Annotated in this window: 109 protein-coding genes (1 of these 109 only partly in view); 65 read left to right on the forward strand and 44 right to left on the reverse strand. The window is 64.1% G+C overall.

Translation table 11 applies throughout. The features are described 5' to 3' along the window. Positions 1-460: 460 nt before the first annotated feature. Genes J2X53_RS00005 through J2X53_RS00015 form a run of 3 tightly spaced genes read right to left on the reverse strand, consistent with a single transcriptional unit; the run spans position 461 to position 3,515 of the window. Positions 461-1,138, reverse strand: a complete 678-nt coding sequence (locus J2X53_RS00005) for an ABC transporter ATP-binding protein (RefSeq protein WP_349035447.1) — start codon at positions 1,136-1,138, stop codon at positions 461-463. Continuing rightward, positions 1,135-2,340 (reverse strand): ABC transporter permease, encoded by a 1,206-nt coding sequence (locus J2X53_RS00010; RefSeq protein WP_349035448.1) that lies wholly within the window; start codon positions 2,338-2,340, stop codon positions 1,135-1,137. The genes J2X53_RS00005 and J2X53_RS00010 overlap by 4 nt, the downstream gene beginning before the upstream one ends. Further along, positions 2,340-3,515, reverse strand: coding sequence for an efflux RND transporter periplasmic adaptor subunit (locus J2X53_RS00015; RefSeq protein ID WP_349035449.1), 1,176 nt, complete (start codon positions 3,513-3,515; stop codon positions 2,340-2,342). The genes J2X53_RS00010 and J2X53_RS00015 overlap by 1 nt, the downstream gene beginning before the upstream one ends. Positions 3,516-3,691: 176 nt before the next feature. On the opposite strand from J2X53_RS00015, the gene J2X53_RS00020 reads away from it, so the two are divergent. The 3 genes from J2X53_RS00020 (at position 3,692) to J2X53_RS00030 (ending at position 5,281) form a co-directional block, all read left to right on the forward strand. Then, complete coding sequence (locus J2X53_RS00020) at positions 3,692-4,636, forward strand: DnaJ C-terminal domain-containing protein (protein WP_349035450.1); 945 nt, start codon at positions 3,692-3,694, stop codon at positions 4,634-4,636. Then, positions 4,633-4,980, forward strand: coding sequence for a hypothetical protein (locus tag J2X53_RS00025; RefSeq protein WP_349035451.1), 348 nt, complete (start codon positions 4,633-4,635; stop codon positions 4,978-4,980). Before J2X53_RS00020 ends, J2X53_RS00025 begins: the two co-directional genes overlap by 4 nt. Before the next feature lie 130 nt (positions 4,981-5,110). After that, positions 5,111-5,281, forward strand: a complete 171-nt coding sequence (locus tag J2X53_RS00030) for a DUF3489 domain-containing protein (protein WP_349036260.1) — start codon at positions 5,111-5,113, stop codon at positions 5,279-5,281. Between the two features lie 500 nt (positions 5,282-5,781). Here the strand turns inward: J2X53_RS00030 and J2X53_RS00035 are convergent, their stop codons facing one another. From J2X53_RS00035 to J2X53_RS00050, 4 genes are all read right to left on the reverse strand, one after another. Beyond that, the gene (locus tag J2X53_RS00035; RefSeq protein ID WP_349035452.1) at positions 5,782-5,958 is read right to left on the reverse strand and encodes a hypothetical protein; all 177 of its coding nucleotides are present in this window, start codon (positions 5,956-5,958) and stop codon (positions 5,782-5,784) included. A 62-nt stretch (positions 5,959-6,020) separates the two neighbouring features. Next, a complete protein-coding gene (locus tag J2X53_RS00040) occupies positions 6,021-6,368 on the reverse strand; it encodes a hypothetical protein (RefSeq protein WP_349035453.1) in 348 nt (115 codons plus the stop codon). Positions 6,369-6,606: 238 nt separating this feature from the next. After that, positions 6,607-6,744: a hypothetical protein gene (locus tag J2X53_RS00045; protein ID WP_349035454.1), complete on the reverse strand. Its 138-nt coding sequence runs from the start codon at positions 6,742-6,744 to the stop codon at positions 6,607-6,609. Positions 6,745-6,938: 194 nt separating this feature from the next. Beyond that, positions 6,939-7,580 carry a response regulator transcription factor gene (locus J2X53_RS00050; RefSeq protein WP_349035455.1) on the reverse strand — a complete coding sequence of 214 codons (642 nt, stop codon included), beginning with the start codon at positions 7,578-7,580 and terminating at the stop codon, positions 6,939-6,941. Positions 7,581-7,812: 232 nt separating this feature from the next. Here J2X53_RS00050 and J2X53_RS00055 point away from each other — a divergent pair, with 232 nt between their 5' ends. Both J2X53_RS00055 and J2X53_RS00060 read left to right on the forward strand, forming a co-directional pair. Continuing rightward, positions 7,813-8,292 (forward strand): oxidoreductase, encoded by a 480-nt coding sequence (locus J2X53_RS00055; RefSeq protein ID WP_349035456.1) that lies wholly within the window; start codon positions 7,813-7,815, stop codon positions 8,290-8,292. A gap of 42 nt (positions 8,293-8,334) precedes the next feature. Beyond that, on the forward strand, positions 8,335-10,890 hold the full coding sequence (locus tag J2X53_RS00060) for an ATP-binding protein (protein ID WP_349035457.1): 2,556 nt from the start codon (positions 8,335-8,337) through the stop codon (positions 10,888-10,890). Positions 10,891-11,190: 300 nt separating this feature from the next. Here J2X53_RS00060 and J2X53_RS00065 read toward each other — a convergent pair whose 3' ends face one another. The 3 genes from J2X53_RS00065 to J2X53_RS00075 all read right to left on the reverse strand — a co-directional run bounded on the left by J2X53_RS00065 (position 11,191) and on the right by J2X53_RS00075 (position 15,519). Then, complete coding sequence (locus tag J2X53_RS00065) at positions 11,191-12,240, reverse strand: ABC transporter ATP-binding protein (protein WP_349035458.1); 1,050 nt, start codon at positions 12,238-12,240, stop codon at positions 11,191-11,193. Between the two features lie 11 nt (positions 12,241-12,251). Then, complete coding sequence (locus J2X53_RS00070) at positions 12,252-14,408, reverse strand: iron ABC transporter permease (protein ID WP_349035459.1); 2,157 nt, start codon at positions 14,406-14,408, stop codon at positions 12,252-12,254. A gap of 82 nt (positions 14,409-14,490) precedes the next feature. Then, positions 14,491-15,519, reverse strand: a complete 1,029-nt coding sequence (locus J2X53_RS00075) for an ABC transporter substrate-binding protein (RefSeq protein ID WP_349035460.1) — start codon at positions 15,517-15,519, stop codon at positions 14,491-14,493. A gap of 236 nt (positions 15,520-15,755) precedes the next feature. On the opposite strand from J2X53_RS00075, the gene J2X53_RS00080 reads away from it, so the two are divergent. After that, complete coding sequence (locus tag J2X53_RS00080) at positions 15,756-16,496, forward strand: response regulator transcription factor (protein WP_349035461.1); 741 nt, start codon at positions 15,756-15,758, stop codon at positions 16,494-16,496. Further along, the gene (locus J2X53_RS00085; protein WP_349035462.1) at positions 16,493-18,982 is read left to right on the forward strand and encodes an ATP-binding protein; all 2,490 of its coding nucleotides are present in this window, start codon (positions 16,493-16,495) and stop codon (positions 18,980-18,982) included. The genes J2X53_RS00080 and J2X53_RS00085 overlap by 4 nt, the downstream gene beginning before the upstream one ends. Before the next feature lies 1 nt (position 18,983). Here the strand turns inward: J2X53_RS00085 and J2X53_RS00090 are convergent, their stop codons facing one another. Continuing rightward, a complete protein-coding gene (locus tag J2X53_RS00090) occupies positions 18,984-19,202 on the reverse strand; it encodes a hypothetical protein (RefSeq protein WP_349035463.1) in 219 nt (72 codons plus the stop codon). 15 nt (positions 19,203-19,217) lie between these two features. Here J2X53_RS00090 and J2X53_RS00095 point away from each other — a divergent pair, with 15 nt between their 5' ends. The 7 genes from J2X53_RS00095 to J2X53_RS00125 all read left to right on the forward strand — a co-directional run bounded on the left by J2X53_RS00095 (position 19,218) and on the right by J2X53_RS00125 (position 26,430). Next, positions 19,218-19,892, forward strand: a complete 675-nt coding sequence (locus J2X53_RS00095; protein ID WP_349035464.1) for an XRE family transcriptional regulator — start codon at positions 19,218-19,220, stop codon at positions 19,890-19,892. Between the two features lie 41 nt (positions 19,893-19,933). Beyond that, complete coding sequence (locus J2X53_RS00100; RefSeq protein WP_349035465.1) at positions 19,934-21,526, forward strand: ABC transporter substrate-binding protein; 1,593 nt, start codon at positions 19,934-19,936, stop codon at positions 21,524-21,526. 94 nt (positions 21,527-21,620) lie between these two features. Beyond that, complete coding sequence (locus J2X53_RS00105) at positions 21,621-22,628, forward strand: ABC transporter permease subunit (RefSeq protein ID WP_349035466.1); 1,008 nt, start codon at positions 21,621-21,623, stop codon at positions 22,626-22,628. After that, positions 22,625-23,542 carry an ABC transporter permease subunit gene (locus tag J2X53_RS00110; RefSeq protein WP_349035467.1) on the forward strand — a complete coding sequence of 306 codons (918 nt, stop codon included), beginning with the start codon at positions 22,625-22,627 and terminating at the stop codon, positions 23,540-23,542. The genes J2X53_RS00105 and J2X53_RS00110 overlap by 4 nt, the downstream gene beginning before the upstream one ends. A 4-nt stretch (positions 23,543-23,546) precedes the next feature. Further along, on the forward strand, positions 23,547-24,386 hold the full coding sequence (locus tag J2X53_RS00115) for an ABC transporter ATP-binding protein (protein WP_349035468.1): 840 nt from the start codon (positions 23,547-23,549) through the stop codon (positions 24,384-24,386). Then, positions 24,383-25,243: an ATP-binding cassette domain-containing protein gene (locus J2X53_RS00120; protein ID WP_349035469.1), complete on the forward strand. Its 861-nt coding sequence runs from the start codon at positions 24,383-24,385 to the stop codon at positions 25,241-25,243. Before J2X53_RS00115 ends, J2X53_RS00120 begins: the two co-directional genes overlap by 4 nt. A gap of 29 nt (positions 25,244-25,272) precedes the next feature. Then, entirely contained in the window at positions 25,273-26,430 is a 1,158-nt protein-coding gene (locus J2X53_RS00125) for a Xaa-Pro peptidase family protein (RefSeq protein ID WP_349035470.1), read from the forward strand. A 38-nt stretch (positions 26,431-26,468) separates the two neighbouring features. Here the strand turns inward: J2X53_RS00125 and pbpC are convergent, their stop codons facing one another. Beyond that, the gene (gene pbpC, locus J2X53_RS00130; protein ID WP_349035471.1) at positions 26,469-28,505 is read right to left on the reverse strand and encodes a penicillin-binding protein 1C; all 2,037 of its coding nucleotides are present in this window, start codon (positions 28,503-28,505) and stop codon (positions 26,469-26,471) included. A 13-nt stretch (positions 28,506-28,518) separates the two neighbouring features. Next, positions 28,519-33,957, reverse strand: coding sequence for an alpha-2-macroglobulin family protein (locus J2X53_RS00135; protein WP_349035472.1), 5,439 nt, complete (start codon positions 33,955-33,957; stop codon positions 28,519-28,521). A gap of 168 nt (positions 33,958-34,125) precedes the next feature. On the opposite strand from J2X53_RS00135, the gene J2X53_RS00140 reads away from it, so the two are divergent. Then, positions 34,126-36,672, forward strand: a complete 2,547-nt coding sequence (locus J2X53_RS00140) for a response regulator (protein WP_349035473.1) — start codon at positions 34,126-34,128, stop codon at positions 36,670-36,672. Here J2X53_RS00140 and yaaA read toward each other — a convergent pair. From yaaA to J2X53_RS00155, 3 genes are all read right to left on the reverse strand, one after another. After that, positions 36,669-37,463, reverse strand: coding sequence for a peroxide stress protein YaaA (gene yaaA / locus J2X53_RS00145; protein ID WP_349035474.1), 795 nt, complete (start codon positions 37,461-37,463; stop codon positions 36,669-36,671). The genes J2X53_RS00140 and yaaA overlap by 4 nt on opposite strands. Positions 37,464-37,525: 62 nt before the next feature. Beyond that, positions 37,526-39,568 carry a DNA helicase RecQ gene (gene recQ, locus J2X53_RS00150; protein WP_349035475.1) on the reverse strand — a complete coding sequence of 681 codons (2,043 nt, stop codon included), beginning with the start codon at positions 39,566-39,568 and terminating at the stop codon, positions 37,526-37,528. 16 nt (positions 39,569-39,584) lie between these two features. Then, entirely contained in the window at positions 39,585-39,872 is a 288-nt protein-coding gene (locus tag J2X53_RS00155; RefSeq protein WP_118150154.1) for a YggT family protein, read from the reverse strand. Between the two features lie 168 nt (positions 39,873-40,040). Here J2X53_RS00155 and J2X53_RS00160 point away from each other — a divergent pair, with 168 nt between their 5' ends. The 9 genes from J2X53_RS00160 (at position 40,041) to J2X53_RS00200 (ending at position 49,094) form a co-directional block, all read left to right on the forward strand. Beyond that, entirely contained in the window at positions 40,041-40,586 is a 546-nt protein-coding gene (locus tag J2X53_RS00160; RefSeq protein ID WP_349035476.1) for an acyl-CoA thioesterase, read from the forward strand. Positions 40,587-40,676: 90 nt separating this feature from the next. Next, the gene (locus J2X53_RS00165; protein ID WP_349035477.1) at positions 40,677-42,008 is read left to right on the forward strand and encodes an MFS transporter; all 1,332 of its coding nucleotides are present in this window, start codon (positions 40,677-40,679) and stop codon (positions 42,006-42,008) included. Then, positions 42,005-42,910: a penicillin-insensitive murein endopeptidase gene (mepA, locus tag J2X53_RS00170; RefSeq protein ID WP_349035478.1), complete on the forward strand. Its 906-nt coding sequence runs from the start codon at positions 42,005-42,007 to the stop codon at positions 42,908-42,910. The genes J2X53_RS00165 and mepA overlap by 4 nt, the downstream gene beginning before the upstream one ends. Further along, the gene (locus J2X53_RS00175; RefSeq protein WP_349035479.1) at positions 42,883-43,824 is read left to right on the forward strand and encodes an esterase-like activity of phytase family protein; all 942 of its coding nucleotides are present in this window, start codon (positions 42,883-42,885) and stop codon (positions 43,822-43,824) included. The genes mepA and J2X53_RS00175 overlap by 28 nt, the downstream gene beginning before the upstream one ends. An 85-nt stretch (positions 43,825-43,909) precedes the next feature. Beyond that, positions 43,910-44,533: a queuosine precursor transporter gene (locus tag J2X53_RS00180; protein ID WP_349035480.1), complete on the forward strand. Its 624-nt coding sequence runs from the start codon at positions 43,910-43,912 to the stop codon at positions 44,531-44,533. A 405-nt stretch (positions 44,534-44,938) separates the two neighbouring features. Further along, positions 44,939-45,364: an alternative ribosome rescue aminoacyl-tRNA hydrolase ArfB gene (gene arfB / locus J2X53_RS00185; RefSeq protein ID WP_349035481.1), complete on the forward strand. Its 426-nt coding sequence runs from the start codon at positions 44,939-44,941 to the stop codon at positions 45,362-45,364. Further along, positions 45,357-46,622 (forward strand): aminotransferase class III-fold pyridoxal phosphate-dependent enzyme, encoded by a 1,266-nt coding sequence (locus J2X53_RS00190; protein WP_349035482.1) that lies wholly within the window; start codon positions 45,357-45,359, stop codon positions 46,620-46,622. Before arfB ends, J2X53_RS00190 begins: the two co-directional genes overlap by 8 nt. Further along, positions 46,619-47,530: a phosphotransferase gene (locus tag J2X53_RS00195; protein WP_349035483.1), complete on the forward strand. Its 912-nt coding sequence runs from the start codon at positions 46,619-46,621 to the stop codon at positions 47,528-47,530. The genes J2X53_RS00190 and J2X53_RS00195 overlap by 4 nt, the downstream gene beginning before the upstream one ends. Positions 47,531-47,615: 85 nt before the next feature. Continuing rightward, positions 47,616-49,094 carry an inorganic phosphate transporter gene (locus tag J2X53_RS00200; RefSeq protein WP_349035484.1) on the forward strand — a complete coding sequence of 493 codons (1,479 nt, stop codon included), beginning with the start codon at positions 47,616-47,618 and terminating at the stop codon, positions 49,092-49,094. Between the two features lie 12 nt (positions 49,095-49,106). Here J2X53_RS00200 and pncB read toward each other — a convergent pair whose 3' ends face one another. Together pncB and pncA are read right to left on the reverse strand one after the other, a co-directional pair. Beyond that, the gene (gene pncB, locus J2X53_RS00205; protein WP_349035485.1) at positions 49,107-50,399 is read right to left on the reverse strand and encodes a nicotinate phosphoribosyltransferase; all 1,293 of its coding nucleotides are present in this window, start codon (positions 50,397-50,399) and stop codon (positions 49,107-49,109) included. A gap of 72 nt (positions 50,400-50,471) precedes the next feature. Next, entirely contained in the window at positions 50,472-51,080 is a 609-nt protein-coding gene (gene pncA, locus J2X53_RS00210; protein WP_349035486.1) for a bifunctional nicotinamidase/pyrazinamidase, read from the reverse strand. Between the two features lie 120 nt (positions 51,081-51,200). On the opposite strand from pncA, the gene J2X53_RS00215 reads away from it, so the two are divergent. Next, positions 51,201-52,103, forward strand: a complete 903-nt coding sequence (locus J2X53_RS00215) for a rhodanese-related sulfurtransferase (protein WP_349036261.1) — start codon at positions 51,201-51,203, stop codon at positions 52,101-52,103. A 111-nt stretch (positions 52,104-52,214) separates the two neighbouring features. On the opposite strand, the gene mbfA is transcribed toward J2X53_RS00215, so the two are convergent. Further along, entirely contained in the window at positions 52,215-53,192 is a 978-nt protein-coding gene (gene mbfA, locus J2X53_RS00220) for an iron exporter MbfA (RefSeq protein ID WP_349035487.1), read from the reverse strand. Between the two features lie 152 nt (positions 53,193-53,344). Between mbfA and J2X53_RS00225 the strand changes: the two genes are divergently transcribed. Further along, entirely contained in the window at positions 53,345-53,515 is a 171-nt protein-coding gene (locus tag J2X53_RS00225) for a hypothetical protein (protein ID WP_349035488.1), read from the forward strand. A 66-nt stretch (positions 53,516-53,581) separates the two neighbouring features. Beyond that, complete coding sequence (locus tag J2X53_RS00230; protein WP_349036262.1) at positions 53,582-54,214, forward strand: TetR/AcrR family transcriptional regulator; 633 nt, start codon at positions 53,582-53,584, stop codon at positions 54,212-54,214. Here J2X53_RS00230 and J2X53_RS00235 read toward each other — a convergent pair. The 4 genes from J2X53_RS00235 to J2X53_RS00250 all read right to left on the reverse strand — a co-directional run bounded on the left by J2X53_RS00235 (position 54,211) and on the right by J2X53_RS00250 (position 58,159). After that, positions 54,211-55,449 (reverse strand): folylpolyglutamate synthase/dihydrofolate synthase family protein, encoded by a 1,239-nt coding sequence (locus tag J2X53_RS00235; RefSeq protein ID WP_349036263.1) that lies wholly within the window; start codon positions 55,447-55,449, stop codon positions 54,211-54,213. The two genes, J2X53_RS00230 and J2X53_RS00235, sit on opposite strands and share 4 nt — an antisense overlap. A 35-nt stretch (positions 55,450-55,484) precedes the next feature. Further along, complete coding sequence (gene accD / locus J2X53_RS00240; RefSeq protein WP_349035489.1) at positions 55,485-56,414, reverse strand: acetyl-CoA carboxylase, carboxyltransferase subunit beta; 930 nt, start codon at positions 56,412-56,414, stop codon at positions 55,485-55,487. Positions 56,415-56,565: 151 nt separating this feature from the next. After that, positions 56,566-57,432, reverse strand: a complete 867-nt coding sequence (locus J2X53_RS00245; protein ID WP_349035490.1) for a peptidoglycan DD-metalloendopeptidase family protein — start codon at positions 57,430-57,432, stop codon at positions 56,566-56,568. Between the two features lie 7 nt (positions 57,433-57,439). Beyond that, a complete protein-coding gene (locus tag J2X53_RS00250; protein WP_349035491.1) occupies positions 57,440-58,159 on the reverse strand; it encodes a heparan-alpha-glucosaminide N-acetyltransferase in 720 nt (239 codons plus the stop codon). Positions 58,160-58,496: 337 nt separating this feature from the next. Between J2X53_RS00250 and ilvD the strand changes: the two genes are divergently transcribed. The 10 genes from ilvD to J2X53_RS00300 all read left to right on the forward strand — a co-directional run bounded on the left by ilvD (position 58,497) and on the right by J2X53_RS00300 (position 66,989). After that, positions 58,497-60,239 carry a dihydroxy-acid dehydratase gene (gene ilvD, locus J2X53_RS00255; protein ID WP_349035492.1) on the forward strand — a complete coding sequence of 581 codons (1,743 nt, stop codon included), beginning with the start codon at positions 58,497-58,499 and terminating at the stop codon, positions 60,237-60,239. Then, positions 60,220-60,795, forward strand: a complete 576-nt coding sequence (locus J2X53_RS00260) for a cation transport ATPase (protein WP_349035493.1) — start codon at positions 60,220-60,222, stop codon at positions 60,793-60,795. The genes ilvD and J2X53_RS00260 overlap by 20 nt, the downstream gene beginning before the upstream one ends. Positions 60,796-60,927: 132 nt before the next feature. Beyond that, positions 60,928-61,701 (forward strand): DUF6478 family protein, encoded by a 774-nt coding sequence (locus J2X53_RS00265; protein WP_349035494.1) that lies wholly within the window; start codon positions 60,928-60,930, stop codon positions 61,699-61,701. 22 nt (positions 61,702-61,723) lie between these two features. Continuing rightward, positions 61,724-62,098, forward strand: a complete 375-nt coding sequence (locus J2X53_RS00270) for a hypothetical protein (protein ID WP_349035495.1) — start codon at positions 61,724-61,726, stop codon at positions 62,096-62,098. Positions 62,099-62,278: 180 nt separating this feature from the next. Then, the gene (locus J2X53_RS00275) at positions 62,279-63,211 is read left to right on the forward strand and encodes an AEC family transporter (protein ID WP_349035496.1); all 933 of its coding nucleotides are present in this window, start codon (positions 62,279-62,281) and stop codon (positions 63,209-63,211) included. After that, complete coding sequence (fghA, locus tag J2X53_RS00280) at positions 63,211-64,041, forward strand: S-formylglutathione hydrolase (RefSeq protein WP_349035497.1); 831 nt, start codon at positions 63,211-63,213, stop codon at positions 64,039-64,041. Before J2X53_RS00275 ends, fghA begins: the two co-directional genes overlap by 1 nt. Before the next feature lie 15 nt (positions 64,042-64,056). After that, positions 64,057-64,518, forward strand: a complete 462-nt coding sequence (locus J2X53_RS00285) for a YaiI/YqxD family protein (protein ID WP_349035498.1) — start codon at positions 64,057-64,059, stop codon at positions 64,516-64,518. Between the two features lie 54 nt (positions 64,519-64,572). Then, positions 64,573-65,199, forward strand: coding sequence for an HAD family phosphatase (locus J2X53_RS00290; protein ID WP_349035499.1), 627 nt, complete (start codon positions 64,573-64,575; stop codon positions 65,197-65,199). Continuing rightward, positions 65,196-66,101 (forward strand): ornithine cyclodeaminase, encoded by a 906-nt coding sequence (locus J2X53_RS00295; protein WP_349035500.1) that lies wholly within the window; start codon positions 65,196-65,198, stop codon positions 66,099-66,101. Before J2X53_RS00290 ends, J2X53_RS00295 begins: the two co-directional genes overlap by 4 nt. Positions 66,102-66,386: 285 nt before the next feature. Continuing rightward, positions 66,387-66,989 carry an outer membrane lipoprotein carrier protein LolA gene (locus tag J2X53_RS00300; RefSeq protein ID WP_349035501.1) on the forward strand — a complete coding sequence of 201 codons (603 nt, stop codon included), beginning with the start codon at positions 66,387-66,389 and terminating at the stop codon, positions 66,987-66,989. A gap of 20 nt (positions 66,990-67,009) precedes the next feature. Here the strand turns inward: J2X53_RS00300 and J2X53_RS00305 are convergent, their stop codons facing one another. Both J2X53_RS00305 and J2X53_RS00310 read right to left on the reverse strand, forming a co-directional pair. Further along, the gene (locus tag J2X53_RS00305) at positions 67,010-67,600 is read right to left on the reverse strand and encodes a lytic transglycosylase (protein ID WP_349035502.1); all 591 of its coding nucleotides are present in this window, start codon (positions 67,598-67,600) and stop codon (positions 67,010-67,012) included. Positions 67,601-67,679: 79 nt separating this feature from the next. Further along, positions 67,680-68,561 carry an AEC family transporter gene (locus J2X53_RS00310; protein ID WP_349035503.1) on the reverse strand — a complete coding sequence of 294 codons (882 nt, stop codon included), beginning with the start codon at positions 68,559-68,561 and terminating at the stop codon, positions 67,680-67,682. Between the two features lie 85 nt (positions 68,562-68,646). Here J2X53_RS00310 and hspQ point away from each other — a divergent pair, with 85 nt between their 5' ends. The 9 genes from hspQ (at position 68,647) to rnr (ending at position 75,137) form a co-directional block, all read left to right on the forward strand. After that, positions 68,647-68,973, forward strand: coding sequence for a heat shock protein HspQ (hspQ, locus tag J2X53_RS00315; protein ID WP_118150182.1), 327 nt, complete (start codon positions 68,647-68,649; stop codon positions 68,971-68,973). A gap of 65 nt (positions 68,974-69,038) precedes the next feature. Further along, positions 69,039-69,383, forward strand: a complete 345-nt coding sequence (locus J2X53_RS00320) for an STAS domain-containing protein (protein WP_349035504.1) — start codon at positions 69,039-69,041, stop codon at positions 69,381-69,383. Next, positions 69,373-69,819 carry an ATP-binding protein gene (locus tag J2X53_RS00325; protein WP_349035505.1) on the forward strand — a complete coding sequence of 149 codons (447 nt, stop codon included), beginning with the start codon at positions 69,373-69,375 and terminating at the stop codon, positions 69,817-69,819. Before J2X53_RS00320 ends, J2X53_RS00325 begins: the two co-directional genes overlap by 11 nt. A 313-nt stretch (positions 69,820-70,132) precedes the next feature. Beyond that, positions 70,133-70,591: a GAF domain-containing protein gene (locus J2X53_RS00330; RefSeq protein ID WP_349036264.1), complete on the forward strand. Its 459-nt coding sequence runs from the start codon at positions 70,133-70,135 to the stop codon at positions 70,589-70,591. 102 nt (positions 70,592-70,693) lie between these two features. After that, a complete protein-coding gene (locus tag J2X53_RS00335) occupies positions 70,694-71,383 on the forward strand; it encodes an RluA family pseudouridine synthase (RefSeq protein WP_349035506.1) in 690 nt (229 codons plus the stop codon). A 46-nt stretch (positions 71,384-71,429) separates the two neighbouring features. Continuing rightward, positions 71,430-72,098 (forward strand): CDP-diacylglycerol--glycerol-3-phosphate 3-phosphatidyltransferase, encoded by a 669-nt coding sequence (pgsA, locus tag J2X53_RS00340; RefSeq protein ID WP_349035507.1) that lies wholly within the window; start codon positions 71,430-71,432, stop codon positions 72,096-72,098. After that, positions 72,095-72,346 carry a molybdopterin converting factor subunit 1 gene (moaD, locus tag J2X53_RS00345; protein ID WP_349035508.1) on the forward strand — a complete coding sequence of 84 codons (252 nt, stop codon included), beginning with the start codon at positions 72,095-72,097 and terminating at the stop codon, positions 72,344-72,346. The genes pgsA and moaD overlap by 4 nt, the downstream gene beginning before the upstream one ends. A 1-nt stretch (position 72,347) precedes the next feature. After that, positions 72,348-72,788 carry a molybdenum cofactor biosynthesis protein MoaE gene (locus J2X53_RS00350; RefSeq protein ID WP_349035509.1) on the forward strand — a complete coding sequence of 147 codons (441 nt, stop codon included), beginning with the start codon at positions 72,348-72,350 and terminating at the stop codon, positions 72,786-72,788. 99 nt (positions 72,789-72,887) lie between these two features. Next, positions 72,888-75,137 (forward strand): ribonuclease R, encoded by a 2,250-nt coding sequence (gene rnr, locus J2X53_RS00355; protein ID WP_349035510.1) that lies wholly within the window; start codon positions 72,888-72,890, stop codon positions 75,135-75,137. Here rnr and rpoN read toward each other — a convergent pair. Further along, complete coding sequence (gene rpoN, locus J2X53_RS00360; RefSeq protein ID WP_349035511.1) at positions 75,134-76,384, reverse strand: RNA polymerase factor sigma-54; 1,251 nt, start codon at positions 76,382-76,384, stop codon at positions 75,134-75,136. The two genes, rnr and rpoN, sit on opposite strands and share 4 nt — an antisense overlap. A 153-nt stretch (positions 76,385-76,537) precedes the next feature. Here rpoN and selD point away from each other — a divergent pair, with 153 nt between their 5' ends. Then, on the forward strand, positions 76,538-78,757 hold the full coding sequence (gene selD, locus J2X53_RS00365; RefSeq protein ID WP_349035512.1) for a selenide, water dikinase SelD: 2,220 nt from the start codon (positions 76,538-76,540) through the stop codon (positions 78,755-78,757). Between the two features lie 70 nt (positions 78,758-78,827). Here the strand turns inward: selD and mnmH are convergent, their stop codons facing one another. Together mnmH and J2X53_RS00375 are read right to left on the reverse strand one after the other, a co-directional pair. Further along, positions 78,828-79,874: a tRNA 2-selenouridine(34) synthase MnmH gene (gene mnmH / locus J2X53_RS00370; RefSeq protein ID WP_349036265.1), complete on the reverse strand. Its 1,047-nt coding sequence runs from the start codon at positions 79,872-79,874 to the stop codon at positions 78,828-78,830. Positions 79,875-79,995: 121 nt separating this feature from the next. After that, the gene (locus J2X53_RS00375) at positions 79,996-80,577 is read right to left on the reverse strand and encodes a DNA-3-methyladenine glycosylase I (protein ID WP_349035513.1); all 582 of its coding nucleotides are present in this window, start codon (positions 80,575-80,577) and stop codon (positions 79,996-79,998) included. 112 nt (positions 80,578-80,689) lie between these two features. On the opposite strand from J2X53_RS00375, the gene J2X53_RS00380 reads away from it, so the two are divergent. From J2X53_RS00380 to J2X53_RS00390, 3 genes are all read left to right on the forward strand, one after another. Next, on the forward strand, positions 80,690-81,526 hold the full coding sequence (locus J2X53_RS00380; protein ID WP_349035514.1) for an EAL domain-containing protein: 837 nt from the start codon (positions 80,690-80,692) through the stop codon (positions 81,524-81,526). A 129-nt stretch (positions 81,527-81,655) separates the two neighbouring features. Further along, complete coding sequence (locus J2X53_RS00385) at positions 81,656-82,828, forward strand: acetyl-CoA C-acetyltransferase (RefSeq protein WP_349035515.1); 1,173 nt, start codon at positions 81,656-81,658, stop codon at positions 82,826-82,828. Between the two features lie 104 nt (positions 82,829-82,932). Continuing rightward, positions 82,933-83,658: a beta-ketoacyl-ACP reductase gene (locus tag J2X53_RS00390; RefSeq protein ID WP_349035516.1), complete on the forward strand. Its 726-nt coding sequence runs from the start codon at positions 82,933-82,935 to the stop codon at positions 83,656-83,658. Positions 83,659-83,724: 66 nt separating this feature from the next. Here J2X53_RS00390 and J2X53_RS00395 read toward each other — a convergent pair whose 3' ends face one another. Beyond that, on the reverse strand, positions 83,725-83,868 hold the full coding sequence (locus J2X53_RS00395; protein WP_349035517.1) for a hypothetical protein: 144 nt from the start codon (positions 83,866-83,868) through the stop codon (positions 83,725-83,727). A 185-nt stretch (positions 83,869-84,053) separates the two neighbouring features. On the opposite strand from J2X53_RS00395, the gene J2X53_RS00400 reads away from it, so the two are divergent. Continuing rightward, entirely contained in the window at positions 84,054-84,926 is an 873-nt protein-coding gene (locus J2X53_RS00400; protein WP_349036266.1) for an EamA family transporter, read from the forward strand. 2 nt (positions 84,927-84,928) lie between these two features. Here the strand turns inward: J2X53_RS00400 and J2X53_RS00405 are convergent, their stop codons facing one another. The 3 genes from J2X53_RS00405 to J2X53_RS00415 all read right to left on the reverse strand — a co-directional run bounded on the left by J2X53_RS00405 (position 84,929) and on the right by J2X53_RS00415 (position 86,182). Then, positions 84,929-85,096: a YdcH family protein gene (locus J2X53_RS00405; RefSeq protein ID WP_118150195.1), complete on the reverse strand. Its 168-nt coding sequence runs from the start codon at positions 85,094-85,096 to the stop codon at positions 84,929-84,931. A gap of 100 nt (positions 85,097-85,196) precedes the next feature. Further along, positions 85,197-85,952, reverse strand: coding sequence for a methyltransferase (locus J2X53_RS00410; protein WP_349035518.1), 756 nt, complete (start codon positions 85,950-85,952; stop codon positions 85,197-85,199). Between the two features lie 14 nt (positions 85,953-85,966). Then, positions 85,967-86,182 (reverse strand): DUF2007 domain-containing protein, encoded by a 216-nt coding sequence (locus J2X53_RS00415; protein WP_118150197.1) that lies wholly within the window; start codon positions 86,180-86,182, stop codon positions 85,967-85,969. 69 nt (positions 86,183-86,251) lie between these two features. Between J2X53_RS00415 and J2X53_RS00420 the strand changes: the two genes are divergently transcribed. Then, positions 86,252-87,253, forward strand: a complete 1,002-nt coding sequence (locus J2X53_RS00420) for a polyprenyl synthetase family protein (protein ID WP_349036267.1) — start codon at positions 86,252-86,254, stop codon at positions 87,251-87,253. On the opposite strand, the gene J2X53_RS00425 is transcribed toward J2X53_RS00420, so the two are convergent. The 4 genes from J2X53_RS00425 to J2X53_RS00440 form a co-directional block, all read right to left on the reverse strand. Next, complete coding sequence (locus J2X53_RS00425; RefSeq protein WP_349035519.1) at positions 87,246-88,085, reverse strand: 4-(cytidine 5'-diphospho)-2-C-methyl-D-erythritol kinase; 840 nt, start codon at positions 88,083-88,085, stop codon at positions 87,246-87,248. The two genes, J2X53_RS00420 and J2X53_RS00425, sit on opposite strands and share 8 nt — an antisense overlap. Further along, positions 88,075-89,820, reverse strand: a complete 1,746-nt coding sequence (locus tag J2X53_RS00430; RefSeq protein WP_349035520.1) for a tetratricopeptide repeat protein — start codon at positions 89,818-89,820, stop codon at positions 88,075-88,077. The genes J2X53_RS00425 and J2X53_RS00430 overlap by 11 nt, the downstream gene beginning before the upstream one ends. A 96-nt stretch (positions 89,821-89,916) precedes the next feature. Further along, positions 89,917-90,357: a hypothetical protein gene (locus tag J2X53_RS00435; RefSeq protein ID WP_349035521.1), complete on the reverse strand. Its 441-nt coding sequence runs from the start codon at positions 90,355-90,357 to the stop codon at positions 89,917-89,919. Then, a complete protein-coding gene (locus J2X53_RS00440; protein ID WP_349035522.1) occupies positions 90,354-92,003 on the reverse strand; it encodes an electron transfer flavoprotein-ubiquinone oxidoreductase in 1,650 nt (549 codons plus the stop codon). The genes J2X53_RS00435 and J2X53_RS00440 overlap by 4 nt, the downstream gene beginning before the upstream one ends. Positions 92,004-92,303: 300 nt before the next feature. On the opposite strand from J2X53_RS00440, the gene greA reads away from it, so the two are divergent. Then, on the forward strand, positions 92,304-92,774 hold the full coding sequence (gene greA / locus J2X53_RS00445; RefSeq protein WP_349035523.1) for a transcription elongation factor GreA: 471 nt from the start codon (positions 92,304-92,306) through the stop codon (positions 92,772-92,774). 25 nt (positions 92,775-92,799) lie between these two features. After that, a complete protein-coding gene (locus J2X53_RS00450) occupies positions 92,800-93,807 on the forward strand; it encodes a hypothetical protein (protein WP_349035524.1) in 1,008 nt (335 codons plus the stop codon). A gap of 193 nt (positions 93,808-94,000) precedes the next feature. On the opposite strand, the gene J2X53_RS00455 is transcribed toward J2X53_RS00450, so the two are convergent. Continuing rightward, positions 94,001-94,954: an L-threonylcarbamoyladenylate synthase gene (locus J2X53_RS00455; protein WP_349035525.1), complete on the reverse strand. Its 954-nt coding sequence runs from the start codon at positions 94,952-94,954 to the stop codon at positions 94,001-94,003. 149 nt (positions 94,955-95,103) lie between these two features. On the opposite strand from J2X53_RS00455, the gene J2X53_RS00460 reads away from it, so the two are divergent. The 5 genes from J2X53_RS00460 (at position 95,104) to J2X53_RS00480 (ending at position 99,168) form a co-directional block, all read left to right on the forward strand. Then, positions 95,104-96,816, forward strand: a complete 1,713-nt coding sequence (locus J2X53_RS00460) for an acyl-CoA dehydrogenase (protein WP_349036268.1) — start codon at positions 95,104-95,106, stop codon at positions 96,814-96,816. Beyond that, entirely contained in the window at positions 96,813-97,877 is a 1,065-nt protein-coding gene (locus tag J2X53_RS00465; RefSeq protein ID WP_349035526.1) for an MBL fold metallo-hydrolase, read from the forward strand. Before J2X53_RS00460 ends, J2X53_RS00465 begins: the two co-directional genes overlap by 4 nt. A 3-nt stretch (positions 97,878-97,880) precedes the next feature. Next, entirely contained in the window at positions 97,881-98,303 is a 423-nt protein-coding gene (locus J2X53_RS00470) for a DUF6173 family protein (protein WP_349035527.1), read from the forward strand. Between the two features lie 107 nt (positions 98,304-98,410). Further along, complete coding sequence (locus J2X53_RS00475) at positions 98,411-98,545, forward strand: aa3-type cytochrome c oxidase subunit IV (protein ID WP_349035528.1); 135 nt, start codon at positions 98,411-98,413, stop codon at positions 98,543-98,545. Between the two features lie 11 nt (positions 98,546-98,556). Next, entirely contained in the window at positions 98,557-99,168 is a 612-nt protein-coding gene (locus J2X53_RS00480) for a hypothetical protein (protein ID WP_349035529.1), read from the forward strand. 43 nt (positions 99,169-99,211) lie between these two features. Here J2X53_RS00480 and J2X53_RS00485 read toward each other — a convergent pair whose 3' ends face one another. Both J2X53_RS00485 and J2X53_RS00490 read right to left on the reverse strand, forming a co-directional pair. Beyond that, positions 99,212-99,535 (reverse strand): AzlD domain-containing protein, encoded by a 324-nt coding sequence (locus J2X53_RS00485; RefSeq protein ID WP_349035530.1) that lies wholly within the window; start codon positions 99,533-99,535, stop codon positions 99,212-99,214. Next, positions 99,532-100,239 carry an AzlC family ABC transporter permease gene (locus J2X53_RS00490; RefSeq protein ID WP_349035531.1) on the reverse strand — a complete coding sequence of 236 codons (708 nt, stop codon included), beginning with the start codon at positions 100,237-100,239 and terminating at the stop codon, positions 99,532-99,534. Before J2X53_RS00490 ends, J2X53_RS00485 begins: the two co-directional genes overlap by 4 nt. A 70-nt stretch (positions 100,240-100,309) precedes the next feature. On the opposite strand from J2X53_RS00490, the gene J2X53_RS00495 reads away from it, so the two are divergent. Continuing rightward, complete coding sequence (locus J2X53_RS00495; protein WP_349035532.1) at positions 100,310-100,891, forward strand: GNAT family N-acetyltransferase; 582 nt, start codon at positions 100,310-100,312, stop codon at positions 100,889-100,891. Between the two features lie 172 nt (positions 100,892-101,063). Beyond that, positions 101,064-101,507 (forward strand): large conductance mechanosensitive channel protein MscL, encoded by a 444-nt coding sequence (gene mscL, locus J2X53_RS00500; RefSeq protein ID WP_349035533.1) that lies wholly within the window; start codon positions 101,064-101,066, stop codon positions 101,505-101,507. A 41-nt stretch (positions 101,508-101,548) separates the two neighbouring features. Here mscL and ald read toward each other — a convergent pair whose 3' ends face one another. Beyond that, the gene (gene ald, locus J2X53_RS00505; RefSeq protein WP_349035534.1) at positions 101,549-102,667 is read right to left on the reverse strand and encodes an alanine dehydrogenase; all 1,119 of its coding nucleotides are present in this window, start codon (positions 102,665-102,667) and stop codon (positions 101,549-101,551) included. Between the two features lie 147 nt (positions 102,668-102,814). Between ald and J2X53_RS00510 the strand changes: the two genes are divergently transcribed. Next, positions 102,815-103,273: an Lrp/AsnC family transcriptional regulator gene (locus tag J2X53_RS00510; protein ID WP_118150560.1), complete on the forward strand. Its 459-nt coding sequence runs from the start codon at positions 102,815-102,817 to the stop codon at positions 103,271-103,273. Between the two features lie 36 nt (positions 103,274-103,309). Here the strand turns inward: J2X53_RS00510 and J2X53_RS00515 are convergent, their stop codons facing one another. Continuing rightward, the gene (locus tag J2X53_RS00515; protein ID WP_349035535.1) at positions 103,310-104,416 is read right to left on the reverse strand and encodes an NADH:flavin oxidoreductase; all 1,107 of its coding nucleotides are present in this window, start codon (positions 104,414-104,416) and stop codon (positions 103,310-103,312) included. A 254-nt stretch (positions 104,417-104,670) separates the two neighbouring features. Further along, positions 104,671-104,877 carry a 30S ribosomal protein S21 gene (gene rpsU, locus J2X53_RS00520; protein ID WP_100196301.1) on the reverse strand — a complete coding sequence of 69 codons (207 nt, stop codon included), beginning with the start codon at positions 104,875-104,877 and terminating at the stop codon, positions 104,671-104,673. A 108-nt stretch (positions 104,878-104,985) separates the two neighbouring features. On the opposite strand from rpsU, the gene J2X53_RS00525 reads away from it, so the two are divergent. Both J2X53_RS00525 and J2X53_RS00530 read left to right on the forward strand, forming a co-directional pair. Beyond that, complete coding sequence (locus tag J2X53_RS00525; protein ID WP_349035536.1) at positions 104,986-105,684, forward strand: COQ9 family protein; 699 nt, start codon at positions 104,986-104,988, stop codon at positions 105,682-105,684. 25 nt (positions 105,685-105,709) lie between these two features. Next, positions 105,710-106,702, forward strand: coding sequence for an NAD(P)H-quinone oxidoreductase (locus J2X53_RS00530; protein WP_349035537.1), 993 nt, complete (start codon positions 105,710-105,712; stop codon positions 106,700-106,702). A 24-nt stretch (positions 106,703-106,726) separates the two neighbouring features. Here J2X53_RS00530 and J2X53_RS00535 read toward each other — a convergent pair whose 3' ends face one another. Continuing rightward, positions 106,727-107,644 (reverse strand): NAD-dependent epimerase/dehydratase family protein, encoded by a 918-nt coding sequence (locus J2X53_RS00535; protein WP_349035538.1) that lies wholly within the window; start codon positions 107,642-107,644, stop codon positions 106,727-106,729. A gap of 42 nt (positions 107,645-107,686) precedes the next feature. Beyond that, positions 107,687-111,187 carry a rhamnan synthesis F family protein gene (locus tag J2X53_RS00540; RefSeq protein ID WP_349035539.1) on the reverse strand — a complete coding sequence of 1,167 codons (3,501 nt, stop codon included), beginning with the start codon at positions 111,185-111,187 and terminating at the stop codon, positions 107,687-107,689. A 457-nt stretch (positions 111,188-111,644) separates the two neighbouring features. Between J2X53_RS00540 and J2X53_RS00545 the strand changes: the two genes are divergently transcribed. Beyond that, positions 111,645-112,323, forward strand: partial view of an FCD domain-containing protein gene (locus tag J2X53_RS00545; protein ID WP_349035540.1) — the 5' portion only. 68 nt of this gene lie beyond the right edge of the window; 679 of the gene's 747 nt are visible here — the first part of the coding sequence; it begins with the start codon at positions 111,645-111,647; the stop codon falls past the right edge of the window.

The raw sequence follows: 112,323 nt of genomic DNA on the forward strand, positions 1-112,323 counted from the left end.
GCTTCAAGCGCCGGATGCGCGAGCCGGAAGACAAACCGCGCCCCCGCCCCGGTACGGTGTACAAGCTGCGCGACTGGAAAGTTTCGCCGGATCTGTAAGCTGTCAGAACTGGCTGCGGTCTAGCCGCGGCCAGACATCCCGTCCACTTTGAATGTTGTCTGGGCCGCATTGCCGATGTGCCCGCGCCGAGTGCTGCGCTTGCCAGCCTTGAGGGCCTGACCGGAGGTAGGGCCGAAGCCGCAATGCGCTTTGGCTTATCACCCGCGATGCCATTTTCGGCGCGCAAGACGATTACCGACCCGCGAACGGCATGATGATCCCGTTTTTCAGTGAGGTGGCATGGATCACCTTACAGGGGGAGAGGCCGTATTTCCGGGGCACGGTCGATAGCGTGGCCCATCATTTTGCCAGCCTGGGTGATGCACCGGCTGATGGCTGACACGCGGGATGTCCAGTCGCTTCAGCCGGTCACCAGACCTTCCCCCACCACGATCTGCCGCCGGCACAGGCTTGCGATCTTTTCGTCATGGGTAGAAATGAGGAAGGTCGTGCCCTCGTCTTGGTTGATCTCGGCGATCAGGTCCATCACCTGCATGGCAGACTCGCGGTCCAGGTTGCCGGTTGGTTCATCCGCCAGAACCAGTTCGGGCCGGTTCATCAGGGCACGTGCGACGGCCACGCGCTGTTTCTGCCCGCCCGACAGGTTGGACGACGGAAAGTCAATCCGCTCGGCCAGTCCCATGCGTGTCAGCAGGTCACGTCCACGCGCAAGTGCAGCGGCCGTTTCGCGTCCTTCGCGCACCGCCGTCGGGAACACCACATTTTCCAGCGCGGTAAAGTCTGGCAGCAGGTTGTGGAACTGGAACACGAAGCCGATGTGCAGGTTGCGGAACGTCGTCAACGCGCGGTCATCCGCCGCCACCAGATCCTGCCCCAGCATCACATGACTGCCCGAAGTTGGCTTCATCAGCGTGCCAAGGATGGTCAGCAGCGTGCTCTTGCCCGAGCCTGAGGGGCCAAGCAGGGCCGCCATTTCGCCTGCGTCCAGCGTCAGGGACAGGCCGCGCAGCACGCGGGTTGCAGCCTCACCCTGTCCGAAGGTCTTGACCAGATCGGCCACCTGAAGCAAGGCGCTCATTGCCCGATCGCCGTAACCGGATCGACTCTTGCCGCTGATCGCGCAGGCAGGATGGAGGCGAGGATTGCGCCAATGACGGTCAGGGTAATTGCCAGCCCGTAGGACCCTTGGGTGATGTCCATCGGCAGTGTGCCCACCTCGAACGCATCGCGCGATGGAAACGGGAGCAGTGCGAGATAGCCAAGGGCCGCGCCCATCACCCCGCCCATCAGCCCGATCAGCGCGCCTTGGGTGACAAAGACAAAGATCACGAAACCCCGCCCCGCGCCCATAGCGCGCATGATCCCGATCTCTGGCCTGCGGCGATAGGTGGACAACAGCAGCGCCGATGCCACGCCGATGACGATGGTGATCAGAGCAAAGGTTTTCAGAAAATACCCCGTTTGCGCCTGTGCATTCAGCGCTTCCATCAACTGCGCCGCCCCGTCGGTCCAAGGAACAGCATCGAGACCGGTCAAGGCGCGGATGCGCAGTGCGGTGGTGTCGGCGGTGTTCAGATCGGCCAGCTTGATCTCTATTCTGGTGACGCCTTGGGGCAGCGCGAACAACGTGCGGGCAGTGGTCAGGGCGACAAACACGCTGCTGTCGTCCATCCGGCCATTGCCAGTGTCGAAAGTCCCGCTCAGCGTCAGCACTGCCGAGACCCCGCCTGAAGATTGCAGCCGCAGCGTCTGGCCCAGCCGCAGCGACAGGTCGTCGGCCAGACTTTGCCCAAGTACCACCAGCCCGGACCCCAGCCTTGCAGAGCCTTCGACCATATAGCCATCAAGGTTCAGGATGGCGGACTCGCGCCCCGGTTCCACGCCCGTGACACTGACCTGCGCCACCTGTGCACCCCGTGCCAGGAAGCCCGCTCCGGTGATCTGCGGTGAAACCGCAACGACGCCGGGGACGGTTTCGATCAGTGGAAGGAAGGTCGCGGCCTCGGCCAGTGTGGCAGTGCGGGTCCGGCCCCGCTCGGTCACGGCAAGAATGTGGCCTTGGGGCGTGATCAGAATGAGCGGGTCGGGGGTTTCGGCGGTGATGGTGACATGGGAAATATCGCCGACGGTTCGCGACAGGATGAATTCGGCCAGACCCCCGATCAGCGCTGACATGAAGATGAAAATGAACACGCCAACGGCGACGCCAAGCACCAGCAGCCCGGTCTGGGCCTTGCTCGCGGTCAGGTAGCGCGTGGCAATCTTCAGGGCATAAAGCATCAGGGTTGGCCCACCGACACGGCCTGTCCGTCGGTGATCCCCGTGGCATCAAGAATCACAGCGTCGCCCGGTGCCAGCCCCTCGGTCACGATCAGACGCGCTGCGGGCCAGTCGATTACCATCACGTTGCGCCGGGTGGCCCTTCCGCCAGTGACGACAAAGACAGCATCCTGAGCGTCTGCAGACAGGATTGCCGCCCGGGGGACGGTCAAGGCTGCATCCCGCTGATCGACAACAATGTTTGCCGTAACCGTCAACCCGACCGGAGCGATCACGGCCTCATCGAAGCTGATTTTGATGGCGAGACCACCCGTTGCGGCGTCAACGCGCTGCGACACGAAACTGACCTGACCGTTCCGGGGAACCGCTTCTCCCGCCAGCAGCAAAACGGCAGTCAGGCCCGCGCGGATCTGGGTGGCATAGGCCTCGTCGACATCAGTTTCGACAAGAAGCTGGCTCAGGTCGGCCACTGTCAGCAGAACAGTTGCAGGATCGACAGTCTGTCCGGGATCGACATTCACTGCGAGAACAGTTCCTTCCATAGGGGCGCGTATGGTGAAATTCCTGAACTGGATCTGAGCCTGATCCACCAGCGCCGTCATGCGCGCCACGTCCTGCGCTGCCGCCCGCTCGGCACTCGCGGCGTTTTCCAACACGGTGCGGGCGACATTCTGGCCCAGATTTTCTGTCCTGGCCAAGGTCGCCGAGGCCTGGTCCTGTGCGACCAAGGCGGCATCGAGCCCCGCCACGGCCTGCCGCAAAACGGCCTGTTGTGCGGCGGCATCAATCCGGGCCAGCACCTTGCCCGGGCGCACCCCCTCTCCCTCTGCAACCAGCACTTCTTCGAGTGGACCGCTGACAAGCGCGCGCACATCGACCGAATGCAGCGCTGTGACACGTCCATTCACGGCAAGCACCCGTGTCACAGGCGCAAAGGCGGCGATCTCTATGGAAACCGGCTCCGGACCCGCTGCCCAAGGCTGAAGCCAGAGAACGAACCCCACCACCGCCGCCAGAAACAGGCCAAAGCCCCAGAACCAGACACGCCGGACTGAGGAAAGAGGCGGTTGCACGGCAGACGGGTCCCGAACCGTCGGCAAACGCAGCGCTTCTGCCTGCGGCAAAAGGGCTACGGTCGTTTCCTCCGCTTCAGAGGTCTGTTCGGGTTTTGACATATGATGATCCCGTTTACGGACTTCGGTTGCCCGGATGACCGGACAGACAGCTGATTCCGTGTGGCTGTTTTACCAGCCCGCGCATCACCCCGCGCTGATATGGATCAAGGGCACGGCAAGCCATTTTGATATACTGGATGCGTCCCGTCACTTGCATATTGGTGGAAAACCGACACATGACCACCGATCCATACACAACGCTTGGCCTGACCAGATCTGCCACGTCAGGCGAGATCAAGGCTGCCTACCGCAAGCTGGTGCGGACCCATCACCCTGACCTTCACCCCGATGACGCAGGAGCCGAGGCGAGGTTCAAGGCCATCGCTGCAGCCTATGACCTGCTGAAAGATCCGGCGACGCGTGCAAGGTTTGATGCGGGCGAAATCGATGCCGCAGGTGCCGAGCGCCCCCAGCGACAGTACTACCGCGATTTTGCCGATGCCCCCGGAAATCCTTATCAACAAGGGCGCGGCTTTGGCCCGCAAGGTGATCCTGCAGATATCTTTGCCGAGATATTGCGTCAGCGAACACGGGGCGGTGGCGCTGATTTTGCGGGTCAGGGGTTCGCGGCTGGCGGGACGGATCTGCGCTACACGCTTGAGGTGCCGTTTCTGGTGGCGGCGCGCGGCGGTGAACTGCCCATAACGCTGCCGGACGGGGGCAGCATTGCCGTGAAGATCCCGCAGGGCGCACATGACGGCCAGACATTGCGTCTGCGCGGCAAGGGTGGGCCCGGTTCTGGCGGTGGTCCGGCAGGGGATGCGCTGATCATCCTGACGGTGGGGAGTCATCCAATGTTCCGGCGTGAGGGTGACGACATTCATGTGACCTTGCCGATCACCATTGATGAAGCTGTTCTGGGGGCAAAGGTCAGCGCCCCCACCATTGCAGGACCAGTCAGCCTGACCATTCCAACGGGGACCAGTTCGGGCCGGGTCATGCGGCTGCGGGGGCGAGGCGTGGCACGGTCAGGGGGCAGGCCTGCGGGGGATCAACTGGTTGAATTGCGGATTGTTTTGCCCCCTGCAATCGACGACAGCTTGCGTGATTTCATGACCGAATGGCGCGAGACCCACGCCCACAATCCGCGCGCAGACCTGCTGAACGAGGCCATGACATGACAGACCAGCGCACAGAAGATGAGGTGATCGCAATCATCCCGGGCATGACCCGAACCCGGCTTGTCGCCTTTCTGCAGGCCGAGGTGATCCTGCCGATCCGGCGCAAGACGTTTGAAGGCAACGCCCCTGTCTTTGGCCGGATCGATATCGCCCGCATGCAGCTGTTGTGCGATCTGGCCGATGGTCTTGATCTCGATGACGATGCGCTTGGGGTCGTCATGTCGTTGATTGACCAACTGCATATGGCCAGGCGCGACCTGCGAGTCCTGGCACTTGCCGTAGAAGCTGAGGCACCCGATGTGCGGGCCCGGATCGGTGCTGCATTCCGAAATTCCCGGAGGTGAACCGCTTCGCAGAGTACCAGTGTCGTCGATACACTGCGCTTGCCAAGGCTCAGGCTGCAGGTCATCGGGGACTGAACCGGTAGTCGCGCAGAATATGTAAAAGTACTTCGTCAAGACACCGAAGCCGCCCATCCAACGTGAGGGGACAAAGCAAGCCACGCTGATTGCGATGTTGCGGGCTTCCACTGGCGCGACGATAGAAGTGATCATCTCTGCGACGGGGTGGCACACGCACAGCGCCTGCGGTGCTGTGTCTGAGGCGCTGGACAAGAAGTTGGGGCTGGTCGTGACGCCGGTGTAGGGGAGGCGGGGGCTACCGGATCGATCAGATAGCGCCCTTGCTTGGCTTGATAGTCGTCAGCTCACCAGACGATAATGGACCTCGGTCGGCGTACAAGCGGCACCGTTGATCGGGATCATGTCCTGCGGACAAGTGGACATCACCACGATGCAATCGAGGACTGCCCGCAGTGTCACGTGATCCCCGGGTTTGCAAAGCGGCTCGCCCCACGGCGGTGGCCGCCGCCTGACCACAACGCTCGAAAATGCCAGCTGCCCCCTCCAGCAGAGCCTTCTTCCACTGATGGATCATTGTCGGATCGACCTCGTAGGCGGCCGCCAATTCCACACCCTGCGCTCGCCCTTCAGCGCCTCCAGCGCAACACGCGCCTTGAACCACGCGTCATGGTTCCTGCGTCTCGACATATCCTGATCTCCTGGTCTTGGCGATCAGCAGACCTCAGATCGTAGCTTCCGTCACTGTCCGTTTTTCGGGGGGCAGCTCAGTCACCCGCAACGGGATCAGTGGAATAGCCGCTTCCTGCCTGTACCTGTGGCGAACAGCGGAATTTGCGCGCCGGTGGGAGCCGCTGCATCGCGATGCAGCGTTGCGAGGCGGCGCCTGAACTGACGTCCGCACAGCGCGTCCACGCTGCTGTTCAGGCCATGTGTCAGTGTGTCTTGAAAAAAACGTGCCATGATCGGGTCCTTGATGTCAGGGTCTTGCGGCTCTGCCGCGGTTTTCAGAGCTCAGCGCGAGACTATCGCGAGGAAACAAGGGTCAGCGAAGGACGCTTGGCGGCGGGCGCTGCCGCATCACGCAGGGGACCAAAGCCATAGGCAGCGGCGATGTCGCCCAGCAGGGCAAGATCTGAACGCCTGCTGGCGCGGCACTCGCGTGTCTGCAGTGTGCCATATTCGATCACGGTCCATCCCTCTGGGCTTTCGCGCATGAAAAGTTCGCTGCCATCGGACAGGGTCATCACCGCAACCATCCGGCGCGAAAGCGGGGCCCGCTCAGACGGCGCAGAAATGACCCTTGCGGGGGGGTGTGTCTGATCTGCCAGGGTCGGGGTGGATGCGTCGTTGGTCGCCGTGTGAGATGTCATGTAAGCCTCCTGTGCTGTGACCCTAAACTGCCTTTTGCCAGTGACAGTCGCAATCTCGGGAAGGGATGGAGCCGCCTGACATTCCGCTTTTACACCAGCCAACAGGCTTGGTCGGTCGACGAAAGTATGGGCCCAGAGCCCCCCGAAAAAGCACAGGCCCGGTCCCATTTGGGACCGGGCCTGTGTGCAGGATATCAGAGCTTCTTGCGCGGCGGGCAGGCAAGACAGCGGCGCGTCGTCAACCGAAGCAGGCAGCGATGATGCGGTACCAAAGATAAAGGCCACCAAGGATCGACGGCAGTATCCACCAACCCGGCGCAAGGGCCAGAGTCCTTGCCGTGGTGAATGGGGTGGTCGGGGTCTTTGACGAATCCATCGACACCATTTTTGCTCTCCTCTCGCTCTTTGCCAGATGAACACTAGGGCATGGTGGCTCAGATTGCCCGATGGCGGGGGGATAGCGCAGGATGACGTATGGCTTGGCGGCATCCTTTGGTCTGGACTGTGGTGCAGCCGAACCTGCGGGGAAAAGCTGTTGGGCAGAGCGACGCAGACGCAGGCGAAGCGGCGTCAGCCAACCCCCAGATCGCGGGCGATGACGACGGCCTGGGTGCGGTTCTTTGCGCCAAGCTTGCGACAGATTGCCGTCACATGCATCTTGATCGTCGGTTCTGCCAGTTGCAGGACACGGGCAATTTCCTTGTTCTGCTGCCCTTCAATCAGGCAAGTCAGCACGGCCTGCTCCTTTTCTGTCAGCTTGCCATTGCGCGCGTCCACGCCTGCGACGGGTGCCGGGCGCATCAGTTGCATTGGCAGATAGATCTCGCCCGCGTGCATGAACTGAATGGCATTCGCAATGCTGCGGGCGGCAGTTGTCTTGAGCACGATGCCAGCCGCACCTGATTGCATGATTTCATCCTGCATCCGCGCCGACAGGTTTCCCGTCAGAATGGCCACCGGCCGGCCCTGATTGTGCCTGATCATGCGGCGCAATCCGGCCACGCCGTCCATGCCGGGCATGTTCAGGTCCAGCAGCACCACATCGAACGGCCCCTGAGCCTGGACCAGGGTTTCTGCTTCGCCAAGGGTGCAGGCGGTGGCGACCTGCATGCCTGCCGCCTGCGACAGAAATACGACAAACATGCCAAGGATCATTTCATGATCGTCGGCAATCAGCACGCGAAGCCCGGCGGGTTGAGACGGGTCATTCATTGGGTACGGTCATCTTTCCATAGCGTCGTTTACGGTCCATGCCCGTTCATAGCCCGCAAATTCCTTACAATTTGCCAATGTGAACGCAGGAAGAGGCGCAGTTTTTAGGCAGCTTCCGGGCTTGGACCAGAACTTCGCCATCCATTCGGATGGGGGCACATCCGTCCGTCATGTCGCAGCAGCGGGCCTCTTCCTGTATCTTTTCCCTTCAAAGCAACTGGGAGTTGTCTCTATGATGCCGTCCACCTGTGCCCTTGCAGCCGCCTTTGCCGTGCTGACTGCCGGTTGCGCCTTTGCCGAAGACCTCGTTCTGACAGTGCGGGCCGCAAGCCTTCCGGATGGCGTGACAACTTTTGACCTGGCCACGATTGAGGCGCTGCCGCAGGAAAGTTTCAGCACCACAACCGTTTGGACCGACGGCGCGCATGAATTCAGCGGCCCGGCTCTTGCGACCGTTCTTGAAAGCATTGGCGCAACGTCGGGCAGCGTGATCCGTGCGCGGGCGCTGAATGACTATGTGATTGATATTCCGGTCAAGTCACTTGAGTCAGGTGCCCCGATCATCGCCACCCGGATTGATGGCGCGCCGTTTTCGCGTCGCGAAAAGGGGCCGTTGTGGATCATTTATCCCTACGACTCAGATACCCGCTTTCAAACGGAATCCGTCTATGGCCGCAGTATCTGGCAGTTGGTCGAACTCAGTCTGGAATGATCCGTTGGCCGGATCGCCATTGCCCTTGCGGAAAGAAGGACCATGAAATCTCTCGCCATTGACCGGCTTGAGACAGTGCCATACTCGCAGACACGGGTGGTGCTGTCGCTGATCGTAATGCTGGTCGTGCTGGCGATGTCGGTTTTTACCGGACTCCAGATCGAGCGCGAGCTGGAACACAGCAAGCGGGTGCAATCGGACAACCGGACATGGGTGCTGGCGCAGATACAGGTTGATCTGCAAAACATGCAGATCAGCATCCTGAAGGCTGCGGCACGGAATGATGCGGCGGCGCTGGCAGAGATCCGCAAGGCCTATGACGTTCTTTACAGCCGGGTTGATCTGGTCAACGGCACTCCGTTACTGGAAGAGCTGTCCTTGCGGGGTACGCCGGCCTGGCGGGCGCTCGCCGGCAAGGAAGGGCTTGTTCAGCGTTTCTTGCCAGTGATTGATGGCGCGGATCAGGCCCTGCTGGCGGCCTTGCCGGACATGATGCAATCGACGGCCGAGATCATCCTTCCTGTCCGCGAAATGATTGTGGCGGCCCTGGGCGAGTCCATGCAACTGGGTGACAGGACGCGGCTGGCCTTGCACCGCACGCTTTATTCCTTTTTGGTTGTGATCGTCGTAACCATGGTCGGGCTGACCCTTTTGTTTGCGACAATCTACCGTCAGGCGCGCGCCCAGCAACGCTATGCGCGCATTCTTGAGCTGGCCGTTCATAATCTGCGCGCCACCATCGAATCTGCCCCGGATGCAGTGTTGATCGTGAACGCCAACGACAGGGTGATCGGGGCCAATACCGCGGGCGAGGTGATGTTGGGGTGCGCAATTTCGCCAAAAGACCCGGTCGCGCTGTCTGATGTGCTGGTCGCCGCAGAGGACGGGTCATCCGGCACCGGCCGCAGCAACCGGATGCAGTGCCATGGCCGCAATGGCGGGACAGTTCCGGTGGAAGTCGCCATTGCCGACGTGACGACGGGCACGGGGGATACGTTCAAGATCGCATTCCTGCGCGACATGTCACAGCAGCTTGACCGTGAACGTCAACTGGCGCTGGCAGGTGAACTTGCCCGCAAAGGCGAAGAGGCGAAAGATCGTTTTCTGGCGGTCATGAGCCACGAGATGCGCACCCCGCTCAGTGGCCTGCTATCGGCCACCGATCTGCTGGAAACAACGACAACGCTGGACGCGCCGCAAGCCTGGCTGGTTGGCATCCTGAAATCCTGCGGGCTGGCGGCGCTTGAACAGGTCAACAACATCCTTGAACTGACGCGCCTTTCCGCAAGCGATGCGAATGATTTTCCGTTGACCGATTTCTGCGTGAACGAAACCGTGCGCGAACAGGTGAAATTGTATCAGGCGCTTGCCCTGGACCGTGGAAATACGCTGACCCTTTCGCCCGAGGATGCCCCCCCCTGCATGGTTCATGCCCCCTTGCCGCTGCTGCGGCGCATCCTCAACAACCTGTTGTCCAATGCGATAAAGTTCACCCGGAATGGCGCAATCGACGTGGTGTTCATGGCGATGCCCGCCGAAACACCCGGCAATCGCCGCTTCACCCTGCTGATCCGCGACACCGGAGTCGGCATCCCCGAGGCGGATCTGGAGCGGATCTTCCACAATTTCGAAACGCTCGACAGTTCTTATTCGCGGGTACAAGAGGGCACCGGGCTTGGCCTTGGCATCGCGAAACTTTCCGCCGAAGCCATGGGGGGCACGATCAAGGTTGAAAGCCGCGTTGGCGAGGGCACTTGCTTTACGGTGACATTCGAGGCCGAAGTTCTGCCAGAGGCGGCAGCCGTCGCAGATGTGGAAATTCCCGCGCTGGCTGTGCGCAGGCCGCTGACAGTCCTGCTGGCCGAAGACAACGAAATCAACAGCACATTGATGGAACGGCAGATGAGCCGTCTGGGCCACAGGGTTGTCACCGTATCGGACGGCATCAAGGCGATTGCCGCCGTGCAGCGCCAGCAGTTCGACATCATCCTGATGGATATCTCGATGCCCCACATGGATGGCGTGACCGCGACACGCCATCTGATTGACGGCGGTCTCCTGGGTGACACGCCGGTGATTGCCCTGACGGCGCAAGCGTCACCCGACCGGGTGCAGATGCTGTGCGATGCAGGCATGACGGATGTGGTGATCAAACCTGTACCGATGGCCCTGCTGGATGAGCTGATGCAGAAACTCGCGATCAGGGCCAGGACGGCCGAGCCATCGACGGCACAACCCGAATCCGACGCGCTGTTCGACCGCGAAAGGCTTGATGAACTGATCGAGCTGATGGGAGTGGCAGAGCTTCAAAGGCTGCTGCAGCGGTTCAGGTCTGACATGCAAAATACGCTGTCAGCCTGCGCGACGGCTTTGAAGGCGGGGAAACTGGATGAGGTTTCAAAGGCGGTGCATTGGGCGGCGGGGGCCGCGGGTATGCTGACGATGGATGCGCTGTGTGCCCAACTGCGCCATATCGAAACGGCAGCGGCAACCGAAAGCCCGGAAAGTCTCAGGTCCCGATTTGGCAAACTTGACCCGCTGCGCAATGATAGCCTGAGCGCCTTGCAACAGGCCCTGCACAAGACCCGACACTCGTAATGGCCACGTCAGAAAAGCCTTACAAGCCATTGGTATCGGTGGCGCTGCCGGTGTCGGAAGGCTGATTCCGGTGACAAACGACCTTTCCTGGCAGGTGCTATCTGCCTGTGCTCCCGAGCGAGCTAGCGGTGTCTGGGCGGCGTGAGGATGGCGCTGGGGGGCGTGAATCATGCAACCGCAGCGACCTCAATCAGATCAATGGGTCCGGACCGCCGGGCTTTCCGCGTCCGGTCAACGCGTATGTCCATACGTCATTTGAGCTGCCTGAGGTGACGGATCATATCGCCAAACAACTTCGACCTACGCCGGAACCAACCGGACATCTTCCAGTCCAAAGCCAAGGTGTACAGTCTCACCCTGCCGGAAAGGCCGCGGTTGCGGTGCGCCGATGGCAAAGATTGACCCAACCGGGGTGGAAAGAGTGTACTGCACCGAATTTCCGAGCCATGCGGCATAGGTTATTTCGGCGGGCAGACGGTCTGCTGCCGGGTCGCGGTCAAGGCGGATGTGATGCGGTCGCAGCACCAGTTTGGCGAGACCCGTGGCCTTGCTGGACAGGGGAAGCTGCAGCCTGCGATCCAGCAACGCAATCTCTGTCGGTTCGCCAGCTTGAGTGATTTCGACGTCGATCAGGTTTGCATCCCCGATGAAATCGGCGATGAAGGCCGAAGCCGGGCGGTCATACAGATCATAGGGCGTGCCTTCCTGCGCGATCTCGGCGTTTTTCATCACGATGATCCGGTCTGACACCGCCATCGCCTCTTCCTGATCATGGGTCACATAGACCGCCGTCAGGCCAAGCCGCTGCTGGATCTGGCGGATCTCATCGCGCACATGGCGTCGCAGCTTGGCATCGAGGTTCGAGAGCGGCTCGTCCAGCAGCAGCACTTCAGGCTCCAGCACGATGGCGCGGGCCACCGCGACGCGCTGTTGCTGGCCACCGGACAGCTCTGACGGCAGGCGCGCGCCAAAGCCCTTCAGGCCCACCGTTTCCAGCCCCGCCTCGGCACGGCTCCGTACCTCGGCCTTGGACATGCCCTTGACCGACAGGCCATAGCCGACGTTTTCCAGCACGGTCATATGCGGGAACAGCGCGTAGGACTGAAACACCATCGACACCTTGCGATAGGTGGCCGACAGATGGGTGACATCCTCGCCCCCGATCAGAATGCGCCCTTCGCTGGCACTTTCCAGCCCTGCAATCAGCCGCAAGGTTGTGGTCTTGCCGCAGCCAGACGGGCCAAGCAGCGTGACCAGCGTGCCGGGGGTGATCTCCAGCGACAGAGGCTTCAGGGCCACCACGTCGCCGAATTTCTTGGTGACATTCTCGAACCGGACAGAGCCTTTCATGGCATCCTCCTTCAATGGGCTTCGATGCGATCAGTCCGGCGCAGTTTGCGCCGCCCGATGATCAGTTGCAGGGCAAGGATGGCGGCCAGCATGGTCACGATCAGCACGGTGGCATAGGCAATGGCGATGCCGAACTCGCCGTTTTCGACCCGCCCCACGATAAAGCTGGTGGCCATGTTGTAGCGCGCCGACACAAGGAAGATCACGGCAGAGACCGAAGTGATGGCGCGCACGAAACTGTAGGTCAGCGCGGCAAGGATAGCCGGTCCCATCAGGGGCAGGATCACCCGGCGCAGGGTGGTGGCCGAATTGGCCCCCAGCGTGATCGACGCTTCATCCAGAGATTTGTCGAGCTGGCTCATCGCCGCGATGCCGCCCCGCACGCCCACCGGCATGTTGCGGAACACAAAGACGATGATCAGGATCAACCCGGTCGCGGTCAGCTCGATCGGCGGGAAGTTGAAGGCCATGACATAGGCCACCCCGATCACTGTGCCGGGAATGGCAAAGGACAGCATGGTGGAAAACTCGAACGCATCCTTGCCGGTGAACTTTTGCCGCACCAGCAGATAGGCGGTTGCCAGACCCACGGCGGCGGTCAGGGGGGCGGCAATGGCGGCGATGGTCAGCGTGGTGAAATAGCTGCTCCACGCCGCCCCGGTGAAGTGGATGCCGTTGCGGAAGACGATGCCAAAGGCGCGGGTGTAATGCTCGAATGTCAGGGTGTGGTCATAGCCCCACAGCTTGACGAAGCTGCCAAAGAAGATCAGCCCGTACAGCACCAGCGTAAACGCAGCCCAAGGCAGGGCCACGGCATAGCAGGTCCAGCGCAACCCGTCGTTCAGCGCGGCATTGCGCCCGGAATCGCCCTTGCCGGTCACGGTGGCATAGTTCTTGCGGCCCAGCCATTTGCGCTGGGCAAGGAACGCGCCCAGCGTCAGTGACAGCAGGATCAGCGACAGGATGGCCGCCTTGGCCGGGTCGGCCACAGTGCCGACGATGGCAAAGTAGATTTCGGTCGACAGCACATTGAAGTTGCCGCCCAGCACCAGCGGGTTGCCGAAATCGGCCAGACTTTCGATGAATCCCAAAAGAAAGGCATTGGCCAGACCGGGGCGCATCAAGGGCAGGCTGATGAAACGGAAGGTCTGCCAGCGGTCGGCATCGAGCGTCTGGCTGGCCTCTTCCATGCTGGGGCTGACGCCTTCGACCACGCCGATCAGCACCAGAAAGGCGATGGGGGTGAACGACAGCATCTGCGCCAGCCACACGCCCCAGAAGCTGTACAGCCAGCGGGTCTTCTCCCAGCCAAAGGCGTCGGCGAAGAATTCGGTGATGGTGCCCGCGCGGCCAAACAGCAGGATCAGCACCAGCCCGATGACGAAAGGCGGGGTGATGATCGGCAGGATGGTCAGCACGCGGAGCAGCTTTTTGGCGCGAAAATTGGTACGGGTGAAGATCAGCGCAAAGGCCAGCCCCATCAGCGTGGTGCCGGTCGCCGTGGCCAGCGCCAGCATCAGCGAGTTCAGCGCAGCGCCGCAGTATCCAAGCCCGGTCAGACAGGCGGGCGACCAGATCTCGCCGGCAAAAAACCGTGGCAGAAATTCGGTAACGCCCAGCCCTGCGCCGCCCTTCAACTCAAAGGCGCGCAGCAGGATAAAGCTCATGGGATAAAAGACAAAGATGCCGACCAGCGCCACGATGGCCCCGATCATGCCGGTGATGAATGCATCGCCCCGGCCTCGTCCCAGACCGGAAATGCCGGTGGTCAGCAAAAACAGAAGCGCTGCGGCCACGACGAAGGCACCCGCGCCCATGCCGGGTTGCGTGGCACCTTCGAACAGCCCCAGTCGGGTGCTGTTGCCTAGGATCACCAGACCCTGCGCCGCCATCAGCGCCAGCCCCAGTGCGCCACCCCAGACCAGCCCCCGCGCCATCGTCAGTTGGTCCCGTGCAAATGCCAGCGCGGCCCCAGCAATCGCAAAACCGGCCAGCGGCACCAACAGCCATCCCCGGCCGCCCGCAGTCCAGAGGGCCGCAGGGCGTGCATCGCCCCCTACAGCCGACAGCCAGCCAAAGGACCAGAAGCCCCCCGCCACCATATACCAGGGCAGCAGGGCATAGCCTGCCAGCCCGATCAGAAGCCAAAGCCCCGCCGTGCGTTGCATATATCAATCTCCCGGAACTCTGCCGTGAAAAGCATGGCCCGCCCCAGAGCGTGTTGCTCTGTAGGGGCGGGCCGGTCAGGCGCTATTCCTCGAAATTGCCGCCTTTGGATTTCACTTCGGCTTCCCACCGCGCCAGCAGCCGCTCACGCGTTTCCGACGAGCCATAGGTCGCGAAATCGTAGTCGATCAGCTTGACCGCAGCCATGTCGGGCGCTTCGGGGTCGGTCGAGGCTTCGGGGTTGGACGGGATGTTGAACACGCCCACCTCCAGCCCGGCGGATTGCGCGTCAGCGCTGATCACATATTCGACCCACTGCTTTGCCGCTTCAAGGTTTGGCGTGCCATTGATTACCGAAACCGCACCCACCTCATAGCCGGTGCCTTCGCAGGGCGACACGATCTCGACCGGGAAGCCCTGCTTTTTCAGGTTCACCATGTCGTGCATGAAACCCACGGCGATGGTGGTCTCTGCGCGTGCAGCCATTTTACCGGGGGCGGAGCCTGACTTGGTGTTCTGGTTCACGTTGGCACCGATTTCGGCCAACATCTTGAACGCCTCATCTTCGCCGAACAACTGCACCAGTGTGGCAAGCTGGGTATAGGCGGTGCCCGAAGATTGCGGGTTCGATACCGTCACTTCACCCTTGTATTCGGGCTTGGCCAAGTCTTTCCAGCACGCCGGGACAGGCAGGCCCTTTTCGGCAAGTACTTCAGTGTTGTAGAGGATGCCCAGCAGGCCCACATGCACGCCCACGGCCTTGCCACCCGACATCTCGGTCATGTTCTGCGACCAGCCCAACTGGCCGGAGACATCCACACCGCTGGCCACGGTCAGATCTTCGTTGGCCGCAATCAGGTGCGGGTCGCCGGTGCCGCCCCACCACACGTCGATCTTGGGATTGCCCGCCTCGGCGCGGATCTGCGCCAGCACTTCGCCGGTCGATTTGCGCACCATCGCCACGTCAACCCCGGTGTCGATCTTGAAGTTCTGTGCCATCAGATCGCACCACGCCTGCTCATTCGAGCAGACCACGTTCAGACTTTGCGCCTGCGCCGCGCCTGCGGCCATGGCCGCAGCCAGTGCCAGCGCACTGATCATGGAAACCTTCATCTTCATCCTCCCAGATAACCCGCCTCTCCCCAGCGGTATGCCGCAAGACTTGCATGACATCTGGCGTCAGCGTGAGGGGTGGCGGGGTTAACAGACTGACCGCAAGCCGGTGATTTGATGAACAGTGTTACAAAACACCCGCAAACGCGGAACTTTGCTAACCTGAATTGGATTGCGCCGCCCCGCACTTTGACCATCATGGCCTCAGGGAGGATAGGGCATTGGAACAGGCTTCCATGCCGCACGGGGATTTGCCTGATGGCGAATGCCCGGTCGTGGCAATCATTGATGATGACGCCGATCTGCGCCGTACGGTTGCCGAGCTGCTGGCCAACAACGGATTCAGGCCGCTGCCGCTCCCCGATGGCGCATCCTTTCTGGCGCTTGGCCCGCGCCCCGGTGTGGACCTTGCGCTGATTGATCTGCGCCTGCGCGGCGAGAACGGCCTGACCCTTGCCATCCGCATCCGTGAGACGATGGGCATTCCCATCGTCATGCTGACCGGGCGCGGCGATGAGATGGACAAGATCATCGGGCTGGAAACCGGGGCCGATGACTACATGATGAAGCCGTTCAATCCGCGTGAGTTGATCGCGCGGCTTCGCGCGGTTCTGCGTCGGGCGGGCCATCCCGGCGTGTTGACCCCTGACCGCAGCGCCAGTGCCATCCGTGCCTTTGGCCGCTTGCGGCTGGATCAGACCCGGCGCGAGCTGCTGGATCAGGACAGCACCGAGATTGCGCTGACCAATGCCGAATACCGGCTGCTGGAGTATTTCCTGCGCCATCCGGGCCGGATCATCCCGCGCACCGAATTGCTGACCGAGCTGGGCAATGATCTGTCGCACTACATGGACCGCACGATCGACGTGCTGATCCTGCGCCTGCGCCGCAAGATCGAGGCGGTGCCGTCAAAGCCTGTGCATCTGCAAACCCGCCGGGGGCAGGGCTATATCTTTGTGATCGGTGTGACGACATGAAGCGCGTTTCTGTTCGCAGCCGACTTCTTGTCGCGCTGGCGCTGCTTGCTGTGGCCGTGTTGACCGTGGGTATCATCGCCTGGGGCGCGTTGACACGTGGCAATGACCGGATGGACCGGCTGCTGGGCGAAACCCTGACCGGGGTGGATCAGGCGCTGACGCTTTCGCGGCAGGCGGCGGATCTGGCGACACTTGCCCCCTATCTGCTGACGCTGGAAAGCCCGTTCCGCATTGCGCAAGAAGGGCAGGCAGCCACTGCGATCGTAGACGGGCTGCTGGCCGGTCTGCCGCAGGGCAACCCTTTGCGCGCGCCGCTGGCGATCACGCGCACAGCGATTGCCGAACTGGTGCGCGACACTTCGCTGCGCGCCGGGCTGCGCGACCGCACCCTGAGGCTGAATGCCGAGCTTGCGGCGGCAGAGCGGCGTTATGCTGCGCAATCGGCCCGCGCCACGGCACCCTTGCAGGAACGGCAGGACTGGTTGGTGCTTCAACGCACGGCTGCTGCCCTGCTGGGGGCAGGGCGGGCGGAGAATCTGGTCGGCGTCGGGGAATTCCAGCGCGAATACACCCGCCTGATACAGCGCCTGACCGGGCAACGCCCTGCGGCTGAAGCGGCAGAGCTGGACCGGCTGAAGGCCATCGCCGAAGGCAAGGAGGGATTGTTCGAGCTGCGCCGGGTGGAACTTGCGCGTCAGATCGGGGCGGAGGCGGCGCTTGTCCGCATCCGGCAGGGCGCTGCCGCTGTGACCGCTCACGCTGCCGCAGCCACATCGCAAGCGCAGACGGCCATCGCAGCCGAGCGGGCCAGCACCACGACGGCCATTGCACTGGCAAAATCCACGCTGCTTTTGGTGGTACTGGCCAGTGCCGCGCTGGCGCTGGTGGCGGCACTCTATGTCTCGGGCTATGTGACTGCCAATCTGCGGGTGATTTCAGATGCAATGATCCGTCTTGCCGCAGGCGACCGGCAGACCAAGCTGCCGCGCGGGGAAGGGCAGGGGGACGAGATCGGAAAGTTGTTTCATGCCTTCCGCACCTTCCGCGCCAATGCCCTGCGGCTGGACCGGTCGCATCGACAGATGGCGCAACGCACGGCGCTTTATGAAAACATGATGGCCGGGATCAGCGACGGGGTGGCCATCCTGTCGGATCAGGGTCAGATCGTTGCGCAAAACGCAAGGCTTGCACCGGTGCTGCGCGTGGACTCCGCGCGCCTGACCGGCCGCCCGCGGTTGACCGAGGTGATTGCCGAGGCGGGCTGGCAGGCAGGAGACAGCCAGGCAGGTGTGGGGGTTCTGTCGCAAGGCGGCGCGCATCATGCCGAATTGCGCGAAAGCCCCTTGCCCAAAGGCGGCTCTGTGGTGCTGATTTCAGATGCAACCGAGCGACGACAGCTGGAAGACCGCCTGCGGCAGATTCAGCGGATCGAGGCGCTTGGCAAGGTCTCGGGCGAGGTGGCGCATGATTTCGGCAATATCCTGTCGACCATCTCGGGCAGTCTTCACCTGATGGATACCGCCCCGCCCGAACGCCAGGGGATGCTGCGGCAGACCATCGCTTCGGCCGTCGATCTGGGCGGGGCGCTGACCGGACGTCTGCTTGCCTTTGCCCGCCGTCAACATCTGGAACCGGAATTGCTGGACCTGCCGGTGCTGGTCGATGGCATTGTCGATCTGGTCAGTCTGGCCTTGCCGGATCGGGTGGAGCTGGTGCTCAAAACAACCCCGGCTCCTCTGTTGGTGCAGGTCGACCCGGGGCAGTTGGAAAGCGCTATCCTGAACCTCTGCCTGAACGCCGGACAGGCGATTGCAGGTGCGGGCCGGGTGACGCTTGCCGTGTCGCAGGATCAAGGTCAGGCAGTGATCGAGGTGGCCGATACCGGCACCGGCATGCCGCCCGAGATTCTGGCCCATGCTATGGAGCCGTTCTTTACCGCGCGGGCCGATGGCACAGGCACCGGGCTTGGCCTTGCCATGGTCTATGGCTTCATCCGCCAATCGGGCGGTGACATCGTGATCACCTCGGCCCCTGGCAAGGGCACCACAGTGCGTCTGACACTGCCGCTCCAGCTTGCTGCGCCGGCCGCTTTGCCTGCGCTGGGCACCGTTCTTTTGGTCGAAGATGATGTGACGGACCGCAAGGCCGCCATCGCTCTTCTGACGCCGTTGGCCCACAGCCTGCAAGTGGCAACAGACGCGGTGGATGCCATGCGCCGGTTGTCAGACCCCGTCGCGCTGATCATCACCGATCTGTCGCTTGGTGGCCACGTCGATGGCTGGCGTCTGGCCGAAGCGGCGCTTGCACGCTGGCCCGAGGCCCGTGGCATCGTGGTGTCCGGTCACCTGCCGGTGGTCGACCCGCTTTCGTCCCGCTTTCCGGGGCGGATCTTAACCCTTCCGAAGCCACTGACTGCGGATGCGCTGTCCGGTGTGCTGGCCATCCTTTTCAGAAAGCCGGACGATGTCAAAGCCGCCCACCGATGAGTCAGTCAACCAGATGGCCCCGGCCACCCTTCTTTTCGATTGCGACGGCACGCTGCTGCTGACGGCCAATCTTCAGATGGTGTCGGCAGGGCAAATAGTAAGTTGCAGGGTGCCGGGGCAGCGTTGACATATGACCTGGAGAGAAAAAATTTTCTGGCAGTAAAAAAATTGTTGCAATGGTGAAGTCTTTCGGATGAAATCTGCCGACAGACAAATTCATGGTTCCGGGAAGTTGATGGTCAAGAAACCTGCAGGCGCGGCTTTTGCTCTGGGACGACGAATCCGCAGCCGCAGGCAGATGATGTCCATGACCTTGCAGGAACTTTGCAACGCATGCGGTGTCTCGGTGAGCTATCTCAGTCAGGTTGAACGCGATAATGCGGTGCCGACCCTTGGTACGCTGGCCGAGATTGCGGCGGCGCTAGATGTCAGCATCGACTTTTTCATCGCCTCGCCCCGGCAGGCCGACAGCGTAACTCGCGCCGGTTCCCGTCACCGCTTTTCGGTCGCTGGCCATTCCGTGCTGTATGAAACCATCGGCGCAGAGTTTCCGGGGCATGAGCTGACATCCTTCGTGCTGAATGTGCCGCCCGGCTACCATTCTGAAACCGTTCAGCATTTTGGCGAAGAGATCATCTTTGTGCTGGAGGGCACGTTCCTGCAGATCGTGGACGGGCAGGAGGTTTTGCTGCAGGCGGGCGACAGCATGCATTATCTGGGCCAGCACCCGCATTCCTATTCCAATCCGGGCGACCAGATGGCGCGGGTGTTGTGGACCGGCAAGATGCTGCACGGCGCCACCCCGTCCGATTATGCCCCGCGCAAAGCAGCCGGGGCACTCCCGGCCAGCGCGCCGCAAACGGTGCCTGAAAAGGCACCAGAAGACGCAACCGTTACACCCGCCAGATAATCCGGCGCATGTAAATCTATCCAGAACAGGGAAACCAAAGAATGAAAAAACTCATGCTATTCGCATCGGTGCTTGCGATGAGCGCAGCCGCCGCACAGGCAAAAACTTTTGTCTATTGCTCCGAAGCCTCGCCCGAAGGGTTTGACCCGGCACCGTTCACCGCAGGCGGCACCTTTGACGCCTCGGCCCACCCGGTCTTTAACCGCCTGACCGAATTCAAGAAAGGCACGACCGAAGTCGAGCCGGGTCTCGCCGAAAGCTGGGACGTGTCGGAAGACGGCACCGAATACACCTTCAAGCTGCGTCAGGGCGTGAAGTGGCACTCCAATGACAGCTTCACGCCGACGCGCGATTTCAACGCCGATGACGTGATCTTTTCCTATGACCGTCAGGGCAACGCTGAAAACCCGTGGCACCAGTACATCCCCGGCATCACCTATGAATACTACACCTCGATGGCGATGGGGGATCTGATCAAATCGGTCGAGAAAATCGACGATTACACGGTCAAGTTCACGCTGAACCAGCCTGAAGCACCGTTCCTGGCCAATATCGCCATGCCGTTCGCGTCGATCGTGTCGAAAGAATACGCCGATGCGCTGGAAGCTGCGGGCACGCAGGCCGAGATGAACAACACCCCGATCGGCACCGGGCCGTTCAAGTTCGTCGCCTATCAGAAAGACGCGGTAATCCGCTACACCAAGAACCCGGATTACTGGGGCACCGCGCCGATCATTGATGACCTGATCTTTGCGATCACCCCGGATGCGGCGGTGCGTCTGCAAAAGCTGAAGGCTGGCGAATGCCATCTGATGCCATACCCGGCACCGGCGGACATCGACACCATCAAGGCCGATCCGAACCTGATTCTGGACGAGCAGGCCGGTCTGAACGTCGGCTATCTGGCCTATAACACCACCCAGGCCCCGTTCGATAACCCCAAGGTCCGCAAGGCCCTGAACATGGCGATCAACAAGGACGCCATTGTCGAGGCGGTGTTCCAGGGTGCTGCGCTGCCAGCGAAAAACCCGATCCCGCCGACCATGTGGTCGTATAACGACGCGATCGAGGACGACGCCTATGATCCGGAAGCCGCAAAGGCGATGCTGGAAGCCGAAGGCGTCACGGGTCTGTCGATGAAGATCTGGGCGATGCCGGTGCAGCGTCCGTACATGCCGAACGCGCGCCGGACTGCCGAGCTGATGCAGGAAGACCTGTCCAAAGTCGGCGTGACGGTCGAGATCGAGTCCTATGAATGGGGCGAATATCTGGCCAAGTCGATGGAAGCCGGTCGTGATGGCGCGGTGATGCTGGGCTGGACCGGCGACAACGGCGACCCGGACAACTTCCTGTCGGTGCTGCTGTCCTGCGCGTCAGCTGGTGAGGGCGGGGCAAACCGTGCCTTCTGGTGTAACGAAGAGTTCTCGGCCCTGCTGAACGACGCCAAAGTGACGGCTGATCCGGCAGAGCGCACCGCGCTGTATGAACAGGCGCAGGTGATCTTCAAAGAACAGGCCCCTTGGTTCACCATCGCACACTCCACCCAGTATGTGCCGATGTCGAACAAGGTGTCGGGTTTCGTGATGAGCCCCTTGGGCGACTTCACCTTTGACACCGTGGATATCGCTGAATAAGCGGCGACACATCTTCTGAAACCGGGCGCGCGGGGGGGCATTATGACCCCCCCGCGTGTTTTACAAGAACACTGTTTTACAAGGACAACGGCGCATGGTCCGGTTCATCCTTTCCAAACTTCTGTATCTGGTCCCGACATTCATCGGGATCACGATCATCGCGTTCAGCTTTGTGCGCATCCTGCCCGGTGATCCGGTGCTGTTGATGGCCGGCGAGCGTGGGGTGTCGCCAGAGCGGCATGCCGAACTGACGGCGCTGCTGGGCTATGACAAGCATGTTGTGCTGCAGTATTTCGATTTCATGGGCCGGTTGCTGCAAGGCGATCTGGGCAACTCGCTGGTGACAAAGCGGCCGGTGCTGGACGAGTTTCTGTCGCTGTTTCCGGCGACGGTTGAACTGGGTCTGTGCGCCATCATCATCGCCACCGTGATCGGTGTGCCGGTGGGGGTTCTGGCGGCGATCAAGCGGGGCAGCTGGTTTGATCAGGTGTCGATGACGGCGGCGCTGGTCGGGTTTTCGATGCCGATCTTCTGGTGGGGGCTGCTGCTGATCATCCTGTTCTCGGGCATCCTTGGCTGGACCCCGGTGTCGGGGCGGATCAGCCTGATGTATTACTTCCCCGATGTGACCGGGTTCATGCTGATCGACAGCATCATCTCGGGGCAGAAGGGCGCCTTCGTCTCTGCCCTGCGGCACCTGATCCTGCCGTCGGTGGTGCTGGCGACGATCCCGCTGGCGGTGATCGCGCGGCAGACCCGGTCGGCGATGCTGGAGGTGCTGGGCGAAGATTACGTGCGCACCGCCCGGGCCAAGGGGATGCCGCAGTACCGGGTGATCGGCATTCACGCGCTGCGCAACGCGATGATCCCGGTTGTGACCACAATCGGCTTGCAGATCGGGGTGCTGATGGCCGGGGCGATCCTGACCGAAACGATCTTCTCCTGGCCGGGGATCGGCAAATGGATGATCGATTCCATTTCGCGCCGGGATTATCCGGTGGTGCAATCGGGGCTTTTGCTGATTGCGGCGCTGGTGATGGTGGTGAACCTGCTGGTTGACCTGACGTACGGCCTTATCAATCCGAGGATCCGCATCAAATGAGTGAGCAACTGAATGTAACGGCCCCGGTGCGGCTGACAGACGCGCAGATCCGCCGTCAGATGATTTCCGAGTTCTGGTTCTATTTCCGGCAGAACCGCGGGGCGGTGGTCGGGCTGGTCGTGTTTGTGCTGCTGGTGCTGATCGCGTTTCTGGCGCCGGTGCTTGCCCCGCACAGCCCGACCCAGCAATTCCGCGACGCCCTGCTGGTGCCGCCGGTCTGGCAAGAGGGCGGGCGCAGCGGCTTTCTGCTGGGCACCGATGCGGTGGGGCGCGATATGCTGTCGCGGCTGATTTACGGCTCGCAGTATTCGCTGTTCATCGGGGTGGTCGTGGTGTCGATCGCGCTGGTGGGCGGCATTGTCATCGGGCTGTTGGCCGGGTTCTTTGGCGGCTGGGTCGACAATGTGATCATGCGGGTGATGGATGTGATCCTGGCCTTTCCGTCGCTGCTGCTGGCGCTGGTGCTGGTGGCGGTGCTGGGGCCGGGGCTGACCAATGCGATGATTGCGATTGCCATCGTGTATCAGCCGCACTTTGCCCGGCTGACCCGCGCGGCCGTGATGTCGGAGATGAAGCGCGACTATGTCACCGCCGCGCGCGTGGCCGGGGCAGGGCGGCTGCGGCTGATGTTCCGCACCATTCTGCCGAACTGTCTGGCCCCGCTGATCGTGCAGGCCACGCTGTCGTTCTCCTCTGCCGTGCTCGACTCGGCAGCGCTCGGTTTTCTGGGCATGGGCGCGCAGCCGCCATCGCCGGAATGGGGCACGATGCTGGCCGAAGCGCGTGAATTCATTCTGCGCGCCTGGTGGGTGGTGACCTTCCCGGGTCTGGCGATCCTGATTTCGGTGCTGGCGATCAACCTGACCGGCGACGGTCTGCGCGATGCGCTTGACCCCAAGCTGAAGCGGAGCTGAGCGCATGGCCCTTTTGAACATCAGAAACCTGAGCGTCAAATTCGCCACCGCGACCGGCAGCTTTACCGCTGTCGATGGCATCGACGTGCATGTCGACAAGGGTGAAGTGCTGGCCATCGTGGGCGAGTCCGGGTCGGGCAAATCGGTGTCGATGCTGGCGGTGATGGGGCTGTTGCCCGACACCGCCACCATCACCGCCGACGAGATGACCTATGACGGGCAGGATATTTCCAACCTGTCCGCCTCCGAACGGCGCCGGCTGATCGGGCGCGAGATCACCATGATCTTTCAGGAGCCTGTCGCCTCGCTGAACCCGTCGTTCTCGGTGGGGTTCCAGATCGAGGAAGTGCTACGGCTGAACCTTGGCATGACCAACCGCGAGGCCCGCGCCAAAGCGCTCGACCTGTTCCGCGCCGTCGGCATTCCCGAGCCGGAAGACAAGATCAACGCCTATCCGCATCAGATGTCGGGCGGGCAGTGCCAGCGGGTGATGATCGCCATCGCCATCGCGTCGAACCCGCGTCTGCTGATCGCGGACGAGCCGACAACGGCGCTGGATGTGACGATTCAGAAGCAGATCCTGGATCTGCTGATGAAGCTGCAGGAAGATTACGGCATGGCGCTGATCCTGATCACGCATGACATGGGGGTGGTGGCTGAAACCGCTGACCGGGTGGTGGTGCAATACAAGGGTCGCAAGATGGAAGAGGCTGACGTGCTGTCGCTGTTCGAAAATCCGCAGCACGCCTATACCCGCGCGCTGCTGTCGGCCCTGCCGGAACATGCGACCGGCGACCGGCTGCCCACCGTGTCAGACTTTTTCGTGCAGGAGGTGACGCCATGACCGGCACCAAACCCGCTGCTGTCGTCGAGGGCCGCGCCATTGTGCAGGACTACTACGTGCCGGGCAGCATGTTTGCCGCCGGGCGCGAGGTGCGCGCGCTGCGGGGCATTGATTTCAGCGTGGAAAAGGGCAAGACCCTTGCCATCGTCGGCGAAAGCGGATCGGGCAAATCGACACTCGCCCGGATCATCGCGCTGATCGACGCGCCCACCAGCGGCACGCTGCTGATCGACGGCGAGCCTGTCGACATCCGCAGCAAGCGGCCCTCGCCGGCGCTGCGGTCCAAGGTGCAGATGGTGTTCCAGAACCCTTATGGCAGTCTGAACCCGCGCCAGAAGGTCGGCAATGTGCTGATGGAGCCTTTGGTCATCAACACCGACTATCCCGCCACCGAAAGGCGTGACCGGGCCGAGGCGATGCTGAAAAAGGTCGGGCTTCAGCCTGAGCATTTCAACCGCTATCCGCATATGTTTTCCGGCGGCCAGCGTCAGCGGATTGCCATCGCGCGGGCGCTGATGCTGAACCCGCAGCTTCTGGTGCTGGACGAGCCGGTATCGGCACTGGATCTGTCGGTGCAGGCGCAGGTGCTGAACCTGCTGGCCGATCTGCAGGATGAATTCGGGCTGACGTACGTGTTCGTCAGCCACGATCTGTCGGTGGTGCGCTACATCGCCGATGATGTGATGGTGATCTCCAAGGGGGTCGCGGTGGAACAGGGCACGCGCGAGGCGCTGTTTGCCGATCCGCAGCACGCCTATACGCAATCTCTGTTCGCGGCGACCCCGGTGACAGATGTGGAAGCCATCCGCACGCGGGTGGCCAGGCGCAAGGCGGCGCGGCTGGCCGCGCCGGTCTGACGGAGCTTGGTTTTACAGGAGCGGCACGGATGACCGATTACGAGACGGCCTTGGCGGGATTCACCCCGGTGGAGGTGCCTGCGATTGCAGCGGCCGAGTTTGCGGCCCGGATCGCCGGGCTGTCCGCTGCGATGCGGGTGCAGGGGGTGGACGCTGTATGGCTGGATGCCACGGCGTCGCTGACCTATTACACCGGGCTGGCGCTGCACGCGTCCGAACGCTTGCATGGCGCGCTGGTGCGGGCGGATGGGTCGCTGACCTATGTGACGCCGCAGTTCGAGCGGCCAAAGCTGGAGACCTTGCTGCAACTGCCCGGCGAGATCGCGGTCTGGGAAGAGGATGAAGACCCGTTTGCCCTGATCGCGTCGCGCGCCACGGGCCGCATCGCGCTCGACCCCGGCATGAGCTTCGGTTTTGCCCATCGCGTGATGGCGCTGCCCGGTCTGACGGTGTGTTCGGCGCAAACTCTGATCGCCGCGCAGCGCTGCCGGAAATCCCCGGCAGAGCTGGCGATTTTGCAGGCGGCGATGGAGGCCAGCTACAGCGTGCAAAGGGCGGTACATGCCGGGTTGCGGCCCGGTATCTCCACAGGTGAGGTGGCGGATTTTGTCAATGCCGCGCACCGGGCGCTGGGGATGACGCCGGTGTTTGTGGCGGTGCAGTTTGGCGAGGCGACGGCCTATCCGCATGGCGTGCCCTATGCGCAGGTGCTGACCCCCGGCGATATGGTGTTGGTCGATCTGGGCGGCTCTCTGCATGGCTATCAGTCTGACATCACCCGGACCTATGTGTTCGGCACCCCCACCGCGCGGCAAAGCCAGCTGTGGGATTGTGAGCACCGGGCGCAGATGGCCGGGTTTGCGGCGGCGCAACTGGGGGCGACCTGTGCCTCGGTCGATGCGGCGGCGCGCGGGTCGCTGATCGCCGATGGCTTCGGCCCCGGTTATGCAGTACCGGGCCTGCCGCACCGCACCGGGCATGGCCTTGGGCTGGAACTGCACGAAGAGCCTTGGATTGTGGCGGGCAACCAGACCGTGCTGGAGCCGGGGATGTGCTTTTCCATCGAGCCGATGCTGTGTGTTTACGGCGAATGCGGCGTGCGGCTGGAAGACATTGTTTACATGACCGAAACCGGCCCGGTCTGGTTCTGCCCGCCGTCAACTTCGGCGCTGACCCCCTTCGGTTAGGCCCCGCGCGCATTCGACTGGCGGCGGCGCGCGGGTTTTCAGCGCAGGCGCACTGACGCCCGGGCAGAGCGGCCGGTGGCGTCGATCACCGACAGGTTGACAAAGCCGGTACCGGGGAGGGTAAGGAGTGCTTGGCGCGCACGATCCTGCACCACCACGGGCACGCCATCGGCGAGCCATGTGAAGGGCGCACTGCCGCCGGTGACCTTGACCATCAGCGCGCCATCCAGCAACTCCACCTCGGCCCCGTCGGGCGGGAAGGCGACGGCGGGGGCATCAGCATCGGCGGCAAGGCTGTCGCGCGGGCGGAAGCGTTGCAGCGGTTGCGGCAGCTGGGTGTTGGACACCAGAAGCGTTGAGGGCGGCGCAGGCGGCTGCGGCTCCAGCCGGGGTGCGATGCGGCCGAACACCTGAAACAGCACCGGGGCTGCGAGGTCTGCGCCGAAAGCACCGGGAACCGGCGTGCCATCGGCGCGGCCCAGCCAGATGCCGACCACATGCCGCCCGTCATAGCCGATGGCCCAGGTGTCGCGGTGGCCATAGCTGGTGCCGGTCTTGTAGGCCAGCCGGTTGGCGGGGGCCCCGGGCGGCGGTGCCAGACCGGCGAGGATATCGCCGACCTGCCAGGCGGCGGCGGCGGACAGCAGGCGCTGGCCTTCGGCCCGTGTGCCCTCTATGTTCCATGTCAGCGGCAGCGCAACACCGCCGCGCGCGATGGCGGCGTAAAGTTGCACCATGTCAGTCAGGCTGATGCCGATGCCGCCAAGACCGATCGCCAGCCCAGGCTGGCCGCCGGGCACCACAGCGCGGATCGCGGCCTTGTCAAACGCGGCCAGCAGGCGCGGCGGGCCCATGGCATCCAGCAGTTGCACCACCGGCAGGTTCAGCGACAGTTGCAGCGCGTCACGCACCCGGATGGTGCCGCGAAACTGGCGGTCGAAGTTTTGCGGCGCGTAGCTGCCAAAGCGCTGCGGGCGATCCTCGATCATGGTTTCGGGATGGGCGAGACCCTGATCAAAGGCGAGGCCATAGATCAGCGGTTTCAGGGTAGACCCGGGGCTGCGCAGCGCGGTGGTCATATCGACAAAGCCCGCACGTTGATCCGCCTGAAACGCAGCGGAGCCAACCGAGGCGAGGATCTCGCCGGAGCGGTGGTCGGCCACGACGATGGCGATCTGCAGACGCGCCCCTTGCGTGGCGACCACGTCGCGGGCCAGCGATTCCAAACTGCGTTGCAGGCTGGCGCGCAGCGTGAGGACGTGGCGGGTTGCCGTGGGGGCCTGCGCGCGGGCGCGGTCGGCCAGATGCGGGGCGAGGGCCGGGAACGGCTGGCGGGCATGCGGCACAGGCTCGGTCAGCGCGCCCTGCGCCATATCGCCCGCGACGATGCCATCGCGCAGGGCGCGGGCCAGCACCCGTTCGCGCGCGTCGACGGCGCGGGCATGGGCGCGGTCGGGGCGGCGGGATTCGGGGGCTTGCGGAATGGCGACCAGCAGCGCGGCCTGCGCGGGCGTCAGGCGACGTGGTTCCTTGCCGAAATAGGCGAAGGAGGCGGCGCGCACACCTTCGAGATTGCCGCCAAACGGGGCAAGGTGCATGTAAAGTTGCAGGATCTGGTCTTTGCTGAGCCGCCGCTCCAGCGCCCATGCCACGCGCATCTGGCGCAGCTTGCCCGCCATCGCACCGGTCCCGGACGCCTCCAGCAAACGGGCCACCTGCATGGTCAGCGTAGAGCCGCCCGAGATCACCCGGCCATTGCGCAGGGCCTGTGCCACGGCGCGGCTCATGGCGCGCAGATCGACGCCCGCGTGGTCGTAGAACCGCTTGTCCTCATAGGCGATCAGCATGGCGCGGTAGTCTTCGTCCACCTGTGTCAGGTCCACCGCCATGCGCCAGCGGCCATCCGCCACGGTATAGGCGCGCAACAGGGTGCCGTCGCGGTCTGTCACCTCGACCGAGGTTTCCAGCGCAAGCTGGGGCAGGGTGGTGGCGCTGATCCAGTCGTCAAAGCGGTCGCGGGCCAGTCCGGTCAGGAACAGGCCCGCGGCGAGGGCGAAGGCGTATCTTGCGCGCATCCCCCAGTGCCCGTCACTCGGCAATCGTCAACCGGCCAGTGTCGGACCGGGCGCGGAAGGACGGGCGGTACATATCTTCGACCGAGGCGGCGGGGTGGTGGAAGTCGCCCGGCGAGATGGCGCGGACGATGTAGCCAAGGCGGAAGGCATCGCCATTGGTCCGGTCGATGGCCGTGACGAAGCGGTCCTGCCGGAATTCGCTGTGCGCCACGTTGGCTTCAAGGTTCAGCCATTCCAGATTGGCCACCTGACCGCCCGAGATCAGGTTGGGGTTGTCGATCTCGAATCCGGCGGGCAGCGGGTCAGAGACCATCAGCCGCGCCTCGCCCTTGCCATAGGGGGTCACCTCCAGCACCGTCACCAGCCGGTCGCCGGTGCGGATGCTGTCAAGCGTCGCAGGCTCCCCTTCCAGCGTGTAGTAGCTGCGGGTGATGGCATAGCCGTTGCCGCCAGCAGGTTCCGGCTCTACCGGGACGCCATAAGCGGTGAGGGTGAGCTGGGTGTCGGCGCCGCTGTTTTGCACGGCAACCGGGCCGGTGTCTGCGGTCAGCACCTTGACCAGCGGGCCGGTCAGGGCTGCGCCGTTCAGGGCAATGCCATCGAGTCCCGGACGGTCGATCAGAGCATTGGTGGCCATCAGCGCCCATGTCGCCTCTTGTGTCGAAAGGGTTGCGGCATTGCCGGAGATGCGGATGAGGAGGGCCTCCCGGTTCACCGCTTCGGTGCCGGATTCCACCGCGAGGGTGAGGATCGCGGCAGCGTCGCGGAAGTTGGTGCCGTAATCGGCGCGGAAGGTCTGTTCGGTCTCTGTCGCGGTTAGCGCCAGCACCCGTGCGCCGGCGCGGCGGAACATCGCGTCAGCGCGGGGTTGGTCGCCGTAGCTGGCAAGGGCTGCGCCGAGTTGCGCCTGTGCGAGGGCGGTGCGGAAATCGTCGCCTTTGACATCGGCAAAGTAGCGCAGATCGCCGATGGCCGCAGCGCCTTCGCGGGCCAGCACCATGAGTGCATAGGCCAAGGCTTCGCCGCCGCCGTTGGAGTTGGCGTCGAAGTCGGGGGCGTAGTTGACCTGTGCCCGCAGAGAGTCGAGCGCGCGGCGGAAGGCGAGGTCAGGCACCGCGTGGCCTTGCGCCCGGGCACGGCTGAGGAAGTCGGTGACATAGGCATCAAGCCACAAATCCCCGCTGCCTGCTGACCAGAGGCCAAAGCCGCCCTCGGCGCCCTGATTGGTCAGGATCTCGGCCACCGCCTGCTCGATGCGCAGGCGGATGTTGTCGGCACCTTTCAGCTCCATCGCTTGCGCGACCTGATCGAAGTACAGAAGCGGCAGGGCTTTAGAGGTGACCTGCTCGGTGCAGCCATAGGGGTAGCGGTCGAGTGCTGCCAACAGGCCGGGCGCGTCAATCCGGGCCAGCGGGCCGATGGCCATGCTGGCCTTGGCCGATGCGGGGGCGAGACCGGCAAAGATGCTGTCATCCAGCGTCAGGGTCTGGCCTTGGGCGAGGGTCAGGCGGGTGGTGCGGGCAACCTCGGGGTCGTTGGATTGCACCGGCAGAGTGAGAGTTTTGACCAGCTGCTTGCCATCCGGCGTGGTGAGGGCGACGGAGATGGTCTGGATGCCCGCGTCGCCCGCCGTGACCGGCACGGCAAAGACGGTCTTGGCCTGATCGCCAAGATCAAAGCCCGAGGGGACCGCGCCAAGGGTGACGCCGCTGGCGGTCACGTCAAGGCCCATGCGACCCGAGGGGCCGGTGGCGTGGACGATTTCCAACAGCATCCGGCTGCTGTCGCCGGGGGCCATGAAGCGGGGCAGGCTGGCGGTGACCACAACCGGATCGCGCACCAGCACATCGGCATCGGCCTGACCCACGGCCTTGGCAGACCAGGCCACGGCCATGATTTTGACGCTGCCGTTGAAGGAGGGCAGGGTAAATGTGGTGCGGGCGTAGCCATCTGGCCCGACCTGAACCGGGCCGGTGAAATAGGCCACCAGTTCTTCGGTCGGGGGCGGGGCCTGCAGGCGGGCCTGAGCGCCCGCGTCGCCGCCAGAGCGGACGGTGCCGGTGGCCCCGTTCAGCCCGTCGATCAACCGGCCGTAAACGTCACGGATGCCGATGCCCAGCTTGCGCTGACCGAAGTAATGGCCCGATGGGTCGGGCGGGGTAAAGGCGGTCAGGTTCAGAATGCCCTGATCCACCGCCGCGATGGTGACCCACGCAGCCTCGCCCTCGGCAATGCCGTCAACCTTGATCGCCACATCCAGCGGGCCGCGCGGGGCGGCTTCGATCACGGTTTCCACGGTCACGTCCAACTGGCGTGCCCCGGGATCGACGGCGGCATGGGCAAGGCCAAGCGCGCGGGCCGGGTTGCGGCCAGCGGCCACGTCCATCGGGCGCAGGACAGATGCGGTGACGTAAACGCCCGCGCCCCAGTCATCGGTGACCGGCAGGGTGATCAGGTTTTCGCCTTCCGTCACTTCGACCGCCTGCATCGCGATCAGGCGGTTGGACAGCACGGTGACCAGCGCGGTGCCCGCCGCACGCGGCACGATGCGCAGCGTGGCGGTGTCGCCGGATTTGTAGGCCGGTTTGTCGAGCGACAGCTCCAGCGTGTCGGGGGTGGAGGTCACATCCGCAGGGGCGTACCAGCCCGCGTAGAAGGTGGTGGAGGTGACGGCGCCATTGGCGGCTTTCACCCGCAGCTCATATTCGCCCCATTGCACGGGAGCTTTGATTTCTGTTGCCTGCGCCCCGAGCTGGGCTGTGCCTTCGGCGGTGATGCTGCGCGAGATCACCGGCTCCCAGTTCCAGTTTCCATAGCTTTGATACCATTGGTAATTGGTCTCGATCCGGGTGACCTGCCACTCCACTGCCATATCGGCGGGTTTGCCGTCAGGGCCAAGGCCGATCAGGTTGAACCGGGCTTCGGTGCCCTCGGCCACCACGTCCTCGAACAGCGGGCGGACGCCGATCATCGGGGTGGTGGGGGTCAGCAGTTTGGTGAGCTGACGTTCCACCGGGCGGCCCGAGCCTTCGGCGACGCGGACGGTGAACCGCGCCTCCAGCGGCTGCTGCGGGGCGTCGGCATAGGGAAAGGCGGGGAAGATCGTGGCCACGCCGGACTCGTCGGTACGCTCGCCGCCGAAGGATTCCATGCGGGCGTCAAAGGGTTCGTCATGCGGGCCGAAGACATAGCCGGTGAAGCCTGCGATTTCCTTGGCGGCGCGCAGCAGCACCTCGCCTTCGATAGCAAGATCAGCGCCGGGGGCACCGAACAGGTAGCGGGCGTTGATGGTCAGATCAGGGGTGTCGCCAAGGCGCAACTCGCCCTCGGCAAGCGACAGGTCAAAGTCGATGCGTTCGGGCAGGAAATCCTCGACGAGGAAGGTCTGCGAGGTCAGAGGCTCGGCATCGGGGTCGGCCAGCACCTCCAGCCGCCAGACGCCGCGCGGGGCGGTGCCGGCGATGGGCAGGGCAAAGACATGGCCGCCCGCGCCGGCATCTTCGACCATCGCGCGGGAGTATTCGACGCCATCAGGGCGCTTGAGCCGGGCGGTGAGCGGCAGGCCGGGAACGGCCGCAGCGGTGCTGTCACGGGCAAGTGCGGTGGCGTAGACCGTCTCCCCGGCGCGGTAGGCGCCGCGATCGGTGGTCAAAAAGACATCGACCGGCGGGGCGGGGGCACGCCCCTCGACCCCGCGATCCGACAGGTCGAATTCGGGATCGGTGAGCGACAGAAAGGCCAGGTCATCGTCGCCATCGCGCACCACGATCAGGGCCGGGGCCGCGCCTGCGGTGCCACGGGTGAGGCCTGCATCAAAACGGGCATAGCCCATGGCGTCGGTGGTGGCGGTGGCAAGGATCTCGTTGGCGGTAGACAGCAGTTCGACCGTTGCGCCGGTCGTGGCCTGCGCCGTGCCAAGACTGCGGACAAAGACATGCAGCCCGTCAACGCCCGACATGGTGGTGAGGCCCAGATCGGACACCACGAACCATTGCCAGCCAGCAGGCACCTCATACGGGTCTTCGCCCGGGATGGCGGCCTTGAGCGCATAGACACCTGCAGGCTGGCCCTGCAGCGCCTCGTTCAGTGGCAGGCGGGTGGTGACGTCGCGGTTGACGTCAAGGCCCACGGTGGCGTTGCCAGCCCAGACCTGCGCGCCGACTTCGCCGCTGAAGTCATCTTCCTGCCAGTTGGAAATCGGCTGGCTGAAATAGCCGTTCTGGAAGGCGCGCAAGAGGTTGCGGTCGGTGACGCGGAACAGGGTCAGGTCAAGTTTGTCGGTATTGACGGTTTCCACCGGGATTGCGGCCGCGTCGCCCTTTGGCAGCACATAGGCGCGGCCCGGAAAGCGCACCCCGGCAGTGCGGTCGCGGACATAAGCGGTGATGGCGACGGATTTCGCCATGTCCTGCCCGTCGGCGGCGGGCAGCCCTTCACGGAAGGTGACGGTGTAGCGCGACCCATGGGCCAGCCCCTCGACACACAGGGTGCGGTAGCCGTCGGAGCTGACGGTCAGGCCCGGTTGCGGCAGCTGGACAAAGGTCTCGTAATCCACCCCGGCCTTGACCAGATCTTCGGAAAAGCTGGCGCAGATGCGGGGGCGCAGGGAATCGGCCTGCACCTCGTGTTCGGTGATGCGGAAGCCATATTTGCCGATGGCGGTTTCAAGGGCTGCGGCGGTGTCGTCGCGCGGTTGCAGCGATTGCGCCAGGCGCAGCGCGCCCACGGTGTCGCGGCCCCGACCCGTCACCTCCAGCGCTGCGCCCATGGTGACAAGGATGCTGTGGCGTTGGGGGGCGGCTTCGGCGCGCAGATAGGCGTTTACGGTGGCGTGCAGCGCCTGTTCGCGCAACGCGCTCTGGCCGGAGGAGTCGCGATTGGCGGCCTCAAGCGACAGGCGGGCATATTCGAGCCAAGCGTCGGGCGTGTCGCGCAGGCTGAGCGCGGCCCCGGCGAATCGGACAGCGCCGACAAGATCGCCGCGCGCCTCCGCCTCGGTCGCGGCCTGCGCATGGGCCTCGGCGGGGAAGCCGTTGGCCATATGGGTGCGGCCAAGCGATTCGGCCTGAGTGCGGGCTTCGTTCAGATCGGAGTCGGACAGAAAGCGCAGATCAGCCCGGCGGGTGCTGGCGCGCGCGTCAGACCCGGGGTCGGCGCGCAGGATCTGGGCCGACACAGCGCCCTGATAGGGGGCCGCTGCACCGGGATTGGCCTTTGGAAAACACGACCCGTTGCGGGTGTTGAAGGTGAATGCGGTGCATTGCGTGTTGCTCAGACAGGCGCGCTCGCAGGCCTCCAGCGTGGTGTCAAACAGCTGCGCGACATCGCCGCCGGGCAGATCGGTATCTTGCGCCAGCACCGCGCGTTTTTCCGGCACAAAGGACTGGTCCTGCGCAAAGGAGGGCAGGGCGAAAACCAGAGACGCCGCCAGAATTGGAACAAAAAACCGCATGTCAAAACCTCTTGTCTGAACAGGCGCATGATGATGTGCCGGGCCGTGTGGTGCAAGCGCCCTGCGGGGGCTGACACGATTTGTCATGTTAACCCTCCGTTCATTCTGGTGCCGCTATGGTCCGGTCTGGGCCCCGCGGCAGAAGGCGGAACGGGGAAACGGGTCGCGATGGACATGACAGAACGGTTGGCAAACGAACGGCGCGCCCGGCTGGCGGCTCAACGTTTGCTGGAACAGAAAAGCCGGGAATTGTTCGCTGCCAATGAAAAACTGGCGGTGCATGCCCGCGTGCTGTCGGATGAGATTGTGGTGCAGCGTTCGGTCGTGCGTGAGGCGCAGTCGGAAGCCGAGGCGCTGAAAGGCCAGAACGCGCGATTCGTCACCGCGTTGGAGCAGGCGCATACACTGGCGGTCATGGCCGAGCGGCGGCTGTGGGATTCGATTGACACGATCCGTGATGGTTTTGCGGTGTTTGATTCCGGCCTGCAGATGGCGGCCGCGAACAGTGCCTTTCTGACGGCCTTTGCGGTGGAAGCTGCGGGCCACGGCGTCAGCTATGGCGCGATGCTGCAGCTGGCGGCGGAACGGGGGCTGGTCCGACTTGAAGGCGAGCCGGTGGCGGATTGGGTCGCGCGGATGCTGGCGCGGCTGGAGGCAGAGGCGATTGAACCGGTGGTCGTGCAGATGAGCAACGGCAATTACCTGCGCCTGATGGATCGACGTGCCCGCGACGGCGATCTGGTGACCCTTGCGGTCGATATTACCGAACAGATGCGGATCTGGGCCGCGATTGAGGCGATACCCGATGGATTTGTGCTTTTTGACAGGGAGGACAGGCTCTTGACCTGCAATCAACGTTACCGTGACCTTCACGCCGAAAGCGCGGAAATTCTGCGCCCCGGCGTCACGTTTGAAGATATTCTGCGCCACGGGTTGGCGCGTGGCAAATATGCCGAGGCGGTGGGGCGCGAGGCGGAATGGATGTCGGAGCGGATGGCGGCGCACCGGGCACCGTCGTCGATCCACGAAGAGCGGTTCGGCAACGGGCGTTGGTTGCGCGTCCTGGAACAGAGCACGCCCGATGGCGGCCGCGTCGGTCTTCGGGTCGATATCACCGACTGGAAAGAGCAGCAGGCCGCACTGGAGGCGGCAAGGTTGCAGGCCGAGGCGGCAAACCGGGCGAAATCGGCGTTTCTGGCCAATATGAGCCATGAAATCCGTACCCCGATGAACGGCGTGGTCGGCATGGCCGAGCTGCTGTGTGACACCCAGCTTTCGGAAGAGCAGCGGCTGTTTGCCGAAACCATCCGATCATCGGGTGAGGCGCTGCTGGTGATCATCAACGACATTCTGGACTATTCCAAGATCGAGGCAGAGCGGCTGACACTGCACCCCGAACCCTTTGATCTGGAACGCACGATCCATGAGGTGACGATGCTGCTGCAGCCCCGGGCGCGGGCCAAGGGGCTTAACCTCATGATTGATTATGACATGTTCCTGCCGACCCGCTTTGTCGGCGATCCGGGGCGGATCCGGCAGGTGCTGACCAATCTGATCGGCAATGCGGTCAAATTCACCGATCAGGGGCATGTGCTGGTGCGGGTGGTCGGCCCCGAGGAGGCAGAGGGCAGCCAGCAGCTGCATGTCACGGTTGAAGACACCGGCATCGGAATTTCGGCGTCCAACCTTGAGCATATCTTTGGCGAGTTCAATCAGGTCGAGGATCAGCAGAACCGCAAGTTTGAGGGCACGGGGCTGGGTCTGGCGATCACCCGCCGTCTGATCGAGCGGATGGAGGGCACGATCTGGGTCGACAGCGATCAGGGCAAAGGCGCGTGCTTTGGCTTCAGGATCCGGCTGCCGGTTTCTGATGACACGCCCGAGTCGCGGTTGCCGATCACGTTGCGGCGGGCGCTGGTGGTGGATGACCAGTTCCTGAACCGCACCATTCTGGAACGGCAGCTGACCCCGCATGGCATCTCTGTCACTTTGTGCCGTTCGGGGGCCGAAGCGTTGGCAACGCTGGCGCGCGACAGTGCCTTTGACGTGGTGCTGACCGATCACGACATGCCCGAGATGGACGGGCTGGCGTTGGCACGGCAGATCCGCGCGGCGGGGCACCGGATGCCGCTGATCATGCTGTCGTCGCACCCTTATGCCGCGCGCGAGGCCGGGGGCGATGCGGATCTGACGGCGATCCTGCAAAAGCCGCTGCTACGGTCTGATCTGTATCGTCATCTGCAGGCCCTGTCGGTGTGTGTGCCGGGGGCCGGGGCTGTGGCTGCGGCCCGCCCGCCGGTGCCGGTCAGCGGGCGGCGTCAGATGCGGGTGCTCGCGGCCGAAGACAACCGCACCAATCAGCTGGTGTTTGCCAAGATGGTCAAGGACATCGACATAGACCTGAAATTCGCCAGCAACGGGCGCGAAGCGGTGGAGCTGTATCAGAGCTGGAAGCCGGATCTGATCTTCATGGACATCTCGATGCCCGAAATGGACGGGCGCGAGGCGGCACGTGCGATCCGTCTGATTGAAGATGGCCGCAGCCATGTGCCGATCGTGGCACTGACCGCGCATGCGATGGATGGCGACAGCACCGATATTCTGGCGGCAGGGCTGGACAGGTATCTGACCAAGCCCTTGCGCAAGTCCATGATTCTGGAGGTGATGGAGGCGTTTTGCCCCGACGAGGCGCGGCCGGTCGGGGTCGCGGCCTAGGCGGCCTGTTGTGCCGGGACCGGACGCTGGAACACCATCTGGCCCCCGGCGGACAGGTCGGCGCGGTGGCTGTAGCCCCCGGCGGTAAAGCCGCGCAGGTCGGCGGGGTTGGTGATCTGGTGGTCACAGATATAGCGCGCCATCGCCCCACGGGCCCGTTTGGCCCAGAAGCTGACGGTTTTGGCCTGCCCGTCCCGCTCTTCGAGAAAGACCGGGGTGATGACCGGCAGGCGCAGGGCGGTGCTGTTGACCGCGCCGAAATACTCGACCGAGGCGCAGTTGATCAGCGCTGTGGCGTTCTGCTCGGCGGCGAGGATGTTGAGCGCCTGCGCGATGCGGTCTCCCCAGAAGGCGTAAAGATCGGGGCCAAGCGGATTGGCAAGGCGGCTGCCCATTTCCAGCCGATAGGCCTGAATGGCATCAAAGGGGCGCAAGAGGCCATAGAGACCCGACAGGATGCGCAGATGCCCGGCGGCCCAGTCCAGCGCGGGGGCGGGCATCGTGCGCACCTCTAGCCCCTGATAGGTGTCGCCGGCAAAGCACTGCACCGCCGGATAAATTGTGCCGGGCGCGGGCGTGGCACTGAACGCGGCAAAGCGGTCACGGTTCAGGCGGGCGAGTGGCTCGGAAATGTGGCTGAGCTTGCGCAGCTGATCGACCGACAGCGCGCGGGCCAGGGTGGCCAGCTGGAGGGCCTCCGCCGCAAACTCCGGATCGGTCATCTGATGGCCGTCGGGCAGGGCCTGTGGCACTTCGTTGAGCTTTTTGGCGGGGGAGATCACGGTCAGCATGGCAGGCCCTTTCCTTGGACCCACAAGATATGGTGTGGGGCGGCGGAGTAAACCCCTAAGGGTCAGGCGTCGCGCAGAACGTCGAGAAAGGCGGTGCCAAAGCGTTCGATCTTGGCCGGGCCAAGTTCACCCACCCGGTCAAGATCGGAGAGGGTGGAGGGCCGCGCCTCGGCGATGCGGCGCAGGATGCCGGGCGACAGGCTCAGCGGTTTGCCGGTGCCATCCTCACCGCGCAAAAGCGACAGCTGCACCTCGGCCAGACGGTCGTAGATCGGGCCGGAGGGCTTGCCGGCAAGGCGCTGTCGGGCGGGGTGCAACGCTTCGGAGGCACCGTTGATGACGGCAAGAAAGGCTGCGCCGTAACTTTCCAGCTTTTTCGCGCCAACCCCGGTGACCCCGGCCATATCATCCAGCGTGGCGGGCTTGCGTTCGGCCATCTCGATCAGGGTGCGGTCGGGGAAGACGACATAGGCGGGCACGCCCTGCGCCTCGGCCAGTGCGCGGCGCTTGGCTTTGAGCGCAGAGAGCAGCGGCGCATCTTCGTCCGAGACCAGGGTTTTGACTGCCACGCGCGGGATCGCCGAGGTGATGGTGTCGCGGCGCAGCGAAATGCTGGCCTCTCCGCGCAGGATCGGGCGGGCGGCCTCGGTCATCCGCAAGGCACCAAAGCGGTCGGCATCGGGGCGCACCAGATCGCGGCCCATCATCTGGCGGAACACCGCCCCCCATGCGGGTTTCGACAGATCGCGGCCCACGGCAAAGGTGGGCAGCTGGTCATGGCCCTTTTCGCGCACCTTGGCCGTGGCATTGCCGGTCAGGATGTCGATCAGATGGCCCGCGCCGAACCATTCACCGGTGCGCAGGATGGCGGACAGCGCCTTGCGCACGGATTCGGTGGCATCAAACACCTCGACCGGGCGATCACACAGGTCGCAATTGCCGCAAGGCGTGGAGGTTTCGCCGAAATAGCCCAGTAGCACCTGACGACGGCAGGCGGTCGCCTCGGCCAGACCCAGCAGGGCGTTGAGACGGCCATGGTCGGCGGCCTTGCGGTCGGGCGGGGCGGCACCTTCGTCAATCTGGGTGCGGCGCAGGCGGATATCGTCGGGGCCATAGAGGGTGAGGGTTTCGGCGGCGGCACCATCGCGCCCGGCGCGGCCGATCTCCTGATAATAGCCTTCGATCGACTTGGGCAGATCGGCATGGGCGACCCAGCGGATATCGGGTTTGTCGATCCCCATGCCAAAGGCGACCGTGGCGACGACGATCAGGCCATCCTCTTGCTGGAAACGGATTTCCACCCGGCGGCGCTCCTCCGCCTCCATCCCGCCGTGGTAGTGGCAGGCGGAATGGCCAGCCTCGCGCAGGGCTTGCGCCAGCACCTCGGTCCGCGCGCGCGAGGCGGTGTAGACGATGCCGGACTGGCCCTTGCGCGCGGCGGCAAAGCGCAGGATCTGGTCGCGCGGCTTGTCCTTGACCGCAAAGGCGAGATGGATGTTGGGCCGGTCAAAGCCGCGCAGGAAGGTTTCGGGCTGGGTGCCATCGAACAGCCGGGTGACAATTTCAGCGCGGGTTTCTTCATCGGCGGTGGCGGTGAAGGCGGCCAGCGGGACGTTCAATGCGCGGCGCAGCTCGCCGATGCGCAGGTAATCTGGGCGGAAGTCGTGGCCCCATTGCGAAACGCAATGCGCCTCATCGACGGCAATCATCGTGACATTGGCGCGCCGCAAAAGCGGCATCGCCCCGCCAGAGGCGAGGCGTTCGGGGGCCATGTAGAGGAGTTTCAGCCGGCCATCGTCAATCGCGGCAAACACATCCTCGGTTTCCTGATCGGTGTTGCCCGAGGTCAGCGCCCCCGCCTCGACCCCCGCCGCTTTCAGCGCGCGGACCTGATCGCGCATCAGCGCAATCAGGGGCGAGATGACGACGGTGATGCCATCGCGACACAGCGCGGGCAGTTGGAAGCACAACGATTTGCCGCCGCCCGTGGGCATGATGGCAAGCGTGTTGCGACCCGCCAGCACGGCTTGCACAATCTCTTCCTGTCCCGGGCGAAAGCCGGGAAAGCCAAAGATCTGCTGCAAAAGCTGGTGGGGGTCGTGCATGAAACGCGGGCGGCTTTCAGAGGAACAGGGCGGCGTTGTTGATCAGAATGATGCGCAGCGCGTAAACCCCGAGCAGCACGACCAGCGGCGCCAGATCTAGCCCGCCGAGGTTGGGCAATACCGAGCGGACGCGGGAATACACCGGGTCCAGCAGGCGGTTGATGCCATCCCAGATCTGGGCCACAAGCGGTTGGCGCAGGTTGAGCACCTGAAAGTTGATCAGCCAGCTCATGATGATATGGGCGATGATGATCCATTGCACGATGTCGAGGATCAGCAGCAGGATTTGCAGAACCGAGGTCATTCGGGGCCTCCAGAAGCCATGGATGTGGTGGTGCCGCATGATGGCACAAGCTGTTGTGTCAGTGGTATCAACCGGCCCCCCAAAGGGCAACCGCCTTCCGCTGCGTCTGACTTGACGTTCGGGTAAGGCCGGGGCAGGGGAGAGGTGTTCGAAACCGATAGGCCGCGCATGTACCCTTATGCCCGAATGTTCAAGGAATTGTTCAAATTCCGCAACGCGCCAAAGCTGGGGCTTTTTGACACGCATGTCAGCCACCACATCTGCTGGCCCTGGGATATCGACCCGTGGCTGGAGCTGAACAACGGCCGCACGCTCACGCTGTATGATCTGGGGCGGATTCCGCTGGGGCAGCGGATGGGGCTGCACAAGGTGCTGAAGGCGCGCGGCTGGGGGCTGGCGGTGGCGGGTAACACCACGCGCTATCGCAAGCGGGTCAAGATGTTTCACCGGCTGGAGATGCAGACGCGGATCATCGGCTGGGACGCGCGGTTCCTGTACATGGAGCAGTCGATGTGGCGGCGTGGCGAGTGCACCTCGCATATCCTGATCCGCTCGGCGGTGACCGGGGCGGGCGAGCGCGGCAAGGGCGGCATCGTGCCGCCCGCCGAGATGGCGCGGGCGTTCGGTCTGTCGCCGGAAAGCCCGCCGCTGCCCGACTGGGTGACCGCGTGGATCGCGGCCGATGCAGAGCGGCCCTGGCCGCCGATGCAATAGCGCAGGCCCCGGCCACAGGCCCGTCTTGCGCCCGTCATCCTTTTCGGGCTTGATCCCGCCAAAGCCCACAAGGGCCAGCGGGGGACGGCGATGACGGCGGCAAGCAAACGGATCTGGGGCTGGTACTTTTTTGACTGGGCCAGTCAGCCCTACAACACCTTGTTGCTGACCTTCATTTTTGGCCCTTATGTGGTGTCGGTGATCGGCGACGGATCAGCGGCGCAGGCGATCTGGGGCTATGGCATCGGCACGGCCGGGCTGATCATCGCGGTGCTGTCGCCGCTGCTGGGGGCGGTGGCCGACAAGTCGGGCGGGCGGATGGCGTTTATCTGGCTGTTTTCGGCGCTGTATGTGATCGGGGCCTGGATGCTGTGGTATTCGGCGCCTGCTGATTTCAACGTCTGGTTTGTGATGCTGTTTTTCTGCATCGGCCTGATCGGGATGGAGTTTGCCACCACCTTCACCAATGCCATGCTGCCCGATCTGTGCCCGCGCGCCGATCTGGGCCGCGTGTCGGGCAATGGCTGGGCCTTTGGCTATCTGGGCGGGATTGTCGCGCTTATCATCATGCTGTTGCTCTTGGCCGAAGGCGGGTCCGGGCGGACCTTGCTGGGCATTCCGCCGGTTTTCGGGCTGGACCCGGAAACGCGCGAAGGCACGCGGTCGGTCGGGCCGTTGGTGGCGATCTGGTATGCGGTGTTCATGATCCCGTTTTTCCTGTGGGTGAAGGAACCGCGAAAAGCCGACGCGATGGGCATACGGCAAGCCGTGCGCGCTGCCTGGCCGGAGCTGAAATCGACCCTCGCCCGCCTGCCGCGGCAGCGCAGCCTGTTTGCCTATCTGGGCGCGTCGATGTTTTACCGCGATGCGCTGAACGGGATGTACGTGTTTGGCGGAATCTATGCGGCGGGGGTGCTGGGGTGGTCGGTGACCAATGTGGGGATTTTCGGCATCATCGCGGCGCTGACCGGGGCGATCTTTGCCTGGGCCGGCGGCAAGCTGGACAGCCGCTACGGACCAAAGCCGGTGATCATCCTGAACGTGGTGCTGCTGACACTGGTGGCGGTTGCGGTGGTGTTTGTCAGCCGCGACAGCGTTTTGGGCGTGCCGGTCGGGCCGGACAGCAGGTTGCCCGATGTCGGGTTTTACATCCTCGGGGCGCTGATCGGCGCGGGCGGAGGGTCGCTGCAATCGTCAAGCCGTACGATGATGGTGCGGCAGGCGGAGCCGGGGCGGATGACCGAGGCGTTCGGGATGTATGCGCTGGCGGGCAAGGCCACGTCGTTTATTGCGCCCTTGTCGATCGGGGTGGTGACCGATCTGACCGGCAGCCAACAACTTGGCGTGACCCCGCTGATCGTGCTGTTCCTGATCGGGTTGTTCCTGCTATTCTGGGTAAAACCAGAGGGAGAGTACGCATGATCCGACCCCTGATACTGGCCGCAGCCTTGTGCCTGCCCGCCGTCATACCCGGCGTTGCGCAGGCGCAGCAGCTGGCCAATCAGCTGTTTGGCGCGCATGCCGCCCCCAGCCAGCAAAAGCCGATGCCAGTGGGATCCTATGCCAAGGGTTGTGCGGCAGGGTTGGTGGAATTGCCGGAAAGCGGGCCAAGCTGGCAGGCGATGCGCCTGTCGCGGGGGCGGAATTTCGGCCATCCGGAGATGATCGGTTTCTTGGTCGATCTGAGCCGGAGCGCGCAGCAGATCGGCTGGGCGGGGCTGTATATCGGGGATATCAGCCAGCCGCGCGGCGGGCCGATGACCAGCGGGCATGCCAGCCATCAGATCGGGCTGGATGCGGACATCTGGCAATTGCCGCCCGACCGGCTGAACCTGACCCGGCGCGAGCGCGAAAACATCTCGTCGATCCCGGTGCGTTCTGCCAATCAGAAATCAGTGACCCGGAACTGGACAGCGCGGCACCATGCGGTGATGCGGGCGGCAGCGCTCGATCCGCGTGTGGACCGGATCTTTGTCGCGGCGGCGGTCAAGATCGAGATGTGCAAGACGGCAAAGCGCGCCGATACCAAATGGCTGCAAAAGATCCGTCCGGTGGCGGGGCATGACACCCATTTCCATGTGCGGCTGAAGTGTCCAAAGGGGGCGCGGCTGTGCGTGACCCAGACCCCGACCGTGAACGAGCTGTCAAAGGGCGGCAATGGCTGTGACGAGACGCTGAACTGGTGGGTGACCGACTATCTGAACCCGCCCAAGAGCACGACGAAAAAACCAGTTGACCCGGATGTGCCGCGCGCGCGCCATCCGCGCCAGTTCACCATGGCGGATCTGCCCAATCAATGCCAAGACGTTCTCGCCTCGCGGTAATCGCGGCGGCGCTGGTGGTTGCCCTCGGGCTGCAAGGAAGCGCTGACCCCAATCCGCCCCCGGGGTTTCTCGGGGCATTTCGCTGGTCGATGACCGATGCACGCTTTGGCGGGTTTTCGGCGATTGACCTGTCGGCGGATGGCACCCGCTTTACCGCGCTGAACGATCGCGGGGCTTTTGTGCAGGGGCAACTGCGCCGGACGGCGGAGGGAAGAATCGCGGAACTGGAGGCGGGGCCAGTGACGCGGCTGAAGTCGAACACCGACACCCCGCTTGCCCCCGGACGCAATGACAGCGAGGGCATAGCCGTGGCGGCGGACGGGACCACCTATGTCTCGTTCGAGGGCGTCACACGCGTGCTGCGTTACCGTGACATTCACGGTCTGGCCGAAAACCTGCCGACCCCGCCCGAATTTGCACGCTTCCCGCACAATGCGTCGCTGGAGGCGCTGGCCATTGACGCGCAGGGGGTGCTCTACGCCATTCCCGAAGAGGTGACCTATGCCAAACCGATCCGGCTGCTGACCGGGCAGAAGGCCAATTCGGACGGTCGGGATTTTCCGGTCTGGCGCTTTGCGGCGGGGAAATGGACACAGCCGTTTGATCTGCCGCGGGACGGTGGCTTTTTGCCGGTCTCGGCCGATTTCGGGCCGGACGGGCGGCTTTACGTGCTCGAGCGGTCGTTTCACGGCATTCCCGGCTTTGCCAGCCGGGTGCGGTCGTTCCGGGTCACGGCATCGGGCCTGACCGACCAGCGGGTGGACCTGCAGACATCGACCGGGCAGCATGGCAACCTTGAGGGGCTGTCGGTCTGGCAAGATGGCGGCGGGGCGATCCGGCTGACGATGGTTTCGGATGACAACTTCCTGTCGCTGCTGCGTACGGAACTCGTGGAATACCGGCTGGCGGATTGACAGGCGGCGCGGGGTGCACTAGGGCAGCGCGTCCCCAACCCAACGGGGGGCAAGTCTCCGCGACCTTGCATAAAAAACGGATCACATGATGCAAAAACTTCTGCCTGGCATTCTTGCCATGGCCGCGACTGTCGTGGCCTCGAATATTCTGGTGCAGTTTCTGTTCGGCCAGTGGCTGACCTGGGGTGCCTTTACCTATCCGCTTGCCTTTCTGGTGACAGACCTGACCAACCGGCTGTATGGCGCACAGGCGGCGCGGCGGGTGGTGTTCACCGGCTTTGCCGTGGGCGTCGCCTGTTCGCTGATCGGCACGCAGATCATGGGCGAGTTTGGCCCGCTGGTGACCTGGCGGATTGCCATCGGTTCTGGTGTGGCGTTTCTCACCGCGCAGCTGCTGGACGTGGCCGTGTTTGACCGCTTTCGCAGCGGGGCCTGGTGGCGCGCGCCGCTGGTGTCGACGCTGATCGGGTCGTCGGTCGATACGGCGCTGTTCTTTTCGATTGCGTTCTCGACCCCGCTTGCCGGGCTGGAACCGGCCAATGATGTATCCTGGGCCAATGAGGTTCTGCCGCTGTTGGGCTTTGGTCCTGTGCTGCCGTTGTGGGTGTCAATGGCCGTTGCCGACTGGGGGGTAAAGCTTTTGCTCGCTTTGGTGGCACTTTTGCCTTTCCGCCTCATTGTCAGAAAATTGAGCGCACCGATTGCGTAAAAGGATTTGACAGGCACAAAATCTGTGTCAGGCTACCCCTATCGGCAACACATTTGAAAGGAGGTGATCCAGTGTCTAGAGTGATATTGGAGAGACGTGTCGGGACAGTCATGGGGGGTGTTTTCTAGGGGCAACCCCTTAGTCAACGAACCTTTGATTGGGACAGGTTACCTAACTGGCCCATCTCCTTGAACTCGGAAAGGGTCGCCGCACACCGGCGATCCTTTCTCGTTTTGACGCCGGTGTGACGGTCTGCGCGGTTGTGAAACTGAGCGCGCAAGGCGTGTAAGCTTTTATCTCGTTGGCGCCTGCGTGCCGCCTCGGATATGCGCGCCGCGCGGGGATATTTTCAGACTGAAAAAGGATCGGGCTTTCGCTGCGGCGGGCCTTTGCTATGGTGCGGGCATGTTGCGGATCACAGATACACTCTCGCTGGCGGACTGGGAGCTGAGCGAAAACTTTACCCGCTCGCAAGGGCCGGGGGGGCAGAATGTCAACAAGGTCGAGACGGCAGTGGAGTTGCGGTTCGAGGCCGAACGCTCGCCGCATCTGTCGGGTCCGGTCAAGGCGCGGCTGAAAAAGCTGGCCGGACGACGCTGGACACTGGACGGAGCGATTCTGATCCGCGCCGAAGAGACGCGCAGCCAGACCCGCAACCGCGAGCTGGCGCGTGAGCGGCTGGTGGAGATGATCAAGGCGGCGCTGGTGGCACCCAAGCGGCGGGTCGCGACGAAACCGACCTATGGCAGCACCCTGCGCCGGTTGAAGGCCAAGGCGGTGCGCGGCGACGTAAAGGCCGGGCGTGGCCGGGTGGAGGGTGAGGATGGCTGAGACGATGCCCGAGTCGATGGATCAGCGGCGGGCGCGGCTGATGGGGCCGAACGTGCCGACCTTCTACCGCACGCCGGTGCATATTGTGCGCGCGCAGGGGGTGTGGCTGTGGGATACGGCAGGCAAGCGCTATCTGGACTGCTACAACAACGTGGCCCATGTCGGGCACTGCCACCCGCGCGTGGTCACGGCGATTGCGCGGCAGGCGGCGGTGCTGAACACCCATACGCGCTATCATCACGATCTGGTGCTGGATTACATCGAGCGGCTGACCGGGCACCTAGGGCACGGGATCAGCCAGGCGATCATGGTCTGCACCGGGTCGGAGGCGAATGATCTGGCCTTGCGCATGGCGCAGGCGGTGACCGGCAAGACCGGCATCATCGCGACCGACAACACCTATCACGGCAATACGGCGGCGGTGAGCCAGCTGTCCACCCGGCGGCCACCGATTGGCGGCCGAGCGCCCAATGTGCGGCTGGTGCCATCGCCAGACACGCTTGCGCCCTTGGGGGGCAGCACGGCGGCGCAGCCTGCGGCCTTTGCGGCGCATGTGGCGCGGGCGATTGACGAGCTGGAGGCGGCGGGGTTTGGCTTTTCCGGGCTGATGCTGTGCCCGGTGTTTGCCAATGAGGGGCTGCCAGCGGTCGGGCCGGGGTTTCTGGACCCGACGGTGGCGGTGGTGCGCAAGGCCGGGGGGCTGCTCCTGTGTGATGAGGTGCAGCCGGGATTTGGCCGGGTGGGCAGCCATTTCTGGGGGCATGACTGGCTGGGCTTTGCGCCCGATGTGGTGACGGTCGGCAAGCCGATGGCGAACGGGCATCCGGTGGCGGCCTGCCTTGCGCGGCCAGAGGTGATGGCGGCGTTTCGCGAGGCGTTTGGTTATTTCAACACCTTTGGCGGCAATCCGGTGTCGGCGGCGGCCTGTCTGGCCACACTGGATGTGATCGAGGACGAGGGGTTGCAGGCGCGGGCGGCCACAACCTCGGCCTATTTGCTGGAGCGGATGCGGGCGCTGCGCCACGCGCGGATTGTGAACGTGCGCGGTGTGGGGATGTTCTTCGGGCTGGAGTTTGGCGGCGACGGGGCAGGGGAGTTTGCCGCTGATCTGGTGGAGGATATGGTGGCGCGCGGGTTTTTGCTGAACCGGATGGGGCGCGGCGGGGCGACACTGAAGATCCGGCCGCCGTTGGTATTTGGTCAGGCAGAGGCGGATCTGCTGGCCGAGGCGCTGCAAGCGGCATTGGACGCCACATGACCGACGCAGACAAAGCGGCAGGTCTTTGGGGCGGCGCCGTCGTTCGCCCGTTGCGGCTGCGCGAAAACGCGGTTTACGAGATTTCGCTGGGTGGGCGGCGCGCGGCGTTGCGGTTGCATCGGCGCGGCTATCAGTCGGCGGAGGCGATCCGGTCAGAGCTGTGGTGGTGTGCCGAATTGGCGCGGCTGGGACTGCCGGTGCCTGCGGCGGTGCCGCTGCCAGAGGGCGGGTTTCTGGCGGAGCTGTCTGGCGGGCGCATGGCCTCGGTTGTGGAGTGGGTCGAAGGGGCTCCGCTGGGCGAGGCCGGGGTGCCGTTGGGCGGGTCGGTCGCGGATCAGGCAAAGCAGCATCACGCGCTGGGGCAGCTGCTGGCGCGGGTGCACAAGGCGACGGATGGGCTAAGTCTTCCCGGCTGGTTCACCCGCCCCCGCTGGGATCATGACGGGCTGGTGGGCGACGCGCCGTTCTGGGGCCGGTTCTGGGAGCATCCGGCATTGACGGTGACAGAGGCAGGAGTGCTGGCCGAGGCACGGGCGTGGCTAGGGGGGCAACTGGCAGATTACCGGGGCGCTGTCGGTTTGATCCATGCCGATGTGCTGCGGGAGAATATTTTTGTGAACGATGGTTCACTATCTTTGATCGACTTTGATGACTCGGGCTTTGGCTACCGGATCTATGATCTGGGCACGGTGCTGTCGCAAAACCTGTATGAGCCGGGCTATGCCGAAATTCGCGCTGCATTGTGCGAGGGCTACGGACTGCGCGATGCCGGGCAGGTTGATGCCTTTACACTGGCGCGCACCCTGGCCTCGGTGGGCTGGGCCGCCCCCCGCCTGCCGCCGGGCGATCCGGTGCATGCCCGCCATATTGCCCGCGCGCTGATGTTTGCCCGTCGCTGTGTGGGGTAGGCGGAATCGGTTGTCAGCCCGATTGTGAACGGATAGTCAGCGCGATTGTGACGCAGGCGCAACGCCGAGGTAACAGGCGCATGACATGACAGATCAGCCGACCCCGCCGATCAACCAGTGGAAAACACTGGACAAGGATCTGCGCCGTATCGTGCAGCTGGAACAGGCGCTGCTCTATGTCAGCCGCCCGATGATCGCGCTGAGTCTGGGCATTCTGTTCATTCTGACCTGTGCTGTTGCAGCGATTATTCTGGCGGGGGGCTCGTCTTCAACCGTCATTCTGGTGACGGCGGCGGCGTTCGGGGCCTATATGGCGCTGAACATCGGGGCCAATGATGTGGCCAACAACATGGGGCCAGCGGTCGGGGCCAATGCGCTGACCATGGGGGGCGCGCTGATCATCGCGGCGGTGTTCGAGACGGCTGGCGCGCTGATTGCCGGGGGCGATGTGGTGTCCACCATCTCGGGCGGGATCGTGTCGCCCGAGGCTGTGGCTGACCCCGACATTTTCATCTGGGCGATGATGTCGTCGCTGCTGGCCGCGGCCTTGTGGCTGAACCTGGCGACCTGGGTCGGCGCGCCGGTGTCGACCACCCATTCGATCGTGGGCGGCGTGATGGGGGCGGGCATCACAGCCGCAGGCTTTGGCGCGGTGAACTGGCCGACGATGGGGCAGATTGCGGCCAGCTGGGTGATCTCGCCGCTGTTGGGGGGGATGATTGCCGCCCTGTTTCTGGCCTTTATCAAGGGTTTCATCAACGATGTGCCGGACAAGATCGGCGCGGCTCGAAAGTGGGTGCCGGTGCTGATCGGCGTGATGGCCGGGGCGTTCTCGGCCTATCTGGCGTTGAAGGGTCTGAAACGGATGATCGACATCAGCCTGACGACCGGCCTTCTGCTGGGGGTGGGCATCGGGGTGCTGACCATCGTTGTGTCGCGGCCCATGGTGCGGCGTCAGTCCGAAGGGCTGGAAAACCGCAAGAAATCGCTCAAGAAGCTGTTCGGAATCCCGCTGGTGGTGTCGGCGGCGCTGCTGTCTTTTGCGCATGGAGCCAATGATGTGGCCAATGCGGTCGGGCCTTTGGCCGCGATTGCCCATGCGGTGCAGGATGGCGGGGCTGGGGGGCAAGTGACGATTCCGCTGTGGGTGATGATCATCGGCGCGGCGGGCATTTCCTTTGGTCTGGTGCTGTTCGGGCCAAAGCTGATCCGCATGGTGGGGGGGGAGATCACCAAGCTGAACCCGATGCGCGCCTATTGCGTGGCACTCTCTGCCGCGATCACGGTGATTGTGGCCAGTGCTCTGGGCCTGCCGGTAAGTTCGACGCATATTGCTGTGGGGGCGGTGTTTGGGGTCGGCTTTTACCGCGAATGGCATGCCGAGCGCAAAGCGCGGCGGCTGGGGATCGAAAAGGGCAAGCCGGTGGCACCCGAGGAACGCGGTCGCCGCAAGCTGGTACGGCGGGCCCATTTCCTGACCATCGGCGCGGCCTGGGTGGTCACGGTGCCGATGGCGGCGGGGATGTCCGCCGTGATCTTTATGGCGCTCAGAGCCCTGTCCTGAGCGGGGGGTGTCTCAGACAACCACATCCATCGCCGCCTGTTCTCCCACCTGAAACACCCGCTTGTAGCGGACAATTTCATCGGCCGGACCCATCGCCTTGTTCGGGTTGTCCGACAGTTTGACCGTGGGCCTGCCATTGGCGGCAATCGCCTTGCAGACCACGCTGAACGGGGCCAGCCCGTCATTCGGGGCAAGGCCGCGGAAGTCGTTGGTCAGCATGGTGCCCCATCCGAACGACACCTTGACCCGGCCCGCAAACTGGGTGTGCAGCTCTGCGATCTTGTCAACATCCAGCCCGTCGGAAAAGATCACCAGCTTTTCGCGCGGGTCTTCGCCGCGCGCCCGCCACCAGCGGATCGCGGTTTCCGCCCCGGTCGCCGGATCGCCCGAGTCGATGCGGATGCCGGTCCATTTCGCCAGCCATTCCGGCGCCCGGGCAAGGAAGCCTTCGGTGCCGTAGGTGTCGGGCAGCATGATGCGCAGGTTGCCGTCATGCTCTTCGTGCCAGTCGGCCAGCACCTGATAGGGCGCCTGCGCCAGTTCGGCATCGGAATTGGCCAGGGCGGAATAGACCATCGGCAATTCATGCGCATTGGTGCCGATTGCCTCGACCTCGCGGCGCATGGCGATCAGGCAGTTCGAGGTGCCGATGAACTTGCCCTCCATCCCTTCGCTCAGCGCCTGCACCGCCCAGTCCTGCCACAGAAAGGAATGCCGGCGGCGGGTGCCGAAATCGGCCAGCTTCAGCCCGTCGATCTGGCGCAGTTTTTCAATCTTTTCCCACAGCTTGGTCATGGCGCGGGCATAAAGCACCTGCAGCTCGAACCGGCCCATGGTCCGCAGCACCGCGCGCGAGCGCAGCTCCATCAGCACGGCCAGAGCGGGAATTTCCCACATCATGACCTCGGGCCATTTGCCCTCGAACGTCAGCTCATACTGGCCGTCGTGCTTTTCCAGATGATAGGGCGGCAGTTGCAGCCCCTCGAACCATTCCATGAAATCGGGGCGGAACATCTGGCGTTTGCCGTAGAATGTGTTGCCGCGCAGAAACGTGCTTTCGCCGCGCGACAGGCGCAGGGTGCGGATGTGATCCAGCTGCTCGCGCAATTCGCCTTCGTCGATCAACTCGGCCAGACGGATGCTTTTGGTGCGGTTGATCAGGCTGAAGGTGACGGTGGTGTCGGGTTTGTTGCGAAACACCGACTGACACATCAGCAATTTGTAAAAATCAGTGTCCAGAAGCGAGCGGACAATCGTGTCAACCTTCCACTTGTGATTGTAGACACGGGTTGCAATATCGACCATCGGCGGCTCCTGCGCGGCGTTTGGGCCGTTAAATCAACTGCGCAGGGCGCTGTCCAGTTCTGTCGGCGCTGATCAGCCCTGCAGCCGGATGCCTGCCGCGGTCATTCTGGCCTGCATGGCGGCAAGGCTGCCATCCATGTCGATGGCGCGGCTCAGGTCCAGCCGCACGGTCACCTCATAGCCCAGCCGGGCCGCATCCAGCGCGGAATAGGCCACGCAATAATCGGTCGCCAGTCCCGCCAACACCAGTGTCGCGATGCCCCGGTCGCGCAGATAGCCGTCCAGCCCGGTCTGCGTGCTGTGGTCATTCTCGAAAAACGCGGAATAGCTGTCGATGGCGGGGCGAAAGCCCTTGCGCAGGATCAGATCGGCGCGGGACGTGTCAAGCGCGGGGTGAAACGCGGCCCCGGCGCTGCCCTGCACGCAATGGGTCGGCCACAGCACCTGTGGGCCATAGGGCATCTGGGTCAGGCTGAACGGCGCGGCACCGGGATGGTTGGCGGCAAACGACGCGTGGCCCTGCGGGTGCCAGTCCTGCGTCAGCACCACCGCGCCGAACTCTGCCATCAGCGCGTTGAGGCCGGGCACAATCGTATCGCCATCCGTCACAGCCAGCGCCCCACCGGGGCAGAAATCAGTCTGCACGTCGATCACGATCAGGGCGTCGGTTGCTGGGCGCATGGGGGCCTCCGGTTTGCGGTCGCCTCAGTGGTAGGGATTGACCGCGCGCTGTCAATCGCCCGTGGCCGCAGCGGCATCCTGACGCTTGATCCGGGCCCGGGCTTGTCTTATGCCGCGCAGATGCTGACCATTGCCGCGCTCTATCATTTCACCCGCTTTCCCGATCCGGCCGCCCTGCGCGGGCCGCTTGCGGATCTGTGCGCCGCGCAAGGCGTGCGAGGCTCGCTCCTGCTGGCGCAGGAGGGGATCAACGGCACCATTGCCGGATCGCGGACCGGGATTGACGCCGTGCTTGCCCATATCCGCGCGCTGCCGGGGTGTGCCGATCTGGAGTGGAAGGAAAGCCACGCCGAGACGATGCCCTTTGGCCGCATGAAGGTGCGGCTGAAGCGTGAGATCGTGACCATGGGCGTGCCGGATGTGGACCCGAAGGCGCGGGTTGGCCACTATGTCACGGCGGCGGACTGGAACGATCTGATCCGCCAGCCCGATGTGGCGGTGATCGACACCCGCAATGATTACGAGGTGGCCATCGGCACCTTTGAAGGCGCCGTGGACCCGGCCACCGCCAGTTTCCGCGAGTTCCCGAAGTGGTGGGAGGAAAACCGCGACCGCTTTCACAACAAGCGGATCGCGATGTTCTGCACCGGCGGCATCCGCTGCGAAAAATCGACCAATTACCTGATCTCGCAAGGGGTGGAAGAGGTGTTCCACCTCAAGGGCGGCATCCTGAAATACCTCGAAGAGGTGCCGGCAGAGCAAAGCCTGTGGCAGGGCGAATGCTATGTGTTCGATTCCCGCGTCTCGGTCGGCCATGGTCTGATCCCGGGCCAGAACGAAAGCTGCGGCGCCTGCCGCCGCCCGGTCACGCCAGAAGGGCGGGCGCATCCGGCCTATGAAAAGGGCGTCTGCTGCGCCGCCTGCGTCGATGAATACGCGCCCGAAGACCGGGCCCGCTTCCGCGAACGCCAGCATCAGATGGAGCTTGCCGCAGCGCGGGGCGACGTGCATCTGGGCGGCTGAATTGCTGCTTTGGAAATACTCCGGGGGGTGAGGGGGGCAGCGCCCCCCTGCGACCTCAGCCTGGGGAAACACACTTTGCCGGTCAGCCCCCCCCCGGTCAGGCCCCCCCGGTCAGCCCCCGCCGATCAGCACACCCGCCGCAAAGACCAGCGCCCCGCCCAGAACCACCTGCATCGCGGCACGCAGGAACGGGGTTTCCATGAACTTGTTCTGAATCCACGCAATCGCCCACAGCTCGACAAAGACCACGATCATCGCAACAGAGGTCGCGGTCCAGAACTCGGGGATCAGATAGGGCAGGGCGTGGCCCATCCCGCCGATGGTGGTCATCACGCCTGACGCAACGCCCCGCTTCCACGGGCTGCCGCGACCCGACAGCACGCCATCGTCATGCGCGGCTTCGGTAAAGCCCATCGAGATGCCCGCGCCGACGCTGGCAGCGGTGCCGACCAGAAAGGTGGTCCAGGTGTCCTGGGTGGCGAAGGCGGTGGCAAAGATCGGCGCAAGGGTGGAGACCGAGCCATCCATCAGCCCGGCCAGCCCCGGCTGCACCCAGGTGAGGATGAACTGGCGCTTGGCGGCGCGGTTTTCCTGATCCGCAGAGTCGGGGTCAACATGTTCGGCAGTCAGGCCTTCGGCCCGGGTCTTGTGCCCCGCCTCGGCCGCTGCCAGATCGCCCAGCAGTTTGCGGGTTCCGGCGTCGGCACTGGCCTGTGCGGCGCGCAGATAGAACGCTTCGGCCTGCTTTTCCATCGCCTCTGCTTCGGCGCGGATGGTGTCGAGCGACAGGTTTTCCACCAGCCAGACCGGGCGGCGTGCGTAGAATCCCGCGACATGCTCGCGGCGCAGCAGCGGGATCACCTCACCAAAGCGCGCGCGGTGCAGGTCGATCAGGCGGCGGCGGTGGTCGTCTTCCTCGACCGCCATGCCGTCAAAGACCTTTGCGGTGGCCCCGTAGGCGCTGCGCAGGCGTTCGGCATAGCTGCGGTAGATGCGGGCATCATCCTCTTCGGATGAAATCGCGAGAGCGAGCACCTCTTGTTCGGACAGATCCGAGAAGCGGCGGCGTTGGGTGAGGGCTGAGAGCATAAGGAATCTCTTTTTGGAATGATTCTAAGGTAATCTTGCTGGCATGAAATGCAACGTCCAAATATGAACTTTATAGTTCATTTAACTCTTGAATTAAGAAACCGATCAGTTCATATAATCTGAACCGAAAAGTTCACTTTCAGGAGTCAGCCATGCGTTCCGTTCTCTTCGCCCTCGCCCTGTCGTTGTCTGCCGCGCCTGCCTTTGCCTTTGGCGTGGTGGTCGATCTTCCCACCCTGAGCTGGCCACAGGACGACCAGACCAGCAGCTCGACCAAGGGGTGTGAGGCCGCGCCATCAACCACAACCGCCGTCTGCAAGTGATCTGACCCGATGGGCGGCTTGCCGTTGCGCGCCGACCTGACCTATGGTCGGGAAAACGGGGGGGCTATGGCCGAAGTCACGGAACAGGGGGTGCGCCGGGGGCGCAAATTTGATCAGGTGCTGGAAGGCGCCCGCACGATCTTTTTGCGCGACGGGTTTGACGGTGCCTCGGTCGATGATATCGCCCGCGAGGCCGGGGTCAGCAAGGCGACGCTTTACGCCTATTTCCCTGATAAGCAGCTGTTATTCCGGGAAATCTGCGCAAAGGAATGTCTGCGACAGACTCAGGAAGCCGAGGCAGAGATTGATCCGTCGATGACGGCCGAGGCGATGCTGACCCTGGCCGGAGAGCGGATCGCCGGGTTCATCATGTCGGATTTCGGGCAGAACGCCTGTCGGCTGATTATTGGCGAAGGCGCGCGCTTTCCCGAACTCGCGCGCGATTTTTACCGCAACGGGCCGGGGCTGGTCCATGACCGGCTGGTCCATCACCTGCACCTGCTGGTTCAGGCAGGGGCGTTGCAGATCGACGATCTGGATCTGGCGGCAGAGCAGTTCATCCAGCTGTGCAAGGCATCCCTGCTGGAAAAACTCATGTTCCGCATGGATCATCAGGTGAATGACGACCGGGTGAGGCGGTCAGTACATGGCGCGGTCGAGATGTTCATGGCGCGCTATCGGGCGCCGCCAAAGGCTTAGCCATTCTCGCGCAGGATCGCCCCGGCCAGATAGAGCGAGCCGCAGATCAGGACGCGGGCAGTTGGCTCTGTGGCGGTGATGGCCATCAGCGCCTCAGCGACCGAGGCGGCTGCTGTCGCGGGCAGGTTGGCCGAGAGTGCGGCGTCGCGGGTGGCTTCTGCTGGCAGCGTGTTTTTTTCGCCCGGAATAGAGACCGCATAGAGCCTTGTGGCGTGGGCGGCCAGCGGGCGCATGTAGCCGGTCACGTCCTTGGTGTTCAGCATGCCGCAGATCAGGAAGGTCGGGCGCTTGGGCATCCGGGCGAGGGTGGCGGCGATCGCCTCTCCCCCCGCCGGGTTGTGGCCACCGTCGAGCCAAAGCTCGACCTGCGAGGCGCTGTCTGCCAGCGGGCCATGGCGCAGGCGCTGCATGCGGGCGGGCCATTGGGCACGGGTGACGGCGGCCTCGCACGCGGCCTCGTCCCGGCCAAGCGCGCGCAGGGCGGCGATGGCGGCTCCGGCGTTCTGCACCTGATGCGGGCCGGGCAGGTTGGGCAGCGGCAGGTCCAGCAGGCCGGACTCGTCCTGAAAGATCAGCCGGTTACGGTCTTCGCTCACATGCCAGTGCTGGCCATAGGCGAAGACCGGCGCGCCCATGCGGGCGGCCCGCGCTTCGATTACCGCCAGCCCGTCGGGGCTTTGCGGGCCGACGATCACCGGCACCCCGCGTTTGATGATGCCCGCCTTTTCGCCTGCGATTTCCGGCAGGGTCTCGCCCAGATATTGCTGATGGTCGATGCTGACCGGGGTGATGATGGTCAGGCGCGGGCTGTCCACCACATTTGTCGCATCCAGCCGCCCGCCAAGACCCACCTCCAGCAGCGTGAAATCCGCCGGGGTGCGGGCGAAGGCCAGCAGGGCAGCAGCGGTGGTGATTTCAAAAAAAGTGATGGAGTCCGGGCCGTTGGCCTGCACGCATTCATCCAGCAGCGCGGTCAGCGCCGGTTCGCTGATCAGATCACCCGCCAGCCGGATCCGCTCGTGAAACCGCGCCAGATGCGGCGAGGTATAGGCGTGGACCGTCGCCCCCGATGCCTCCAGCCCGGCGCGGATCATCGCTTGCGTGCTGCCCTTGCCGTTGGTGCCGGCGATGTGGATCACCGGGGGCAGATGGCGTTCGGGGTTGCCAAGGGCGGCGAGCAGGCGGTGCATGCGGTCCAGCGTCAGGTCGATGACCTTGGGGTGCAAGGTCATCATCCGGTCAAGGATCGCGTCGGAACCGGTGGTCAAGATCAGCCTGCGGCGGGGGCCGGGGGCACCGGCGTGGGTTCGGGTACCGGAGTTGGGGCGGGCAAATCGCCTTTGATAGCAGGGGGTTGGCCGGTCAGCATGCGCAGGATCGTGATCAGCTCATCGCGCATCTGCTTGCGGTGCGTCACCCGGTCAAGCATGCCGTGGTCCAGCAGGTACTCGGCGCGCTGGAAGCCTTCGGGCAGCTTTTCGCGGATGGTTTGCTCGATTACCCGCGGTCCGGCAAAACAGATCAGCGCGTTGGGTTCGGAAATATGCACATCGCCCAGCATGGCATAGGATGCGGTGACGCCGCCCGTTGTGGGGTGGGTCAGCACCACGACGTAAGGCAGACGCGCCTCTTTAAGCATTTGAACTGCAACGGTTGTTCGCGGCATCTGCATCAGCGACAGGATGCCTTCCTGCATGCGGGCACCGCCTGCGGCGGAGAACAGGATGAGGGGGCGTTTGAGCTTTACCGCGCGTTCGGCGGCGGCCAGGATGGCGTTGCCGACATACATGCCCATGGATCCGGCCATGAAGCTGAAATCCTGCGCCACGGCCACCACCGGCGTGCGGCCCATCTCGCCCTCGGCGACCAGCATCGCCTCTTTCTCGCCCGTCGTCTTTTGTGCGGCTTTCAGGCGGTCGGGGTATTTCTTTTGGTCCTTGAAGTGCAGCGGGTCGACCACCACCTCCGGCACCTTCACCTCGGTAAAAATACCTGTGTCAAACAAGGACTTGAACCGATCCCGCGGGCTGATCGCCATATGGTGATCGCAGTTGGAGCAGACGTTGAGATTTTCCGCCAGCTCACGGTGGAACAGCATCGTTCCGCACTCAGAGCACTTCGTCCACAGGTTTTCGGGCACTTCCCGGCGCGAGAAGAGCGAGTTGATTTTCGGGCGGACGTAGTTCGAAATCCAGTTCATGCGGGCGGGCCTTTCGGGTGCCGGTCTTTGCATTCAGATAGAGCGCCGGGGCGGGATTTGCAATCGGCAGCGGCGTAGGGATCGCGTCTGGCGGGGGTATGGTCGGCGTATGGCTTGCGTCATGACGTGTGCGCGCAGGGCTTTTGGGCCGTCAGGGCAGGGTGAAGGCGCTTTCGGACAGGCGCAGGATCAGGTTGGGATCGGGGCAGATGGCTTGCCAGACATCCCACAGGCTGCTGTGGCCGACGCCGTAAAAATTGCCAGCCCTCTGGTCCAGCATATCGGTCATGATCTGGAAATGGACATGCGGCGCCCAGCCGCCGTTTTCGTGCCAGTCGCCAAGATCGGCGATGTGCTGACCCGCTGTGACCTCTGCGCCCGGGCGCAGCAGCGCGGGCAGCGTGCCCGCCAGATGGCCGTAGAGGGTGTAGAACGGTGTGGCTTCGGCCCGATGTTCCAGAATCAGCGTGTGGCCATAATCCAGCGGGTCGGCGTTGTAGGTCAGGTGCAGGACGCGGCCCGGCAGGGGGGCGTAAAGCGGGGTTCCTGCGGGGGCGAACACGTCGATGCCGAGGTGCCGGGTGCGACGCTCCGGACTGATGGCATCGGCGAATTGGGCGGTGCGGTAGACCGAACGATCCTCGCCATAGGTGCCGATGCCGTAGGGGACGTTTTGGGCTTTGAGCCATGCATCAAAGGCGCGGTCGGAAAAGGCGGGCATGCCCGGGTGTTCGCCATTGGTCAGCAAGGCAAGCGTGCGGCTGCTGGCGACATCGGGGCGGAACAGGGATTCGGGTTTCAGGGATTGCAGGTGGGCGATGATGTGGGGGGCGGTGGCGATTTCGGATTGGCCAAGGCCCGCGCGCAGGATGGCGCGCAGCAGGCCCTGATCGGCGGCGCGCAGGCGCGCGGCCACTGGGGCCGGGCTGGCGGCGATCAGGGCGGGCAGGTCTTCCGGGGCGGCTTTGCTGGCGCGCAGGGCGGCGTAGAGGTCGGGCTGGTCGGGAAGCGGTTGCATGGCGGCCCTAGAGGTAGCGGGTGAAGACATAGACCGCGCCGAACAGCACGGGCTGGTGGATCAGGTAAATCGCAAGGCTGTGTTTGCCGGGCCACAGCGCCGCGCGGCCGACGGGGCCGGGTTGCCAGCGGCGCAGGGTTTCCCACGCCCCGGCGCGGGTCATCAGCTTTGCGGTGGCGAGCCCCAGAAGGACCGGGCAGAGCCAGGGCAGCAGCGGCTCATAGTCCATCATCGGCGGGATCTCGGTGGAGAGGCCAAGCCAGATCCAATGCGGGGCGTTGAAGAGGTCAGAGCGCCCCAGATGCGGCGCGGCGAAGGCGGCGGCGGCAGCGGCGACTGTGAGGATCACCGGAGCGCGGAGGAAGGCCAGCCCGATCAGGCTGCCCGCCGCGATCGCATGCAGGATGCCCCAGCGGATGAACTGCGCGCCCATGGTGTAATAGGTGGCGATGGTCACGAGGGCGGCGGCACCGGCCACCATGGCAAAGCGTTTCCAGAACGCAGTCCAGCGGATGCCGTGGCCGTGGGCGAGCCAGAGCGAGACGCCCGCCAGAAACAGGAAGGTGGAGGCAATGGCGCGGGCGATCAGCGGCCACGGGCCCTGAAAGACATAGCCGGGGGACAGATGGCCAAAGAGCATCAGATCAAAGGTGAAGTGATACCCCGCCATCGCCAGCAGGGCGAGGGTGCGGGCAAGGTCGATGGCATGGATGCGCTGTGGGGTCATGGGGCGGCACAGTAGCCAAATGGGCGGCGGAGGGAAGGGGCGGTGTGGGGGGGCACCATGATGGCAAATGGAAATGCCAGTGGCCGATGTCGGACCGGGGGTTTCACACCCCCGGACCCCCGTGGGATATTTTAGCCAAGATAAAGGGGGGCGGTTGGCGCGACCCTGCTGTTTGATACGCCGGGGGTCCGGGGTGAAGTCCGGCTTGTGGTTGGCGTGCGTTGCGAGGGCCTGACCTGGCCATTCCTGCTAGGGGATTCCCTTTGCCCGCTGTTTTCGCGGCTTGCCCCCGGGGGGTTCGCCCATTATCCCAATGCCAGCCAGTCAATACGGGAGGATGCCCATGTCCACGAACCAGCGTTTCGACAAGTCGAAACTTCCCAGCCGTCATGTGACCGAAGGCCCGGCGCGCGCGCCGCACCGGTCGTATTTCTATGCCATGGGGATCACCGAGGAAGAGATTCACCAGCCTTGGGTTGGTGTGGCCACCTGCTGGAACGAGGCGGCGCCCTGCAACATCTCGCTGAACCGTCAGGCGCAGATCGTGAAGCATGGCGTGAAAAAGGGTGGCGGTACCCCGCGAGAGTTCACCACGATCACCGTGACCGATGGCATTGCGATGGGGCATGAAGGCATGCGCTCGTCGCTCGCCAGCCGCGATGCGATTGCCGATACGGTCGAGTTGACCATGCGCGGGCATTGCTATGACGCGCTGGTGGGTCTGGCCGGCTGCGACAAGTCGCTGCCGGGGATGATGATGGCGATGGTGCGGCTGAACGTGCCGTCGGTGTTCATCTATGGCGGGTCGATCCTGCCGGGCCGCTACAAGGGCCAGGACATCACCGTGCAGGATATGTTCGAGGCGGTCGGCAAGAATCAGGCCGGCACGCTGTCGGCGGCCGAGCTGGAGATCATGGAGCGGGTGGCCTGCCCGTCCTCGGGGGCCTGTGGCGCGCAATATACCGCCAACACCATGGCCTGCGTGTCGGAAGCCATCGGCCTTGCGCTGCTGAACTCGTCCGGCGCGCCTGCGCCGTATGAGTCGCGCGATCAGTATGGCGAGGCGTCTGGCGTTGCCGTGATGAACCTGATCGAAAAGAACATCCGCGCCCGTGATATTGTCACGCGCAAATCGCTGGAGAATGCGGCGCGGGTTGTGGCCTGCACCGGCGGGTCGACCAACGGCGCGTTGCACCTGCCCGCGATTGCGCATGAGGCGGGGATTGATTTTGACCTGTTCGACGTGGCCGACATCATGCGCGACACGCCCTATTTCGTCGATCTGCGTCCGGGCGGCAAATATGTGGCCAAGGATCTGTACGAGGTTGGCGGCGTGCCGATCGTGATGAAAGAACTGATGAAACTGGGTCTGATGCACGAAGACTGCATCACCGCCAGCGGCAAGACCATCGGCGAGTCGCTGGATGAAATCGTCGGCGATGCCGATGGCCGGGTGATCTATTCCATCGGGACCCCGATCACCAAAACCGGTGGTGTGGTCGGGCTGAAGGGCAACCTTGCCCCCGATGGCGCCATCGTCAAGGTCGCGGGCATGTCAGAGGCCGAGCAGGTGTTTACCGGCCCCGCGCGGGTGTTCGAATGCGAGGAAGACGCGTTCGAGGCGGTGAAAAACCGCGCCTACAGCGAAGGCGATGTCATCGTGATCCGCAATGAGGGCCCTGCAGGCGGGCCAGGGATGCGTGAGATGCTGTCGACCACCGCCGCGCTGTCGGGGCAGGGCATGGGCAAGAAGGTGGCGCTGATCACCGATGGCCGGTTCTCGGGGGCCACGCGCGGCTTCTGCGTCGGCCATGTTGGGCCAGAGGCCGCGCATGGCGGGCCGATTGCGCTGCTCAAGACCGGCGATGTGATCACGCTGAACGCACTGACCGGCGAGTTGTCGGTGGCTTTGACCGATGAGGAACTCGCAGCCCGCAAGGCCGAATGGAAAGGCCCGCGTGAGACGCAATATGCCACCGGGGCGCTGTACAAATACGCCAAACTGGTGGGCGGTGCGCGCTGGGGAGCGGTGACCCATCCGGGGGCCAAGGCGGAGAAGCATGTCTATATGGACCAGTAAGCTGGTTCTGGCACCGGGGCTGGTTTTGGGGCTGGCGATTGGCCAGCCCTGCGCCGGCATGGCCGAGACACCGCTGCCCAAGGCCGTGGTGCTGAGCGCGCAGGACATCACGGTGCAGGGTCCGGCAGGCTATTGCCCGGATCCGGCGACCCTGAGCCAGACGGGTGGCGCGGTGGCGGTTCTGCTGGGCCGCTGCACCGATCAGGCTGCGGCCTCGCCTGCGGTGATCTTTGTCACCTTTGGCCGGGCGGGAAGCGGGGCGGCGATGGCGGCAGGCGGGCAGGAGATGGCGGCGTTCTTCGCCTCTGACGCCGGGCGCAAGTCGCTGAGCAAGCGCGGACGTGCGGCAGATGTGTCGGTAACCTCGGCGCTGAGTGTGGGGGATCTGTTCCTGTTCCGCGTGTCGGACCGGGGCGAAGGCGTCTATTGGCGCGGGATGACGGCGATGAACGGCCGCACGGTCAGCGTCAAGGTCTCGGGCCCTGATCTGGACGAGGCGGAAAGCCGCAAGCTGGTGGAAAGCACCGCAAAAGCGCTGCGCCGGGCCAATCGCTGAGGCGAAAAGCTGTGGGCCTGCGAAGTTTCTGCAATCGCTGTGGAGTCTTAAGATTTTTCCGGCAATAAAGGGAATCGTTTCCTCGTCGTGGACAATCGGCGCTGAGTACCGGGTAGAGTTGCGGAAAAGCATATGGCAGGCAGGTTTGATGCGTTTCTTGATCGGGTGTTGCAACGACGGGTGCAGCGCCGCTGGGGCGCATTGGCCGAGCGCGCGACCAGTCTGGATCTGGAAACGCTGAGTGCTTTGCGGGCGCGCGCGCGCTCGATCCGCCGGCATCTGGACCGGGTGATTCATGTGGCAGAGCATCGTCTGGCGCTGCCGGTGATCGGGTCAAACGCCATGCGCCGCCCGCTGGGCACCGACTGGTCGTGGCGGCCGACCCTGTGGCGCGGGCCGATCCCGGTGCCGGGGTTTTCGTCGGTTCCGGGGCGGGCGCTGGTCTGCGAGGGGGCGACGGTGTTTCACGACTGCCGCCATAGTGAGCTGACCGTGCGCCAGATCCGCAACACGCGGCAGTCTGATCTGGCACCGTTCGGTTTCCGGATGGACGTGTTCCGCTTTGACGGCTCGTTCCTGAGTCTGGTGATGGACCTGCCGCCCGAGGCGGCGGCGGGGTTGAAGCTGCGGCATCTGATTCGGCTGGACGTGATCGTCGAGATGGAAAAGCCGTTGGAGATTTTCGCGCGGCTCAACATCAAGCATGGGCCGAATGTCGAACAGATCGTGCGCGAGCTGCCGCTGGGGGATGAAGAGGTGATGGTGGAATTCGACCTTGCCTATACCAAGATCAACGAAAAGCGGGTCGAACGGCTTTGGGTGGATCTGATCTTTGAAGGGCCGGAGATGAACCAGATCATCCTGCGCGATGTGACGTTCAGCCGCCGCCCCCGTGCTGAACTTTAATGTGCGGAACTGTGAGGCAGGGATGATCGAGAAACGGCTGACCAAAACCCGTATCCGCGCCGGAATCTGGGAAGGTGTTCTGAGCGGCATTGACGCCCCGCCGCAGCTGGAAGTGATGCTGCTGGAACGGCCCATCGCCGGTGTGGTGGCCGAGCCGGTTGCGGGCCGGGTTGGCGAATGGGCGGTGCGGGTGCCGATCCCGGCGGACGTGCTGACCGACGGGGTGCAGACCTTTCTGATCCGCGAAGCGGGCAGCGACGAGACACTGGCGCATTTCACCATCATCACCGGGGTCGCGATGGAAGATGACATGCGCGCCGAGGTGGATCTGTTGCGGCAAGAGCTGGACATGCTCAAACGCGCGTTCCGGCGGCATTGTCTGGAGACGGCGGGGTAGGTGACGCGATCTGCCGGGCCGCGGCTTGCGCCGCGATCCCTCCGGTAAGGGGCGTTCCGCCCCCGTCGCGCGAAGGGCGCGACTCTGCCTGTGGATATTTGTCGCCCGGATAAAGGCAGTGGTTGCGTCTTTGGGGCGGGCGTGAAACGCTTTGATCAACGTTGTCATGAAAGCCGGTGCATGCTGCCGATCCTGTTGAAAACCTTGCCGTTCTTTGCCCTGATCGGTCTGGGCTATCTGGCCGGGCGCACGCGGTTTTTCGGGGCCGAGGCGACGGCGGCGCTGACGAAGTTCGTGTTTTACTTTGCGCTGTCGGCGATGCTGTTCGGCTTTGCGGCCAACCTGTCCTTGGGCGAGATCTTCAACTGGACCTTTGTGTTTGCCTATCTGTCGGCCTCGGTCGTGGTCTATCTGCTGGCGACCGGGATCGCCTTGTGGCGCGGCGTTTCGGTCGAGGAGGCGGCGGTCGAGGCGCAATGCGCGGTGATCGGCAATGTGGGCTTTCTCGGGGTGCCGATGCTAGTGTTGCTGCTGGGGGCTGCGGCGGCGGGGCCGGTTCTGCTGGTGCTGGCGGTGGATCTGATCGTGTTTTCTTCTGTGATCACGCTGGTGATCACAGCGCGGCGCGAAGGGCGGATGTCGCTGGGGATTTTCCGGGTGCTGGGCTTGGGTTTGCTGAAAAACCCGATGATCGTGTCAATCGTGCTGGGGCTGGCTTGGGGCGCGACCGGCTGGGCGCTGCCGGTGCCGGTGAATGAGTTCATGACCACGCTGGGCGCTGCGGCGACGCCGGGGGCGCTGTTTGCGATTGGGGCGTCTTTGGCGGGGCGCAGCGCGGAGCGGGTGCAGGTCGCGGTCTGGCTGGCGGGTGCCAAGCTGGTGCTGCATCCGGCGGCTGTGGCGGTGGCGGCTCTGGTGATTTTCCCGGTGGAGCGGTATGCGGCGGGGGTGATGATTGCTGCTGCTGCCCTGCCGGTGGCGGGCAATGTCTATATTCTGGCCGCGCATTTCGGCGTGGCCCCACAACGGGTTTCGACGGCGATCCTGCTGTCTACGGCGGCCTCTGTGCTGACGGTGACGGCGGTGATTGCCCTGGTGAATGGAGGGGCGTGATGAAGACGGTATCCGAGAACAGGGCATTTGGCGGCGTGCAGGGGGTGTATTCCCATGTGTCAAGCGCGACAGGTGGCGAGATGACCTTTGGTCTGTTTCTGCCCGAAGGGGCCGAGGACGGGCCGGTGCCGCTGGTGTGGTTTCTGTCCGGGCTGACCTGCACGCATGAGAATGCGATGGTGAAGTCGAACGCACAGCGCTGGGCCGCCGAGGCTGGCGTTGCGGTGGTGTTTCCCGACACCTCGCCGCGTGGCGAAGGGGTGGCGAATGACGCGGCCTTTGATCTGGGGCAGGGGGCGGGGTTTTACGTCAACGCCACGCAAAAGCCCTGGGCCCCGCATTTCCGGATGTGGGATTATGTGACGGATGAGCTGCCGCGTCTTTTGTTCAACGCCTTTCCGCTGGCCGAAGAGGCGCAGGCGATCACCGGGCATTCGATGGGCGGGCATGGCGCGCTGACCATCGCGATGAGCTTTCCGGGCCGGTTCAAATCGGTGTCGGCCTTTGCGCCGATCTGCCACCCGACCGCCAGCGACTGGGGCCGCAAGCAGTTTTCGGCCTACCTTGGCCGCGATGAAAGCACCTGGGCCGGGCATGACGCCACGCTGTTGATGCGCAAACGCGGGTTTGACGGGCCGATTCTGGTGGATCAGGGCAGTTCAGACCAGTTTGTCGATCTGCTGAAGCCCGAGGCTTTGGCCGAGGCGATGGCGGCGCGGCGGCAGGGCGGGGCGGTGCGGCTGCAAAAGGGTTATGATCACAGCTATTTCTTCGTCTCCACCTTCATGGAAGAGCACATCGGCTTTCATGCGAAGGCGCTGTATGGCTGAGCGCAGGGCTGTTGAATGACGCGGTTGTTCATTGATGCCGATGCCTGCCCGGTCAAGGCAGAGGCCGAGCGGGTGGCGACACGGCTGGGTGTGCGGATGCTGGTGGTGTCGAACGGCGGCATCCGGCCATCGCCCAACCCCTTGGTCGAGAGCGTGTTTGTGGCCTCTGGCCCCGATGAGGCCGACAAGTGGATCGCCGAGGCTTGCGGCGTGGGCGATGTGGTGGTCACCGGGGATATTCCGCTGGCCGCGAAATGCGTGGCGGCGGGGGCGCGGGTGGTCAAGCACAATGGCGAAGAGCTGAACACCGCCAATATCGGCATGGTATTGGCCACGCGCGATCTGATGCAGGATCTGCGCAGCGCCGATCCGTTCCGTCAGGGCGGCGGGCGGCCGTTTTCCAAGGCCGACCGCTCGCGGTTTCTGGATGTGCTGGACCGCGCGCTGCGGGCGGCGCAGCGTGACGGCAGGGATTGAATTCCGGCGGCGGCCAAGGCTTTATCGCCGCAACGGACAGGACAGAGGTGCAGCATGACACAACCAGAGGCAGTGGTTTTTGATATCGGCAATGTGCTGATGTACTGGAATCCGGAAGGGTTTTACGACAAGCGGCTGGGCGAGGCAGAGCGGTTGCGGCTGTTTGCCGAGACCGATGTCGAGGATATGAACATGCGCATTGATGCCGGTGCGCCGTTTCGGGCAACAGTCGAGGCGCATGCCGCCGCGCACCCGGACTGGTCTGAACATATTCTGTGCTGGTATCACAACTGGATCGAGATGGCGGCGCCCCGGATCGAAGGCTCGATCGCGCTGCTACGCGCGCTGCGGGCCAAGGGAGTGCCGGTGCTGGCGCTGACCAATTTCGGCGACGATACCTTTGCCTATGCCCAAAGCCAGCATGATTTTCTGAGCGAGTTTGACAGGGTTTTTGTGTCGGGCCGGATGGGCGTGATCAAGCCGGATGCCGAGATTTACCGCCAGCTGGAGGCAGAGATCGGGATCGCGCCGGACCGGCTGATCTTTACCGACGACAAGCCCGAGAACATCGAGGCTGCGGCGGCGCGGGGCTGGCGGGTGCATCTGTTCACCGGTTGGCAAGGCTGGGCCGAGCGGCTGGTGGCGGAGGGGTTGCTGACCCGCGCCGAGGCCGGGCTGTGAGCGTGCAGATCATCGGGCAAGAGGTCGGGCCACGGCTGAGCTGGGCCGGGCTGACCGCCGCGCTGGAGGCCGGGCACCTGCGGCCAAGGGCCGAGATCCGGGATATGGTGCTGTATCGTGGCGGTGACACCCTGCTGAACCGGGCGGCGTGGATTGACGGGCTGGGGCAGCTGGTCAAGGTGGCGACGGTGTTTCCGGGCAATGGCGCGCAGGGCCTGCCGTCGGTCAACGGCGCGGTAACGCTGTATGACGACAAGACCGGGGTGCTGACGGCGCTGGTCGATTTTCATCTGGTGACGAAGTGGAAGACGGCGGGGGATAGCCTGTTGTCGGCCAGGCGGCTGGCACGAAAGGACTCGCGGCGGATCTTGCTGGTCGGGGCGGGCGCGGTGGCGCGGTCAATGGTCAGCGCCTACTCCAGCGCCTTTCCGCAGGCCGCATTCAAGGTCTGGAGCCGCAGCCGTGCCAGTGCCGAAGCGATGGGCCTGCCGGTGGCGGAGGATCTGGAGCAGGCGGTGAAGGCGGCAGACATCATCTGCACCTGCACCATGTCGCGCGAGCCGCTGGTGCAGGGCGCATGGTTGCAGCCGGGGCAGCATCTGGATCTGATCGGGGCCTATACCGCCGCCATGCGCGAAGTCGATGACGCCGCGATGGCGCGGGCGCGGGTGTTTGTGGACAGCCGGGCCACGACGATCGGCCATATCGGCGAGCTGATTGAGCCCATGAAGAGCGGGGCAATCTCGGAAGCGGACGTGATTGCGGATTTTTATGACGATCCGGCGGGGTTTGTCCGTCGGTCAGAGGATGAGATCACCATCGCCAAGAACGGCGGCGGCGCGCATCTGGACCTGATGACGGCAGATTACATCGCGCGGATGGCGGGGGAACGCCCGCTTTGAGGGGTGAAGCGCCCACCCTGCGCGTGTGGATGCGTCGCACTTTGCGGTGTGAGGTGGCCAAAGGCGGGGTGAACCCCGCCCTACACCTGATTGCGTCCGGGGAGCGATCACCACAGCGCTGATGGGGGCGGCGAGCGCGCGTTTCCGGGTAGGGCGGGGTTCACCCCGCCATGTGTCGCGGCACAAGCGGGGATACCCCTTACGTCGCATCACAGGATCGGCAAAACCCCGCAATGTTTTGCAATGGGTGATGCAAGGGTGCAGCGGGGCGATTATATGGGAAGCATGAACCGCAGAACCGCCATATTGGCCCCGCTCGCCCTATTCGCGCTTGGCGCCCCGGCTTTTGCCGCCCGGATCCCGCTGGCCGAGTTGTCCACCTATCTGAACAGTCTGACGACCGTTCAGGCTGATTTCACCCAGATCAACGGCGACGGCACCATCGCCACCGGCAAGCTGTTCATCCGGCGTCCCGGGCGGATCCGGTTTGAATATGCGCCGCCGGACCGCTCTCTGGTGATGGCGGGGGGGCAACAGGTGGCGATCTTTGACGCAAAATCAAACCAGCCGCCGGAGCAATACCCGCTGCGCCGCACGCCGCTGAACCTTATACTGGCGGCGGATGTGAACCTGGGCCGCGCAAAGATGGTGGTGGGCCACACCGAGGTGGAGAACACCACCCGTGTCATCGCGCAAGACCCGGAAAACCCGGCTTATGGCACGATCGAGCTGGTATTTACCGCAAGCCCGGTCGAGCTGCGCCAGTGGATCATCACCGATGATGTGGGCAACAAGACCACGGTCATTCTGGGTGAGATGACAAAGGGCGGGTCGATGCCCGCCTCGTATTTCGACATCACCGCTGAAACCCGCAAGCGCGGCCTGTAACGGCCGCGCCTGAGGCGTCTTCAGCGCCGGCCGCAGCTGGCGAGTTGCAGCGCATACATTTCAGACCTGCGCTGCACCCGACCGGCAACATCGACCAGCCATGGCTTTGCCAGATAGCTTTGCCGGGCAAAGCCGCTGCGGCCTTCGTGATAGGCCAGATACTGGCTTTGGGCATCAGCCTTTGAAATCCCCAGGCGCTTTTCGCTCTGGTCCATATACCAGCCCATGAAATCGGTGGCGTCAGAGATCCGGTCGCGCTTGGCGTTGCGGCGGTTCTGCTCTTTCTGGTATTCTTCCCAGGTGCCATCCAGCGCCTGCGAATAGCCATAGGCCGAAGACTGCCGCCCCATCGGAATGATCCCCAGCGCAAACTTGTGCGGGGTCTGGGCATTGCCGATGAATTTCGATTCCTGATGGATCGTCGCCATCTGCACATGGACGGGGATACCCCATCTGCGTTCTGTCGCCTGCATGGCGCGGAAGTATTGGGGACGCTCACGCACGATGGCGCAGGCGTTTTCCAAATCACGGGGCGCCGAGAATTGACTGCTTCCACCGCCACAGGCGGCAAGCAACAGCAACAACATCGACGCGCGGAGAAGTCTGCTCATCTGCCCCTCGCACGTTTTTCTTTATTACCCGGCACAATAGGGCAAAACCGGGGCGGGGGAAATGGGGCAAGAGCGGCGTTCAGATCAGAAAACCGAGAGTGAGCGGTAAAGTGATCACAGCCAGCAGGGTCGAGGCGATGACCAGCCCCGCCACCGCATCGGCATCAGCGCCGTATTTTTCGGCCAGCATGTAGGATGTGACCGCAACCGGTGTGCTGACCTGCAGCACCAGCACGGCAAAACCGACAGGGTCGAGCCCGAAGAACCGGCCCGCCGCGACGGCCACCGCCACGGTCAGCCCGCCGCGCATCAGCGACAGCCAGACCGCGCGGGTCATCCGCCCCGGTGTCAGCCGCGCCACGGCGACGCCCAGCGTGATCAGCATCATCGGAATCGCGATCTGCCCCAGCAGCGTCAGCGCATTGGTCAGCCACATTGGCGTCTGCCAGCCCTGCCACAGGAACAGCGCCCCCAGCAGGGTGGCCCACATCGCCGGTTCCCGGATCACCCGCAGCAGCGAGCCGCCGCCTGCGACGAGCCAGATGCCAAAGGTAAAGCTCCAGATCAGCATCACCGCAAAGATCACCACGGCATAGCCCAGCCCCGCCTCGCCAAAGGCAAAGAGCGCCAGCGGCAGGCCGACATTGCCGGTATTGCCAAAGATCAGCGGTGCCAGATACGTGCGCCGGTCCAGTCGCAGCCCCCGGACCACGCCCCACAGGATCAGCGTGAGCGCGCCATAGGCGGCAATTGCCGCGAGCGTCACGGCGGTCAGCGCGCCGGGGTCCAGCTCGGTTTTCATCAGCGCGGTAAAGATCAGCGCGGGCACTGACAGCGTCATGGTCAGCCGGGTGATGAACTCCATCCGGTACTCATGGCCGGTTCTGACCCACAGGTATCCGATGGACCCGAGCAGGCCGACCGGGGCCACGATTTCCAGCACTGTAAGGATAAGGACCAACAGTTTGTTTCCCTGTTTCAACGCCTGTCAGGTGGACAAGACACTGCCATCGGGATTAATAACCATCATCAGGGGATGCAATGTGATGCTGAGATTAACACCGAAATACCATCTTGGTCAGGTGCTGCGGCATCGCAAGCACCCTTTTCGGGGGGTCGTGTTCGATGTCGATGCGATGTTTTCCAACACCGACGAATGGTATGAGAACATCCCCGAAGAAAGCCGCCCGTCCAAGGATCAGCCGTTTTATCACCTGCTGGCCGAAAATGACCAAAGCTATTACGTCGCCTATGTTTCGGAACAGAACCTTGTCCCGGATGAGACCGGCGAACCCGTGGGCCACCCGGACCTGAGCGATCTGTTCGGCGATTTCGAGGATGGCCGCTATCCGTTGCAGTTTCAGCTGAACTGACCGGCGGGCATTGACCAGTCGGTAACCTGTGCACGTTAGCCTTGCGGAGTAACCGGAGGGCTAGGATGCAGCTGGATTGTACCCAGACACCAGATCTGATGATCGTTCACGTGCGCGAGACGCGGATTGATGCCGCCGGGGCGATAGATTTCAAGGATGGAATGCGCGATCTGACCTCGGCCGATACGCGCCGTGTGATGCTGGATCTGTCGCACGTGGGGTTCATCGACAGCTCTGGTCTGGGCGCGGTGGTGGCGGTGCGCAAATTCCTGGGGCCGGACCGTCCGCTGGAACTGGCGGGGCTGACCCCTGCGGTGGAAAAGGTGTTTCGTCTGACGCGGATGGATTCTGTGTTCGTCATTCATGGCGATGTTCCGGCTGGTGCGGGCAGCTTGCGTGATGTCGTCTGACGATCCGGGCGAACACACCCGCATTATCATCAACGCTGATCCGATTGCAGTGCGGCAGGCGTTGGGTGCGTTGTTTGACCAGCTGATGGCAGGCCGGATGAGCGCGGATGCCCGCGACGCCGCCCAGATCGTGTTGGCCGAGGCGTTGAACAATATTGTCGAACACGCCTATGCACAGGGGCCGGGTGAAATCGAGCTGACGATCGACATTTCCGCACGTGGGCTGACCTGTCGCATCATGGATGCCGGCCAGCCGTTGCCGGGCGTGGGCGTGCCGGTTGGGGAACTGGCGCCGTTGCTGCCCGGTGAAGACTTGCCCGAAGGCGGCTTTGGCTGGCATTTGATTCGGTCGCTGTCCGAAGATCTGAACTACCGCCGCGAGGGGGAGCGGAATTTCCTGTCATTCCGCATATCGGCGCAACAATACCCACATTAGCTGTGCATTGTTTCCACCGTTTCAGATCTGACGCGAAAGTGCCGCAGTTTCCCCCTAAAACTGACGCGCAGAACGTCGATATTGAACGGGTAGCTGCATAAAGCTTCCCTCGGCGCTGCGAATATTGCCCCCACCCAGTTCGCGGCGCCGAGGTTCCCTATGCAGCCTGCTTTCCCCACATTGATGACGCGTCGGGTGGCGTCTTTGCGCCCATACCCGGCTTGGCGGGGCGCAGGCCGCTGTGTTAGGGGCTGGGGGCGCGCTTGACCGGCAAGATGGCGGCGCAAGGATGGCATGGCGTTGGGATACCGAAATGACCCCTGATTACCAGACGATGCGCAGCGCGATTCTGTCGCTGACCGAAGGCGAAACCGACGCGGTGGCGCTGATGGCCACCGTGGCCTGCGAGGTGCATCATGCCCATCCGTTCAGCGACTGGACCGGATTTTACCGCGTGGTCGCGCCCGAGCTGTTGAAGATCGGGCCGTATCAGGGCGGGCATGGCTGTCTGGTGATCCCGTTTTCGCGGGGCGTCTGCGGGGCCTGTGCGCGGACGGGTGCGGTGCAGAATGTGCCGGATGTCGATGCCTTTCCCGGCCATATCGCCTGTGCGTCGAGCACGCGGTCTGAACTGGTTCTGCCGGTCTGGAATGGCGCGGGCACCCTGCTTGGGGTGTTCGATCTGGACAGCAACACGCCTGCGGCCTTTACCGCCGCAGATGAGGCGTTTTTCACCGCGCTGCTGGCGGATGTGTTTCGCGATGCAAACTGACCCGCCACGCGTGGCACCGATTGCCGTTTTTGATGGCATGAGGCCGGAGCCGCTTTCCCCGACGGCGCTGACGCCCGGGCGCGTCGCGGCAGGCATCCTGCGATGACCCGGCGCATTGCCCCCGATAACGCCCCCAGCCTGATCCCCGATTTCGGCTATGATCCGCCGGATGTGCCCTTGGCTATCCTGCATGAAGACGCACATATTCTGGTGGTGGACAAACCGGCCGGACTGCTGAGTGTGCCCGGCAAGCTCGAGGGGCGGCAGGATTGCCTGATCACCCGGTTGCAGGCGGCGCGCTGGGATGCGCTTGTGGTGCACCGGCTGGATTGCGACACATCGGGCGTGATGATCTTTGCCCGCACCAAACAGGCGCAGGGCTTTCTGGGGCAGGAGTTTGAGAAGCGCCGGGCGCGCAAGACCTATGTGGCGCGGGTCTGGGGGCAGATGGAGCAGGATCGGGGCCATGTCGATCTGCCGCTGGGCAGCGACTGGCCGCGCCGCCCGCGTCAGATGGTGGACCATGAAAACGGCCGCCCCGCCCGCACCGACTGGGAGGTGACCCAGCGCAGCGAGTCGGAAACCCGCGTGCGCCTGCACCCGCTGACCGGGCGCAGCCATCAGCTGCGGGTGCATATGCTGGCCTTGGGGCATGTGATCATCGGCGATCAGATCTATGCCACGGGCGAGGCGAGCGACGCCCCGCGTCTGATGCTGCATTCCGAGACGCTGAGCCTGCACCATCCGGCAACAGGAGCGTTGGTGACGTTTCAAGCCCCGCTGCCTTTCTGAGCAAATCCGCTTTCCTCTGCTGCTGTTAATAGTTTAAGCATCTGGCATGAGATGGACGCTGCCCAATATTCTGACGGTGATGCGCCTGATTGCTGCGCCCGGCGTTGCGATCATGTTCCTGTATTTCCACCGCCCCTGGGCCGACTGGTTCGCGCTGACCCTGTTTGTGGTGGCCGCCGTCACCGACTGGTTTGACGGCTATATTGCCCGGCGCTGGCAGCAGGAATCGAAATTCGGCGCCATGCTGGACCCGATCGCCGACAAGGCGATGGTGGTGATCGCGCTGGTGATCATCACCGGCTATTCCGGGATGAACCCCTGGCTGATCCTGCCGGTCACCCTGATCCTGTTCCGTGAAGTCTTCGTCTCGGGCCTGCGCGAGTTTCTGGCGGAAAAGGCGGGGCTGCTGAAGGTCACCAAACTGGCCAAATGGAAGACCACGGCGCAGATGGTGGCGATTGCGGTGCTGTTTCTGGGCACCGGGCTGGAACATCTGGAGGGGATCGCGCGGCGCGGGATGACCACCGAGCAATATGCCGGGCTGGTGACGCAGGGCCTTGCCGATCCGCTGCGGTCTTGCGGGGCGCGGGGCTGTTCGTCGGTGGCCACCCTGGTCGGGCTTGGCCTGATCTGGCTGGCGGCCATTCTGACACTGGTGACCGGCTGGGATTACTTCCGCAAGTCGCTGCCCTATCTGAAGGATGACACGCCGTGACGGTCGAGGTGCTGTATTTCGCCTGGGTGCGTGAGCGGATTGGCCTTCCGCGCGAACGGGTCGAGACGCAGGCCGCAACCGTGGCGGATCTGATTGCAGAACTGGTGGCGCGTGAAGAGCGCTACGAGATGGCCTTTGCCGATCTGGCCAGCCTGCGGGTGGCGCTGGATCAGGAGCTGTCATCGTTTGACGCCCCCCTTGCCGGGGTGCGTGAGGTGGCGTTTTTCCCGCCGATGACGGGCGGCTGAGATGCGGGTATCGGTCCAGAGCGCGCCGTTCGATCTGGGGGCCGAGTCGATGGCCTTCGCCGCTGGTGCGGCGGGCGCGGGGGCGGTGGTGACCTTTACCGGCATCGTGCGCGACAATGGCGGCACATTGGCCGCGATGGAGATCGAGCATTACCCCGGCATGACCGAACGCGCGATTGCCGCGATCATGGACGAGGCGCGGTCGCGCTGGTCGATGATCGACGCGCTGGTGATCCACCGGCACGGGCGGCTGGCGGGGGGCGAGATGATCATGATGGTCGCCACCGCAGCGCCGCACCGGGCCGATGCCTTTGCGGCGGCGGAGTTTCTGATGGATTACCTCAAATCCCGCGCGCCGTTCTGGAAAAAGGAACTGGGGCCGGATGGGGCGGTCTGGGTGGCGGCCAAGGATGAGGACGAGGCGGCCCTTCGGCGCTGGTAGGTCCTGTGGCTGGCGCCGGAGCCTCCGGCGGGAGTATTTGCAAAGCAGCAATGGCTTGGTGGTTTTCTTGGGGCGGCTGTCCGTGCTAGGTCTGCTGTCATGGAACAGTTGCCCAGCAAAGAGCAGATCCTGCAATGGATCAATGAAAACCCCGGCCTGCAGGCCAAGCGTGACATTGCGCGCGCCTTTGGCATCAAGGGGGCGGCGCGGATCGAGTTGAAGCGCATCCTGAAGGAGCTGGAGGATGAGGGGAACGTGGCCAAGCAGGGCCGCAGCTACCGCGATCCTGACAGCCTTCCCCCCGTATCCATTCTGGTGATCACCGGGCCGGACGCGCAGGGCGATGTCTTTGCCCGGCCGATGGAATGGGGTGGCGAGGGCGAGGCGCCGCGTGTGCTGTTCGTGGCCAAGAAAGGCGATCCGGCGCTGGCGGCGGGCGACCGGATTCTGGCGCGGCTGTCGCCGGTGGATGTGGGCGAGTATCAGTACGAGGCGCGCCTGATCCGCCATATCGGCACCAATCCGCTGCGGGTGCTGGGCGTGTTCCGGGCCAATGCCGAAGGCGGGCGGATCGTGCCGGTTGACAAGGGCCAGGACAAGGAATGGCGCGTCGGGCGTGACATGACGCTGGGTGCGAAGGATGGCGAGCTGGTCGAGGGTGAAGCCATCGGGCGGCGCAACATGGGGCTGCCGCAGGCGCGGGTGACCGCCGTGCTGGGTGATCCGTCAGGGCCGCGGGCGGTCAGCCTGATTGCGATCCATCAGCATGGGATTCCCGATCAGTTTCCCGATGCGGTGATCGCCGAGGCGGACCGGGCCGAGCCCGCCCCGCTGGAGGGGCGCGACGATCTGCGCGATCTGCCGCTGTTGACCATCGACCCGGCCGATGCGCGCGACCGCGATGATGCGGTCTATGCCGAACATGACCGCGAGCCGGGCAATGCGGGTGGGTTCGTCGTATGGGTGGCGATTGCCGATGTGGCGTATTACGTGCGCCCCGGATCTGCGCTGGACCGCGAGGCGAGGAAGCGCGGCAACTCCACCTATTTCCCTGACCGGGTGGTGCCGATGCTGCCTGACATCCTGTCGGGCGATCTGTGCAGCTTGCACCAGCATGTCGACCGCGCCTGTCTGGCGGTGCGGATGCGGCTGGATGCGCAAGGGGCCAAGATCAGCCACCGTTTCGTGCGCGGGATCATGCGATCTGTCGCCAGCCTGAGCTATGAGCAGGTGCAGGCGGCCATTGACGGCGCGCCCGATGCGGTGACCGAACCGCTGCTGGAGCCGGTGCTGAAGCCGCTCTATGCCGCCTATGCCGCGACCAAACTGGCGCGGGCGCTGCGCCAGCCGCTGGATCTGGACCTGCCGGAGCGCAAGATCGAGCTGTCAGAGAGTGGCGAGGTCAAGGCGGTGTCGTTCAAGGAACGCTTTGACGCGCACCGGCTGATCGAAGAGTTCATGATCCTTGCCAATGTGGCGGCGGCAGAAGAGCTGGTGCGGCTGAAAAAGCCGCTGCTGTTCCGGGTGCATGAAGAGCCGACGCCCGAAAAGCTGGACAATCTGCGTGAGGTGGCCGAGGCCTCTGGCTTTGTGCTGGCCAAGGGGCAGGTGCTGCAGACCCGGCATCTGAACACGCTGCTGGCGGCGGCGCAGGGGACCGAGTTTGACGAATTGCTGAACATCAGCACGCTGCGCAGCATGACGCAGGCGTATTACTTTCCGCAGAACTTCGGCCATTTCGGATTGGCGTTGAAGAATTATGCGCATTTCACCTCTCCCATCCGGCGCTATTCCGACCTGATCGTGCATAGGGCACTGATTGCCGGGCATGGCTGGGGCAAGGACGGGTTGTCGGCGCAGGATATCGAGACGCTGGAGGAAACCGCAAAGCTGATTTCCGACAGCGAACGCCGCAGCATGGCGGCGGAACGGGATACCACCGACCGCTATCTGGCGGCTTACCTTGCCGACCGGGTGGGCGCAGAATTTGGCGGGCGGATTTCGGGCGTGCAGCGCTTTGGCCTGTTTGTGAAGCTGGATGAAACCGGGGCCGACGGGCTGATCCCGATCCGCAGCATCGGGCGCGAGTTCTATCATTATGATCAGGACAGCCAGACCCTGACCGGGGCCGATACCGGCATGACCATCGGCATCGGGCAGCGGGTGGTGGTGCGGCTGGCAGAGGCCACGCCGGTCACCGGGGGCATCACGCTGGACCTCTTGACCATCGAGGGCGGGACGATGCCGAAAACCACGCAGCGCCGGGGCCGCTATGCCCCGCGCAAGCCGGGGCAGGCGGCGGCAAAGGACAGCAAGCTGAAACGCAAGGTGCTGCGCAAGCGGCGTTAGGGTTTGTGTCGGCGGCGGTGGGCGGCGGGAATGCGCAGCTCGGCCCGGTATTTGGCGACGGTGCGCCGCGCCAGTGCCGCGCCGTCCTCGCTCAGCGCCTGTGCCAGCGCTTCGTCTGACAGCGGTTGCGTGGCCTCTTCGTCAGCGATCATCCGGGCCAGCCGGGCGCGCAGCGCAGCAGCGGCAGTATCGGCCCCCATGTCGGGCGAAAACAGCCGCCGCAGCCACCACGTGCCATGCGGGGTGTCAACCGCAGCGCCCGCCACCACCCGGCTGACGGTGGATTTGTGCAGGCCAAGACTTTGCGCCAGCGTCTGCATGGTCAGCGGCCGCAGGGCGGCCGCGCCAGTGTCGAGCGCTGCGCGCTGATGCGACAGGATCGCTTGCCCCACCGCCAGCAGCGTCATGTTGCGGCTTTCGACCAGCCGGACCATATCGCGTGCCCGGGCCGCGCCCGGTGCCGCGGGGTCAACGCTCAGCGCGGGCAGGGAGGAGTGGTTGAGCGTGACCAGCCAGCCGCCTTCGCCCTGCCGCACAATCAGATCGGGCTCGCGCAGCGGGCTGGCGATGGCGGAAAAGCTGGCGCCGGGTTTGGGGTTGAAGCTGCGGATCAGGCGAAAGCGGCTGTGGATGTCAGCCTCGGGCGCGCCGGTCAGGCGGGCGAGTGCGGCCCAGTCGCCCGAGGCGACCAGATCCAGCCGGTCCAGCATCACGCTCAGCACCGGGTCCAGCGCTTCGGCGTCGATGGCCTGCAGGCGCAGGCAGTCGGCCAGATTGCGGGCGAACAGACCGGGCGGGTCAATCTGGTGCAGGCGGATCAGCACCCGGTCCACCGCATCGGTGCTGACCCCCAGTTCGGCGGCAATCTCGGCGACGGGGCGGCCCAGCCAGCCCGAAGGCTCCAGCGCATCCGCCAGCGCCAGCGCGATGGAGCGGTCGCGCTGGGCGGGCACAAGGCCGGGAATCGCCGACAGGACATGCGCGATCAGACTGGGGCCATGGGCGGCAAAGGTTGCCGTTTCATCCGCGCCGCTATGGGGCAACACCCCCGACCAGCGCGGCAGCCAGTCGCCTGCCGCAGGCAACACGGGGTGCAGGCTCAGGGCAGGCGTCTCGGCGGCCTGTTCCTCCAGATAGTGGGTCAGACCCGCCGCATCGGCCCGGAGCATGCGCAGCGCAGTATGCAGCCCGGTGCTGAGCTGCAACCGCTGGGTCTGGCTGACCCCCATTTTTGCGCGCACTTTCATGGTACGCAGGGTAAGATGTGGGGGGATGTCAGACAAGGTGGTTTACACAGCGTCTGAAGTGCGGTGGCAGCTCGCCGCAGAAGGGCGCAACCGGTGTGGTTCCACTCGCCCTTGGCCGCTTGAACGCATAGGGTCGGGCCAGCCCTGACAAAAGTGACCCGGTTGATGTTGACTGCTCCGCTGCCCCTGACCCGTGACATTGTGCTGATCGGTGGCGGGCATGCCCATGCGCTGGTGTTGCGGATGTGGGGGATGGACCCGCTGCCGGGGGCGCGGATCACGGTGGTCAATCCCGGCCCGGTGGCCCCCTATACCGGCATGCTGCCGGGGGCGGTTGCCGGGCATTACACGCGCGATGCGATGATGATTGATCTAATACGGCTGGCCCGCTTTGCCGGGGCGCGGGTGGTGCTGGACCGGGCCTGCGGCATCGACCGGGCGGCGGGGCAGGTGGTGCTGACCTCGGGGCGGCGGCTGCGCTATGATGCGGCGTCGATCGACATCGGCATCGCGTCGGATCTGCCGGACGTGCCGGGCTATGCCGAACACGGGGTCGCGGCCAAGCCGCTGGGCACCTATGCCGCGCGGTGGGAGGCGTTTGTACAGAGCTGTGGCCCTGCGCCGCAACTGGTGATCATCGGTGCGGGTGTCGGCGGTTTGGAACTGGCGCTGGCCTCGGCCCACCGGCTGCGCGCGGCGGGGAAGACCCCGCGCATCACGCTGCTGGAGCGTGGGGCGCAGGCGTTGCCGGGGGTGTCTGCGGGCACGCGCAACACCCTGATTGCGGCGTTGCGCGATCATGGCGTGCAGCTGCTGACCGGGGTGAGTGCGGCGCAGGTGCTGGCGGATGCGGTGCTGCTCACCGATGGGCAGCGTCTGGCCTCGGATTTTACGCTGTCGGTGGCGGGGGCGCGACCGCAGGACTGGCTGCGCGACACCGGGCTGGCGCTGACCGATGGCTTTGTCGATGTGGGGCCGACGTTGCAGACATCAGACCCCGCGATCTTTGCGGCAGGCGATTGCGCGTATCTGACCCATGCGCCGCGCCCCAAGGCCGGGGTGTTTGCGGTGCGTGAAGCGCCGGTTTTGCTCCACAACCTGCGCGCCGCCGTGTCGGGCGGGGCGCTGCGGGGCTATGCCCCGCAGCGCGATTATCTGAAACTGGTCTCGGTCGGCGGCAAGGTGGCGGTGGCCGACAAGTTCGGTCTGCGTTCGGGCGGGGCGTGGCTGTGGCGGCTGAAGGATCGGATTGACGCGAAGTTCATGGCAAAGTTCGCCACTTATCCCGCCATGCCCCGGCCTGCGCTGCCGCAGCCCCATGCCGGCGGGCTGGCCGAGGCCATCGGTGACAAGCCGATGTGCGGCGGCTGCGGGGCCAAGGTTGGGGCGGGCGCGTTGCGCGCAGCGCTGGGCGGGTTACCCGTGCCACAGCGGGCCGATGTGCTGTCAGGGCCGGGGGATGATGCCGCGCTGCTGCGCATCGGCGGGCAGCAGCAGGTGATCACCACCGACCATCTGCGCAGCTTTTGCCACGACCCGGCGCTGATGGCGCGGCTGGCGGCGGTGCATGCGCTGGGCGACATCTGGGCGATGGGTGCCGATCCGCAGGCGGCGCTGGCGCAGATCACCCTGCCGCGCCTGTCAGATGCCTTGCAGGCCGACATGCTGGCCGAGGTGATGCAGGCCGCAACGGCGGTGTTCCGCGCCGCCGGGGCCGATGTGGTGGGCGGGCATTCTTCGGTCGGCGATGAGCTGACGGTGGGCTTTACCGTGACCGGGCTGCTGACTGGCCCCGCGCGGCTGAAACGCGGCGCGCAGCCGGGCGATGCGATTGTGCTGACAAAGCCGCTGGGCACCGGTGTGGTGCTGGCGGCAGAAATGGCGCTGGTGCAGCCAAGGCTGGAGCTGACGGGCGGGCTGATGCTGGGCGAGATCTGGGCCGCCTGCATCGCCAGCATGGAGCGGCCTCTGGCACCTGCGGCGGCCCTCCTGCGCACGCGGGCCCATGCGATGACCGATGTGACCGGCTTTGGTCTGGCGGGCCATCTGTGGGAGATGCTGGAGCCGTCGGGCCTTGGGGCGGAGCTGTCACTCGCCGCGCTGCCGCTGCTGCCGGGGGCCGAGGGGCTGGCGGCGAAGGGCGTGGCCTCCACCCTCGCGCCGTCCAACCGGGCGGCGGTGGGCTGGCAGGTGGAAGGCGGGGCGGGGCCAAGATTTGATCTGCTGCTCGACCCGCAGACCTGTGGCGGCCTGCTGGCCTGCGTGCCTGCCGGGGCGCTGGAGGCTGTGCTGGCAGAGATGGCACAGGCCGGGGAAATGGTGGTCCAGATCGGGTGGGTGACGGCGGGGCCGGGGCGGATCATTCTGGACTGAAAGCGCGCGGGGCTGGCGATGGATGCGCTCCGCGCGGGAGTATTTCAGAAAGGTGCAATCCGGCAGGCAGTCAGGGCTGGTGGACGGCGTCGGCAATGCGGCGGGCCAGAGCGGGCAGGCTGTCGGGGTCAAGGCTTTGGGCAGCTATCTCTGTCACGGAATGCGTGCTACGGGCGCGGTGTTTGGCGTAGCGCGGGTCATAATGGGCCTGCATCAGACCGGCGGCGAGGGCGGTGACCTGACCGCTGTCGGCCAGTGCCTGCCAGTCGGCGATCAGGCTGGCGGGATGCGAGGGTTTCAGCTGATGCAGAACTGCCGTCAGCCGCGCGGTATCGGCGACAATGTCGGCATAGGCTTGGGTCAGATACCGGGCGCGGGCCTCCAGCGGGGCGGTGATCGCGATGCGCGGGGCCTGTGCCATGGCGCGCCAGAGCGTGGCGGGCAGGTTCAGGCTGCCGATGCGGGAGCTTTCCGCCTCGATCACCACCGGGCGGGTTGGGTCCAGCCGGGCGATGGCCAGCGCCAGCTGCCCCTCGAAGCTGCGCTGCGACGGTTGCGGGCCGGTGGCCCCGAACAGCGAGCCGCGATGGCAGGCCAGACCTTCGAGGTCGATCACCTGCACGCCCAAGGCAGGCAGCTGGGCCAGAAGGTCGGTCTTGGCGGTGCCGGTATTGCCGTCGAGCACGATCACCGGGCAGGGGAACGGCTGATCCTGCAAGGCTGCAACCACCAGCCTGCGCCAGCTTTTGTAGCCGCCGCTGATGATCTGAACCCGCCAGCCGATCTGGGACAGGATGGTGGCGAATGACCCCGAGCGTTGCCCGCCACGCCAGCAATAGACCAGCGGCTGCCACCCGCCGGGCCGGTCGGCCAAGGGCCCCATCAGATGCGCGGCGGCGTTTTTCGCCACCAGCGCCGCGCCAAGCTTGCGCGCGTCAAACGGCGAGACCTGTTTGTAGAGCGTGCCGATCCGGGCGCGTTCGGCATCATCCAGAACCGGCAGCGAGATCGCACCCGGCAAATGGTCATCGGCAAACTCTGCCGGGGCCCGCACGTCGATGATGTCATCAAAGCGCAGGGCCAGCACATCGGCCAGTGAGGTCAGTTCTACGGCCATCATGCGCCCCGTTTCCGGCCACAGCTTTAGCGGGATGGCAGCGGGGTGCAAGGCCGGTTGGCCGCGCCGTGACCCCTGCGCCATCCTCCGCTGCGGGCCGAGCACGGTTCCGGTTGAACGCTCAGGCCAGCGCCGCCACGCGCGGATGCGATGGGCAGGTCACCAGATGGTCATTGACCATGCCGGTCGCCTGCATGAAGGCATAAACGATGGTTGGCCCGCAATAGGTGAACCCCTCGGCCTTCAACGCTTTTGACATCGCCTGTGAAACCGGGGTCTGGGCGGGCACCTGTGCCAGGCTTTGCCATTGGTTCTGCTGCACTTTTCCATCCTGAAACGCCCAGATGAAATCTGAGAATCCCGCGCGCTGCTCGATCCGCAAATAGGCCTGTGCCGAGCGGATGGTGCCTGCGATCTTGCCCCGGTGCCGCACGATGCCGGGGTTGGCCAACAGGCGGAGGATGTCTTCCTCGCCCCAATGGGCGATGATTTCCGGACGGAATCCTTCAAATGCCGCGCGAAAACTGTCGCGCTTTTTCAGGATGGTGATCCAGCTCAACCCGGCCTGAAAGCCATCCAGGATCAGCTTTTCCCACAAGGCCCGCCCGTCACGTTCTGGTACGCCCCATTCATGGTCATGATAATCCATGTAAATCTGCTCTGTCCCGCACCAGCCGCAGCGCAAAGACGCCCCGTTGTCCATTGTTCGTCACCCGTTTGCCCGTGATCATGACAATTGGAACAAAATGAGAAACTTTACGCAAGCTTTACCCTTGCGGCGTCATCATGGCGCAGGGTTGAAGGAAAGGCACGACATGACGCAGAAACCACTTCCGCTGCAGGATGTTCCGCACACTATGGCCAGCCCCTTGGCCTATGCCGTGTCTGAGAATGACCGTCAGACCGTTGCCATGGTCCGCGAGGCCCTGCGCACCGGGCGGATGCGGCTGGCCTATCAGCCCGTTGTCATGTCCGCCGATACCACCCGTATCGCCTTTTACGAAGGGTTGATCCGGGTGATGGACCCGTCTGGCCGCCTGATCCCGGCGAGGGATTTCATATCTGTGGCAGAGACGGATGAAACCGGGCGCGAGATTGACTGTGCTGCGTTGGCCATGGGGCTTGCGATGCTGGCACAGCAACCGCAAATCCGCCTTTCGGTCAATATGTCAGCGCGGTCAATCGGCTATCCGAAATGGACAGAAATCCTGCACAACGCGCTGCGTCGGCATCCCGGACTGGGGGAGCGGTTGATTCTTGAAATCACCGAAAGTTCGGCGATGCTGGTGCCGGAAATCGTATCAACCTTTATGGATGATCTGCAGCCGGAGGGGATCGCCTTTGCGCTGGATGATTTTGGCGCAGGCTATACCGCCATTCGCTATTTCAAGGATTTTGCCTTCGACATTCTGAAAATCCACGGCCAGTTTATCCGCAATATCAGTACCGACCCTGACAATCAGGTGGTGACAGCGGTCTTGCTGGCGATCGGTCGCCAGTTCGATATGCTCTGCGTCGCGGAATCCGTCGAAACACTGGCCGATGCTGAATATCTTCAGGCCCTTGGCGTGGATTGCCAGCAGGGGTATCTGTTTGGCTTACCCTCGGTAACGCCGGCCTGGGCAGCGCACGCCCGGGAACACACTGCCTGAGGCGGGCTTTGTTGACGCAGGGTCATATCTGGTGCGCAAGAATCTTGCGCTTTGCAGCATGGGGCTTTACGTCAAAAGGGAAGGCGGAGGAAAGGCCCTCCGCTGCCTTGGCCAAGGGAGAGAGATCATATGACCAATGTCGTAATCGTTGCCGCGGGACGGACCGCAGTTGGCAGCTTCAATGGCGCCTTCGCCAACACGCCTGCCCATGACCTGGGAGCCGCCGTGATTGCGGCAGTGGTGGACCGTGCCGGGATCGACAAGGCCGAGGTTGAGGAAACCATTCTGGGCCAGGTGCTGACCGCAGGTCAGGGCCAGAACCCGGCGCGGCAGGCGCATATCAAGGCCGGTCTGGCGAAAGAGGCCAGTGCTTGGTCGCTCAATCAGGTGTGCGGCTCGGGCCTGCGCGCTGTTGCGCTTGGCGCGCAGCATGTGCAACTGGGCGATGCACGCATCGTTGTCGCCGGCGGTCAGGAAAACATGTCGCTGTCGCCCCATGTCGCGCATCTGCGCGCCGGGCAGAAGATGGGCGATCTGAACTTCATCGATTCGATGATCCGTGACGGGCTGTGGGATGCGTTCAACGGCTATCACATGGGCCAGACTGCCGAAAACGTCGCCAACCAGTGGCAGATTTCGCGCGACATGCAGGATGAATTTGCGCTGGCCAGCCAGAACAAAGCCGAAGCCGCGCAAAAGGCTGGCAAGTTCAAAGATGAGATCATTGCCTTTACCGTGAAGACCCGCAAAGGCGACACGGTGGTGGATCAGGACGAATACATCCGCCACGGTGCCACGCTGGACAGCATGCAAAAACTGCGCCCGGCCTTTGCCAAGGATGGGTCGGTCACCGCAGGCAACGCCTCGGGTCTCAACGACGGTGCCGCAGCTGTGGTGCTGATGACCGAGGAAGAGGCGGCCAAACGCGGCCTGACCGTCATCGCCCGAATCGCGTCTTATGCCACGGCCGGGCTTGACCCGTCGATCATGGGCGTTGGCCCGATCCATGCGTCGCGCAAGGCGCTGGGCAAGGCGGGCTGGTCGGTCGGCGATCTGGATCTGGTCGAGGCGAATGAGGCTTTTGCCGCACAGGCCTGCGCGGTGAACAAGGATATGGGCTGGGATCCGTCGATCGTGAACGTGAACGGTGGCGCGATTGCCATCGGCCACCCGATCGGGGCGAGCGGTTGCCGCATCCTGAACACGCTGCTGCACGAAATGGCACGGCGCGATGCGAAAAAGGGTCTGGCAACCCTGTGCATCGGCGGCGGTATGGGCGTGGCCATGTGCCTGGAGCGGTAAGATAAATCGTTGCTGCGACTGCATAATGGGCGCGCAATAATCTTGCGCGCCCATTGTCTTAGCGATAGCTATATTTCAAGAGATGCCAGAATAGGGAGGATACCATGGCTCGTGTTGCATTGGTTACGGGGGGCTCGCGCGGGATTGGCGCGGCGATTTCCGTGGCACTGAAAGCCGCTGGCTACACCGTCGCCGCGAATTACGCCGGCAATGAAGAAGCGGCAAACGCTTTCACCAAAGAAACCGGGATTCCGACCTATAAATGGTCCGTTGCCGATTATGACGCCTGCGCCGCAGGTATCAAACAGGTCGAGGCGGATCTTGGCCCGGTCGATGTGCTGGTCAACAATGCGGGAATTACCCGCGATGCAATGTTCCACAAGATGACGCCGGGCCAGTGGAAAGAGGTGATCGACACCAACCTGAGCGGGCTGTTCAACATGACCCATCCGGTGTGGTCTGGCATGCGTGACCGTAAATTTGGCCGGGTGATCAACATTTCGTCGATCAACGGTCAAAAGGGGCAGGCCGGGCAGGCAAATTATTCCGCCGCCAAGTCGGGCGATCTGGGCTTTACCAAGTCGCTTGCGCAAGAGGGGGCACGGGCCGGCATCACGGTGAACGCGATCTGCCCCGGCTATATCGGCACCGAAATGGTGCGCGCGATTGATGAAAAAGTGCTGAACGAACGCATCATCCCGCAAATTCCCGTGGGCCGTCTGGGCGAGCCCGAGGAAATCGCGCGCTGCGTGGTCTTCCTTGCGGCCGAGGACGCCGGTTTCATCACCGGTGCCACCATCAGCGCGAACGGCGGTCAGTATTTCGTCTGACGCCACAGGCCAAAAGCAAAGGGCCGTCCCGGTGGGGGCGGCCCTGTTCGGTCAGGCTTTGGTCAGTCACGCTTTTGCGGCATTGCCGAACGGCTTGCGACGGAAAAAGCTGACAATGCTCCGTGCCATATCTGTAAGGGCTTTTGCCCGCAGCGCACGCGCCTCGCGCATGACGGCGTCGTGATCGAGTTTGACAGTCGGTTCCAACATCGGACATTCCTTTATGGACATGTCCTCCCTGTCATTGAAAATGCCAGTCAGGTCAGCAGTTTGCAAGGGCTCAACCCATGCGTTTTGCGCAATCCCGCTGCCCGTCGCGTGCAAGCGCGGGCTTGACCCCGGCCTGTGGCTCGCGTTTGGTCCGTGGCGGCATGGGGTCAGAAAAGGGCAGTGACGTGACGCAAGGCAGGGCGACCGCTATCGGATTTTCAGCCGTTTTGATGTGGGCGCTGCTGGCGCTGTTCACCATCGGGTCGGCCCCGGTGCCGCCGTTCCTGCTCAACGCGCTGTGCTTTGGCATCGGCGGCGGGATCGGGCTGATCTGGACCGCGCGGCGCGGCTTTGCCGTGCTGCGCACCGTGTCGTGGAAGGTCTATGCCTTTGGCACGCTGGGCCTGTTTGGCTATCATTTTCTGTATTTCACCGCGTTTCGCATCGCACCGACCGCCGAAACCGGCTTGATCGCCTATCTCTGGCCGCTGTTCATCGTGCTGTTTTCTGGTCTTTTGCCGGGTGAGAGGTTGCGGGCGCTGCATATCATCGGCGCGCTGGTGGCCTTTGCCGGGGCGGCGTTGATCGTGCTGCGCGGCGGGGTTGATCTTGGCGGCGCGTCGGCCCCCGGTCTGGTTCTGGGCTTTGGCTGCGCGATCACCTGGGCGGCCTATTCGGTGCTGTCGCGCCGTCTGGGCAAGGTGCCGACCGAAAGTGTCACCGTGTTCTGTCTGGCCACGGCCGCGCTGTCGCTGGTGGCGCATCTGGCGCTGGAGGAAACGGTCTGGCCGGCCGATCCGCTGGGCTGGCTGGCGGTTCTGGCGCTGGGGCTGGGCCCGGTGGGGCTGGCATTTTTCACCTGGGACATCGGGATGAAAAGAGGCGACATCCAGCTCTTGGGTGTCGCCTCTTATGCTGCGCCTTTGCTGTCGACGCTGGCATTGATCGCTGCCGGGATCACACCTGCCACCCCGGTTATCGGGGCGGCGGCACTGTTGATCGCCGGGGGCGCCGCCCTGGCAGCGCGCGCAAGCGCCACCGGGGCAAAGTCACGCTGACGTCACGCCTGCATAAGGCGGGTGATCTCTTCCTTCAGCTTCATTTTCTGTTTCTTCATGTCGGCGATCTTCAGTGCATCCGTTGCCGGGCTGCGCTGCTCACGCTCCACCTGTTCCGAGAGGTGCTCATGCTTGCGGCGCAGTTCCTGCAGATGCGAAGCAACGGTCATATTAACCCTCCTATGGTCGGTTCTAACATGACGATTGCATCACAAGAGCTGAGTCGTGTCGCCAAAAATCGACAGCCCGATCACGCGGATTACAGCAAATTCAGCGAAAACGCGCCAAAAGGTCGCTGCCATTGCGCAGGACATCGCTCGCCTCTGGCGTGTAATTCTCGCGGTCGCCGTCATGGGTCAATCCGGCATGAATCACAAACGGCGCCAGCAGACGGAACGGCCCCCGCCCGCCCTTGCGCGCCTGCACGATGATGCGCAGGGGTCTGCGCCCTTCGCGCGGGGCCAGCGGCAATACGGCGATCGACCCCAGTTTGGCCATTCCGGCCAGCACTGCGGGCAGCCCGTCGGTCGTGCAGATCAGTGTCAGCCAGCCGCCGGGGGCCAGCCTGCGCGCGCCCGCCTGCACCCAGTCGCCCAGCGGCAGATCGACCTGCATCGCCCGCGCCCGTTCCGGCACCGGCGACCGGGTGCCCTCGGGCGGGTAATAGGGCGGGTTCATGATCACATGGTCAAAGTCGATGCGCAGGGCGGCGGGCATCTGCGCCAGATCGCCATCATGCACCTGCATCGCAAGGCCGTTGCGCGCGGCGTTGCGCCGGGCCAGCTCGGCATAGCCGGGCTGCACCTCCAGCCCCCAGAGCTGCGCGCCGGGCACCCGCACACCCAGACACAGGCTGGCCGCCCCCGCGCCGCAGCCGATATCCAGCACCCGCTCGCCCGCCCGCACGGGACAGGCGGCCGCCAGCAGGACCGGATCGGTCGCCGCCCGATACCCCCGGACCGGCTGCAACAGGGTCAGCTTGCCGCACAGGAACTTGTCATCGGTCAGATCGGCGTCGGCAAACATCGGGGGTCACCATTCTATTGGCCAAGGTCGATTTCATTGTCGCGCATGACAATGCGGGCCATGAACAGATCCTGATCCCGCACCATCAACCGGCGCGGCAATATGCCAAGGCTGCCATCAAGGATGCTCATGTGGACGTCCATTTCAAAGGTCGCTATACCCTCGCCCTGAAGCAGGGCCTGTGCATAGGCGATCACCGTGATGTCTGTTGTGCGCAATAGCTCTTTCATCGGCCCAGATTTATGGTCTTTTCCATGAAAAGGCGAGAGTGGAGCTTACAGGGGATGAGTTTGGATCACATGGCAGCAGAGCAAGCCGCGCAAAAGCCGCAGGAACGGCTGTCGGCATGGCTGGCAGGCGATATGGCAGCCGTCAATCTGCTGATCCGCGACCGCATGGCCAGCGAACACGCGCCGCGCATCCCCGAGGTCACCGCGCATCTGATTGAGGCCGGGGGCAAGCGTCTGCGCCCGCTGCTGACGCTCGCCGCCGCGCGGCTTTGTGGCTATGATGGTCCGTTCCATGTGCATCTGGCGGCAACGGTGGAGTTCATCCACACCGCCACCCTGTTGCATGATGATGTGGTCGATGAAAGCAGCCAGCGGCGCGGCCGGCCGACGGCCAACCTGTTGTGGGACAACAAATCCAGCGTGCTGGTGGGTGACTACCTGTTCGCCCGCAGCTTTCAGCTGATGACCGAAACCGGCAATATGCGGGTGCTGGCGATCCTGTCCAACGCCTCGGCGGTGATTGCCGAGGGGGAGGTGCTGCAACTGACCGCAGCCCAGGATCTGCGGACGGACGAGTCGGTGTATCTCAAGGTGGTGCGCGGCAAGACGGCGGCGCTGTTTTCTGCCGCGACCGAGGTGGGCGGCGTGATCGCGGGGGCCGCGCCGGAACAGGTCAAGGCGCTTTACGATTATGGCGATGCGCTTGGCATCGCGTTCCAGATCGTCGATGACCTGCTCGATTACGGCGGCACCGATGCGCTGATCGGCAAGAACACCGGCGACGATTTCCGCGAGCGCAAGCTGACCCTGCCCGTCATCAAGGCCGTGGCCCTGGCGACCCCCGAGGAACGGGCATTCTGGGAGCGGGTGATCGAAAAAGGCGACCAGCACGACGGCGATCTGGACCGCGCCCGCGCGATCATGGCGGGCCATGGCACGATGGAGGTGGCGCGTCAGGATGCGCTGGCTTGGGCGGCAAAGGCCCGCACGGCGCTGGATCATCTGCCCGCGCATGATCTGCGCGACATGCTGGCCGATCTGGCGGATTACGTGGTCGAGCGGATCAGCTGAGCATCCGCGCCGGGGCGACCCACCATTCCGGCTGCGCCGCCCGAAGTTCACGGGCGGCGGCCTGAGCGGTCGGGCCGTCGGCAAACAGCCCGAAACAGGTGGCCCCCGACCCCGACATCCGCGCCAGCAGACAGCCGTGTTGCGCCCCCAGCGCCAGCCGGACCGCGCCGATCACCGGCGCAAGCGCCGACGCGGACGCTTCCATGTCACTGCGCATCGCCTGTAAAAACGCCGCAAGCGCGGTGACAGAGGGCAGGCGCGGCATCTCTGGCATCGGTGTATTGGTCTTGTCGGTCATGCCCTGAAACACCTGCGGCGTTGAAACCGCCACCCCCGGATTGACCAGCACCAGCCACGCCTCTGGCAAGGGCGGCACCGGGGTCAGCACCTCACCCACGCCTTGCATCCGTACCGCGTGACCGTGCAGACACACCGGCACATCTGCCCCCAGCGCCAGCACATCCGCGTCCTGTGGCCGCGCACATTGCCCCAGCCGCGCCAATGCCCGCAAGGTCGCCGCCGCATCGGCCGAACCGCCGCCGATGCCCGAGGCCACCGGCAGTTGCTTGTCCAGCGTGATCGCCGCCGTCATCCGCATCAGCCGTGCCGCGCGCAGCACAAGGTTGTCATCCTGCACCGGCAAGGCTGCTGCCTGCGGCCCGGTGATCTGCAGGCTCAGCCGGTCGTCCGCACGCAGTGAGAGACGGTCGCCCACATTGGCAAACACCACCAGAGAGTCCAGCAGGTGATAGCCATCTGCCCTTTGCCCGGTGACATGCAGGCTCAGGTTGATCTTGGCAGGGGCAAATTCTTCAACCGTATCAGTTGCCATTCGCCACCGCTTGCAGCGACGGCGCGCCCTCTTCGGCCAGCACCGCATCCAGCCCGATCTCCAGCTTGCGGCGGATGCGCGTGGCATCCTCTTCCTTGGGGTCAAACGACAGCGCGCGCCGCCACTGAAAGCGTGCCTCCAGATGCCGGCCCACCGCCCAATAGACATCGCCCAGATGGTCGGTCACCACCGGGTCGACCGGCTCCAGCTCACTGGCGCGTTCCATCTGCGGCAGGGCATCGGCATAGCGGCCCAGCCGGAAATAGGCCCAGGCCAGCGAGTCGATGATATAGCCTGCATCCGGGCGCGCGGCGACCGCACGCTCGATCATGCCCAACGCTTCTTCCAGGTTTTCGCCGCGGTCGACAAAGCTGTAGCCCAGATAATTCAGCACCTGCGGCTGATCGGGGTTCAGCTCCAGCGCCTTGCGGAAGTCGGCTTCGGCCTTGTCCCACTGGCCCGAACGTTCCTGCGCCACCGCGCGAGAGTAGAACAGGCCCCAATGCCGCTCTGATGGCTCGGCCACCAGCGCAAGCGCGGTATCATAGGCGGCAGCGGCCTCTTCAAACCGCTCGGCCCGGCGCAGGGTATCGCCATACGCCATATGGACAAGCTGCAGTTGCGGGTGGCTTTCGGTCAGCGCCTTGAGCGCCGCGAGTGCCTCATCCTGCCGGTCCAGTGCGATCAGAGTCGCGCTGCGGCCGATTTCAGCGGCATGAAATGCCGGTTGATCGGCTGGCAACAACGCATACGTATCGCCCGCCAGTTCAAACTGCCGCAACTGTTCCAACAGGCCGGCCGACAACAACAGCGCCTCGGCATGGCGGGGATTCAGGTCAAGGGCCGCACGGGCATAGAGAACGGTATAGCCATCCTCGGCCTCACCGTTCAGGGCCACGGCGACGGTAAAGAACACCTCGGCAATGCCATCTTTTGCAGTCTGCACCACATCAAAAGCCAGCGGCGTGCCTGCCTCCAGCGCGCTGCGCATCGCCATGATTTCCGGCTCCGGCTCGGTGCCGAAGCTGCGTTCCAGCAGCGCCAGCGCCTCGTCGGACTTCTCCAGCTGGCTCAGGATCTGCACATGCGCGATGATGCCCCGCCGGTTCACCACCAGCGGCCCCTCGGCGCGGCCCGACAAAATGTCATCCGCGCCCTCGAAATCGCCCACCGCGGCCAAAGCCAGCGCCTTGTGATACAGGCCAAAGGCCTTCAGCCCCTCGGTAGCGGCAATCGTGTCAAAGGCTGCCACCGCTTCTGACATCCGGCCCTTGCCGAACTCGCCCCAGGCCTGCACCAGATCATCCAGCAGATTGCCGATCTTGCGGGTCTCGGGAATGGCCAGAACGGCGTCATAATCTTCGGCCTGCACATCGCGGACCAAAAGCGCGATGCTGGCCCCGATGCTGCGGCCCTCCAGCGCGGTCATGCGTGTCGCGGCTGTGGCGGCGTTCCCGAAATCGCCGACGCCGATGAATGACAGAACCGCGCCCTCCAGCATCACCAGATTGTCGGGGTCGCTTTCCAGCGCTCTGGCAAACCAGCGCGCACCCTCACGGAAATCGCTTTGTGATGCCGCCGACCGCGCTGCCAGATAGGCCCCGGCATCGCCGGGTTCCGCACTTATGGCCGCCTCTGGCACCGGGTCGGTCTGCGCGGACAAAAGGCCGGGTTGTACGGAAATCACGGCCGCCAGCAAAAGGGCAGTCAGGCGGGGCGGCAGGGCGTGGGTCATTTGGGCACTTTTCATATGAAAGACAGTGCAAAGCTAGCCCCCGCCCGCGCCACTGGCAATGGCAGGGGGCTGTCTGCGGCGATGATCGCGCAAATGTCAGAACATCCGGACCATGGCAATCGCTGCCGCCGCCAGAACCGGCAGCCCGATCAGGATCAGCGGCACATTCAGCCATTGCCGCGACGGCGCTGGCGGCAGGACAGGATAGATCACCGGCCAGCGCCCGGTCTGCGCCGCCAGCGTCAGGGTGCTGACCGAGACCGGCAGCCGCACCCCGAACAGATGGGGCGGGGCAATCGGCCAGCCGGGGCGCAACACCCGCCCCTCATCGCGGTGGTGAAACGCGGGCGCATAGCCGCTCAGATCCACCCCGAACCCGGTTGCAAACGCGTCCATAAAGCCGGATGCCGCGTCGCCGTCCAGATCCAGCGCCGCCAGCACATCGGCCTCTTGCACTGCGCTCAGCCGCCGCCCGGACCGGCGTTCGATAAACATCACAATGTCTTCGCGCCCCGGCCCGGTCATGGCGCGCGTCACATGTTGGGATAGTTCGGCCCGCCCGCGCCCTGCGGCGTGGTCCAGACGATGTTCTGGCTGGGGTCTTTGATGTCGCAGGTCTTGCAATGCACGCAGTTCTGAAAGTTGATCACAAAGCGCGGGTCTTTGCCGTCTTCGGCCACCACCTCATACACCCCGGCCGGGCAATAGCGCTGCGCCGGTTCGGCATATTTGGGCAGGTTGACCGCGATCGGAATCGACGGATCGCGCAGTTTCAGATGCGAAGGCTGCGCCTCGTCATGGTTGGTAAAGCTGTAGGCCACATTGGTCAGCCGGTCGAACGACAGCTTGCCATCGGGGCGCGGATAGTCGATCGGCGCGAAATCCTTGGCCAGCCCGGTGGCCGCCGCATCAGATTTGCCATGCTTCAACGTGCCGAACAGTGAAAAGCCCAAGGTGTTGGTCCACATGTCCAGACCGCCCGCAATCAGGCTGGCGACCAGCCCGAATTTCGACCACAGCGGTTTGACATTGCGCACCTTTTTCAGGTCAGCGCCAATCGCGCCACCGCGCACCTCGGTCTCGTATGCCGTCAGCTCATCGCCCTGACGCCCGGCCTTGATCGCCGCATGGGCCGCCTCTGCTGCGGCCTTGCCCGACAGCATGGCATTGTGGTTGCCCTTGATGCGCGGCACGTTGACCATGCCGACCGAACAGCCCAGCAGCGCCACGCCTGGTGCCACCATCTTGGGCATCGACTGCCAGCCGCCCTCGGAAATCGCCCGCGCGCCATAGGCCACACGCTTGCCGCCCGCCAACAGCTCGGCAACCATCGGGTGATGCTTGAAGCGCTGGAATTCCATATACGGGTACAGGTGCGGGTTCTCATAGTTCAAATGGACCACGAACCCGACATAAACCTGATTTTTTTCAAGATGATAGATGAACGACCCGCCCCCGGCATTGCTGCCCAGCGGCCAGCCCATCGTATGGGTCACGGTGCCCTCACGATGCTTGGCGGGGTCAATCTCCCAGATTTCCTTCATGCCAAGGCCAAACTTCTGCGGGCAATGGCCCTTGGACAGCTCATAGCGGTCCATCACGACCTTGGCCAAGGACCCGCGCACGCCTTCGGACAGGAACACATACTTGCCAAGCAGCTCCATCCCGGGTTCATAGCTTGGCCCCGGCTCCCCGGTCGCCGGATCGCGCCCGAACTCGCCCGCGACCACACCGGCGACGCGATCCCCGTCAAACACCAGTTCAGAGCACGACATGCCGGGGAAAATCTCTACCCCCAGCCCTTCGGCCACACCCGCCATCCAGCGGCAGACATTGCCCATCGACACGATGAAATTGCCGTGATTGTTCATCAAGGGCGGCATCGGAAAGTTCGGGATGCGGATCTGACCCGCAGGCCCGAGCATGTAGAAATTGTCTTCTTTCACCAGCGTCTTGATCGGTGCCCCCATGCTGCGCCAGTCGGGCAGCAGCGCATCCAGACCCGACGGGTCCAGCACCGCACCCGACAGGATATGCGCCCCGACCTCGGACCCTTTTTCCAGCACCACGACCGACAGATCGGCATCCAGCTGCTTCAGCCGGATCGCGGCAGACAGGCCCGCCGGGCCAGCGCCGACGATCACCACGTCATATTCCATCTTTTCGCGCACAATCTGGCTCATCTCTCGTCTCCGCTGACGGGCGGGGCCCGTGTCTGATCTGGTGATTTTGCTGGCATCGTCATTGCCCCAAGGCAGGCTTGGGGTCAACCGTAACGCAACATCACAGTGCCGCAATGCAGCATTCCCGTAATTTTATTACTGCCCCGTCACGGCTTTTCTGTTCCCTGAGCGACAAGCTGCCATCCCGCCACGCCATCGCCTCTTGCAATTCATCCCGCCATCCGTTTGGGTGATACTCAGTTAGTGACGGGCCATGGCCCCCGACAGGGGCCGTGGCCTCCCTTTTCGTGGAAGATGACGATGGAAAAGATCCCGATGACCCGCGGTGGGTATGATGCTCTGGACGAAGAGCTGAAAATCCTCAAATCGGTGGAGCGCCCGGCGGTGATCCGCGCTATTGCCGAGGCGCGCGAGCATGGCGATCTGTCCGAAAACGCCGAGTATCATTCCGCCCGCGAAAAGCAGTCGTTCATCGAGGGCCGGATCAAGGAACTCGAAGGCATCCTGTCGCTGGCCGAGGTGATTGACCCGACCAAACTGTCCGGCTCGATCAAATTCGGGGCGACGGTGGTTCTGGTCGATGAAGACACCGACGAGGAAAAGAAATACCAGATCGTCGGTGAGAATGAGGCCGATATCGAACGCGGTCTGCTCAACATCCGCTCCCCCCTGGCCCGTGCCCTGATCGGCAAGGACGAAGGCGACAGCGTCGAGGTGAAAACTCCCGGCGGTGATCGCAGCTATGAAGTGTTAAGCATTCGTTACGTCTGATCCCCCGGAACGGAACGAGGCAACCATGCCCGACAGTGACGACAAGAACCTCGACCTCGGCATTTATGCCCGTACCGCAGAGCCGCGCTTTGCGGTGACCGAAATCGTCGCGGCAGCGTTGGCCGTGGTCTGGGTGGTGGCGGTGGTCTTTTACGTGCTGAACGCGCCCGAAGGCACCGGCACGCTGGGGCTGGTGATGACGCTTCTGGTGGTGTTCCTGCCGCTGGCGCTGATCTGGGCGGCGGCGACCACGCTGCGGTCAGTCCGCGTGCTGCGGGCCGAGGCGGCGCGGTTGCAGACCAGCGTCGATGCGATGCGCAACGCCTATATCAACAGCCAGCAGACGGGCGCTGCGGGCCTGCGCCCCTCGGTCGAGAAGAAGCTCGACGACATCGCCCGCCAGACCGAAACCGCGCTGGCCACCTTTACCTCGCGCCGCGATGCGGTGCTGACCCAGCCGTCAGCCGACCGCAAGGCGGCGCTGATCCCGGCCCCACCGCCGCAACCTGCCGATGAGCAACCCGGCCTTGCCCTTGGCACCCCGGCCGAGTCGATGCGCCCGCCACTGTCGGTCGCCGATTTCATCCGCGCGCTGCAATTCCCCGAAAACCCCGACGACCGCGACGGCTTTCGCGCCCTGCGTCTGGCGCTCGAAGACCGCGACGTGGCCAAGCTGATCCGCGCCGCGCAGGATGTGCTGACGCTGATGTCGCAAGAGGGCATCTACATGGATGACCTGCGCCCCGACCGCGCCCGGCCAGAGCTGTGGCGGCGCTTCGCAGCAGGAGAGCGCGGGCGCGGCATTGCCGCTATCGGCGGCGTGCGTGACCGCTCGTCGCTGGCGCTGACGGCGGGCCGCATGCGCGAAGACCCGGTGTTCCGCGACGCGGGCCACCATTTCCTGCGCACTTTTGACCGGATGTTCCAGCAGTTTGAGAAAAATGCGTCGGATGCCGAGATTTCCGATCTCGCCGACACCCGCACCGCCCGCGCCTTCATGCTGTTTGGCCGGGTGATGGGCGTGTTCGACTAAGGCTCCGCCGGTTTGCTGGCCCCTCAGCTTACCTTGGACTGTCCCGCTCTGGCTCTGACGTTGCACCGGGGGTTTCACACCCCCGGACCCCCGTGGAGTACTTGAGCCAAGATGAAAGCGAAGGGGAGACCTGTGCATTCATCTTGGCGAAAATACTCAAAGACTCAGAGTGGACACGTAGAGCGCGTGGTCCTCACCGGGGCGCTGCGGCCCGCCGCAGCCGGTCATTGATCGCACGGCCAAGGCCGGTGTCCGGCACCGGCGCAAACACGATCCGCCCGCCCGGCCCGGCCAGTGCATCGGCGTCGCGCAGGGTCTGGAACAGCGCCGCCGCCGCCTCCACCAGATCGCCGCCCGGTGACAGCGACAGCGCTGCACCCGTGCTGTCAGGGCCAAAGCCGACCCAGACCTCGCCATCAGCGGGCGCGCTCACCCCCAGCCGGACGCCAGCCTCGGGCGCGTAGTGGCTGGCCAGCTGCCCCGGCGCATTGGGTTTGTGCGCGTCGCCCCCCACCCCGATCGGCCCCAGCATCGCCTCCAGCGCCTCGACCGGCACCCCGCCGGGGCGCAGCAGCGTGGGCGCACCCTCCAGCCCCAGAATCGTCGACTCGATCCCCACGGCGCAGGGCCCGCCATCCAGCACCGCGTCAATCCGCCCGCCCAACCCCTGCCGCACATGGTCGGCCCGTGTGGGCGACACCCGCCCCGACGGGTTGGCCGAGGGCGCAGCCAAGGGCCCGCCAAACGCCCGCAACAATGCCTGCGCGACGGAATGCGCCGGGCAGCGGATCGCCACCGTTGGCAATCCTGCCGTCACCAAGGGCGACAGCCCGGCATCCGCCCGCAAAGGCAGCACCAGCGTCAGCGCGCCGGGCCAGAACGCCGCAGCGACAGCCCGCGCCCGGTCGTCAAAAATCGCCAGCGTTTCGGCCATGTCCAGCCCGGTCACATGCGCAATCAACGGGTTGAATGTGGGCCGCGCCTTGGCCGCAAAGATCCGCGCCACCGCCGCGCCGTTGCGCGCATCCCCCGCCAGCCCGTAGACCGTTTCGGTTGGCATCGCCACCAGTCCGCCCGCCCGCAGGATCGCGGCGGCGCGGGTCAGCCCCGCATCCGTGGGCATCAGGTCCTCGGTTTCAATTCTCATGTGACGCAGCGTAGGGCTTGAGAGGTTGGCCCCCATGGCTAACCTGTGTGCAACGCCCATACGCCCGGCCGCCGCCTTTGCCAAGCCCGCTGCCTTTGCCAAAGGCAGCCTCCTTTGCCAAGACCGGCCCGCCCAGACCCGAGGTTCCGATGCCCTACCGCGCCCCCCTGTCCGACCTGCGCTTCCTGCTGGATCACGTGGTCGGCTTTGCTCAGGTCACGGCCACCGACCGTTTTGCCGAAGCCACGCCGGAAACGGTCGATGCCGTGCTGACCGAGGCTGGCCGTCTGGCAGCCGAAGTGCTGGCCCCGGTCAACCGCGCCGGTGACAAGGTGCCCGCACGGCTGGAAAACGGCGTCGTGCGCACCTCGCCCGGCTTTGCCGAGGCGTACCGCGCGATTGCCGATGGCGGATGGGTCGCGATCACCGCCGGGGCAGAGCATGGCGGCATGGGCCTGCCGCTGACATTGGCGAGTGCGGTCAATGACATGTTTTCCGGGGCTTGCCTGTCGCTGCAACTGAACCCCCTGCTGACCCAAGGCCAGATCGAGGCGCTGGATCATCACGCCAGCGACGATCTGAAAGCCACCTATCTGCCGAAACTGATCACGGGTGAATGGAACGGCACGATGAACCTGACCGAGCCGCAGGCCGGGTCTGACGTGGGGGCGCTGCGCACCAAGGCCGAGCCGAAGGGCGATGGCAGCTATGCGATCAGCGGGCAAAAGATCTATATCACCTGGGGCGACAGCGATTTTCAGGCCAATACCATTCATCTGGTGCTGGCTCGTCTGCCGGGTGCCGCCCCCGGCACGGCCGGGATCAGCCTGTTTCTGGTGCCGAAATTCCTGCCCGACGCTGCGGGCACCCCCGGCCCGCGCAACAGCCTGCATGTGGTCAGTCTGGAGCACAAGCTGGGCATCCACGGCAGCCCGACCTGCGTGATGCAGTTTGATGGCGCGACCGGCTGGCTGGTAGGGGCGGAGCATAAGGGGATGGCGGCGATGTTCACCATGATGAACAACGCCCGGCTTGGGGTCGGGCTGCAAGGCGTCGGCCTGGCCGAAGCCGCCTATCAGCAGGCTTACGATTACGCGGTGACCCGCCAGCAGGGCCGCACCCCTGACCCGGCGACCCCCACCATCATCGCGCATGCCGATGTGCGTCGGATGCTGGCGACGATGAAGGCGCAGGTGTTTTCGGCCCGCGCCATTGCCCTGTCCTGCGCCGTGGCCATCGACATGGGCCATGCCACCGGGCAGGCCGACTGGGAATCGCGCGCCGCGTTCCTGACCCCGATCGCCAAGGCTTACGGCACCGATATCGGCGTCGCGGTCGCGTCCGAAGGGGTGCAGATTCACGGCGGCATGGGCTTTATCGAAGAAACCGGCGCGGCCCAGTTCCTGCGCGACGCCCGCATCACGCCGATTTATGAAGGCACCAACGGCATTCAGGCGATGGACCTTGTCGCCCGCAAGATGGCCGATAACGGTGAAGCTGCGTTCCGCCTGATCCGCGAAATCGAGATGGGGGCGCAATCGGCCCGCGCCCCTCTGCCTGATCTGGCAGAAGATGTCTGGCAGGCCTGCGAAACCCTGCGCGAAGCGACAGAGGCGCTGCTGACCCAAGAGCTGAACGACCGTTTCGCCGGGGCCGTGCCTTACTTGCGCGCCTTTGCGCTGGTGCTGGGGGGGCATTTCCACCTCCGGGCGGCGGTGGCCGAAGGCGGGACCGGCCCGCGCTCGGCCTTGGCGCGGGTGGCGATCAAACGGCTGCTGCCCGAACACCATGGCCTGCTGGCCCAAAGCCGCGAAGGGGCGGCCGACCTCTACGCGCTGACCACCGAAGACTTTGCCGCATGACCACTGACAGTATCACAGCCGACACTCTGGCAGCCGACAGCGAGACTGGCATCCGCCACCCGTTCCCCGACGCCCCCGCCGAAGGCTGCGCCATAACCGTCGCCCCCGGCATCCTGTGGATGCGCCTGCCGCTGCCGATGGCGCTCGATCACGTCAACGTCTACGCGCTCGAGGACAGCGACGGCTGGACGCTGATCGACACCGGCATGGCCAGCAAACGCAGCCGCGCGATCTGGCAAAAGCTGCTCGACGGCCCCTTGGCGGGCCGCCCGGTGCGGCGCGTCATCGTCACCCATCACCACCCTGACCATGTCGGTCTTGCCGGCTGGTTTCAGGAGCAGGGGGCAACCCTGTTGATGCCCCGCACCGCCTGGCTCTACGCCCGCATGCTGGTGCTGGATGAACAGCCCCTGCCCACGGCTGAGGCGCAGCTTTTCAGTCAGCGTGCCGGAATGCCGCCCGCCATGCTGGCCGAACGCGCGACCGGGCGCCCGTTCAACTTCTGCGATGTGGTGGCCCCGATGCCACTGGGCTTTGCCCCGCTGGCCGATGGTGGCAGCATCCGCATGGCCGGGCGCGACTGGACCATCCGCTTCGGCTCTGGCCACGCGCCGGATCATGCCACCTTCTGGTCCGGTGATCTGATCCTCGGCGGTGACCAGCTGTTGCCCGGCATATCTGCCAACATCGGCGTCTACCCGACCGAACCCGACGCCGACCCGCTGGCCGACTGGCTGGACAGCTGCCGCCGCTTTCAGCCCTTGGCCCGCCAGAGCCAGCTGGTGCTGCCCGGTCACAAGCTGCCGTTTACCGGCCTGCCGCTGCGGCTGACGCAGATGATCGACAACCACCTTGGCGCGCTTGACCGCCTGCTTGCGCATCTGGCGCAACCCCGGACCGCTGCCGATTGCTTCCTGCCGCTGTTCAAGCGTGACATCACCGGCCCCGCCTATGGCATGGCGCTGGTCGAGTCGGTGGCGCATCTGAACCACCTCTTGCATCAGGGCCGGGTTTCGCGCGACCTTTCCCCCGATGGCGTGTGGCTGTGGAAAAGGGTCTGACCGATGGCAAAACCGACCGGGAACAAGACAAAAGCAGTGGCGCCGGTTGTCACGGAAAACCTGCCCACCCCCGCTCCGGCCGCCAAACCCAAGACCGAGGCCGAATGGGCCTATGAGCGGGTCATCCTCTATCTGCGCAACTTTGAAGCCCAGCTCGACAACGCGCATGAGGTGGCCCTTGGCTTTACCGGGTCGGATGCGGGCATTCTGCAGATCGAGGGCTTGGGGTTTTATGACCCCGACATCCTGACCTTTTACGGCATTGATGAAGACGGCCAGAAAACCCAGCTGATCCAGCATGTCAGCCAGCTGAACGTCATCCTGCGGGCGGTTCCGAAACGCCGCCCGGCAGAGCCGCCGCGCCGGATCGGCTTTCGCCTGCCGTCCGGATGGCGTGGGGGCGAGTCGGGCGACGGCTCGGCCTGACCGGGGGCATACAGGTCACAGACCTGTTTGTGGTACATCCGACCCCGTGACAGGGCGCGGTGAATCGTTTATCAGCAGGAAAAAGCTCAACCAAAGGACGTTGCGACATGGCCGAACACAAACATGGCAGCATGGATATCACCGCTCAGGAAAAGACCTTTGCCGGGTTTATCCGCATGGTGACATGGGGTGCGGGCATCAGCATCGCCATCCTGATTTTCATGGCTCTGGTCAACGCCTGAAAGGCTCACACATGGTTCGCCTGATCTTCGCCCTTGTGGCGATGCTGACCCTTGCCGCCTGCGGGGCAGAGCCCAAATGGGCGACGGATGCGGCGGTAGCGCAGGCGCGCTATGTGCATAATGGCCCGTCCTCGATCACACTCTATACGGTGCTGTCCACGCGCGACGGGGCCGGCGCGCATTCAGGGCTGCTGATCAACGCAAGCGAACGCATCATGTTCGACCCGGCCGGCACCTGGTATCACCCCAACCTGCCGGAGCGGAATGATGTGCATTACGGCATGACCCCGAAAATGCAGGCATTCTACATCGACTACCACGCACGCGAGACATTTGATGTGGTCGAACAGACCATCCTCGTCTCGCCCGGCGTGGCCGAACTGGTGGCGCAGCGGGCCAAGGCCTATGGCGCGGTGCCAAAGGCGCAATGCGCCAAGTCGATCTCGGCCATCCTCAGCGAGGTTCCGGGCTTTGAATCGCTGCCCTCCACCTGGTATCCCGCCAAATATATGGAGGCGTTTGCCAAGCTTCCCGGCGTGACCAGCCGCAAGATCACCGACTCGGATGCTGACAACAATCACGGCGTTCTGCTGGTGCAGACCACCGATCCGCGCGTTCAGTAACCGGCCCGTTTCGGGAAAGGCGCAGAGGCCTTTCCCGCAAGCCCTACAGCCACAACACCGCATACAGCGTGACGCCACCGGCAAGGATGGCCCCGATCACGCTGCGGGTGACCAGTCCCACAACCAGCGTGACACAGGCCGCCGCCAGCCGGGCCGGGTCCGTCTCGCCGCCCGTCGCTGCGGGCCACAGCACCGCCGGGGCCACCAGCCCCGGCAGAATCGCCACCGCCGTATAGCTCAGCGCCCGGCGCAACCCCTGCGGCAGCGGCCGGTTGCCCAGCAGCCCCAGAAAGGACAACCGGATCAGATAGGTGCCGAGGCCCAGCACGGGCAGCACGATCCAGAACGTTGTCGGATCAATCTTCATGCCCCGCGCCTCCGCGTCAGTGCCACTTCGGCCCCGGCCCCCGCCGCCATCGCCAGCACAGCGGCCAGCAACAGCCCGGTGCCATAGGGCAGCCCGGTCAGCATCAGCGCAGCGCCGATCGACACCGCCGCCGCAACCACATGCGGAATGCTGCGCAGCATCGGTGCACAGATCGCCAGAAACGTGATCGGAACCGCAAAATCCAGCGCATATTCGGGCGGGATCGCCTCACCCACCACCGCCCCGGCGAGTGTTGCCAGAAACCACAGTGGCGCAATCGGCGTGACCGTTCCGAAAAAGAACGCCACCTTGTCAGCCACCGGCTGATCCGGCCTGCGCTCAAACTCCACCTGGCTGGCGGCAAAGCTCTGATCCACCAGAAAATAGGCCATCAGCAGCCGCAGGTTGAACGGGGCCGCCCCCAGATGCGGCGTCATGGCCACCGAATACATCACCATACGCAGATTGACCGCAAGTGACGTGGCCAGCACCACCAGCACCGGGGCCTGATCCTGCATCAGCTGCACGGCGGCAAACTGCGAGGCCCCGGCAAAAACGCTGAAGGAAAACAGCATCACCTGCAACAGATCCAGCCCCGCCTCTGTCGCCACCACCCCAAAGAGCAGCCCGAAAGGCACCACCACAATCACAAAGGGGGCCGAGGCAAGGCAGCCGCGCAGGAAAGGGGATCGAACAGGTCTCATGGCTTTGGCCTTTACCGGGCGTCGCTCCCGGCTTAGGCATTTTGGGCGTGACTGAAAAGGGGCAAACAGGGTGCAGATCAGGCTTGGCCTTCCCGACACTCTCAAACCACAGGCGGCACAGCTGTACTGGCAGGCCTTTGGCGGCAAGCTGGGCCGTGTCATGGGGCCGGACCGTCGCGCCCATGCCTATGTGCTGCGGGTCCTGCGCACCGATCACTGCATCTGCGCCTTGTCGGATGAGGGTGATCTGCTGGGCATCGCCGGTTTCAAATCGCCGCAGGGCAGTTTTGTGGGCGGCGAGGCCGAAGATCTGCGGGCGATCTATGGCCGCATCGGTGCGGCGTGGCGCGGGGCGCTGCTCCGCCTGTTGCAACGCGACATCGACAACGACCGCTTTCTGATCGACGGCATCTGTGTGGCGCGCGATCAGCGCGGCCACGGCATCGGCAGCGCCCTTGTCACCGCCCTGATGGCCGAAGCCTCTGCGCGCGGCTACCCCGCCATCCGGCTCGAGGTGATCGACACCAACATCCGCGCCCGCGCCCTGTACGAGCGCCTTGGTTTTTCCGCCTGGCGCAGCGAAACCCTTGGCCCGCTGCGCCATGTCTTTGGCTTTTCGCGCGCTGTGACCATGGTGCGCAGCCTGCCCTGAGCCATACCCAAGCCTTACCTATACCATACCGGACCCATACTGAACTTTCCGGACCTGCGGCGTGTTTTTTCCCCCTGCGAAACGGGATCGGCCTGTGGCATAAGCACACCGGCGCGATCGGGCGCATGGGGTCAGGCACGCCACCGGTAAGGGGGCAGGCAAAAGGGGATACGTGACTATGATCAATGAATTCAAAGCCTTCATCGCCAAGGGCAATGTCGTCGACCTTGCCGTCGGCATCATCATCGGCGCGGCGTTCACGGCTATCGTCAATTCGCTGGTTGCCGATCTGATCAACCCGATCATCGGCCTGATCACCGGAGGCGTCGATTTCTCGAACCTTTACATAGACTTGTCAGGAACCAACCCTGAATCCCTCGCCGCCGCGCGCGAGGCGGGGGTGCCGGTTTTTGCCTATGGTGCCTTTATCACGGCGATCATCAATTTCCTGATCATCGCATGGGTGGTCTTCCTGCTGGTCAAGGCGGTCAACCGCCTCAAGGCGCAGGCCATCCGCAAGGAAAAGGCCGAAGAAGCCGCCGCAGTCCCCCCCGGCCCGACCGAGCTGGATGTGCTCAAAGAGATCCGCGACACGCTGCAACAGCGCAGCGCCTGAGCCGGAAAGCAAGGCCCCTGCCATGGCAGGGGCCTTTCATATCAAAGCGTTAGCGCCTCATCCGCGCTGATCGACGGCAGGCCAAGCGCCTCACCCACCGCCTGATAGGTCAGGTGACCGGCGTGGGTGTTCAGCCCGGCTTTCAGATGCGGGTCAGCGGCGCAGGCGGCTTTCCACCCCTTGTCGGCCAGTGCGAGCAGGAAGGGCAGGGTGGCATTCCCCAGCGCCTGCGTCGAGGTGCGGGCGACCGCGCCGGGCATGTTGGCGACACAATAGTGCATGATTCCATCGACTTCGTAGATCGGGTCCTGATGCGTGGTGGCGCGGCTGGTCTCAAAGCAGCCGCCCTGATCAATCGCCACATCCACAATCGCCGCCCCCGGTTTCATGGTGGCCAATTGCGCCCGGCTGACCAGCTTTGGCGCGGCGGCCCCGGGGATCAGCACCGCGCCGATCACCAGATCCGCCCCGGCCACCGCCGCCGCTGTGGCGGCCCCGCTGGCATATGTATTGCGGAACACGCCCGCAAACACATCATCCAGATAGCGCAGACGGTTCAGCGAGCGGTCGAGCACCAGCACATCCGCGCCCATGCCCGCCGCCACCCGCGCCGCATGGGTGCCGACCACACCGCCGCCGATCACCACAACCTTTGCCGGAGCCACGCCCGGCACACCGCCCAGCAGCACACCGCGCCCGCCATTGGCCTTTTGCAGCGTCCAGGCCCCGACCTGCGGTGCCAGTCTGCCTGCCACCTCTGACATCGGGGCCAGCAGCGGCAAGCCGCCCGCCCGGTCGGTCACGGTTTCATAGGCAATCGCCGTCACGCCAGAGGCGAGCAAATCGCGGGTCTGATCAGGATCTGGTGCGAGATGCAGATAGGTAAACAATATCTGCCCCTCACGCAGCCGCTTGCGCTCTGCCGCTTGCGGTTCCTTGACCTTGACGATCATGCCGCTTTCGCCAAACACCGTTTCCGCATCCGGCGCGATCTGCGCCCCGGCGGCGGTGTAATCGTCATCCGTAAATCCTGCGCCAACCCCCGCGCCGGTTTCCACCAGCACCGAATGACCATGCGCCACCGCATCACGCACCGCATCCGGCGTCATGCCGACGCGAAATTCCTGCGGCTTTATTTCCTTTGGGCAACCGATTTTCATGCTGAGTCCCTGTTGGTTTTTGTGGTTTATACCGTTCAGTGTCGCGCCGATCCGCTGTCACTTCTTTGAATTTTCCGCGACAACAGGGTCCGAGTTACGTAGAATATGGCGCAGAAATCCCCTTTGGCGAAAGAAATCACCGCTCCCATGGATCTTGATGCAACCGACCGCCGTATCCTGAACGTGCTGCAACGCGATGGCCGGATCACCAATGCCGACCTGTCGGAACGGGTGAACCTGTCGCCCTCGGCCTGTCACCGCCGCACCCAGCGGCTGGAGGAGGAGGGGTATATTGCCGGCTACGTCGCCCTGCTCGACACCCGCAAGATCGGGCGGCTGACCACGGTGTTTGTCGAGATTACCCTGCAAAGTCAGGCAGAAGACCTGCTCGACGCCTTTGAGCGCGAGGTGGCGCGGCTGCCCGATCTGCTGGAATGTCATCTGATGGCGGGGACGGCCGATTATCTGCTGAAGATCATGGCCGAGGATACCGAGGATTTCGCCCGCATCCACCGCCAGTTCCTGTCGCGCCTGCCCGGCGTGCGGCAGATGCAGTCGTCTTTCGCGCTGCGCACCGTGGTGAAAACCACCGCCATCGCGGTGTAGCGGCGGCCCCGCGCGCAGCGGGGCCGGCCGCTGGTGTCAGGCCAGAACCGCCAGATCCGCCGCGTCAAACCCGGTCAGGTCTTGTGTGCGGTCTTCGCGCACCTTGCGGACCCAGTTCGCATCGGAAATCAATGCGCGGCCCACGGCGATCAGGTCAAACTCATCGCGCTCCATCCGGCGGATCAAGCCGTCAAGCGGGGTGTTATCCGATGCTTCCCCGGCAAACGCACCGCCAAAGTCGGAGTTCAGCCCGACCGATCCCACGCTGATCGTCGCCGCGCCGGTCAGCTTTTTCGCCCAACCGGCAAAGTTCAGACCCTCTTCGCCATCCAGTTCGGGGAACTCCGGCAGCCAGAACCGGCGCTGCGAGCAGTGCAGAATATCCACGCCCGCGTCGACCAGCGGCAGCAGCCAGTCTTCCATCTCGGCCTGGGTAGAGGCCAGACGCGCGGTGTAATCCTGCTGCTTCCACTGGCTGACCCGCAGGATCAGCGGGAAATCCGGGCCAAGGGCGGCGCGCACCGCCTTGACGATCTCGGCGGCAAAACGCGCGCGTTCGGCAATCGTGGCCCCGCCCCAGCGGTCGGTCCGCAGGTTGGTGCCCGACCAGAAGAACTGGTCGATCAGATAACCATGCGCGCCATGAATTTCTACCGCGTCAAAACCTGTGGCCTGCGCTGATCGCGCCGCAGCCGCAAAGGCGGCGATGGTGTCGGCGATGTCTTCCTCGGTCATTGCCTGCCCACGCGGATCATCGGGGCCGACCAGACCCGAGGGGCTTTCGACCTCGGCCTCTGGCACCCATTTTCCGGCGCGGGTGGAGCCTGTGTGCCAGATCTGCGGAGCAATCTTGCCACCCGCCGCATGCACCGCCTGTGCCACCTCGGTCCAGCCGTCCAGCGCGGGTTTGCCGTGAAAGAACGGAATGCCCGGCATATTGCGCGAGGCCGGGCGGTTGATGACTGTGCCTTCGGTCAGGATCAGACCGACGCCGCCTTCGGCGCGCTTGCGGTAATACGCGGTCTGCGCCGCACCGGGAATCCCATCGGTGGCCATCCCGCGGGTCATCGGGGCCATCACGATGCGATTGGCAAGGGTCATGCCCTTCAGCGTGAAGGGGCGGAAAAGTGCATCTGGCGTCATAGTGACGGATCCTTTGGTTGTGCTGCACTGCAGCTAAGCACGGGCGGCAGAGATTCAACCAAACACAGCACCGCAGCAAAGCGCCCGGCCGCACAGTCACTGTTCACATCCGTCACTGTTCAAGGCCACCGCCCCTCGGAACGGGCGGCAGCAACGGGCCCGCACCCCGGCCAAAGAAAAACCCCCGGCCTTGCGGACGGGGGTTGATCGTGGGGCAGGGGCTTGCGCCACCCACCGAAGCTTTCAGGAACGACTTAAACGCCGCCTTCGCGCAATGCCTTTTTGCGCGCAAGCTTGCGCGCACGGCGAACGGCTTCGGCTTGCTCGCGCGCTTTTTTGACGGAGGGTTTCTCGAAATGTTGCTTGAGCTTCATTTCGCGGAACACGCCTTCGCGCTGGAGCTTTTTCTTGAGGGCCCGAAGGGCTTGCTCAACGTTGTTGTCACGGACGCTGACCTGCATGTGGTTGTCACCACCTTCCTAGGTTAGAGTTGCACTGTCTGTGCAGGCAGGCTGCGCTATAACAAAGGCATTGGCCCCTGTCCACCGCCATGACGGAAGGATGACGACATGACGACCGAGAACACGACCCCGACACCTGCAGATCGTGTGCTGGACGCGGCTTTGCTGCATGTGCCGTTTGACGGCTGGTCCGAAACCACCCTGCGCGCCGCGATTGCCGAATCAGGCGTGCACGAGGCGCTGGCCCGGTCGCTGTATCCGCGCGGCGGGGTGGATCTGGCGCTGGCCTGGCACCGGCGCGGCGATGCGCTGATGCGCGAGCGGCTGGCCGCGACCGATCTGGCGGCGCTGCGCTACCGTGACCGCATCACCACCGCCGTCCGCCTGCGGCTGGAACTGGTCGAGGATAAGGAAGCGGTGCGCCGGGGCACCACCCTGTTCGCCCTGCCGACACACGCCGCCGATGGGGCGCGCGCGATCTGGGGCACGTCGGATACGATCTGGACCGCGCTTGGCGACACCAGCCGCGATATCAACTGGTACACCAAACGCGCCACGCTGTCGGCGGTCTATTCCGCCACCGTGCTGTTCTGGCTGGGCGACGACAGCCTCGGCCATCAGGCCACATGGGAGTTTCTGGATCGCCGGATCGAAGATGTCATGCAGATCGAAAAGGCCAAGGCTGCCTTGCGCGACAACCCGATCTCAAAGGCTTTGCTTGCCGGGCCGATGAAACTGATGGAAAAGATCCGCAAGCCCGACATCCCGGATGATCTGCCGGGCAGGATGATGGATCGTTTCCGCTGAATGTCCCCAGATTGAAAGACCCGCGATGACCCTGTCCCACACCATGCGCGCCATTGAAATCTCTGAACCCGGCGGGCCAGAGGTGTTGAAACCCGCGACCCACCCGGTGCCGGTGCCCGGCCACGGCCAGATCGTCATCCGCGTGGCCTATGCCGGGGTCAACCGCCCCGATGCGCTGCAACGCGCCGGGCTCTATGCGCCCCCCGCCAGCGCCTCGCCGCTGCCGGGGCTGGAGGCGTCGGGCACCGTGGTCGAGCTTGGCCCCAACGTCACCCGCTGGAGCATCGGCGACAAGGTCTGCGCGCTGTTGCCCGGCGGCGGCTATGCCGAATACGTCACCACACATGAGGAGCATGCCCTGCCGGTGCCGGATGGCATGGGAATGAAGGAAGCCGCCTGCCTGCCGGAAACCTGCTTTACGGTCTGGTCAAACGTGGTGATGCGCGGCGGGTTGCGCGGGGGCGAGCGGTTTTTGGTGCATGGCGGGTCGTCGGGTATCGGCACCACCGCGATCCAGATCGCGCGTGCCCTTGGCGCGCGGGTGTTCACAACCGCAGGCAATGCTGAAAAAGTGATGGCCTGCGAGGCGCTGGGGGCCGAGCGCGCCTTTAACTACAAGACCGAGGACTGGGCGGCCGAGGTCAAGGCGATGGGCGGGGCCGATCTGATCCTCGATATGGTGGGCGGCGCGTATTTGCCGCGCAACATCCGCACGCTGGCTGATGACGGCCGTCTGGTGCAGATCGCGTTCCTGCAGGGGGCAAAGGTCGAGCTGAACTTTGCCGAACTGATGATGCGCCGTCTGACCCTCACCGGATCGACTCTGCGCCCGCAATCCGATGCCGCCAAAGCCCGCATCGCGCGCGCGGTGGAAACCCATGTCTGGCCGATGATCGCCGCCGGTCATTTCGCCCCGGTGATGGACAGCGAATTCCCGCTGGAGCTTGCCTGCGATGCGCATGCCCGGATGGAAAGCTCGGGCCACACCGGCAAGATCGTGCTGAAGGTCGGGGGCTGACGCCCCTGTCCGGCGCAACGGCCGTCAGGCCTTGGCGGCCTGCATCCAGTCCCAGCTGCTGCGCAATCCGTCGCGGAAATCCGTGGCCGGTTGCCAGCCCAGCACGGTCTGCGCCTTTGTGATGTCGAGCACCGAATAGGGCACGTCGATGGTGCGCCCCGGTTTGAACACCGGGGCAATCTCTTGCCCGGTCACATGGGCCAGCGCTTCGATCAGATCCAGCAGCGACCGGCCCTGCCCGGACCCGGCATTGACCGCGCCGCACAGGTCACTTTCGGCAGCGGCAAGGCACAGCTGGGCCAGATCAGCGACATGCAGGTAATCGCGCACCACCTTGCCATCGCCCCAGATCTCGATCGGCTGGCCGGTCTGCAGCCGCCGCATGAAGGTGGCCACGACCCCTTGGACCCCCGTATGGCCCTGACGCGGCCCGAACGGGTTGGCCGCGCGGATCGCCACCGGCCGCAAGCCGTGGGTGATGCGGTACATCGCAAGATACTGCTCGATCGCGACCTTGACGATGCCATAAGAATTGATCGGGTTCAGCGGATAGTCTTCGGGGATCGGGTGCCCCGGTGCAGGCCCGTAAACGGTGCCGCCCGATGACATATACACCAGACGCTGAATGCCCATGGTGTTCATGACCTCGATCAGGTTCAGCGTGCCGATCAGGTTGCCGGTCACATCCGCCTTTGGGTCAAGACTGGCGGTGCCTGGAAAGGTCGTGCTGATCAGATGGAACACCACATCCTTGCCGCTCAGCGCCTCGGCCCAGGCCATCTTGTCGGCAAAATCGCCGATCATGTATTCCACACCCGGCAGCGGCGCACGATAACGCTCCATCGCCCGGTCAAACACCGTCACACTGTGACCGGCAGCCCGCAGCGCATCAACCACATGCGATCCGATAAACCCGCATCCTCCGAATACCAAAGCGCGCATCTGGGGCCTTTCTGTCCGTTTCATGTCAATCGCGACCTGCGGTTATCGTGTCACACCGGTGACAGAAGTGACCGCCGCACGATAGCCCTGCAAGACCGGCGCGACGCCGAAAAGCCGCTCCAGTGCATGCAGCATGGTGCCGTCAATCGCGATAGGCTCGATTGGATAGTCCGTCCAGCCAAGGTTCAGATCGACAAATGGCCGCAACGCCTCTGACCGCATCCAGAACATGGTTCCGATCGGGAAATCAAAGGCATCGGGCAAATCCCCCAGACCCATCCGGTCAGCGAGGCGCGCGGCATGATCACGGTTGCGCGTCCATGCAAAAACATGGGGATCGGACGGAAACACGACGCCCAACGTGGGATCGCTGGCAAAGGCATTCACCACCCGGTCCAGCATCGCGCCGCCGATCTCGCCGCCAAGGGTGTTTTCCTGCAAAAATGCGGTCCACCGCGCGACCATCTTGTCATCGACCAGCGCGATGCTCTTTTTGGTGTGCAGGTGACCAATGACATCATAGTCCTGAACCAACTCCGCACCAAAGCCGGTCAGGAAGGGGCCGATATCACGACCGGCATTCGGCATCACGCGGATCTGGCTGGGGCCGTCATAGCTGCTCAGAATGCGCGCGGCTTCGGTTTGGGCGGCTTCGTCAGCGACACTGACGAACAAGGCTGGACGGGACGCATTCAGCATAAGACGCGCAAGAATTCCCTCAAGCGGATCAACGTAATACGCATGGATGTGCAAGGCACAGCGCAACTTTCGAGCTGCATTGCCCAACGCGGGCGTGTCCGTCTCGCGGATGACTGGCAGGCTCCACGGTCCTGCGGGGCGACCCCTGGTCAGGAAATCGCTGTAGGGATCAGTGTCCAACGGCCCGTTTTCTGTCGTCAGGGTATGATAGGCATAGACATGGGGGTTGAAGCCGGGTTCGGGGCGGCATGGCATTGCGCCCCGGGACACGTCTTCGAGATAACGCCTGGCTGTTTCATGAACGGTACCGAGTTTGGTATCGGGACGCAGCACATAGTCTGGCCGGAAATGCGGCTCGGCTGCGATGATCTCGGCGTCTGACGCTCTGTGGTCCTTGCGGACATTGACCGCCAATGCCAGACCCTCGATCCGGCTGACATAGGCATTCAGATCGAACATCGCTTGAGCATGTGACTTGGTACGCCGTGACACGTCAGCATAATGATCAGGCGATGTGGCAAGCTTCTGCAGCTTTTCTTCCATATCGGAAGTGTTCAGATAGTCGGCGACACAGGCGGCTTCGAGACTGCCTTTGCGCAGAATGTCAGAAATGCCGGTTGCGGTATCGAAGCAAAGCACCGGAACACCGACCAGCATGGCGTCAATGGCGACATTCGGTAACGGATCAAGGCGGCTGGTGAGCAGCATCGCATCGGCGAGTTCATAGGCGTATTCAATTTCACTCGTGGGCGGCAGGATACGCACAATATCGACAAGCCCCGACCGCTTCAGCTGGTCGTGCAGATAAACGGAATAGGACGAGTCATTCTCCGGGTCGTAGCCATCACCGATCCAGACAAACCGCAGCGGGCGCCCATTGGCCTTTGTCAGCGCGTGTCGTGCGACTTCGATGAACAGATCAACGCCCTTGCGGATCTGCACATGGCCGGCACCGATGACCAGAAAGGCATCCTCATGGCCTGAAGGGCGCAAGAACGACTTCAGCCGGTGCCGCTCGGCCTCATCGACCGTCTGGGCTTCGGCACCAGCGGGCACAACACATTTGCCTTGCGGGAAAATATGAACCTTTGGCGCGAGTTCCAAACCGGTGGTTTCTGCCGCGTTGTCAAAGGTCAGCGGGCTGGAGAATACGACAGTGTCAGCGTCTTTCATGACCTCGGCAAAAGCGGACAGCGGTCTGGTGTAGGATGCAAACTCATGGATCAGGGACACACTCGTGATGCCCAGCCCGTGCAGAATCGGCAGCACGCGGCGGGATTCGATCGAGTTGACCACCGCAAATTCAAACGGCTTTGCGGACAGGAACCGTTCGGTGTGCCGCCAGGTGCTGTTGCCGGGTTGCGGATTGCGTCCGGTGATCACCACATCGACCGACACATCCAGAAAGGCATCGAGGATGCCGCCGCCGCGGGTGCTCAGGATGGTCACGTTGTAGCGGTCGGCCAGAACGCGCGCGACGTTCTGCACCAGAATGGGTGCTCCGGTGCGGCTGGCCTCGTGCGAGACCAGCAGCACATTCCTGCGGTCCGGGTCAGGGGTGCGGCGGCCGGGGATCACCTGAAACTCACCGGAAGGGGCGGGCACGATCTCTGCCGCCGCAGCCGTTTGCCCGGCCACGATCAGGGTGCGCCGGGGATCGCGCTTTCGCGCGCTTTTGGCAAAGCGCAGGCGCGCCCGCTCACTGAACGGCAGAACGCCAGAGGCCAGACCGCTCAGCACCCGGTGCACCAGCCGGTCTTTCCAGATCTTCATGACATGCGAACGGGCATAGGCCAGCTCACCGCGCAGCAACTGGTTTTCAGTTGTCTCGGATTGAAGCTGCGCCTGATGGTGTGACAGCGTGTTGGAAAGGGCTTCCAGCCGCGCCGATAGCTCGTTGCCGTATTCTGTCGCCGCCTGCTCCTTTGAAGCTGCGTCTTTCGCCTGCTCTTTCGCCGCCCGTGCTTTCAGGTCCGCGTCTTCGGCCCGTCGCATCGCAACCAGCGTTGAGGCGGCAAGTGCCGCCCCGCCCCCGTCGAGCGGTCGGATCTGGTTTTCGGGCACCAGCTGGCCGCCCTTCAGAACGTCCAGCATGCCAGACAAGGCCGCCGGTCCTTCGGCCGCCTTTTCCGCCAGAACCGCCTGAGTGTGGTCGCCCGCCAGCGCATGGCCTTCGGCCCAGAACAGCGCAGACAGCGCATCGCGCCCGGCTTCATCCTGTGTCATGCGGCGAAACGCGGCCATTTCGGGGGTCAGGTCATCGCCCCGGAACAGAACCCCCAGACCATGCTGATACCAGAAGTTGAACGACGGATCGGTTTTCGTCAGCTCTGCCCAGTACTGCCAGACGCCAAAGCCGCGCTCGCGCACTTCGGTATCGTGAAACAGCACCACGGCGTTGTCTGCCAGCTTGGGCCGCCAGCTTTCGTAGTCTTCCTTGATGTCATCATAAAAGTGTCTGCCATCGAGGTGCAGAATGTCGACCGAACCATCTTCGACATCATCCAGCGCCTCGGCAAAGGTCTTGCGCAGCAGGGTGCTGAACCCGGCGTAGGGCCGGTTTTCCTTTCTGACGGTGTCGAACACCTCTTCGCCGTAACGCCCGGCATGTTCATCGCCTTGCCAGGTGTCAACGGCGATGCAGCGGGTGGGAAGGCCCGCTGCCTTTACGGCCTGACAAAAGGCAAAATAGGAATATCCGTAGTGAGACCCCAGTTCGACAATCTTGCCGGGCCGCGCTGCACGAACCAGCCACATTGCGAACGGACCATGTCGCAGCCAGGCCGTCATCGGGATGTAGGACGGACGGGAAATCTCGTGCCCAAGGAAGATCGTCTTCGTCATCATTCACCAATGCAATCTCAAACCAATCGCAACGTCCTAAACACTTTAACCCAACCTCGCAATGCGGGTCAGTATGCGTGTCACGCTGCGGACCATATCAGCGTAAAATGCAGGCTCTTTGGTGCGCGAAAGCGTCATCCTGCACCCTACGACGTGGCATTGCGGCCCCTGTAAGGCGGGGGCGGGGGCTTGGCAACTGGCTGTGGATCACAGTTCCAGCAGATTAACCATGGGCGCGCGCGCATCGGCAAGTATCGGCCTGCCATTCTGACACAATGAAACACAGGTTCAAAGAAAGCATGCTGGGGAAGCAGGTGTCGGTAAGGCTGGCCATCCGTCCGGGCCATTTGCGCATATGGGGCGATTAACATGTTCATGGCAAAGCGGGTGCCCGCGTGACTGGCTGTCTTGTGCATGTCCGATTTTGGTCCTATGGTCCAACCAAACTGGGGGCTTCATGGTCGGCACATCGGCGGTCGAAGAACTGCGCGAGACTTTGCGTCGTGAGATCGTGGATCTTTACGACGTGGGCGATTTGCTGCCCTGCGAACGCGATCTTGCCGAACGGTTCAATGTCTCGCGCAATACGATCCGCGAAACGATGATCCACCTCGAGGCCTTTCAGCTGGTGCGCAAGACCAAGCGTGGCGCGCAGGTCTCGAAGCCGGATTTCGACACCATGTTCCGGGGCTTTACCCAGTTCTTCGGCACCTCGACCCAGACCTTTACCGATGTGCTGAACTTCCGTCGCATCGTCGAAACCGGGGCCGCGCCGCTGATCACCCATAATGCAACGGATGAGTGCCTGTCGCAGATGACCGAAGCGAACCGCCTGATGCAGCAGGCACTGACCACCAGTGAAGCCGCCGAATGGGATTACCGCTTTCATCTGGCGCTGGTGGATGCATCAAGGAATGATGTGCTCAGCCGGATGTACCGCGTGATGTCCGTGCCGCTGCGCTATTATCTGGAGGTCGGCAAATCGCAGACCCCCGCAACAACCACCGCATATGAACAACATGCCCGGATCATCGACGCCCTGCGCAACCGTGAGCCCGAGGTTCTGATCCGCGCCCTTTCCGACCATTTCCGGCATTCCAGCAAAACGCTGACCAACTGGCTGGCGACGCGCGACG

Origin of the sequence: Pseudotabrizicola sp. 4114, from assembly GCF_031457365.1 — a bacterium.
Lineage (GTDB): Bacteria > Pseudomonadota > Alphaproteobacteria > Rhodobacterales > Rhodobacteraceae > Pseudotabrizicola.

Bases quoted from the DNA above. Each gene is read 5' to 3' on its own strand.
- J2X53_RS00455 (WP_349035525.1), bottom strand. From the start codon at position 94,954: ATGAGAATTGAAACCGAGGACCTGATGCCCACGGATGCGGGGCTGACC.
- rpsU (WP_100196301.1), bottom strand. From the start codon at position 104,877: ATGCAGGTCAGCGTCCGTGACAACAACGTTGAGCAAGCCCTTCGGGCC.
- J2X53_RS00025 (WP_349035451.1), top strand. From the start codon at position 4,633: ATGACAGACCAGCGCACAGAAGATGAGGTGATCGCAATCATCCCGGGC.
- J2X53_RS00515 (WP_349035535.1), bottom strand. From the start codon at position 104,416: ATGACGCCAGATGCACTTTTCCGCCCCTTCACGCTGAAGGGCATGACC.
- J2X53_RS00540 (WP_349035539.1), bottom strand. From the start codon at position 111,187: ATGACGAAGACGATCTTCCTTGGGCACGAGATTTCCCGTCCGTCCTAC.
- J2X53_RS00465 (WP_349035526.1), top strand. From the start codon at position 96,813: ATGACCACTGACAGTATCACAGCCGACACTCTGGCAGCCGACAGCGAG.
- pgsA (WP_349035507.1), top strand. From the start codon at position 71,430: ATGAGATGGACGCTGCCCAATATTCTGACGGTGATGCGCCTGATTGCT.
- J2X53_RS00235 (WP_349036263.1), bottom strand. From the start codon at position 55,449: ATGATGACCTTGCACCCCAAGGTCATCGACCTGACGCTGGACCGCATG.
- J2X53_RS00045 (WP_349035454.1), bottom strand. From the start codon at position 6,744: ATGGATTCGTCAAAGACCCCGACCACCCCATTCACCACGGCAAGGACT.
- J2X53_RS00395 (WP_349035517.1), bottom strand. From the start codon at position 83,868: ATGTTGGAACCGACTGTCAAACTCGATCACGACGCCGTCATGCGCGAG.
- rnr (WP_349035510.1), top strand. From the start codon at position 72,888: ATGGAACAGTTGCCCAGCAAAGAGCAGATCCTGCAATGGATCAATGAA.
- J2X53_RS00075 (WP_349035460.1), bottom strand. From the start codon at position 15,519: ATGAAGGTTTCCATGATCAGTGCGCTGGCACTGGCTGCGGCCATGGCC.
- J2X53_RS00175 (WP_349035479.1), top strand. From the start codon at position 42,883: ATGCCAAGACGTTCTCGCCTCGCGGTAATCGCGGCGGCGCTGGTGGTT.
- J2X53_RS00190 (WP_349035482.1), top strand. From the start codon at position 45,357: ATGGCTGAGACGATGCCCGAGTCGATGGATCAGCGGCGGGCGCGGCTG.
- J2X53_RS00115 (WP_349035468.1), top strand. From the start codon at position 23,547: ATGGCCCTTTTGAACATCAGAAACCTGAGCGTCAAATTCGCCACCGCG.
- J2X53_RS00250 (WP_349035491.1), bottom strand. From the start codon at position 58,159: ATGACCCCACAGCGCATCCATGCCATCGACCTTGCCCGCACCCTCGCC.
- J2X53_RS00380 (WP_349035514.1), top strand. From the start codon at position 80,690: ATGACGCAGAAACCACTTCCGCTGCAGGATGTTCCGCACACTATGGCC.
- J2X53_RS00180 (WP_349035480.1), top strand. From the start codon at position 43,910: ATGATGCAAAAACTTCTGCCTGGCATTCTTGCCATGGCCGCGACTGTC.
- J2X53_RS00490 (WP_349035531.1), bottom strand. From the start codon at position 100,239: ATGAGACCTGTTCGATCCCCTTTCCTGCGCGGCTGCCTTGCCTCGGCC.
- J2X53_RS00230 (WP_349036262.1), top strand. From the start codon at position 53,582: ATGGCCGAAGTCACGGAACAGGGGGTGCGCCGGGGGCGCAAATTTGAT.
- pncA (WP_349035486.1), bottom strand. From the start codon at position 51,080: ATGCGCCCAGCAACCGACGCCCTGATCGTGATCGACGTGCAGACTGAT.
- J2X53_RS00015 (WP_349035449.1), bottom strand. From the start codon at position 3,515: ATGTCAAAACCCGAACAGACCTCTGAAGCGGAGGAAACGACCGTAGCC.
- ald (WP_349035534.1), bottom strand. From the start codon at position 102,667: ATGAAAATCGGTTGCCCAAAGGAAATAAAGCCGCAGGAATTTCGCGTC.
- J2X53_RS00480 (WP_349035529.1), top strand. From the start codon at position 98,557: ATGGTTCGCCTGATCTTCGCCCTTGTGGCGATGCTGACCCTTGCCGCC.
- J2X53_RS00225 (WP_349035488.1), top strand. From the start codon at position 53,345: ATGCGTTCCGTTCTCTTCGCCCTCGCCCTGTCGTTGTCTGCCGCGCCT.
- J2X53_RS00135 (WP_349035472.1), bottom strand. From the start codon at position 33,957: ATGCGGTTTTTTGTTCCAATTCTGGCGGCGTCTCTGGTTTTCGCCCTG.
- ilvD (WP_349035492.1), top strand. From the start codon at position 58,497: ATGCCCATGTCCACGAACCAGCGTTTCGACAAGTCGAAACTTCCCAGC.
- J2X53_RS00195 (WP_349035483.1), top strand. From the start codon at position 46,619: ATGACCGACGCAGACAAAGCGGCAGGTCTTTGGGGCGGCGCCGTCGTT.
- pncB (WP_349035485.1), bottom strand. From the start codon at position 50,399: ATGGTCGATATTGCAACCCGTGTCTACAATCACAAGTGGAAGGTTGAC.
- J2X53_RS00105 (WP_349035466.1), top strand. From the start codon at position 21,621: ATGGTCCGGTTCATCCTTTCCAAACTTCTGTATCTGGTCCCGACATTC.
- J2X53_RS00425 (WP_349035519.1), bottom strand. From the start codon at position 88,085: ATGGCAACTGATACGGTTGAAGAATTTGCCCCTGCCAAGATCAACCTG.
- pbpC (WP_349035471.1), bottom strand. From the start codon at position 28,505: ATGCGCGCAAGATACGCCTTCGCCCTCGCCGCGGGCCTGTTCCTGACC.
- J2X53_RS00140 (WP_349035473.1), top strand. From the start codon at position 34,126: ATGGACATGACAGAACGGTTGGCAAACGAACGGCGCGCCCGGCTGGCG.
- J2X53_RS00330 (WP_349036264.1), top strand. From the start codon at position 70,133: ATGACCCCTGATTACCAGACGATGCGCAGCGCGATTCTGTCGCTGACC.
- J2X53_RS00020 (WP_349035450.1), top strand. From the start codon at position 3,692: ATGACCACCGATCCATACACAACGCTTGGCCTGACCAGATCTGCCACG.
- J2X53_RS00300 (WP_349035501.1), top strand. From the start codon at position 66,387: ATGAACCGCAGAACCGCCATATTGGCCCCGCTCGCCCTATTCGCGCTT.
- J2X53_RS00040 (WP_349035453.1), bottom strand. From the start codon at position 6,368: ATGACATCTCACACGGCGACCAACGACGCATCCACCCCGACCCTGGCA.
- J2X53_RS00005 (WP_349035447.1), bottom strand. From the start codon at position 1,138: ATGAGCGCCTTGCTTCAGGTGGCCGATCTGGTCAAGACCTTCGGACAG.
- J2X53_RS00525 (WP_349035536.1), top strand. From the start codon at position 104,986: ATGACGACCGAGAACACGACCCCGACACCTGCAGATCGTGTGCTGGAC.
- J2X53_RS00415 (WP_118150197.1), bottom strand. From the start codon at position 86,182: ATGAAAGAGCTATTGCGCACAACAGACATCACGGTGATCGCCTATGCA.
- J2X53_RS00200 (WP_349035484.1), top strand. From the start codon at position 47,616: ATGACAGATCAGCCGACCCCGCCGATCAACCAGTGGAAAACACTGGAC.
- J2X53_RS00275 (WP_349035496.1), top strand. From the start codon at position 62,279: ATGCTGCCGATCCTGTTGAAAACCTTGCCGTTCTTTGCCCTGATCGGT.
- rpoN (WP_349035511.1), bottom strand. From the start codon at position 76,384: ATGAAAGTGCGCGCAAAAATGGGGGTCAGCCAGACCCAGCGGTTGCAG.
- J2X53_RS00095 (WP_349035464.1), top strand. From the start codon at position 19,218: ATGGTCAAGAAACCTGCAGGCGCGGCTTTTGCTCTGGGACGACGAATC.
- mnmH (WP_349036265.1), bottom strand. From the start codon at position 79,874: ATGGCCGTAGAACTGACCTCACTGGCCGATGTGCTGGCCCTGCGCTTT.
- J2X53_RS00085 (WP_349035462.1), top strand. From the start codon at position 16,493: ATGAAGCGCGTTTCTGTTCGCAGCCGACTTCTTGTCGCGCTGGCGCTG.
- J2X53_RS00160 (WP_349035476.1), top strand. From the start codon at position 40,041: ATGTACCCTTATGCCCGAATGTTCAAGGAATTGTTCAAATTCCGCAAC.
- J2X53_RS00470 (WP_349035527.1), top strand. From the start codon at position 97,881: ATGGCAAAACCGACCGGGAACAAGACAAAAGCAGTGGCGCCGGTTGTC.
- yaaA (WP_349035474.1), bottom strand. From the start codon at position 37,463: ATGCTGACCGTGATCTCCCCCGCCAAAAAGCTCAACGAAGTGCCACAG.
- J2X53_RS00420 (WP_349036267.1), top strand. From the start codon at position 86,252: ATGGCAGCAGAGCAAGCCGCGCAAAAGCCGCAGGAACGGCTGTCGGCA.
- J2X53_RS00460 (WP_349036268.1), top strand. From the start codon at position 95,104: ATGCCCTACCGCGCCCCCCTGTCCGACCTGCGCTTCCTGCTGGATCAC.
- J2X53_RS00410 (WP_349035518.1), bottom strand. From the start codon at position 85,952: ATGTTTGCCGACGCCGATCTGACCGATGACAAGTTCCTGTGCGGCAAG.
- J2X53_RS00510 (WP_118150560.1), top strand. From the start codon at position 102,815: ATGGATCTTGATGCAACCGACCGCCGTATCCTGAACGTGCTGCAACGC.
- J2X53_RS00155 (WP_118150154.1), bottom strand. From the start codon at position 39,872: ATGACCTCGGTTCTGCAAATCCTGCTGCTGATCCTCGACATCGTGCAA.
- J2X53_RS00265 (WP_349035494.1), top strand. From the start codon at position 60,928: ATGGCAGGCAGGTTTGATGCGTTTCTTGATCGGGTGTTGCAACGACGG.
- fghA (WP_349035497.1), top strand. From the start codon at position 63,211: ATGAAGACGGTATCCGAGAACAGGGCATTTGGCGGCGTGCAGGGGGTG.
- J2X53_RS00475 (WP_349035528.1), top strand. From the start codon at position 98,411: ATGGCCGAACACAAACATGGCAGCATGGATATCACCGCTCAGGAAAAG.
- J2X53_RS00285 (WP_349035498.1), top strand. From the start codon at position 64,057: ATGACGCGGTTGTTCATTGATGCCGATGCCTGCCCGGTCAAGGCAGAG.
- J2X53_RS00485 (WP_349035530.1), bottom strand. From the start codon at position 99,535: ATGAAGATTGATCCGACAACGTTCTGGATCGTGCTGCCCGTGCTGGGC.
- J2X53_RS00350 (WP_349035509.1), top strand. From the start codon at position 72,348: ATGCGGGTATCGGTCCAGAGCGCGCCGTTCGATCTGGGGGCCGAGTCG.
- J2X53_RS00110 (WP_349035467.1), top strand. From the start codon at position 22,625: ATGAGTGAGCAACTGAATGTAACGGCCCCGGTGCGGCTGACAGACGCG.
- J2X53_RS00260 (WP_349035493.1), top strand. From the start codon at position 60,220: ATGTCTATATGGACCAGTAAGCTGGTTCTGGCACCGGGGCTGGTTTTG.
- J2X53_RS00305 (WP_349035502.1), bottom strand. From the start codon at position 67,600: ATGAGCAGACTTCTCCGCGCGTCGATGTTGTTGCTGTTGCTTGCCGCC.
- J2X53_RS00270 (WP_349035495.1), top strand. From the start codon at position 61,724: ATGATCGAGAAACGGCTGACCAAAACCCGTATCCGCGCCGGAATCTGG.
- J2X53_RS00375 (WP_349035513.1), bottom strand. From the start codon at position 80,577: ATGGACAACGGGGCGTCTTTGCGCTGCGGCTGGTGCGGGACAGAGCAG.
- hspQ (WP_118150182.1), top strand. From the start codon at position 68,647: ATGCTGAGATTAACACCGAAATACCATCTTGGTCAGGTGCTGCGGCAT.
- mbfA (WP_349035487.1), bottom strand. From the start codon at position 53,192: ATGCTCTCAGCCCTCACCCAACGCCGCCGCTTCTCGGATCTGTCCGAA.
- J2X53_RS00080 (WP_349035461.1), top strand. From the start codon at position 15,756: ATGCCGCACGGGGATTTGCCTGATGGCGAATGCCCGGTCGTGGCAATC.
- J2X53_RS00325 (WP_349035505.1), top strand. From the start codon at position 69,373: ATGTCGTCTGACGATCCGGGCGAACACACCCGCATTATCATCAACGCT.
- J2X53_RS00100 (WP_349035465.1), top strand. From the start codon at position 19,934: ATGAAAAAACTCATGCTATTCGCATCGGTGCTTGCGATGAGCGCAGCC.
- J2X53_RS00035 (WP_349035452.1), bottom strand. From the start codon at position 5,958: ATGGCACGTTTTTTTCAAGACACACTGACACATGGCCTGAACAGCAGC.
- J2X53_RS00165 (WP_349035477.1), top strand. From the start codon at position 40,677: ATGACGGCGGCAAGCAAACGGATCTGGGGCTGGTACTTTTTTGACTGG.
- J2X53_RS00320 (WP_349035504.1), top strand. From the start codon at position 69,039: ATGCAGCTGGATTGTACCCAGACACCAGATCTGATGATCGTTCACGTG.
- J2X53_RS00245 (WP_349035490.1), bottom strand. From the start codon at position 57,432: ATGCAACCGCTTCCCGACCAGCCCGACCTCTACGCCGCCCTGCGCGCC.
- J2X53_RS00070 (WP_349035459.1), bottom strand. From the start codon at position 14,408: ATGCAACGCACGGCGGGGCTTTGGCTTCTGATCGGGCTGGCAGGCTAT.
- J2X53_RS00450 (WP_349035524.1), top strand. From the start codon at position 92,800: ATGCCCGACAGTGACGACAAGAACCTCGACCTCGGCATTTATGCCCGT.
- arfB (WP_349035481.1), top strand. From the start codon at position 44,939: ATGTTGCGGATCACAGATACACTCTCGCTGGCGGACTGGGAGCTGAGC.
- J2X53_RS00430 (WP_349035520.1), bottom strand. From the start codon at position 89,820: ATGACCCACGCCCTGCCGCCCCGCCTGACTGCCCTTTTGCTGGCGGCC.
- accD (WP_349035489.1), bottom strand. From the start codon at position 56,414: ATGAACTGGATTTCGAACTACGTCCGCCCGAAAATCAACTCGCTCTTC.
- J2X53_RS00125 (WP_349035470.1), top strand. From the start codon at position 25,273: ATGACCGATTACGAGACGGCCTTGGCGGGATTCACCCCGGTGGAGGTG.
- J2X53_RS00060 (WP_349035457.1), top strand. From the start codon at position 8,335: ATGAAATCTCTCGCCATTGACCGGCTTGAGACAGTGCCATACTCGCAG.
- J2X53_RS00050 (WP_349035455.1), bottom strand. From the start codon at position 7,580: ATGAATGACCCGTCTCAACCCGCCGGGCTTCGCGTGCTGATTGCCGAC.
- J2X53_RS00335 (WP_349035506.1), top strand. From the start codon at position 70,694: ATGACCCGGCGCATTGCCCCCGATAACGCCCCCAGCCTGATCCCCGAT.
- J2X53_RS00055 (WP_349035456.1), top strand. From the start codon at position 7,813: ATGATGCCGTCCACCTGTGCCCTTGCAGCCGCCTTTGCCGTGCTGACT.
- J2X53_RS00390 (WP_349035516.1), top strand. From the start codon at position 82,933: ATGGCTCGTGTTGCATTGGTTACGGGGGGCTCGCGCGGGATTGGCGCG.
- J2X53_RS00215 (WP_349036261.1), top strand. From the start codon at position 51,201: ATGCTGACCATTGCCGCGCTCTATCATTTCACCCGCTTTCCCGATCCG.
- J2X53_RS00530 (WP_349035537.1), top strand. From the start codon at position 105,710: ATGACCCTGTCCCACACCATGCGCGCCATTGAAATCTCTGAACCCGGC.
- J2X53_RS00010 (WP_349035448.1), bottom strand. From the start codon at position 2,340: ATGCTTTATGCCCTGAAGATTGCCACGCGCTACCTGACCGCGAGCAAG.
- J2X53_RS00535 (WP_349035538.1), bottom strand. From the start codon at position 107,644: ATGCGCGCTTTGGTATTCGGAGGATGCGGGTTTATCGGATCGCATGTG.
- greA (WP_349035523.1), top strand. From the start codon at position 92,304: ATGGAAAAGATCCCGATGACCCGCGGTGGGTATGATGCTCTGGACGAA.
- mepA (WP_349035478.1), top strand. From the start codon at position 42,005: ATGATCCGACCCCTGATACTGGCCGCAGCCTTGTGCCTGCCCGCCGTC.
- J2X53_RS00065 (WP_349035458.1), bottom strand. From the start codon at position 12,240: ATGAAAGGCTCTGTCCGGTTCGAGAATGTCACCAAGAAATTCGGCGAC.
- J2X53_RS00090 (WP_349035463.1), bottom strand. From the start codon at position 19,202: ATGAATTTGTCTGTCGGCAGATTTCATCCGAAAGACTTCACCATTGCA.
- J2X53_RS00120 (WP_349035469.1), top strand. From the start codon at position 24,383: ATGACCGGCACCAAACCCGCTGCTGTCGTCGAGGGCCGCGCCATTGTG.
- J2X53_RS00440 (WP_349035522.1), bottom strand. From the start codon at position 92,003: ATGAGCCAGATTGTGCGCGAAAAGATGGAATATGACGTGGTGATCGTC.
- recQ (WP_349035475.1), bottom strand. From the start codon at position 39,568: ATGCACGACCCCCACCAGCTTTTGCAGCAGATCTTTGGCTTTCCCGGC.
- J2X53_RS00290 (WP_349035499.1), top strand. From the start codon at position 64,573: ATGACACAACCAGAGGCAGTGGTTTTTGATATCGGCAATGTGCTGATG.
- J2X53_RS00405 (WP_118150195.1), bottom strand. From the start codon at position 85,096: ATGACCGTTGCTTCGCATCTGCAGGAACTGCGCCGCAAGCATGAGCAC.
- J2X53_RS00385 (WP_349035515.1), top strand. From the start codon at position 81,656: ATGACCAATGTCGTAATCGTTGCCGCGGGACGGACCGCAGTTGGCAGC.